Source organism: Fulvimarina fulva (genome assembly GCF_039652615.1).
GTDB lineage: Bacteria > Pseudomonadota > Alphaproteobacteria > Rhizobiales > Rhizobiaceae > Fulvimarina.
This window is the reverse complement of the sequence record NZ_JBDJAC010000005.1, coordinates 56,649-171,637: the sequence shown is the minus strand read 5'-3', so window position 1 is coordinate 171,637 and position 114,989 is coordinate 56,649. Positions and strand designations below refer to the sequence as shown.

Annotated in this window: 103 protein-coding genes and 1 tRNA gene (1 of these 104 only partly in view); 61 read left to right on the top strand and 43 right to left on the bottom strand. The window is 61.4% G+C overall.

The window, feature by feature from the left end; all coding sequences use genetic code 11:
- A protein-coding gene (locus ABDX79_RS09365) for a phosphopentomutase (RefSeq protein ID WP_346220020.1) crosses the window boundary here: on the bottom strand, positions 1–1,137 show its 5' portion. The gene continues 60 nt to the left of window position 1, outside the view; only the first 1,137 of its 1,197 coding nucleotides appear in the window; it begins with the start codon at positions 1,135–1,137; the stop codon falls past the left edge of the window.
- A gap of 78 nt (positions 1,138–1,215) precedes the next feature.
- Positions 1,216–1,686, bottom strand: coding sequence for a pilus assembly protein N-terminal domain-containing protein (locus ABDX79_RS09360; RefSeq protein ID WP_346220019.1), 471 nt, complete (start codon positions 1,684–1,686; stop codon positions 1,216–1,218).
- Between the two features lie 235 nt (positions 1,687–1,921).
- On the opposite strand from ABDX79_RS09360, the gene ABDX79_RS09355 reads away from it, so the two are divergent.
- The 9 genes from ABDX79_RS09355 (at position 1,922) to ABDX79_RS09315 (ending at position 11,030) form a co-directional block, all read left to right on the top strand.
- The gene (locus tag ABDX79_RS09355; protein ID WP_346220018.1) at positions 1,922–2,095 is read left to right on the top strand and encodes a Flp family type IVb pilin; all 174 of its coding nucleotides are present in this window, start codon (positions 1,922–1,924) and stop codon (positions 2,093–2,095) included.
- Positions 2,096–2,191: 96 nt separating this feature from the next.
- Entirely contained in the window at positions 2,192–2,695 is a 504-nt protein-coding gene (locus tag ABDX79_RS09350) for an A24 family peptidase (RefSeq protein WP_346220017.1), read from the top strand.
- 152 nt (positions 2,696–2,847) lie between these two features.
- Complete coding sequence (gene cpaB / locus ABDX79_RS09345; protein ID WP_346220016.1) at positions 2,848–3,669, top strand: Flp pilus assembly protein CpaB; 822 nt, start codon at positions 2,848–2,850, stop codon at positions 3,667–3,669.
- Positions 3,666–5,291 carry a type II and III secretion system protein family protein gene (locus tag ABDX79_RS09340; RefSeq protein ID WP_346220015.1) on the top strand — a complete coding sequence of 542 codons (1,626 nt, stop codon included), beginning with the start codon at positions 3,666–3,668 and terminating at the stop codon, positions 5,289–5,291. The genes cpaB and ABDX79_RS09340 overlap by 4 nt, the downstream gene beginning before the upstream one ends.
- An 18-nt stretch (positions 5,292–5,309) precedes the next feature.
- Positions 5,310–6,002 (top strand): CpaD family pilus assembly protein, encoded by a 693-nt coding sequence (locus ABDX79_RS09335; RefSeq protein WP_346220014.1) that lies wholly within the window; start codon positions 5,310–5,312, stop codon positions 6,000–6,002.
- Positions 5,996–7,273: an AAA family ATPase gene (locus ABDX79_RS09330; RefSeq protein WP_346220013.1), complete on the top strand. Its 1,278-nt coding sequence runs from the start codon at positions 5,996–5,998 to the stop codon at positions 7,271–7,273. The genes ABDX79_RS09335 and ABDX79_RS09330 overlap by 7 nt, the downstream gene beginning before the upstream one ends.
- Positions 7,274–7,464: 191 nt before the next feature.
- A complete protein-coding gene (locus ABDX79_RS09325) occupies positions 7,465–8,970 on the top strand; it encodes a CpaF family protein (protein ID WP_346220012.1) in 1,506 nt (501 codons plus the stop codon).
- Entirely contained in the window at positions 8,970–9,977 is a 1,008-nt protein-coding gene (locus ABDX79_RS09320) for a type II secretion system F family protein (RefSeq protein WP_346220011.1), read from the top strand. Before ABDX79_RS09325 ends, ABDX79_RS09320 begins: the two co-directional genes overlap by 1 nt.
- Before the next feature lie 63 nt (positions 9,978–10,040).
- A complete protein-coding gene (locus ABDX79_RS09315; protein WP_346220010.1) occupies positions 10,041–11,030 on the top strand; it encodes a type II secretion system F family protein in 990 nt (329 codons plus the stop codon).
- Between the two features lie 120 nt (positions 11,031–11,150).
- Here the strand turns inward: ABDX79_RS09315 and ABDX79_RS09310 are convergent, their stop codons facing one another.
- Complete coding sequence (locus ABDX79_RS09310) at positions 11,151–12,296, bottom strand: alpha/beta hydrolase (protein WP_346220009.1); 1,146 nt, start codon at positions 12,294–12,296, stop codon at positions 11,151–11,153.
- 717 nt (positions 12,297–13,013) lie between these two features.
- On the opposite strand from ABDX79_RS09310, the gene ABDX79_RS09305 reads away from it, so the two are divergent.
- Positions 13,014–13,481, top strand: coding sequence for an Hsp20 family protein (locus ABDX79_RS09305; protein WP_346220008.1), 468 nt, complete (start codon positions 13,014–13,016; stop codon positions 13,479–13,481).
- A gap of 136 nt (positions 13,482–13,617) precedes the next feature.
- Here ABDX79_RS09305 and ABDX79_RS09300 read toward each other — a convergent pair whose 3' ends face one another.
- Together ABDX79_RS09300 and ABDX79_RS09295 are read right to left on the bottom strand one after the other, a co-directional pair.
- On the bottom strand, positions 13,618–13,845 hold the full coding sequence (locus ABDX79_RS09300) for an Rmf/CrpP family protein (RefSeq protein WP_346220007.1): 228 nt from the start codon (positions 13,843–13,845) through the stop codon (positions 13,618–13,620).
- Between the two features lie 183 nt (positions 13,846–14,028).
- On the bottom strand, positions 14,029–15,084 hold the full coding sequence (locus ABDX79_RS09295) for a threonine aldolase family protein (protein ID WP_346220006.1): 1,056 nt from the start codon (positions 15,082–15,084) through the stop codon (positions 14,029–14,031).
- Between the two features lie 345 nt (positions 15,085–15,429).
- On the opposite strand from ABDX79_RS09295, the gene gltB reads away from it, so the two are divergent.
- The 3 genes from gltB to ABDX79_RS09280 all read left to right on the top strand — a co-directional run bounded on the left by gltB (position 15,430) and on the right by ABDX79_RS09280 (position 22,876).
- Complete coding sequence (gene gltB, locus ABDX79_RS09290; RefSeq protein ID WP_346220005.1) at positions 15,430–20,169, top strand: glutamate synthase large subunit; 4,740 nt, start codon at positions 15,430–15,432, stop codon at positions 20,167–20,169.
- Positions 20,170–20,362: 193 nt separating this feature from the next.
- Complete coding sequence (locus tag ABDX79_RS09285) at positions 20,363–20,998, top strand: glutathione S-transferase family protein (RefSeq protein WP_346220004.1); 636 nt, start codon at positions 20,363–20,365, stop codon at positions 20,996–20,998.
- A 423-nt stretch (positions 20,999–21,421) separates the two neighbouring features.
- Positions 21,422–22,876: a glutamate synthase subunit beta gene (locus tag ABDX79_RS09280; RefSeq protein WP_346220003.1), complete on the top strand. Its 1,455-nt coding sequence runs from the start codon at positions 21,422–21,424 to the stop codon at positions 22,874–22,876.
- Positions 22,877–22,999: 123 nt separating this feature from the next.
- Here ABDX79_RS09280 and ABDX79_RS09275 read toward each other — a convergent pair whose 3' ends face one another.
- Complete coding sequence (locus ABDX79_RS09275) at positions 23,000–24,445, bottom strand: SGNH/GDSL hydrolase family protein (protein ID WP_346220002.1); 1,446 nt, start codon at positions 24,443–24,445, stop codon at positions 23,000–23,002.
- 82 nt (positions 24,446–24,527) lie between these two features.
- On the bottom strand, positions 24,528–25,766 hold the full coding sequence (locus tag ABDX79_RS09270) for a lytic murein transglycosylase (RefSeq protein ID WP_346220001.1): 1,239 nt from the start codon (positions 25,764–25,766) through the stop codon (positions 24,528–24,530).
- Between the two features lie 216 nt (positions 25,767–25,982).
- Between ABDX79_RS09270 and galU the strand changes: the two genes are divergently transcribed.
- The gene (galU, locus tag ABDX79_RS09265) at positions 25,983–26,870 is read left to right on the top strand and encodes a UTP--glucose-1-phosphate uridylyltransferase GalU (RefSeq protein WP_346220000.1); all 888 of its coding nucleotides are present in this window, start codon (positions 25,983–25,985) and stop codon (positions 26,868–26,870) included.
- A 12-nt stretch (positions 26,871–26,882) separates the two neighbouring features.
- On the opposite strand, the gene ABDX79_RS09260 is transcribed toward galU, so the two are convergent.
- Positions 26,883–28,703 carry an outer membrane beta-barrel protein gene (locus tag ABDX79_RS09260; protein ID WP_346219999.1) on the bottom strand — a complete coding sequence of 607 codons (1,821 nt, stop codon included), beginning with the start codon at positions 28,701–28,703 and terminating at the stop codon, positions 26,883–26,885.
- Between the two features lie 150 nt (positions 28,704–28,853).
- On the opposite strand from ABDX79_RS09260, the gene ABDX79_RS09255 reads away from it, so the two are divergent.
- Positions 28,854–29,873 (top strand): KpsF/GutQ family sugar-phosphate isomerase, encoded by a 1,020-nt coding sequence (locus tag ABDX79_RS09255; protein WP_346219998.1) that lies wholly within the window; start codon positions 28,854–28,856, stop codon positions 29,871–29,873.
- A 72-nt stretch (positions 29,874–29,945) separates the two neighbouring features.
- Here ABDX79_RS09255 and ABDX79_RS09250 read toward each other — a convergent pair whose 3' ends face one another.
- The 3 genes from ABDX79_RS09250 to ABDX79_RS09240 all read right to left on the bottom strand — a co-directional run bounded on the left by ABDX79_RS09250 (position 29,946) and on the right by ABDX79_RS09240 (position 33,678).
- Positions 29,946–30,998, bottom strand: coding sequence for a magnesium transporter CorA family protein (locus ABDX79_RS09250; RefSeq protein WP_346219997.1), 1,053 nt, complete (start codon positions 30,996–30,998; stop codon positions 29,946–29,948).
- A gap of 256 nt (positions 30,999–31,254) precedes the next feature.
- Positions 31,255–33,000, bottom strand: a complete 1,746-nt coding sequence (locus tag ABDX79_RS09245; protein WP_346219996.1) for an HWE histidine kinase domain-containing protein — start codon at positions 32,998–33,000, stop codon at positions 31,255–31,257.
- A 282-nt stretch (positions 33,001–33,282) separates the two neighbouring features.
- Entirely contained in the window at positions 33,283–33,678 is a 396-nt protein-coding gene (locus ABDX79_RS09240; protein ID WP_346219995.1) for a hypothetical protein, read from the bottom strand.
- A gap of 220 nt (positions 33,679–33,898) precedes the next feature.
- Between ABDX79_RS09240 and ABDX79_RS09235 the strand changes: the two genes are divergently transcribed.
- The 3 genes from ABDX79_RS09235 to ABDX79_RS09225 all read left to right on the top strand — a co-directional run bounded on the left by ABDX79_RS09235 (position 33,899) and on the right by ABDX79_RS09225 (position 36,213).
- Entirely contained in the window at positions 33,899–35,578 is a 1,680-nt protein-coding gene (locus ABDX79_RS09235) for a helicase HerA-like domain-containing protein (protein ID WP_346219994.1), read from the top strand.
- Between the two features lie 138 nt (positions 35,579–35,716).
- Complete coding sequence (locus ABDX79_RS09230) at positions 35,717–35,956, top strand: NINE protein (RefSeq protein ID WP_346219993.1); 240 nt, start codon at positions 35,717–35,719, stop codon at positions 35,954–35,956.
- Entirely contained in the window at positions 35,953–36,213 is a 261-nt protein-coding gene (locus ABDX79_RS09225) for a TM2 domain-containing protein (protein WP_346219992.1), read from the top strand. The genes ABDX79_RS09230 and ABDX79_RS09225 overlap by 4 nt, the downstream gene beginning before the upstream one ends.
- 75 nt (positions 36,214–36,288) lie before the next feature.
- Here ABDX79_RS09225 and ABDX79_RS09220 read toward each other — a convergent pair whose 3' ends face one another.
- On the bottom strand, positions 36,289–37,860 hold the full coding sequence (locus ABDX79_RS09220; RefSeq protein ID WP_346219991.1) for an FAD-dependent oxidoreductase: 1,572 nt from the start codon (positions 37,858–37,860) through the stop codon (positions 36,289–36,291).
- Between the two features lie 187 nt (positions 37,861–38,047).
- Positions 38,048–38,794 (bottom strand): L,D-transpeptidase, encoded by a 747-nt coding sequence (locus ABDX79_RS09215; protein ID WP_346219990.1) that lies wholly within the window; start codon positions 38,792–38,794, stop codon positions 38,048–38,050.
- Between the two features lie 212 nt (positions 38,795–39,006).
- Here ABDX79_RS09215 and ABDX79_RS09210 point away from each other — a divergent pair, with 212 nt between their 5' ends.
- The 4 genes from ABDX79_RS09210 (at position 39,007) to ABDX79_RS09195 (ending at position 42,366) form a co-directional block, all read left to right on the top strand.
- Complete coding sequence (locus ABDX79_RS09210; protein WP_346219989.1) at positions 39,007–39,891, top strand: branched-chain amino acid aminotransferase; 885 nt, start codon at positions 39,007–39,009, stop codon at positions 39,889–39,891.
- A 156-nt stretch (positions 39,892–40,047) separates the two neighbouring features.
- Entirely contained in the window at positions 40,048–40,650 is a 603-nt protein-coding gene (locus tag ABDX79_RS09205) for a superoxide dismutase (protein ID WP_346219988.1), read from the top strand.
- 184 nt (positions 40,651–40,834) lie between these two features.
- Complete coding sequence (locus tag ABDX79_RS09200; protein ID WP_346219987.1) at positions 40,835–41,296, top strand: c-type cytochrome; 462 nt, start codon at positions 40,835–40,837, stop codon at positions 41,294–41,296.
- 140 nt (positions 41,297–41,436) lie between these two features.
- Entirely contained in the window at positions 41,437–42,366 is a 930-nt protein-coding gene (locus tag ABDX79_RS09195; RefSeq protein ID WP_346219986.1) for a cytochrome c, read from the top strand.
- An 80-nt stretch (positions 42,367–42,446) separates the two neighbouring features.
- Here ABDX79_RS09195 and ABDX79_RS09190 read toward each other — a convergent pair whose 3' ends face one another.
- Both ABDX79_RS09190 and ABDX79_RS09185 read right to left on the bottom strand, forming a co-directional pair.
- Entirely contained in the window at positions 42,447–43,877 is a 1,431-nt protein-coding gene (locus tag ABDX79_RS09190) for an MFS transporter (RefSeq protein WP_346219985.1), read from the bottom strand.
- Positions 43,878–44,109: 232 nt separating this feature from the next.
- Positions 44,110–46,224, bottom strand: coding sequence for a S9 family peptidase (locus ABDX79_RS09185; protein ID WP_346219984.1), 2,115 nt, complete (start codon positions 46,222–46,224; stop codon positions 44,110–44,112).
- A gap of 274 nt (positions 46,225–46,498) precedes the next feature.
- Here ABDX79_RS09185 and ABDX79_RS09180 point away from each other — a divergent pair, with 274 nt between their 5' ends.
- The 9 genes from ABDX79_RS09180 to ABDX79_RS09140 are packed head-to-tail and all read left to right on the top strand — an operon-like array spanning position 46,499 to position 53,809.
- Positions 46,499–48,868: a putative monovalent cation/H+ antiporter subunit A gene (locus ABDX79_RS09180; protein WP_346219983.1), complete on the top strand. Its 2,370-nt coding sequence runs from the start codon at positions 46,499–46,501 to the stop codon at positions 48,866–48,868.
- Positions 48,865–49,284, top strand: a complete 420-nt coding sequence (locus ABDX79_RS09175; protein ID WP_346219982.1) for a Na+/H+ antiporter subunit B — start codon at positions 48,865–48,867, stop codon at positions 49,282–49,284. The genes ABDX79_RS09180 and ABDX79_RS09175 overlap by 4 nt, the downstream gene beginning before the upstream one ends.
- Positions 49,284–49,661, top strand: coding sequence for a Na+/H+ antiporter subunit C (locus tag ABDX79_RS09170; protein WP_346219981.1), 378 nt, complete (start codon positions 49,284–49,286; stop codon positions 49,659–49,661). The genes ABDX79_RS09175 and ABDX79_RS09170 overlap by 1 nt, the downstream gene beginning before the upstream one ends.
- 4 nt (positions 49,662–49,665) lie before the next feature.
- Entirely contained in the window at positions 49,666–51,294 is a 1,629-nt protein-coding gene (locus ABDX79_RS09165) for a Na+/H+ antiporter subunit D (RefSeq protein WP_346219980.1), read from the top strand.
- Positions 51,291–51,764 (top strand): Na+/H+ antiporter subunit E, encoded by a 474-nt coding sequence (locus ABDX79_RS09160; RefSeq protein ID WP_346219979.1) that lies wholly within the window; start codon positions 51,291–51,293, stop codon positions 51,762–51,764. The genes ABDX79_RS09165 and ABDX79_RS09160 overlap by 4 nt, the downstream gene beginning before the upstream one ends.
- Positions 51,761–52,135: a cation:proton antiporter gene (locus ABDX79_RS09155; RefSeq protein ID WP_346219978.1), complete on the top strand. Its 375-nt coding sequence runs from the start codon at positions 51,761–51,763 to the stop codon at positions 52,133–52,135. The genes ABDX79_RS09160 and ABDX79_RS09155 overlap by 4 nt, the downstream gene beginning before the upstream one ends.
- Complete coding sequence (gene mnhG / locus ABDX79_RS09150) at positions 52,132–52,596, top strand: monovalent cation/H(+) antiporter subunit G (RefSeq protein WP_346219977.1); 465 nt, start codon at positions 52,132–52,134, stop codon at positions 52,594–52,596. Before ABDX79_RS09155 ends, mnhG begins: the two co-directional genes overlap by 4 nt.
- A gap of 8 nt (positions 52,597–52,604) precedes the next feature.
- Positions 52,605–52,985, top strand: a complete 381-nt coding sequence (locus tag ABDX79_RS09145) for a DUF423 domain-containing protein (RefSeq protein ID WP_346219976.1) — start codon at positions 52,605–52,607, stop codon at positions 52,983–52,985.
- Positions 52,986–53,020: 35 nt separating this feature from the next.
- On the top strand, positions 53,021–53,809 hold the full coding sequence (locus ABDX79_RS09140; RefSeq protein WP_346219975.1) for an SDR family NAD(P)-dependent oxidoreductase: 789 nt from the start codon (positions 53,021–53,023) through the stop codon (positions 53,807–53,809).
- Positions 53,810–53,914: 105 nt separating this feature from the next.
- Here ABDX79_RS09140 and ABDX79_RS09135 read toward each other — a convergent pair whose 3' ends face one another.
- Positions 53,915–54,697, bottom strand: a complete 783-nt coding sequence (locus tag ABDX79_RS09135; protein WP_346219974.1) for a Crp/Fnr family transcriptional regulator — start codon at positions 54,695–54,697, stop codon at positions 53,915–53,917.
- A 140-nt stretch (positions 54,698–54,837) separates the two neighbouring features.
- Here ABDX79_RS09135 and ABDX79_RS09130 point away from each other — a divergent pair, with 140 nt between their 5' ends.
- The gene (locus tag ABDX79_RS09130; protein ID WP_346219973.1) at positions 54,838–55,140 is read left to right on the top strand and encodes a hypothetical protein; all 303 of its coding nucleotides are present in this window, start codon (positions 54,838–54,840) and stop codon (positions 55,138–55,140) included.
- Here ABDX79_RS09130 and ABDX79_RS09125 read toward each other — a convergent pair.
- A complete protein-coding gene (locus tag ABDX79_RS09125; RefSeq protein WP_346219972.1) occupies positions 55,128–56,306 on the bottom strand; it encodes a M20 aminoacylase family protein in 1,179 nt (392 codons plus the stop codon). The genes ABDX79_RS09130 and ABDX79_RS09125 overlap by 13 nt on opposite strands.
- 206 nt (positions 56,307–56,512) lie before the next feature.
- Here ABDX79_RS09125 and ABDX79_RS09120 point away from each other — a divergent pair, with 206 nt between their 5' ends.
- The gene (locus tag ABDX79_RS09120; RefSeq protein ID WP_346219971.1) at positions 56,513–57,907 is read left to right on the top strand and encodes a D-alanyl-D-alanine carboxypeptidase family protein; all 1,395 of its coding nucleotides are present in this window, start codon (positions 56,513–56,515) and stop codon (positions 57,905–57,907) included.
- Positions 57,908–58,011: 104 nt separating this feature from the next.
- Complete coding sequence (locus ABDX79_RS09115) at positions 58,012–59,124, top strand: CobW family GTP-binding protein (protein WP_346219970.1); 1,113 nt, start codon at positions 58,012–58,014, stop codon at positions 59,122–59,124.
- Here the strand turns inward: ABDX79_RS09115 and ABDX79_RS09110 are convergent.
- Positions 59,117–59,365 (bottom strand): sulfurtransferase TusA family protein, encoded by a 249-nt coding sequence (locus ABDX79_RS09110; protein WP_346219969.1) that lies wholly within the window; start codon positions 59,363–59,365, stop codon positions 59,117–59,119. The two genes, ABDX79_RS09115 and ABDX79_RS09110, sit on opposite strands and share 8 nt — an antisense overlap.
- A 96-nt stretch (positions 59,366–59,461) precedes the next feature.
- Here ABDX79_RS09110 and ABDX79_RS09105 point away from each other — a divergent pair, with 96 nt between their 5' ends.
- The 8 genes from ABDX79_RS09105 to ABDX79_RS09070 all read left to right on the top strand — a co-directional run bounded on the left by ABDX79_RS09105 (position 59,462) and on the right by ABDX79_RS09070 (position 67,064).
- On the top strand, positions 59,462–60,013 hold the full coding sequence (locus ABDX79_RS09105) for a DUF924 family protein (RefSeq protein WP_346219968.1): 552 nt from the start codon (positions 59,462–59,464) through the stop codon (positions 60,011–60,013).
- Between the two features lie 121 nt (positions 60,014–60,134).
- Positions 60,135–61,400 carry a GNAT family N-acetyltransferase gene (locus ABDX79_RS09100; protein ID WP_346219966.1) on the top strand — a complete coding sequence of 422 codons (1,266 nt, stop codon included), beginning with the start codon at positions 60,135–60,137 and terminating at the stop codon, positions 61,398–61,400.
- Positions 61,401–61,491: 91 nt separating this feature from the next.
- Positions 61,492–61,986, top strand: a complete 495-nt coding sequence (locus ABDX79_RS09095) for a PRC-barrel domain-containing protein (RefSeq protein WP_346219965.1) — start codon at positions 61,492–61,494, stop codon at positions 61,984–61,986.
- A 320-nt stretch (positions 61,987–62,306) separates the two neighbouring features.
- A complete protein-coding gene (locus tag ABDX79_RS09090) occupies positions 62,307–63,392 on the top strand; it encodes an acyltransferase family protein (protein WP_346219964.1) in 1,086 nt (361 codons plus the stop codon).
- A 373-nt stretch (positions 63,393–63,765) separates the two neighbouring features.
- Complete coding sequence (gene dnaJ / locus ABDX79_RS09085; protein WP_346219963.1) at positions 63,766–64,911, top strand: molecular chaperone DnaJ; 1,146 nt, start codon at positions 63,766–63,768, stop codon at positions 64,909–64,911.
- Between the two features lie 217 nt (positions 64,912–65,128).
- Positions 65,129–65,722: a class I SAM-dependent methyltransferase gene (locus ABDX79_RS09080; RefSeq protein ID WP_346219962.1), complete on the top strand. Its 594-nt coding sequence runs from the start codon at positions 65,129–65,131 to the stop codon at positions 65,720–65,722.
- Positions 65,723–65,985: 263 nt separating this feature from the next.
- Complete coding sequence (locus ABDX79_RS09075; protein WP_346219961.1) at positions 65,986–66,474, top strand: class I SAM-dependent methyltransferase; 489 nt, start codon at positions 65,986–65,988, stop codon at positions 66,472–66,474.
- On the top strand, positions 66,471–67,064 hold the full coding sequence (locus ABDX79_RS09070; protein ID WP_346219960.1) for an NADPH-dependent FMN reductase: 594 nt from the start codon (positions 66,471–66,473) through the stop codon (positions 67,062–67,064). Before ABDX79_RS09075 ends, ABDX79_RS09070 begins: the two co-directional genes overlap by 4 nt.
- 27 nt (positions 67,065–67,091) lie before the next feature.
- On the opposite strand, the gene ABDX79_RS09065 is transcribed toward ABDX79_RS09070, so the two are convergent.
- Together ABDX79_RS09065 and ABDX79_RS09060 are read right to left on the bottom strand one after the other, a co-directional pair.
- Positions 67,092–68,129, bottom strand: coding sequence for a LacI family DNA-binding transcriptional regulator (locus tag ABDX79_RS09065; protein WP_346219959.1), 1,038 nt, complete (start codon positions 68,127–68,129; stop codon positions 67,092–67,094).
- Positions 68,130–68,318: 189 nt separating this feature from the next.
- The gene (locus ABDX79_RS09060) at positions 68,319–68,753 is read right to left on the bottom strand and encodes a MarR family winged helix-turn-helix transcriptional regulator (RefSeq protein ID WP_346219958.1); all 435 of its coding nucleotides are present in this window, start codon (positions 68,751–68,753) and stop codon (positions 68,319–68,321) included.
- 91 nt (positions 68,754–68,844) lie between these two features.
- Between ABDX79_RS09060 and ABDX79_RS09055 the strand changes: the two genes are divergently transcribed.
- From ABDX79_RS09055 to ABDX79_RS09035, 5 genes are all read left to right on the top strand, one after another.
- Positions 68,845–69,642 carry a creatininase family protein gene (locus ABDX79_RS09055; protein ID WP_346219957.1) on the top strand — a complete coding sequence of 266 codons (798 nt, stop codon included), beginning with the start codon at positions 68,845–68,847 and terminating at the stop codon, positions 69,640–69,642.
- 134 nt (positions 69,643–69,776) lie between these two features.
- Positions 69,777–70,907 (top strand): CobW family GTP-binding protein, encoded by a 1,131-nt coding sequence (locus ABDX79_RS09050; protein ID WP_346219956.1) that lies wholly within the window; start codon positions 69,777–69,779, stop codon positions 70,905–70,907.
- 8 nt (positions 70,908–70,915) lie between these two features.
- A complete protein-coding gene (locus ABDX79_RS09045; protein ID WP_346219955.1) occupies positions 70,916–71,893 on the top strand; it encodes a WD40 repeat domain-containing protein in 978 nt (325 codons plus the stop codon).
- 275 nt (positions 71,894–72,168) lie between these two features.
- On the top strand, positions 72,169–73,920 hold the full coding sequence (locus ABDX79_RS09040; protein ID WP_346219954.1) for a putative bifunctional diguanylate cyclase/phosphodiesterase: 1,752 nt from the start codon (positions 72,169–72,171) through the stop codon (positions 73,918–73,920).
- Positions 73,921–74,074: 154 nt separating this feature from the next.
- Positions 74,075–75,838 (top strand): DEAD/DEAH box helicase, encoded by a 1,764-nt coding sequence (locus ABDX79_RS09035; protein WP_346219953.1) that lies wholly within the window; start codon positions 74,075–74,077, stop codon positions 75,836–75,838.
- Between the two features lie 84 nt (positions 75,839–75,922).
- On the opposite strand, the gene ABDX79_RS09030 is transcribed toward ABDX79_RS09035, so the two are convergent.
- The 7 genes from ABDX79_RS09030 to ABDX79_RS09000 all read right to left on the bottom strand — a co-directional run bounded on the left by ABDX79_RS09030 (position 75,923) and on the right by ABDX79_RS09000 (position 83,658).
- Entirely contained in the window at positions 75,923–76,525 is a 603-nt protein-coding gene (locus ABDX79_RS09030; protein WP_346219952.1) for a hypothetical protein, read from the bottom strand.
- 221 nt (positions 76,526–76,746) lie between these two features.
- A complete protein-coding gene (locus ABDX79_RS09025; RefSeq protein ID WP_346219951.1) occupies positions 76,747–77,154 on the bottom strand; it encodes a hypothetical protein in 408 nt (135 codons plus the stop codon).
- Complete coding sequence (locus tag ABDX79_RS09020) at positions 77,154–77,837, bottom strand: hypothetical protein (protein ID WP_346219950.1); 684 nt, start codon at positions 77,835–77,837, stop codon at positions 77,154–77,156. The genes ABDX79_RS09025 and ABDX79_RS09020 overlap by 1 nt, the downstream gene beginning before the upstream one ends.
- Before the next feature lie 159 nt (positions 77,838–77,996).
- Complete coding sequence (locus ABDX79_RS09015) at positions 77,997–79,019, bottom strand: SHOCT domain-containing protein (protein WP_346219949.1); 1,023 nt, start codon at positions 79,017–79,019, stop codon at positions 77,997–77,999.
- Positions 79,020–79,149: 130 nt separating this feature from the next.
- Positions 79,150–81,549, bottom strand: a complete 2,400-nt coding sequence (locus ABDX79_RS09010; RefSeq protein ID WP_346219948.1) for a PAS domain-containing sensor histidine kinase — start codon at positions 81,547–81,549, stop codon at positions 79,150–79,152.
- Between the two features lie 141 nt (positions 81,550–81,690).
- Positions 81,691–82,371: a GNAT family N-acetyltransferase gene (locus ABDX79_RS09005; protein ID WP_346219947.1), complete on the bottom strand. Its 681-nt coding sequence runs from the start codon at positions 82,369–82,371 to the stop codon at positions 81,691–81,693.
- Positions 82,372–82,524: 153 nt separating this feature from the next.
- On the bottom strand, positions 82,525–83,658 hold the full coding sequence (locus ABDX79_RS09000; RefSeq protein WP_346219946.1) for a type III PLP-dependent enzyme: 1,134 nt from the start codon (positions 83,656–83,658) through the stop codon (positions 82,525–82,527).
- A gap of 551 nt (positions 83,659–84,209) precedes the next feature.
- Here ABDX79_RS09000 and ABDX79_RS08995 point away from each other — a divergent pair.
- Complete coding sequence (locus ABDX79_RS08995; RefSeq protein ID WP_346219945.1) at positions 84,210–85,127, top strand: LysR family transcriptional regulator; 918 nt, start codon at positions 84,210–84,212, stop codon at positions 85,125–85,127.
- Between the two features lie 149 nt (positions 85,128–85,276).
- Here the strand turns inward: ABDX79_RS08995 and ABDX79_RS08990 are convergent, their stop codons facing one another.
- Positions 85,277–87,382: a Na+/H+ antiporter NhaC family protein gene (locus ABDX79_RS08990; protein ID WP_346219944.1), complete on the bottom strand. Its 2,106-nt coding sequence runs from the start codon at positions 87,380–87,382 to the stop codon at positions 85,277–85,279.
- 326 nt (positions 87,383–87,708) lie between these two features.
- Between ABDX79_RS08990 and ABDX79_RS08985 the strand changes: the two genes are divergently transcribed.
- A complete protein-coding gene (locus ABDX79_RS08985) occupies positions 87,709–89,106 on the top strand; it encodes a dipeptidase (RefSeq protein ID WP_346219943.1) in 1,398 nt (465 codons plus the stop codon).
- On the opposite strand, the gene ABDX79_RS08980 is transcribed toward ABDX79_RS08985, so the two are convergent.
- From ABDX79_RS08980 to ABDX79_RS08970, 3 genes are read right to left on the bottom strand one after another with little or no spacing between them, the layout of a single operon-like run.
- On the bottom strand, positions 89,103–89,918 hold the full coding sequence (locus ABDX79_RS08980; RefSeq protein ID WP_346219942.1) for a metallophosphoesterase family protein: 816 nt from the start codon (positions 89,916–89,918) through the stop codon (positions 89,103–89,105). The genes ABDX79_RS08985 and ABDX79_RS08980 overlap by 4 nt on opposite strands.
- A complete protein-coding gene (locus ABDX79_RS08975) occupies positions 89,915–90,706 on the bottom strand; it encodes a 4'-phosphopantetheinyl transferase family protein (protein ID WP_346219941.1) in 792 nt (263 codons plus the stop codon). The genes ABDX79_RS08980 and ABDX79_RS08975 overlap by 4 nt, the downstream gene beginning before the upstream one ends.
- Positions 90,699–91,157, bottom strand: a complete 459-nt coding sequence (locus ABDX79_RS08970) for a hypothetical protein (protein WP_346219940.1) — start codon at positions 91,155–91,157, stop codon at positions 90,699–90,701. Before ABDX79_RS08970 ends, ABDX79_RS08975 begins: the two co-directional genes overlap by 8 nt.
- 504 nt (positions 91,158–91,661) lie before the next feature.
- On the opposite strand from ABDX79_RS08970, the gene ABDX79_RS08965 reads away from it, so the two are divergent.
- Both ABDX79_RS08965 and ABDX79_RS08960 read left to right on the top strand, forming a co-directional pair.
- Positions 91,662–93,536 (top strand): GAF domain-containing protein, encoded by a 1,875-nt coding sequence (locus ABDX79_RS08965; protein WP_346219939.1) that lies wholly within the window; start codon positions 91,662–91,664, stop codon positions 93,534–93,536.
- Positions 93,537–93,550: 14 nt separating this feature from the next.
- A complete protein-coding gene (locus ABDX79_RS08960; RefSeq protein WP_346219938.1) occupies positions 93,551–93,937 on the top strand; it encodes a response regulator in 387 nt (128 codons plus the stop codon).
- Between the two features lie 122 nt (positions 93,938–94,059).
- On the opposite strand, the gene rlmN is transcribed toward ABDX79_RS08960, so the two are convergent.
- From rlmN to thpR, 4 genes are all read right to left on the bottom strand, one after another.
- Positions 94,060–95,289: a dual-specificity RNA methyltransferase RlmN gene (gene rlmN / locus ABDX79_RS08955; RefSeq protein ID WP_346219937.1), complete on the bottom strand. Its 1,230-nt coding sequence runs from the start codon at positions 95,287–95,289 to the stop codon at positions 94,060–94,062.
- A 261-nt stretch (positions 95,290–95,550) separates the two neighbouring features.
- Complete coding sequence (locus ABDX79_RS08950; RefSeq protein WP_346219936.1) at positions 95,551–96,057, bottom strand: invasion associated locus B family protein; 507 nt, start codon at positions 96,055–96,057, stop codon at positions 95,551–95,553.
- A gap of 396 nt (positions 96,058–96,453) precedes the next feature.
- Positions 96,454–96,828, bottom strand: coding sequence for a YkvA family protein (locus tag ABDX79_RS08945; RefSeq protein WP_346219935.1), 375 nt, complete (start codon positions 96,826–96,828; stop codon positions 96,454–96,456).
- A 95-nt stretch (positions 96,829–96,923) separates the two neighbouring features.
- Positions 96,924–97,520 carry an RNA 2',3'-cyclic phosphodiesterase gene (gene thpR / locus ABDX79_RS08940; protein WP_346219934.1) on the bottom strand — a complete coding sequence of 199 codons (597 nt, stop codon included), beginning with the start codon at positions 97,518–97,520 and terminating at the stop codon, positions 96,924–96,926.
- A gap of 233 nt (positions 97,521–97,753) precedes the next feature.
- On the opposite strand from thpR, the gene ABDX79_RS08935 reads away from it, so the two are divergent.
- Positions 97,754–98,449, top strand: coding sequence for a GNAT family N-acetyltransferase (locus ABDX79_RS08935; protein WP_346219933.1), 696 nt, complete (start codon positions 97,754–97,756; stop codon positions 98,447–98,449).
- A 15-nt stretch (positions 98,450–98,464) separates the two neighbouring features.
- Here the strand turns inward: ABDX79_RS08935 and ABDX79_RS08930 are convergent, their stop codons facing one another.
- The gene (locus ABDX79_RS08930; protein WP_346220114.1) at positions 98,465–99,124 is read right to left on the bottom strand and encodes an arylesterase; all 660 of its coding nucleotides are present in this window, start codon (positions 99,122–99,124) and stop codon (positions 98,465–98,467) included.
- A 70-nt stretch (positions 99,125–99,194) separates the two neighbouring features.
- Between ABDX79_RS08930 and ABDX79_RS08925 the strand changes: the two genes are divergently transcribed.
- The 8 genes from ABDX79_RS08925 to ABDX79_RS08890 all read left to right on the top strand — a co-directional run bounded on the left by ABDX79_RS08925 (position 99,195) and on the right by ABDX79_RS08890 (position 108,428).
- Entirely contained in the window at positions 99,195–99,899 is a 705-nt protein-coding gene (locus tag ABDX79_RS08925; RefSeq protein ID WP_346219932.1) for an ABC transporter ATP-binding protein, read from the top strand.
- A complete protein-coding gene (locus ABDX79_RS08920; RefSeq protein WP_346219931.1) occupies positions 99,896–102,514 on the top strand; it encodes an ABC transporter permease in 2,619 nt (872 codons plus the stop codon). The genes ABDX79_RS08925 and ABDX79_RS08920 overlap by 4 nt, the downstream gene beginning before the upstream one ends.
- 144 nt (positions 102,515–102,658) lie before the next feature.
- Positions 102,659–104,410, top strand: a complete 1,752-nt coding sequence (locus ABDX79_RS08915) for a hypothetical protein (protein ID WP_346219930.1) — start codon at positions 102,659–102,661, stop codon at positions 104,408–104,410.
- Positions 104,411–104,662: 252 nt separating this feature from the next.
- Positions 104,663–105,421: a Bax inhibitor-1/YccA family protein gene (locus ABDX79_RS08910; RefSeq protein WP_346219929.1), complete on the top strand. Its 759-nt coding sequence runs from the start codon at positions 104,663–104,665 to the stop codon at positions 105,419–105,421.
- Positions 105,422–105,568: 147 nt separating this feature from the next.
- On the top strand, positions 105,569–106,135 hold the full coding sequence (locus ABDX79_RS08905; protein WP_346219928.1) for a GNAT family N-acetyltransferase: 567 nt from the start codon (positions 105,569–105,571) through the stop codon (positions 106,133–106,135).
- 213 nt (positions 106,136–106,348) lie between these two features.
- Positions 106,349–107,224 (top strand): SDR family oxidoreductase, encoded by an 876-nt coding sequence (locus tag ABDX79_RS08900; RefSeq protein ID WP_346219927.1) that lies wholly within the window; start codon positions 106,349–106,351, stop codon positions 107,222–107,224.
- Between the two features lie 210 nt (positions 107,225–107,434).
- Entirely contained in the window at positions 107,435–107,821 is a 387-nt protein-coding gene (locus ABDX79_RS08895) for a hypothetical protein (protein WP_346219926.1), read from the top strand.
- The gene (locus ABDX79_RS08890) at positions 107,811–108,428 is read left to right on the top strand and encodes a GNAT family N-acetyltransferase (protein ID WP_346219925.1); all 618 of its coding nucleotides are present in this window, start codon (positions 107,811–107,813) and stop codon (positions 108,426–108,428) included. The genes ABDX79_RS08895 and ABDX79_RS08890 overlap by 11 nt, the downstream gene beginning before the upstream one ends.
- 319 nt (positions 108,429–108,747) lie before the next feature.
- Here the strand turns inward: ABDX79_RS08890 and ABDX79_RS08885 are convergent.
- Positions 108,748–108,822: transfer RNA gene (locus ABDX79_RS08885), tRNA-Val, on the bottom strand.
- Positions 108,823–108,932: 110 nt separating this feature from the next.
- A complete protein-coding gene (cpdR, locus tag ABDX79_RS08880; RefSeq protein ID WP_346219924.1) occupies positions 108,933–109,298 on the bottom strand; it encodes a cell cycle two-component system response regulator CpdR in 366 nt (121 codons plus the stop codon).
- A 291-nt stretch (positions 109,299–109,589) separates the two neighbouring features.
- Between cpdR and ABDX79_RS08875 the strand changes: the two genes are divergently transcribed.
- Positions 109,590–110,417, top strand: a complete 828-nt coding sequence (locus ABDX79_RS08875; protein WP_346220113.1) for an N-formylglutamate amidohydrolase — start codon at positions 109,590–109,592, stop codon at positions 110,415–110,417.
- A gap of 118 nt (positions 110,418–110,535) precedes the next feature.
- Here the strand turns inward: ABDX79_RS08875 and hemH are convergent, their stop codons facing one another.
- The 5 genes from hemH to ABDX79_RS08850 form a co-directional block, all read right to left on the bottom strand.
- A complete protein-coding gene (gene hemH / locus ABDX79_RS08870; protein ID WP_346219923.1) occupies positions 110,536–111,597 on the bottom strand; it encodes a ferrochelatase in 1,062 nt (353 codons plus the stop codon).
- Between the two features lie 280 nt (positions 111,598–111,877).
- Positions 111,878–112,243, bottom strand: coding sequence for a hypothetical protein (locus tag ABDX79_RS08865; RefSeq protein WP_346219922.1), 366 nt, complete (start codon positions 112,241–112,243; stop codon positions 111,878–111,880).
- Positions 112,244–112,434: 191 nt separating this feature from the next.
- Positions 112,435–112,869: a nuclear transport factor 2 family protein gene (locus ABDX79_RS08860; protein ID WP_346219921.1), complete on the bottom strand. Its 435-nt coding sequence runs from the start codon at positions 112,867–112,869 to the stop codon at positions 112,435–112,437.
- 102 nt (positions 112,870–112,971) lie between these two features.
- Entirely contained in the window at positions 112,972–114,417 is a 1,446-nt protein-coding gene (locus ABDX79_RS08855) for a homospermidine synthase (protein ID WP_346220112.1), read from the bottom strand.
- A gap of 148 nt (positions 114,418–114,565) precedes the next feature.
- Positions 114,566–114,907 carry a zinc ribbon domain-containing protein YjdM gene (locus tag ABDX79_RS08850; protein WP_346219920.1) on the bottom strand — a complete coding sequence of 114 codons (342 nt, stop codon included), beginning with the start codon at positions 114,905–114,907 and terminating at the stop codon, positions 114,566–114,568.
- Positions 114,908–114,989 lie beyond the last annotated feature (82 nt).

The window sequence follows — 114,989 nt, the reverse complement described above, 5'->3', positions numbered from 1 at the left end:
GCCGATGTCCGCGAAGGTCTCCCGTTCGCCGATGTCCCGTGGCTCGATGCCGGGACCGAAACCGAGGATCGGCACGCGCTCGCGCGTATGATCGGTGCCCCGGAAGGTTGGATCGCACCCATGGTCGGCGGTGATGATGCAGAGATCGCCCGGCCGCAGGGCAGTCTCGATTTCCGGGAGACGCGCATCGAAGGCTTCGAGGGCGGCGGCATAGCCGGCGACATCGCGCCGGTGCCCGTAAACCATGTCGAAGTCGACGAGGTTCGAAACGATAAGATCGCCATCCTTTGCCCGCCCGATCGCTTCGAGCGTCGCGTCCACCAGCGCCATGTTGCCGTCGCCCTTGATGGAGACGTCGACGCCGCGATGGGCGAAGATGTCGGCGATCTTTCCGATGCCGTAGACCGTTCGGCCTGCAGTGTGAGCCGTGTTAAGGATCGTCTCGCCGGGGGGAGGGACGGAAAAGTCGCGGCGATTGGCTGTGCGTTTGAAGGTGTCTGCGCTTTCTCCGGTAAACGGTCGCGCGATGACCCGTGCGATGTTGAGTGGATCGCAATGTCCGCGCGCCGCTTCGCAGAGTGTCATGAGCCGGTCGAGCCCGAAATGCTCCTCATGGGCCGCGATCTGAAGTACGCTGTCGCTCGACGTGTAAAATATCGGCTTCCCGGTGCGCACGCTCTCCTCGCCGAGCTCTTTCAGGATTTCGGTTCCAGAGGCTCGCTTGTCACCGAGAATGCCGGGGATTGGCGCATCGTTCATGATCTGGCGCACCAGGGATCGGGGCAGGGAGGGTTCGGCATCCGGAAAGACGCCCCATTCAAACGAGACCGGCACGCCTGCGATCTCCCAGTGGCCGGACGGTGTATCCTTTCCACGCGAAATCTCGCGGGCGGAGCCATGCAGGGCTTCCGGTTTGGTGTCCCCGCCATCAAGGCCTGCGAGACGAAAGAGGCCGAGCCGTGCCATATGGGGCAGGTGCAGCGGACCTTCGCGCAGTCCGGCCCGATCCGCTTTCCCGTCCAAAGACGCGCGAAGGATCGAGCCCAGCGTATCGGCGCCGGAATCGCCGAATTCGGCCGCATCCGGCGCGCCACCGATGCCGACGGAGTCGAGAACGATAATGACAGCTCTGGGCATGGCGGACGCATCCTTCACAAAGACATGTCCGCGTAAACATATGGCGCCGTGTCAGGCGACAAGAAGTTTCCGTGTCGCCTACGGTTTTGCCGCTTCTTCCGCGATGCTGCGACGCGTCTGGTATTGGTCACTCGAAAGCTGAAAGACCTGCTGGTTATCGCCGATCGTGACGGTCGGCTCGCATTTGGGTGAGCAGGCATAGGTCTGGCGCTGGGACTGTCGGTAGATGCGAACCGTGTTTTCCTCGAAGGTCTGGACCGCTACTTGCTCGTCCATCAGGACGTCGTTGTTACGGTCGAGGATCACGACATTGGTGATGCCGTAGCTCTTTCCCGTCAGAACCAGGCGTTGCTCACTGAGAACCTCGATATCGACGATGGCCGGATTACCGATGATGACGGTCCCTGCGCCACGGTCGATCTGCAGGATGCGCGCATGGTCGACGGCGACCGAGATCATATCGTTTCCGGCTTCCGCATGGGCAAGGCATGAGCCTATCAGAACGGCGAGGGCTCCAAGAAGACCGGTTCTGAGCATGGGGCGGCGCATCGGCGTTCCAACTGGTTTGCGGTGATCGGCAATGGCTCTGAGCTTCACACAGCATGATGAACGTCAAGTAAATATCGGCTTATTGGTTCATTAACCACAAATCGGCTTGGTCTTCGTCATAAAAAAGTAAGGACGAACTTTAAGTCGATCGAAATACGCCGTGTCTAGGGTCTAGTCATCCGATCGATGTCGAACAATCGACGGACGTGCTGTCGAATGAACAAAGGAAAATTCCATGTCCAAGACCTTCGCTCGCTTTTTGAAGAACGAGTCCGGCGCTACCGCGATTGAATATGCTCTCATCGCTGGCATCGTTGCCGTCGGCCTGATCGCGACCCTGACCACCCTCAAGAACGATATGATCACCGGATTCGGCAAGATTTCGAGTAAAGTTCAGGGCGTCGAGTAATTTTCTGCCGGTTGCGCCAATAAGACCTTGCGAGGAAGCGCATAGCGCTCCCTCGCAACGTCGTTTCTGAAATGCCGCGTAAGAAGAGGGTTCAAGATGTCATTTCTGTTTCTGACGATCGTTTTTCCTCTCTGTATGATTTACGCGGCCATTTCCGACATCATGACCATGACGATCTCCAATCGTCTTTGTCTTTTGCTGGCGGCGGCGTTCCCGTTTGCTGCCTATTTCACCGGCATGCCATCCCAGGAGATTCTTGCACACTCGCTTTTTGGGCTGACTGCTTTCGCGTTTGGTTTTGCGATGTTCGCCGCCGGCCTTTTCGGTGGGGGGGACGCAAAGCTATTGGCCGCGACCGCTTTCTGGATCGGGCCTGCCGATGCGATCGAATATTTCGGTTTTGCCAGTGCGTTGGGAGGCGTCATGGCGATCGCAATACTCTACGCCCGTGGTTACATCGCTCCGGTGACGGGTTATGCGTTCGCCGATCGATTGCTGACAAAAGATACGGGCGTTCCCTATGGCGTCGCCCTCGGTATTTCCGGTCTTTATGTTTACGCCGAAGGACCATTTCTAGAAGCGGCCCTGCGCCTTTCCTGATTGCCGATCCTGTCTCGGCAGCGGACTGCAATGGCACGGCCGCCGGAGATTTTTCGGCATTTTTCATGCTTCATTAACCATACATTGAGGATTGGCGCGCGATAACCGACGTGAAGCCCTGCGGGAAGCTGCAGGAAACGCGGGAGTTGTCGATGAACCGGAGCCAGATCATCGTTGTGGGGATCGCTGCCTTGGCCGCGATCGGTGCCGGGTTCGTCGCGCTGAATTTTTCGGCCAGCCCTCCCCAGGAACCGATCATCATCACCGCCGCGCCTGCCCAGCCTCCCGTCAAGCTTGAAGATGTCCTGATCTCCTCGCGGGACATGCCGATGGGCACGCGCTTCAACGGCGGCTTCGCCTGGCAGAAATGGCCGGTCGATGGCATTGGCGAAGGCTTCATCCTCAAGAAAGAGCAGCCTGACGCCATCGAGGAACTCGAGGGCACGATCGCCCGGCAGGCCTTCTTCGCTGGCGAGCCTGTGCGCTCCAGCAAGCTGATCAAGTCCGACTCCGGTTTTCTGTCTGCACTCCTGCCGGCCGGCAAACGCGCGGTCGCCGTGCAGATCGCGGCGGCCACCGCCGCCGGCGGCTTCATCCTGCCCAACGACCATGTGGACGTCATCATGACCCGGCGGGAGGTGAGCGCCGATGGTTCAACCCCGAAAATCCTCACGGAAACCGTTCTCCGCAATCTGCGTGTCCTTGCGATCGACCAGACGATCGAGGATTCGGAAGGCCAGCGTAACGTCGTCGGTTCGGTCGCAACCCTCGAAGTGGACGGCGCTCAGGCTGAAGCGCTGACTGCCGCCCAGCAGATCGCCGATCGCTTCGTGCTCTCGCTGAGATCTCTCGCTGACTCAGTTCCAGGCTCGCCCGGATACGCGGCCTTTCTCCTTGCCGAGGAGAAGGCCAAGCGAGGACCCGTTCGGATCGTCCGCTATGGCACCGTCGAAGACGTGAAGGTTCCGGAATGAGCGTCTCACACCCTGAAATCACCAAGATCGAGGAGCGTGCGATGTCGATCAAACCCCTTCTTCATGCGCTTGTCCTGACAGCTGCAACTGCGATTGCGCCGCTGGCTTCGATCACACCCGCAAACGCCCAGCAGGACGTCATCCAGGTGAACGCTGGCCACACGCGTATCGATCTTGGACTCGACAAGTCGAAGGTTCTGGTGCTGTCGGCGGACGCCCACGATATCCTCGTCGCAAACCCCTCGATCGCCGACGCACTCACCCGCGACAAGCGTCACATCTATCTCTTCGGCAAACAGATCGGCCAGACCAACCTGATCGTTTTCGATCAGGCCAACCGCCAGATCGCCTCCATCGATATTCGCATCGAGCGGGACATCGCAGGCCTTTCGGCAGCGATCAGCAAGTATGTCCCGGATTCGGACGTCAAGGTCGAGATCATGAACGACAACGTCGTTCTGACGGGCCGTGTCCGCACGCCGCTTGATGCAAAGCGCGTCGGCCAGATCGCGAGCGCCTTCCTGACCGGAGGCGAGGCGACGACGGGGCAGTACATCCGCCAAGCTTCAGCAGGCGGTGAATCCGAAGGCTCGAACGGCGACGTTGCATTTGCAAGTGAAAGTCGACGCCAAAGCCAGATCATCAATCTCCTCCAGATCGAGGGTGAGGATCAGGTCACGCTGAAGGTGACCGTGGCCGAGGTTCAGCGTTCGGTCGTCAAGCAACTGGGTCTTGACGGAGCCGTTTCCTCCGCGATCGACGGCGTGACCTTTGGTGCGGTCTCCGACAACGTCTTCGGCCTCGGCAATGCGCTCAGCGGACAGCTGGCCGCACTGGGATACAGCAATGGTTCGACAAACGTTGCCACGCAGTTACGCGCCATGGAGCAGGCTGGCGTCATGCGGACGCTCGCCGAACCCAGCCTGACGGCAATCTCGGGCGAGAGCGCGAGCTTCAAGGTCGGCGGCGAGTTCTCCGTGCCGAGCGGCCGGAATTTGACACCCGAAAAGCGGACAAATATCCGCGACTCGAATGGTCGTATCGTGGATGTCGAAGTCGAGGACGGTCAATACACGCTCGAATCCCGCAATGTCGAATACGGCATTGGGCTCGATTTCACGCCGGTCGTTCTGTCGCCCGGTCGGATCAGCCTCAAACTCCGCACGAGCGTTTCCGAGCCCACATTCGAAAGTCCGTTCAACCTCGGCAGCGACCAGCAGTCCGGGATACCTGCGACGGCTGTCATCGGTATTCGCAAGCGTCTCGCTGATACGACTGTGGAACTGCCCTCCGGCGGCTCGCTCGTTATTGCCGGTCTCGTGCGCGATGAAGTTCGTCAGGTCGTATCCGGTTTCCCGGGGCTTTCCAAACTGCCAATCCTGGGCTCGCTTTTTCGAAGCCGCGATTTCCAGCGCTATGAAACCGAACTCGTCGTGATCGTCACGCCCTATCTCGTGCGGCCCGTGGCGCGCGAGGCCCTGGCGCGGCCTGACGATGGGCTCGCCTTCGCCAGCGATGGTGCCAGCAACTTCCTCGGCAAGATCAATCGCGTCTACGGACACTCCGAGACCAAGCTGCCCCCTGGCCGGTACCACGGCGTCGTCGGTTACATCTACAAATAGGCCGGAGATCTGAACATCATGATGCATTCCATCATCCGGCCTTTGGCCAAAGTCTCCGTCATCGGTATCGCCCTGGCCCTCAGCGCCTGCGGCAATGTCCATCATATCGAAGTGGGTTCGATCCCGGACGACTATCGAACGCGTCATCCGATCGTGGTGTCGGAGGCCGACGAGGCGCTCGACATTCCCGTCGTCTCCTCGGACCGCGAATTGGCGATTTCCGATAGCGGGCGCGTTCAGGACTTCGCCAGTCGCTTCCGTCGCTCCGGCGCCGACACGATGACCGTTCTGGTTCCCTATGGCTCCCGCAATGCGGCGGCCGCGACAAGCATTGCTCACGCGGTGACCCGCACCTTGGTGAAGGCCGGCGTCTCGCGCGGGCGGATCGTTCTTCAGAGCTATTCTGCCCACGATGCCCTGCGGCCGACGCCCGTACGCCTCGTCTATTCCACGCTGGTTGCCCAGACGGGGCCCTGCGGCCGTTGGCCGGAGGATCTCGGCGACACCCATGAGAACAAGAACTACGCGAATTTTGGCTGCGCCACCCAGCAAAACCTTGCCGCCCAGATCGCCGATCCCCGCGACCTTCTTTCGCCTCGTGGAATGGGGCCTGTCGATGGCGAGCGCCGCGATCGGGTGATCGAGAATTATCGCAAGGGCGAACGCTTCACGTCCGCGCAGCCCGAGATGGAGAGCGACTACCAATGGTAAACCGTTCCGACAGCAGTGGCGCCGAACTTTCCGAGGGGTACGAGGGCGGCGAGGTCGTGGAGAATGTCCGGCCGATTCCACGGGTGTCGATCCAGGCGTTCTGCGAGAGCGATGGCGTTTTCAGCACCCTTCAAAGCGCGGCAGCGGATCGGCGCGTCGCCAAGGCCAACTTCAAGGTCAATATGGGTGGCCATCGCGCGGCGATCGACCACTTTTCATCCTCGCCGACCCCCAATCTCGTCATCCTTGAAACGCGGATGGGTCCCGTCGAGCTGATGAAGGCGCTTGATACGCTAGCCGACGTCTGCGATCCGGGCTCGAAGGTCGTCGTCATCGGGCATTACAACGACGTCTACCTCTACCGCGAGCTGATGCGCTGCGGGATTTCCGAATATCTCGTTGCGCCGATCTCGATGGCCGACATCCTCGGTGCGATCGCGGATATCTTCACCGCGGCGAACGCCGAACCGCTCGGCCGTTCTATCGCCTTTCTCGGCGCGCGTGGCGGTGTCGGTTCTTCGACGGTTGCGCACAATGTCGTCTGGTCGATTTCCCAGCTCTTCGAAACCGAATCGATCCTCGCCGATTGCGATCTTGCCTTCGGCACCGCGAATATCGATTTCGACCGCGACCCTCCCCAGGGCATTTTCGAGGCGCTGGCGTCCTATCAGGAGATGGACGAGACACTGCTCGATCGCCTCCTGTCCAAATGTGGCGAGCACCTCTCGCTGCTGGCCGCGCCATCCCTTGTCGACCGGACCTATGAATTCGATCTCGAGGCCTACCGCATCCTCATCGAGACAGCCCAGCGGACAGCCCCGATCGTCGCTCTAGACATGCCCCATGTGTGGACGGACTGGACGCGGCTGGTCCTGTCCGAGGTGGATCAGGTCGTCGTGACCGCATCGCCAGACCTTGCCAATCTGCGCAACGCGAAGAACCTTGTCGAAACACTGATAAAGCTGAGACCCAATGATGGACCGCCGATCCTTGTCATGAACCAGGTCGGCGTCCCCAAGAAGCCCGAGATCTCGATCGAGGAATTCTGCGAGCCGCTGAACCTTCAGCCCTCGATCATTCTCAGCTTCGATCCGGAGCTCTTCGGCGAGGCGGCAAATGCCGGCCTGATGATCCGCCAGAACACGCCCAAGCACGAGGCTGCAAAACTGTTCGATGACCTGGCCCATCAACTCACAGGCCGGGGCATCGCCAAAACTGTAAAGAAGCCGACCCTGCTCGATCGTCTCGGTCTGCGCAAATCGGCTGCTTGATCACCGCTCTCGCCGTCCGCGACCGCGTGATCATGCTGATAGGAAATCCGTGTGATCGCTTCGCGGTCGCGGACTTGAAAGACGCGTCTGCGCCGCCTGGGGCCTTGATACGCAGAGACTGGCTGGACCCGCCGGCCATCGTATCGAAACCCTCGAGACGGGGCGCGATAGACAACATCTGGAGAGGTTGAATGTTCGGTAAGCGCACCCATCAGAGCTCTTCGCCCGGCGGTGCGGCCGTGAAGGAACGCGCGATCAGCGAAGCGCCGAAGCCGAGCGCGCCACCGGTCTCCGAGCCTGCGCGCCGCGCGGCGAGCGAAAGCCGTCCACGTGAGACAGCGGCTGCACCGGAGCCAGCGTCCGCAAAGACAGCCGGAGGCTCTCGCGCTGCCGGCAAGCGGGACGACACGTTCTATGAGCGCAAAAGCCAAGTTTTTGCCGCGCTGATCGATACGATCGAACTCGCCCAACTTGCCGGCATGGATAACGAGACGGCGCGCGAAGAGATCCGCGATATCGTCAACGACATCATCGCCATCAAAAACTATGCGATGACCATTGCCGAGCAGGAGGATCTGCTCGCCGACATCTGCAACGACGTGCTGGGTTACGGTCCGCTCGAACCGCTGCTGATGCGCGACGACATCGCCGATATCATGGTCAATGGCGCAAAGCAGACCTTCATTGAAGTCGATGGCAAGACAATCGAAACGAATGTCAGGTTTCGCGACAACCAGCAGCTGTTGAATATTTGCCAGCGTATTGTCAGTCAGGTCGGGCGCCGCGTCGACGAAACCTCTCCCATCTGCGACGCGCGCCTGCCGGATGGATCGCGCGTCAACGTCATCGCGCCTCCGCTGGCACTCGATGGTGCCGCTCTGACCATTCGTAAGTTCAAGAAAGACAAGCTGACCCTCGATCAGCTCGTCAAATTCGGCTCGATTACACCGGAAGGCGCGCAGATCCTCCAGATCATCGGGCGCGTCCGCTGCAACGTGATCATCTCGGGCGGTACCGGTTCCGGCAAGACCACGCTTCTCAACTGTCTGACCCATTATATCGATACGCATGAGCGCATCGTCACCTGTGAGGATTCGGCGGAGCTCCAGCTCCAGCAGCCCCATGTGGTCCGGCTGGAAACCCGTCCGCCGAATATCGAGGGCGAGGGCGCCATCACCATGCGCGACCTCGTGAAGAACTGCCTGCGTATGCGCCCTGAACGTATCGTGGTCGGCGAGGTGCGCGGACCGGAGGTTTTCGATCTTCTCCAGGCGATGAACACCGGTCACGACGGCTCGATGGGAACGATCCACGCAAACTCTCCGAGAGAGTGCCTCAACCGTATTGAGTCGATGATCGCCATGGGCGGCTATTCGCTGCCGTCCAAGACGGTGAAGGAGATCGTCTGCGGCTCCGTGGATATCATCGTCCAGGCGGCCCGCCTGCGCGATGGGTCTCGCCGCATCACCCACATCACCGAGGTGGTGGGTATGGAAGGCGACGTCATCACGACTCAGGATCTGTTCGTCTACGATATCGAGGGCGAGGACGCGTCCGGACGGCTCATCGGAAAGCATCGCTCGACCGGCATCGGGCGACCGAAATTCTGGGACAAGGCGCGCTATTACGGCGAGGAAAAGCGGCTGGCCGCCGCCATTGACGCAAGCAGCCCGGAAAACGATGAGGCTCGCTTCTGATGACGCCGCTCGCCATGATCCTGTTCGTGGTCCTGTCGACCGTTGCGGCCGCCGGCGTCGCTTTCGCGCTCATGCAGCCAAAGCTCGCGGCATCGAAGCGCGTGGCCGCGCGAAAGACCACATTCTCGCGCGACGAAGCAGACCGGACACGCGCGAGCGAGGCGAAGGACCGGGTTCAGGAGCAAGCCAAGCGTCGGCGCGCACTGCAAAGCAATCTGAAGGAACTCGAAGTTCGCGCCAAGGAACGGGGCGGTGTCTCCTCGAAACCGACAATCCAGCAGCGGATCAATCAGGCCGGGCTGAAAATCACGCTCAAGCAGTTCTACATTGCCTCGGCGGGCCTCGCATTCGTCGCTTTTCTCGTGTCGCTCATCCTTGCGCTGCCCCTTCTCGCCGCAGCCGGTATCGCCGTGGTCTTCGGGCTCGGATTGCCCCGTTTTTTTCTGGCGAACCGCAGAAAGAAGCGGATCAACAGCTTTTCGAACAGCTTTCCGACCGCGATCGATCTCATCGTGCGCGGCGTCAAGGCGGGTCTGCCGCTCAACGATACGCTCCGCACCGTCGTCAGCGATGTCCCGGAGCCGGTCGCCGGGGAATTCCGTAAGATCGTCGAGGCTCAGCAGATGGGCGTCACGCTCTCCGACGCTTGCGATCGTCTCTACAAACAGGTGCCGCTGCCTGAGACGAATTTCTTCGCCATCGTCATCGCGATTCAGTCCCAGGCCGGTGGCAATCTGTCGGAAGCGCTCGGAAACCTCTCGAAGGTTTTGCGCGAGCGCAAGAAGATGCGGCAAAAGATTCAGGCCGTCTCGATGGAGGCCAAGGCATCGGCGGGCATCATCGGTTCCATTCCGATCTTCGTCGGCGGCATGATCTATGTCACCGCTCCCGATTACATGAGCGTCCTTTTTAACGATCCGCGTGGAAACATGGTGCTCATCGGAGCTGTGGTCTGGATGCTGATCGGCATCATCATCATGAAGAAGATGATCAACTTCGATATCTGAGCCGGCAGCCGCTTCGTTGGGGATGATTGTCCGCCATTACGTGACCTGAAAGAGCTGATCTCGATGCAAAATGTGTTCGCATTACTGGGTATCAGGCCGGAAGTCTTCTTCAGCGTGGTTCTGGCGTGCGCCGTCTTTGTCAGCGTTCTCGCTGTCGTTCTTCCGCAGATGTCGCGTCAAAGATTGCAGGGTCGCATGAAATCGGTCGCGATCGAGCGCGACGAGATGCGAGCACGCGAGCGCGCGAAGCTCGGGCGCCAGAAGTCAGGAAAGCAGAGCCTGCGCCAGGTCGAGCAGAAGGGCTTTGCGGCCAAAGTCGTCGAGTCGCTCAACCTGAGGAAAGCGCTCGTGGACGAAGCGACGATGGCCACGCTTCGGGTCGCGGGCTTTCGCAGCCAGCGCCATCTGACCATGTTCCTGTTTCTGCGGATCGCGTTGGCCTTGGTTCTGTTGATCCTGGCAACGCTTTACGTTGGCGGTCTCGGCTTTCTGTCGGGGCAGCCGGTCATGGTGAAGACCGTTGCCTGTCTGGGTGCGGCTTATGTCGGTTTCGTGCTGCCGGTCGTCTATATTCGCAACATGGCAGCCAAGCGCCAGCTTTCGATACAGCGGGCATGGCCCGATGCGCTCGATCTCCTTCTCATTTGCGTGGAGTCCGGCAAATCCATCGAAGCGTCCTTCAAGAAGGTCGCGGAAGAGATCGGGATCCAATCCGTGCCTCTCGCAGAAGAACTCGTGCTGACCTGCGCCGAGCTATCCTATCTGCCCGAGCGCCGCACCGCATACGACAATCTCATGATCCGCACCGATCTCGAGGGTGTGCGTGCCACGATGACCGCGCTGACGCAGGCCGAGCGCTACGGCACCCCGGTCGGCGCCGCGCTTCGCGTGATGGCTCAGGAAAACCGCGATCTTCGAATGAACGCTGCGGAAAAGAAGGCGGCCGCATTGCCGCCGAAGCTCACCGTGCCGATGATCGTCTTCTTCCTGCCCGTGCTCATTGCGATCATCCTTGCGCCTGCGGGAATCAGCATCATGGATCAGATGCAGTAAAGATCGCCGGACAAGCGAATTGATCCACGGGTCAATTCATTCGTCCGGCAATATAAGCAGCCTCGTGAAAGCGTTGGTTTCAAAGGTTCGCTGGTCCAATTCTGCCTGAACGACGCGCGATCATCCTGCGGTTTCCGGCTGTGCCTCGACCTTGTCGCCGGCCCGGTCCGGCAGATCGACAAGCGTCGGGCCGGTTGCCGGCTTCGTTTGCGGATCCTCAGCGCGCGCCCCGTCCGCTTTCCCTTCAGCGTGGCTCTTGCCGGCGATTTCGGGCATCGCCTCGCTGAGAAAGGTCTCGATGGCTGCCAGAAGAGGTTCGCGATAGCGATCTTTCTCCTGCAGAAGTTCGTGCCGGGCTTGCGGGACCGTGAGACTGGAGGCTGTCCGCATCCGCCAGGCCAGTCTTTCGGCGGCACGGGTCGAGACCACGCGATCAGCGCCGGCACAAATGAAGAGGGTCGGGATGGATTGACGGGCGATCACCGTCGACCGGTCGAGCCGTCTCATCGCACCGGTCACACTGGCCACCCAGCCGAAGGTCGGCGCACTGAGGAAGAGGCCGGGATAGGTCGTCGCCAGTCGCTTGTTGCGCTCGAAGCGTCGCGGGTCGCTCGTCAGGGGGTTCTCCGCAGGCGTGCCGACCGCCCCCGGAAGCGCGCCGATCTTCACCGGGACACGGCCGAATCCGATCAGGCGCGCGATCCAGGCAACGCCTGAAACAAGAGCGGCTGGGATTCGGCTTTCGGGCAGGGCAACGAGTGGCGCCGTCAGGACCATGCGCTCGATGCGGTTTGCCAATTCGTCTGCAGCGACGAGGGCGACGAGGCCACCCATGGAATGGGCGATGACGGAATAGGGCGGCCGGCAGTCCGGCAGGAGGAGGTTCTTCACCACGCATTCCAGGTCCATGCGATAGCCCTTCATCCGGCGAACATGGCCGAGCCGTCGCCCCGACTTTCGCGGTTCGGATGCCTTCTGGCCTGGCTTTAAGGGGCGAGACGCCGAGGCGCCCTGGCCGCGCCAGTCGAAGGTTGCGACCGTGAAACCGCGCGCGTTGAGGTCGGCCATGGTCTCGAAATACTTCTCGACCGTCTCGTTGCGGCCCTGCAGCAGGAGAATCGTGCCGCGATTGCCGGCGTCCGGCTTGGAGATGGCGCATCTCAGCTCGGTGCCGTCCGCCGTGGTCACGAGCTTGGCGACGAGATTGGGCGGGGCCGGATTGCCCTCGATCTCGACAAAACCGTCGGGCGTCTTGTGTACCGTCATCGAAGAAGTTCCGGGCAAAGGGCGGCTCAGCTGACTTTGAGTATCGGCGCGGGGCGGCCGGCGCTTATCCTTATCGCCGGTCCTGCCGAACCGTCAAAGTCTCCAAGAGAAATGGCTTGGTGCGGAGCCTCGATCGAAGCGAACCGGGAGCCCCGCGAGGGTCTCCCGGCTCTGGCGGCCACAGCGGAAGGGACGGGACGCTGCGACCGATAACGTGCCGCTTCGAGCAGCTTCGCTCGCGGGCCTCAAGAGAAGATCGCGCTCGATTATAAGGTTTATATATCAAATCGATGGGCGCGTCGAAGCGCTCGCACCGAACACGCAAGACATAGTGATTGCGATATGAACGAAACCGTTCATCATCGTTCAGGTTCGGTTCATGAGGAGTACTTGCTCGGCAACCCTTCAACGCAGCTGGAGGCCGCGGCAAAGCGCGCCCGATGCTTGAGCCTCGTCGAAACCCGGAATCGCGAAACGATGACATGGACCTCGGACCCCACTTGCGAGAGGTTCGACGCGGCGAGAACGCATTTCACGGCATCAACGCAAAAATTTTTTAGCTCCCCAACGGAATTTTCTCTTGAATGGAAAATTCGGAAAAACCACCTTTTGATTGTACCCGCCAAAAGGGGGTACGGGCCGGGAAACGTCGCCATTCGGGGCGTTTGAAACCGGTTCGACATTCACGCACACCGTTGCTTCTTAAGGAGAACATCCATGCGTCACGTTGATTTTGGTCCGCTCTACCGCTCGACCGTCGGCTTCGATCGTCTGTTTTCGATGCTTGACAATGTCTCGCAGCCGGAAAGCGGCCAGACCTATCCGCCTTACAATATCGAACGGACCGGCGAGAACGACTATCGCATCACCATGGCGGTGGCCGGCTTTGCCGAGGACGAACTCTTCATCGAGTCCCGTGAGAACACTCTACTGGTCAAGGGCGAGAAGGCCGAGAGCGAAGGCGACAACCAAGTCGAATACCTTCATCGCGGCATCGCAGGCCGCGCCTTCGAGCGGCGCTTCCAGCTTGCCGATCACGTCGAAGTCCGCGGTGCGAGCCTCAAGAATGGCCTGCTTCACGTCGAACTCGAGCGCGTCATTCCCGAGCAGATGAAGCCGCGCAAGATCGAGATTTCGACTGTCGGCAACCAGAACGACAGAAAGATCGAGACCGAAGCCGCCTGATCGTCCGCTTCGCTCCACACATTCATCGCGGCGTCCCGAGAGGGGCGCCGTTTTCGTATACGCGCAAGGTTCGTTAGCCGCAAAAAAAGCGGCGGCCCGAAAGCCGCCGCCGGTCATGATGATCAGGCTTTTGCCGTCAGCTCTGGCGAGGCACCGAGGGCGCGCGCGTCTGGCTGCGGGCAAAATCGGCCATCATTCGCGATGTCGGCTCCGGATGTCGACCGCGCTCGTCATTGCGTCGCAGCGCCGTCCAACCTGCGAGCCACTGGGCCCTGAAATAGGAGCCGCGCGGATAGTCGCAGGCCGACATGGGAAGATTGGCTTTATAGGCAAGCTTGCCCTGTTCGAATGCACTGATGGACATCAGATTTCTCCTCCTGTCTCAATCCCTGCGAACCTTTGAAACCACCGGTTTCATGGGTCCGCCGGTAGCCCAAGCGGCGTTTGAGTCATTCGTCGGACGAGAATTGCCCTTGGGCTCGATTCGTTTGTCCGGCGATATTGGAGCGCCGTTCGAGGCCGATCGTCTCTAAATGTATGCCTGTTCTCAAGCGCGATCAAGGAGTTGAAGAAAGTGGTCGATGTCGGAAGGCTCCGTCGACCATGACGTGACCAGCCTTGCGAGTGTCTGGTCCGGGCCCATCAGGTCGTGCATGTCGTGCGGCGGATTCCAGTCGTAGAACACCGCGCCTTCGGCTCTCAAAGCCTCCGCTTTCGCCGTTTCCATAACCGCGAAGACCTCGTTCGACTTCGTCGGCCAGGCTTGCTTCGCGTTGGGCGAGGCGTCGAGGCCATCGCGCAGCCGGTCGGCCATGGCATTGGAATGGGCGGCAAGGCGAAGCCAGAGGCCATCCTGCAGGTAGGCGGTGAACTGCGCCGCGACGAAACGCGTCTTGGAGAAAAGCTGGGCGCCACGCTTGCGGATATAGGGAAACTGGGTCGCCTTCTTCGGATCGAAGACGACGATCGCTTCGGCGCACCAGCAGCCGTTCTTCGTTGCACCGAAGGACAGGATGTCGACGCCGAGCTTCCAGGTCATTTCGGCCGGCGACATGTTCGTCGCAGTGAGGGCGTTGGCGAAGCGCGCGCCGTCCATGTGCAGCGTGAGGCCCCGTTCATGGGTGATCGCGGCGATCGCCTCGACCTCGCTCCGGCTATAGAGCGTGCCGGCCTCGCCGGGCTGGCTGATGGTGACGGCCATCGGCTGGCCTGCGTGGACAAAATCCGGCTTGAAGCGCGCAAGCTCCCGTTCGAGATTGGCCGGATCGATCTTGCCGTCGCGACCATCGACCGGAGCCATGCGTGCTCCGTGGGTAAAGAATTCCGGTGCGCCGCACTCATCCTCGATGACATGCGCCTCGCGGTGACACATCACGACGCCGCCCGGCCTGTTGACAGAGGCAAGGGCAAGCGAGTTGGCCGCTGTTCCCGTTCCCACGAAGAAAACGGCGACCTCGCGCTCGAAGAGCTCGTCGAAGCGCCGCTCCACGGCCTTGTCGAGATCGCTCGCGCCGTAGGCCGCGGCCAAGCCGGCGCTTTCGCGCGCGATGGATTCGTTGATGGCGGGATGAGCGCCGGACCAGTTGTCGGATGCAAAGTTCATGGAACGCGGGTATAACGGAGCGCGGCAAGGTGCAAGCCGTTCCGCCGTCGCAGTCCGGGTGGGGCCAAGTCCCGCGCGGCTTTCCGCCCGCTTGCTCCGTTCTTGCGCATCTGGCATATTCCGGCTAATAGGACAGCACTGCTGCCATATTTTCGGGCCGGGAGCCGCGGGTCCCGAGCGGCCTGACAGAAGAAGGGCGCCGCCGTGTTCGCCATGGACGGGATGCCCTTAGGCGGATGGATACACTTGCGGACCGCGCGAATGCCCCGTAACCGCGTAACCCATCAAAGACGATTGTAAAAAACCGCGTCGGCCCCGGCGACGCGTGGATAGGACGACGACGCGATGACGAAGATGACGCCATCCCTCGAACTCAGCGCTTCGAGCGCGCCAACTGCGCTGAGCGCGAACAGCGCTGCTCAAGCTGTGAAAGGCGAGTTCGACCGGGCCCGGCCGACGCGCGCCGGTCTTTACGATCCGCGCAACGAGCACGATGCCTGCGGCGTCGGCTTCATCGCCCATATGAAGAACGAAAAGTCCCATTCGATCGTCGAGAAGGGCCTCGAAATTCTGGAAAACCTCACCCATCGCGGTGCGGTGGGGGCGGACCCGCTGATGGGGGACGGCGCGGGCATGCTCGTCCAGATCCCGCACGAGTTCTTCAAATCCGTCATGGCCGAACAGGGCGTCGATCTGCCCGAGCCCGGCCATTACGGCGTCGGCAACATCTTCATGCCGCAGGACGATGCGATGCGGTTCCGCATCAAGGACATCGTGGAGGAAGTCGTGCGCTCCGAGGGGCAGACGCTTCTGGGCTGGCGCGAAGTGCCCGTTTCCAACGAAAGCCTGTCCAAGGCGCCGGAAATCGTCGCCACCGAGCCGATGCACCGTCAGCTCTTTATCGGCCGCTCGCCGAGCATCGAGAGCGACGACGAGTTCGAGCGTCGGCTCTATATTCTGCGCAAGGTCATCTCCAACCGCGTTCAGGCGGAGGAGGACGGCCGCGATCACGGGTTCTATCCCGTGTCGCTGTCCTGCCGTACGATCATCTACAAGGGCATGTTCCTCGCCTATCAGCTCGGCCAGTATTACGCCGATCTGAAAGACGAGCGCTTCAAGTCCGCTCTGGCGCTGGTTCATCAGCGGTTCTCGACCAACACCTTCCCGTCCTGGAAGCTGTCCCATCCCTATCGGATGATCGCCCATAACGGCGAGATCAACACCCTGCGCGGCAACGTCAACTGGATGGCTGCACGACAGGCATCGGTCGATTCGGAACTGTTCGGCAACGACATCTCCAAGCTCTGGCCGATCTCCTACGAGGGCCAGTCGGACACCGCCTGCTTCGACAATGCGCTCGAATTCCTGGTGGAGGGCGGTTATCCGCTCTCCCATGCGATGATGATGCTGATCCCGGAAGCCTGGGCCGGCAACAAGCAGATGGCGCCGGAAACCAAGGCGTTCTACGAATATCACGCGGCTCTCATGGAACCATGGGACGGTCCGGCGGCCGTCGCCTTCACCGATGGCCGCCAGATCGGCGCGACCCTCGACCGGAACGGCCTGCGCCCCGCGCGCTATGTCGTCACGGACGATGATCTCGTGATCATGGCTTCTGAGGCCGGGACGCTCGCCATCGACGAATCCAAGGTCGTCAAGAAGTGGCGTCTCCAGCCCGGCCGTATGCTCCTCATCGATCTCGAAAAGGGACGCATCGTCTCCGACGAGGAGATCAAGAAGGAGATGGCAGGAGCGCATCCTTACGCGGACTGGGTCAAGAACACCCAGATCATCCTCGAGGACCTGAAGCCTGTCGCCCCGCGGGCATCGCGCTCGGACGTCTCCCTGCTCGATCGCCAGCAGGCCTTCGGCTATACGCTGGAAGATACCCGCGCGCTGATGGCGCCCATGGCGACCACCGGCCAGGAGGGCATCGGCTCCATGGGCACCGACACGCCGATCTCGGCGATGTCGGGTGAGGCAAAGCTCCTCTACACCTATTTCAAGCAGAACTTCGCGCAGGTCACGAACCCGCCGATCGATCCGATTCGCGAAGAGCTGGTGATGAGCCTCGTCTCCTTCATCGGTCCGCGTCCGAACATCTTCGATCTGGAAGGCCTTTCCCGCAAGAAGCGGCTCGAGGTGCGCCAGCCGATCCTGACGAACGGCGATCTGGAGAAGATCCGCAATATCGGCCACACCGAGGATCGCTTCGATACGAAGACGATCGACATGACCTATCCGGCGACGCAAGGGGCCGGTGGCATGGAAGGCGCGCTCGACCGGCTCTGCGAGCGGGCCGAGGCGGCGGTCGTCGGCGGCTACAACATCATCATCCTGTCCGATCGTCAGGTCGGTTCCGATCGGCTGCCGATCCCGGCGCTGCTCGCCTGTGCGGCCGTGCATCATCATCTCATCCGCAAGGGTCTCAGAACGGCGGCGGGTCTCGTTGTCGAGTCCGGCGAGCCGCGCGAGGTTCACCATTTCGCATGCCTTGCGGGCTACGGCGCGGAGGCGATCAACCCCTATCTCGCCTTCGATTCCCTGCTTGCCATGCATCAGCGCGGCGAGTTTCCGCCGGAGGTCGACGCCAATGAGGTGGTGACCCGCTACATCAAGGCGATTGGCAAGGGCATTCTGAAGGTCATGTCCAAGATGGGCATCTCGACCTATCAGTCCTATTGCGGCGCGCAGATCTTCGATGTGGTCGGCCTCAACTCCGAATTCGTCGAGAAGTACTTCACGCGCACCGCGACGACGATCGAGGGAATCGGTCTGGCCGAGGTCGCGAAGGAGAGCGAGCAGCGGCATGCCGCTGCTTTCTCGGACGATCCGGTTCTGGCCCGTTCGCTCGCGGTTGGCGGCGAATATGCCTACCGCATGCGCGGCGAGAAGCATTTCTGGACGCCGGACAACGTGGCGACGCTTCAGCACGCCGTGCGCACCGACAGCTGGGAGCGCTATCAGGAATACGCCGCCCAGGTGAACGAGGCGACCACGGAACAGCAGACCATTCGTGGCCTGTTCCGGATCAAGGGCGCAGAGGAACAGGGGCGCAAGCCGATCCCGATCGAGGAAGTCGAGCCTGCCAAGGATATTGTCCGGCGCTTCGTCACCGGCGCCATGTCCTTCGGCTCGATCTCGCGCGAGGCTCATACGACGCTCGCCCGCGCCATGAACCAGATCGGCGGCAAGTCGAATACCGGCGAGGGCGGCGAAGAGTCGGATCGCTTCCAGCCCTTGCGCGATGGAGCCGCAAATCCCGAGCGCTCGGCCATCAAGCAGATCGCGTCGGGTCGGTTCGGCGTAACGACCGAATATCTCGTCAACGGCGACATGCTGCAGATCAAGATCGCCCAGGGCGCAAAGCCGGGCGAGGGCGGGCAGCTGCCCGGCCACAAGGTGGATGCGACCATCGCCAAGGTGCGCTTCTCGACGCCGGGCGTCGGCCTCATTTCGCCTCCGCCGCATCACGATATCTATTCGATCGAGGATCTGGCGCAGCTAATCTACGATCTGAAGAACGTGAATCCTGCGGCTGATATCTCGGTCAAGCTGGTCTCGGAAGTCGGCTGCGGTACGGTTGCTGCGGGCGTTGCCAAGGCGCGTGCCGACCATGTCACGATCTCCGGCTATGACGGTGGTACCGGTGCCTCGCCGCTGACCTCCATCAAGCATGCGGGCTCTCCCTGGGAGATGGGGCTTGCCGAGACCCAGCAGACGCTGGTGCTCAACGGCCTGCGCTCACGCATCTGCCTTCAGGTCGACGGCGGACTGCGCACCGGACGCGACGTGCTGATCGGCGCGCTGCTCGGGGCGGACGAGTTCGGCTTCTCCACCGCGCCGCTGATCGCGGCCGGCTGCATCATGATGCGCAAGTGCCATCTCAACACCTGCCCGGTGGGTGTCGCGACCCAGGACCCGGTCCTGCGCCAGCGCTTCAAGGGCGCGCCGGAGCATGTGGTCAATTACTTCTTCTATGTCGCGGAAGAGGTGCGCATGCTGATGGCGGAGATGGGCGTAAAATCCCTCGCCGAGCTGATCGGCCAGTCCGAATGGCTCGACAAGCGTGAGGTCATCGAGCACTGGAAGGCGAAGGGGCTCGACTTCACCAATGTCTTCTTCAAGCCCAAGGCCGAGAACGAGGAGATGCGCTGGACGAAGCTCCAGAAGCATCCGATCGACGATGTTCTGGACCGCAAGCTCATCAGGCAAGCCGAGGCTGCACTCACCTCTCGCCAGAAGGTCGAAATCGAGACGGAGATCACGAATGTGGATCGTTCGGCTGGCGCCATGCTTTCGGGCGAGGTGTGCAAGCGCTTTGGCCTGAAGGGCCTGCGGAACGATACGATCCATGTGAAGCTGAGCGGCACGGCCGGCCAGAGCTTCGGCGCGTTCCTCGCCCATGGCGTGACGTTCGAGCTCTCCGGTGAAGCCAACGACTATGTCGGCAAGGGCATTTCCGGTGGACGCATCATCGTCAAGCCGAAAGAGGACTCCAGGATCGTGCCCGAGGAGTCGATCATTGTCGGCAACACGGTGCTTTACGGCGCGATTTCCGGTGAGTGCTATTTCCGGGGCGTCGCCGGCGAACGTTTTGCCGTGCGCAACTCGGGCGCAGTCGCCGTCGTTGAGGGCGCTGGCGACCATGGCTGCGAGTACATGACCGGCGGCGTCGTCGTCATTCTCGGCAAGACCGGCCGCAACTTCGCGGCGGGCATGTCCGGCGGCGTGGCTTATGTCTTCGACGAACTCGGCGATTTCTCCGAGCGCTGCAACATGGCGATGGTCGATCTCGAACCGGTTCCGGAAGAGGACGACCTCCTCGAGAAGCTTCACCACCACGGCGGTGATCTCCAGCACAAGGGGCGCGTCGACGTCTCCTCGGACATGACGCGCCACGACGACGAGCGGCTGTTCCAGTTGATCTCGAACCATCTCCATTATACCGGCTCGACCCGGGCAAAGGAGATGCTCGACAACTGGGAGCATTACCGTCCGAAGTTCGTGAAGGTCATGCCGGTCGAATACCGCCGCGCGCTGCAGGAAATGGAGCGCATGAAGATGGGCGTCGCCGCGGAATAACGCCGTCCGTCGCAGCCAGATCGAGGGCCCTGGATGCTCCCCCGCATCCGGGGCCTTCTTCGTGTCAGGCTACGCGGCGAAACTTGCGGTCCCGGCTGCCATCGCTTCTCACTCTCTGGTCCCTAAGTAGGGCAACGAGGCGCGCGTCGTTTTTCGCGCGTCAATGCCACGATAGAAAAAGGATAAAAATCATATGGCCGATTACAAACTCTGGGGCTTTGATGGCTCCACCTATGTGCGCACCGTCAAGATGGTCTTCGCCGAGAAGCATGGCGGCAATTACGAGCAGGTGCAGGTGAACGTTCTCGAAGGCGAGCCCAAGAGCGAAGAGCATCTTGAGCGTCATCCCTTCGGCAAGGTGCCGGTGCTCGATCACAAGGATTTCCGGATCTACGAGACGCCCGCGATCTGCCAGTATCTCGACGTCGTCCTGCCGGGGATCGCGCTGATCCCGTCCGACCCGAAGAGCCGGGCGCGCATGGACATGGTCACCAACATCATCGACTCCTATACCTACGGCCCGGTTGTCGGTGGCGTGGTCGCGTATCATCTTTTCCCGGATTTCGTTGGCGGCAAGGACGAGGACGCGCACAAGCAGGGTCTCAAGGATGCCAAGCATGCGCTGACCCAGCTGATGAAGATCAAGGGCTCGGATCAGTATCTCGCCGGCGAGCAGATCTCGATCGCCGATCTCTATCTCGCACCGCTGGTCGCCTACATCACGATGACGCCGCATAAGGACGAGTTCCTCAGCGAAATCGACGGCCTTTCGGACTGGTGGGAGCTGATCTCCAATCGCGAGAGCTTCAAGGCGACCGATCCCTCCTGATCGGTTCGGGCTCGTTCCGCAGCCGCGACAAGCGGCAATGTCTGGCATGTGCCCTTGGGCATGTGCCAGTTTTTGTGTGCGGGTGCCGGCATCGGCTTCGAGCTGTTGTCGCAAGATCCGCCGCGAGACTGAAAGCGAAGCCGGCGGCCCTGCCGATCGCCCGGCTCATTCGGAATCTGCTAGTGGGATGCCATCAAGCCCGTATCGGGTAAGCCGTACGCCCGGTGGTATTACTGCGGCGCACGCGCTTGCGCTCGATGTTGTTTTGATGACAGACAAACAGAAAGAAATCCCGTATATCCCCGGCCCGCGCATGGAAAACTGGCAACGGGGCTGACGCGGGTGACAAAATCTCTTTAGAAGAGATTGAAAGGCGCGTCTTGCAGCGCACCAAAAGTGGAACACGGTTGGATAGAGACGGATATGGGTAAGGTTACCGGCTTTCTTGAAATCGATCGGCAGACGCCGAAATACCAGCCGGCCTCTGACCGCATCCGACATTTCAAGGAATTCACGCTTCCGATGTCGGAACCGGAGGTCACCAAGCAGGCGGCGCGCTGCATGGATTGCGGCATTCCGTACTGCCACGGGCCGACGGGCTGTCCCATCCACAACCAGATCCCGGACTGGAACGATCTCGTCTATCAGGGCGACTGGGAAGCGGCGATCCGCAATCTCCATTCCACCAACAACTTTCCGGAATTCACCGGGCGCATCTGCCCCGCGCCTTGTGAAGAGGCCTGCACGCTGAATCTCGAGGATACGCCGGTCGCGATCAAGACGGTCGAGCAGGCGCTGGCCGACAAGGCCTACGAGCTCGGTATGATCCAGCCGCAGCCTCCGAAGGCAAAGACCGGCAAGAGTGTCGCCATCATCGGCTCGGGGCCGGCTGGCCTCTCAGCGGCACAGCAGCTCGGCCGGGCAGGACACGATGTCCATGTCTACGAGCGCGAGTCGCGCCCGGGCGGGCTGATGCGCTACGGCATTCCCGACTTCAAGATGGAGAAGCACTACATCGATCGCCGCTGCGAGCAGATGGAAGGCGAGGGCGTCAGCTTCTTCTGCGGCGTCAATATCGGCGTCGACAAGACGGTCGAGGCGCTTCTCGCCGAATATGATGCGGTGCTTTATTGTGGCGGTTCGGAAAAGCCGCGCGCCTCAGGCATCCCGGACAATGGCCTCGTCGGCGTCTACGACGCGATGCCCTATCTCGTGCAGCAGAACCGGCGCGTCGGCGGCGAGAATTCCGAGAGCGTCGGTTGGCCGAACGAGGAAATCTGGGCCGGCGGCAAGCATGTCGTGGTCGTCGGGGGCGGCGACACGGCGTCCGACTGCGTCGGAACAGCCTTCCGCCAGGGCGCGGTGAAGGTCACCCAGCTCGATATTCGTCCGCAGCCGCCGCAGACGGAGAACAAGCTCACCGTCTGGCCCTACTGGGCAACGAAAATGCGGACGTCCTCGTCCCAGGCCGAAGGCGCGGTGCGCGAATTCCAGATCGCGACGCTTGAATTCGTTGGCGAAGACGGCGTTCTCACCGGCGTGAAATGCGCGGAGGTCGACGAGAAGCGTCAGCCGATCGAAGGTACGGAATTCGTCATTAAGGCCGATCTCGCCTTCATCGCCATCGGCTTTGCCGGCCCGATGGAGACCTCGGTCATGGCCGAGCTCAAGGAAGCGCTGAAGACGGATGCGGATCGCCGGGGCAATGTCTCGGTTTCGGCCGATGATCGCGAGTACAAGACCTCCGTCGAGAAGCTCTACGCCGCTGGCGATGTTCGCCGTGGTCAGTCGCTCGTGGTGTGGGCGATCCGCGAGGGCCGTCAGGCGGCTCGGTCGATCGATCTGGCTCTCATGGGCGAGACGACCCTGCCGCGCTGATCGTCGATATGATCATCCAGCACCTGGAATGAAGAAAGGGCGGCCAATCGGTCGCCCTTTTCATGTTCAGGATGCTGTTTTCAGATCGAAGAACGGATACGAAGAAGCTTGGCTTCCTGCCCTTCAGTCGGGCGATGCAAGACCTGTCTCGGCGTCGCTGTCGCCATCGCTACTCCCGCCGTTCTGCCAGTCCTCGATGATCGCATCGAGGATTGTCGGCATTTCCTTGGGCGGCTCGATGCCGGACGATTCGTTGAGCGTCTTCAGATCGATCGATCCACGATAGACGACTGGCGGATCGCTGCGGATCGCGCCCGATTTGGTGTTCCAGGCGAAATTGTCGGCGCGGCCTTCCTGGCTTCTCAGCTGATCGCCGTTGAGAACGAGCCGGTCTCGCGGTGACATCTCAAGAGAAAATGCGGTCTGGCCCGAGCCCGTACCGAGCAGAGACTCGCTGCCGTCGAGGCCCGGATCGCTGAGCCCGACCGGCGCCGCCACCTGAGCGCTCGCGGCATTGGACAGCGGCTGAAGCTGGATCGTCGGCAGAGATTCCTCACCAAGGGCGATATGCGCAGCCGCATTGCCAAGAATCGGCAGAAGAGCCTTTTCGGTGAAGAAGGCGAGCTTCTCGTCGCCTGCATCCGTCATGCTTAAGCCGTCGCTGCCTCTCAGCCGCGCCGTCTGACCGTTCACATCCGGTCCCGAATAGATGAAATCGCCATTCTTATCGACGAAGCCGTCCCAGATGCTGACGAATTCCCCGGAGACCCGTTCCGCGGCGCGGCGATAAATATCGTTGAAATAGACCATGTCCTCGCTCATGGAATCGTATTTGAACGAGGGCATGCCGACCCAGATCAGGGGCACGTTCTTTTCTTCTGCGATCTTGGCGAGATCGGTCGCACGTTTCTCGTACTCGGCCGTCCAGCCATCGGAGCGAACGGCGAGCGTTGCCCCTGAAACACGAATGGGCTGACGATCGTTCGCACCGATCATCACTGCAAGCACATCGGGCTTCGTCTCATCGATGAGGGGACCGAGATTCTTGCCCCAATCGTAAAAATCGTCGCGCACGAGGCCGGACGATCCGTTCGTTTTAGATGTAACGACCACCATCTCGTCGTCGGCGAAGGCCTCTTCCAATCCATCGGCAAGGGAAGCGCCCATGAAGTCCCCGACCACGAGGATCTTCTTGGCATTGTCCCTCTTGTCAGTCGTGTCGCTCGTCACTGCTGCCGGTGCCGCGCTGGCTGGCGCTGAGCGGGCAGTATTCCGGGAACTCGATCGCTTTTGCTGATCCGCACTGCGCTTCTTGCGCGTGACCGATCGCTTTTGCGGTGTCGCCGCCTTTCGCTTGCGGATCACGCGCTTCTTGATGGTCCGGCGCGGCTGTTCGGCACCAGACCCGCCACCGAAGATCATGTCGACGATCGTGCGCGGGCGCTGCTGCGCCTCGGCCTGCGACGCAGGCAGCATCCCCGTCATCGCGACCGCGAGGACGAGAATGACCGCTATCGCCCGGATCCATGGCGTCGTGACCTGTTTGCGGTTGGTCGCGAATGCGGTCATTCGGCTGGCTCCATCATGAATGTTGGCATGGCTCGTGTCTTGGGTCTTAAAGCCATGCCGACATGTCCTGTTCCTGCGGCTCTCAGTTCTGGCGCAGATAGTTCAGAACCGCCTTGGAAGGATTTCCATCCGCCGGCATTCCGGCCCGGTTCTGGATGGCTGTGATCGCGCCCTTGGAGCCTGAGCCGATCTTACCATCGATCTTGCCGTCATAAAGCCCCATGGCGGCAAGCCGTTTTTGAAGCTCGAAGCGTTCGTCCATGGAAAGCGGCGTATAGCCACGCGGCCAATCCTGCACGAGGCCGCTATAGCCGCCGATCTGATCGCCGAGCATGCCCACCGCGAGCGCATATTTGTCGGCGTTGTTATAGCTCTTCAGGACGAAGAAGTTCTTCATCATCAGGAAGGCCGGACCGTTGTCCCCGGCGAGGCGAATGAGGTTCGCACGATCGCCGATATTGGGAAGTGGCCGGCCATCGGCGCGGGTGAAGCCCAGCGAGGCCCACTGACGGATCGTCCGGTTGTCGCGCTCCAGCTTGCCGCCGCGATACTGCGCGGGAACACGAACCTCGTAGCCCCAGGTCTTGCCGCTTTGCCAACCATTTTTCCGAAGCAGGTTCGCCGCGGTCGCCAGGGCATCGGGCACCGAGCCCCAGATATTGGGATGTCCGTCACCGTCGATGTCGGAGGCATAGGCGCGATAGCTGGTCGGAATGAACTGCGTATGGCCCATGGCGCCGGCCCAGGAGCTCTTCAGGTTCGTCGGAGAGACATGGCCGTCCTGAACGATCTTGAGCGCCGCGATCAACTGTTCGCGGGCGAACTTGGCGCGCCGCTTGTCCAGATAGGCGAGGGTCGCCAGCGAGCGCGGCAGGCTCTTCATGACGTCGTCGCGCTTGAGGATCTCGCCGTAATTGGTCTCCATCGACCAGATGGCGAGCAAAATATCGCGGTCGACGCCATAGCGGCCCTCGATGCGGTCGAGCCAGCTGGAGAGCTGGCGGCGATAGGCCTGGCCTGTCCGGACCTGCATCTCGTTGACGCGGTTGTCGATGTAATCCCAGACCGTCGCGCGGAATTCCGGCTGGTAACGGGCCTTTTCCAGAACGTCCGGGTCGGGCTCGGTCACGCCGGCGAACGCCGAGCGGTAGACGTCCCGGCGAACGCCGTTCTGCGCTGCGGTGTTCTCGAACGACTGGATCCAGTTGCGAAATCCCTGGTCCGCATTCGCACTGGCAGGCATGAGGCTGGTGGCGACTGCGAGCGCACAAGCCGCGCCGATCGTTCTCAGCCGCGTATGTAGATTTTCGAAATACTTCATGACTTCAAGCGTTTCCCTCGATAGCTCGCTATCATTCGCTATGATCGGCTAAGAGCATTAACGGTTCGTTTACCCTGAGGACCTGCAAACAAAATCCCCTCGATACCTCAGTGGCTCTTCGCAGCTTTTTTCGGCAAAAGAGAGACAGCGTTGCCTTTTGCAGAGTAAGCCTATCCTTCAACCGGCAACGCCACCAAGATATCTGGAGATCTATCGATGAAACGTGTCCGCAAAGCTGTTTTTCCGGTCGCGGGCCTCGGCACGCGTTTTCTCCCGGCCACCAAATCGATTCCGAAAGAGATGCTGACGGTCGTCGATCGTCCCATCATCCAGTATGTGGTCGATGAGGCAAAGGAGGCCGGGATCGAGCATCTGATCTTCGTGACCGGCCGTTCCAAGGAGGTGATCGAGGATTATTTCGACATCCAGATGGAACTTTCGACGAGCCTGGCCGAAAAAGGCAAGACCGATCGCCTCAAGATCCTGAACGATCTTCAGCCTGCACCCGGAACCACCAGCTTCACCCGCCAACAGGCGCCGTTGGGTCTCGGTCACGCCGTGTGGTGCGCCCGCGAACTCGTCGGCAACGAGCCGTTCGCGCTCCTCCTGCCGGATATGATCATGCAGGCGGAAAAGGGCTGCCTCGCCTCGATGATGGAGCTTTACGAGAAGAACGGCGGGAACGTTCTGTCGGTCGAGGAATGCGATCCGGACGAAACGGACAAGTACGGCATCGTCGGCAAGGGCGAAACGATCGGCGACGGTTTCAAGATCACCGGCATGGTCGAAAAGCCCGATCCGAAGGATGCGCCGTCCAATTTCTATCTGTCTGGCCGTTACATTCTTCAGCCGGAGATCTTCGAGATCCTCGAAAACACCGGTCGAGGCGCGGGCGACGAAATCCAGCTGACGGACGGCATGGAGACCCTCTTCAAGCAGCAGCAGTTCGCCGCCTATCCCTTTAAGGGGCGGACCTTCGACTGCGGCTCGCCGGAAGGCTTCATCGAAGCCAATATCGCCTTCGCGCTGTGGCGGCCCGATATTCGCAACAAGGTGATCGACGATATCGAACGGTTGATGAAGACGGTCGAGCCTCGCGGCTGACCGTTCTTCGCCTTAGCGCTGGATGCGAAGGCCGACGGTGACGGTGTTGGCGGACCAGTCCTGGCTGGGGACGGCCTCGAAGCTCTTTTCGTAATCGTAGCTTCCCGAGAGGGCGAGGGTGCGGTTGAGCCAGTAGGTGAAGCCGACCTCCGCCGCGAGGCTCAGCGGGTCCCTGGCCGCCGTGTCGTTTCGTTCGAGAGCTGCCGTCAGCGTCCCTTCCAGATCGAGGCGGGCGTTGAGCGAATGGATGAGCGCGATCGAAGCCTCGTAATTGGCCGTGGATCCGCCAACGTCCTCGGGCTCGAAAACCGTGCGGGCGGCAAAGACCAGATCGGTGCCGCGCCGCGGTGACCAGGTGAGATTGGCATCGATCGTCGGCGCGCTGGAGGTGGCGCCTTGTTCGGGAATGCTCCAGGCATAACCGGCGGCCACTTCGCCGCGAATCTTTTCTGCAAGATCGAGTTGAAGGCCGGCGCGCAGCGAGGGGATCGTCGCGTCGGCGTCGATCTCGCCCTGTTCATCGAGGATCCGCCTGCCAAGACTCGTCTCGATGAACGGCTTGATCGCGGGCGAAACCCCGAAGGCGGCGCGGGCGGTCGCGGTCGCCGTCGTGTAACTTTGATCGCGTGTGCCCGCAATGGTGGAAAGGTAATGCTCGCGGGCGAGCGTCACGCCACCCGTCAGCGTCGTGCGCGCGATCTCATGGCTCAGTTCTGCTCCGATCGAGCCTGACAGGATTTCCGGCCTGACGGATCCGAGAGCCGAGCCAAGGTCGATGTCGTCGTCTCGGCGATATGCAATCGCGCCGCGCATCGTGGCGCTCGTCAGGGCGCCCAGATCGAGCCGCAAACGACCGTCGAGTGCCGCCTCCGGATTGTTGGGGTCACCGAAGCCGCCGAAGTCACGCCGGTAGGCAAGACGACCGTTGAGTTCGCCTTCGTGCCGCGACCAGTTGGTGAGGGCGCGAACTTTGAGGTCCGTCTGGGAAAATGCTCCGCTTTCACCGCCGGCCCTGCGGTCGATATTCGTCGTAACGCCTGCGCCCTGATAGAGCTCGGGATAAATCGTCAGCGTCCCGGCCCTGAGGCCGACCGGCGCGAAGGGTTTGTCCTGAAGTGCCGGGCGAATGATACTTTCGACGGTCCTTGCGCGACTGTTGGAATTGAGCAGCGAATTGGTTGAGAGCGTCTCGCCCGCAACGCCCGCAGCCAGGGGCGGATTGCCGAACTCGTCGTTGGCGCGGTCCTCGTCGACGCGGTCCTCGTCGACGCGCCCGACCGGCTCCGCAGCTGATCGAAGCGAGGGATACGCGGCTTCCGTTTCGTAGTCTTCGACCGCCAGGGGGGTGTCGTCGTCCTCGTCGAGACCTCCCGGGGCAATCGCCTCGACCGGTGCAACGGGGGATTGGGTCTGGTATGGATCGAGCGTGTCGGCGGCGTCCCCTGGACCTGCAAAGATGTCGAAGGTCTTTGTCTTGGTCTCTGGCTCTTCCGGCTCCGGGCGGCCATATTCCTCGCTGTCCAGACGGTCGACGGTTTCGCCCTCCTGGTAGAGTTCGCGCAGGAGCTCCCGCTCGGAAGGCGTCAGCGCTTCGCTGTCCCTCGTAAACGGAGAGCGGCTCTGGCCGAGCGGCGCGCGGTCCCGCTCTCGCGTCATGGCCGCGTCTTCGCGTCCACGGCGTTCGCTGGCGTTTGATGAGGCCTGCCGCAGCTCAAGCAGAGAACTGTCCTGGGCGTGAATAGAGGAGGGATGCACGAGAAGGCCGGTCATGGCGACGCCTGCAGCGAAGAAGCTGGTCCAGGCACGTCCGTTCTGGTGTCTCTTCCCAGCCATCTTCGATCACGAATTCTCGTTTTTGCGGCCCAAAGGTCGGATGCATTGCCGGCAGCCTTTGGAGAAGATGAAGATTTATGGTTAACAAATCGTTCAATTCTGCCGAGACCGACATCGACGGTCCCGCATGACAAGGCTGAAGAGTTTCCATTGCCCCAGACAACCAAAAGCGCGCTACTCACGTCCGCCGGCGACGAGAGCCAGACGACTGCCATCCTGTCCGCCCTTAGAACGATCGCGATAGAAGCCGAAGGGCTGAAAGCACTCAGCGACAATCTGGTAGGCGAGCGCGCTGCCGCGTTCGAGCGCTCGATCGGGCGCATTCTGGAGATGCGCGGCCGCATCGTCGTGACCGGTGTCGGCAAGAGCGGCCATATCGGGACGAAGATGGCGGCGACCTTCGCCTCGACCGGAACCCCCGCCTTCTTCGTCCACGCGGCGGAAGCCAATCACGGCGATCTGGGCATGATCGGGCGCGAGGACATCATTCTCGCCCTGTCGTGGTCCGGCGAGACGAACGAACTGAAGGGTATTCTCGATTATTCTCGGCGCTTCGGAATCACCCTGATCGCCATGACGTCGAAGCCGGATTCCGCACTCGGGCGGAGCGCCGACGAAATCCTGCTTCTGCCGCCGGCGACCGAAGCCTGTCCCCACGGTCTCGCGCCGACGACCTCGACCACGCTGCAGATGGCGCTCGGCGATGCGCTCGCGGTCGCACTTCTGGAGCAGCGCCGTTTCACGCCGCAGGATTTTCGCATCTATCATCCGGGCGGCAAACTCGGCGCCAGCCTCGTTCGGGTCGGGGATGTCATGCATCCGGGCGATGAGATGCCGCTCGTTGCTTCCGGTGCGCTGATGTCGGAAGCGATCCTTGTCATGTCGCGCAAGAGTTTCGGTTGCGTTGCGGTGACTGGTGATGGGGGCCGTCTCAGCGGGATCATCACCGATGGCGATCTGCGGCGGCACATTTCGTCGGATCTTCTCGCCAAGACCGTCGATCACGTCATGACGCGCGATCCGAAGACCGTCGGGCCGGACACGCTCGCGATGAGCGCGTTGGAGATCATCAACGCCTCGAACATCACCTCGCTGATGGTGGTCGGCGAGGAAAAGAAGCCGGTCGGCATCGTGCATCTGCACGATCTGTTGAGAATCGGGGTGGCCTGAGCGCCCAGCGCTCTTGCCTCGCCATCATTCCTGCCCGCTCGGCGGCGAGACGGCCTGGGATCGGACGAAGGGCTAGAACCAGCCCTTCGAGCGAAAATAAAGGGTCGGCAAAAGCGCCGACATGATCATCATCACGATCGCCATCGGATAGCCGAACGACCAGTCCAGCTCGGGCATGATCCGAAAGTTCATGCCGTAGATCGAGGCGATCAGAGTCGGCGGCAGGAAAGCCACCGAGGCGACGGAAAACACCTTGATGATGCCGTTCTGCTCGATCGAGATCATGCCGACCGTCGTATCGAGCAGAAAGGTCGTCTTGTTCGACAGGAAGGAGCAGAAGTCGCTGAGCGAACGAACGTCCCGCGACATGATCTTGAGCCGCCGCCTGAGGTTCTGCGAACCCTTCGCGCGGCCATCGAGGACAAGCTGAAGAAAGGGCGTGAGACGGTCGAAGACCGCAAGAGACTCGCGCACACGGGAGGCGAGATCGCCGGCCTCTCCGATCCGTTGAAGCAGTTTCTTGAATTCGGCCGTTCCGATCGGCTTCTTGCGGCTCGACGATGAAAAGATGTCCGACGCGATCTGATCGAGATCGGCGGAGATCGTTTCAAGGAGGTCAGCTACGCGATCGATGACGGTTTCCAGAATACCGACAAGCAGGCTCTCCGCCTGGTGATTTTCCCCGGCTGCCGACATGGCGGAAGAGGTGCCTGGCAGCGGCTTGTCATCCTTCTTCAGGCCCATGATCGAGGGATCGTGACACAGCCGGGCGGCGAAGATCTTGAAGCTTGTCGGATCGCTGTAGCGGATCGTCACCAGTCGTTTGGATGCGAGCAGGAAGGTGATGGGGGCAAACGAGGCCTGACCGTTGTGAAGACCGTGGATCACCGGAATGTTCATCACTTCGGCTGCGTCCTCGGTGTAGAGCCGGCTGGAAATCTCGATCTCCATCATCTCGGCCCGGGACGGGATCGTTGCCTTGACGAAGGTTTGAACCGCCTCGATCTCTGCATCGTCCGGCTCATGCATATCGATCCAGACGGACTCCTCCGGAATGGACTCGGCTTCGATGTCGATGGATCGACGGGTCATCCGGAGCTCGTCGGAGATGTAAGCGGTGATCATTGCGGAACGACCATCCTCTCGCTGTTCGGCTGTAGCCCTTAAAGACACAGCGGCTAACCGGCGTCCATGCAGGTGCGGGGGCCTCTCTTACGAAATCCGTTTGATGGCTTCGCGACAATCGATGTGAAAGAGGGGCATGCAATTCGGCCGGGCTTCAAGCGAAGCCCGGTCGAATTGTCCAGTCGATCATTCGAGAACACGGCTTTCGAAGGCCCGTCGGCAAACCAGGCTGGCTTGCGCCGGTCGTCCGGCTGGATCACACGGAATTTCCAGCTTTGCCCGAAACGGTTTCCGCGATCGGCTCGGCGCTTTCGGGCGGCGCTTCCAGCTGCCAGATGACACCTGTTTCCTCGAAGCTCATTGTTGCGGACCCGCCGAGACCGCGTGCCGTCATTTTCTGGGTGATGAGTGTGCCAAAGCCTGAGCGGCTGGGCTTCCTGACAGGCGGCCCCCCGCTTTCGCGCCATTCTATGGCAAATTTCTCGCCATGGGACCATGTGATCTGCACAAGCCCGTTGTCGACGGAGAGGGCGCCGTACTTTGCCGCGTTGGTCGCCAGCTCGTGAAGCGCGAGGCCGATCGTCTGGGCAACAGAAGCATTCACCTTAAGCCTTGGACCCTCGTAGCGGATTCGCTTGCTCTGCACCCCGAATGCGGAAAGCTGGTTCTCGATCAGAGCGGAGAGTTCCACGCTCTCCCACCCCTTGTTGGACAGAAGTTCGGCCGAGCGCGCGAGTGAGGCGAGCGCATCGGAGAGCGTGTTCAGGAATTCGCCGGTATCGGCGCTTTCCCGCGCCGCGCGCCGAGCGATGGCGGCGACCAGCGCATACTGGTTTTTCGCCCGATGGGTCATTTCGCGCATCAGGAGCCGGGTCTGTTCCTCGGCCTCGATCCGGTCGCGCGAGGCCCGGTTCAAGACCTTCGAGACCTCGCCGATTTCGGCGATATCCGTCGTCACGGTGAGGGCCGGCTCGCCGCGGCCGATGGCCTGGGCCTGTTTGGACAGCGCCAGGATGGGACGCGACACCCGTCGGCCCATCATGATGCCGAGGAACACGCTGAAGGCCGTCAGAACGAGGCCGAACGCAATCAACGTATACCAGGATCGCATGATCGGACGTTCGATCGCGGCGGTGGAAACGGTGACGATCGTGCGCCAGTGGGTAAGCGCGGAGACCTTCGAGGCATCGATGAGGTCGTCATTGTCGGTAAAGCCGGGCGAGGTCTTTCCGATGCCCTGCTCGATGATGCTCGGTCCGAACATCTGGCCGTTGGCGGCGCCTCCCGAGAATACCTGTTCGCCGTCCGCATCCTCGACGACGACGGACCAGGCACCCGGCAGGTTCTTCTCCTCGATAACCTCGTTGAGGCTATCCAGCGGCTTCGTCAACGCCACCACGTAGCGCGTGTCCTCGAGTTCCGTGGTCGGCACGGCGACCATAAAAACGAGCTTTCCTAGACGCGGATCGAAGGCGACGCCCGAGACGTCGGCGCGGCCCTTCGTCAGAGCATCATCGATGATCCGCTGTTCGTGCTGCTGCACGACGGGCTTGGCGGGCGCGTTACTCGTCGAGGCGACAAGTTCGCCCTGTTCGTCGATGAGATCGGCGACGATGCCGCTACTCCTGAGGGCGCGAATGGAACGATCTCTGAAGACCTGAAAATCCAGATTCTCGATCGTGCCCGAGGTCGCAAGGACACGGGCGGTCGCGAGCAGTCCGACCACTTCCCGGTCGAAGGCGTTCGAAACGATCTCGGCCATGTCGCCGACCTGAGCGCGGGCAAGTTCCTGCTGCTGGTCGGAGAAACGGAAGATAAGAAAGGCGCTGAACAGAAGGGCAGGCGCCAGAACCGTCAGCGTCAGCGTGGTCAGGTGGACGAGCAGCGAGGGACGCAGCAAGACATGGGCAAGACGACCAGGACGCAGGCCTCCCCATGGCGGCGACAAACGCCCCCACCGCAGTAGCCATCTCGACTGGCCCGCCCTTTTGCCGAGGCTCATGAAATTAGCTGCCCTGCTGCTGGCCGAAACGAAGCGATCATCCGTCCGGCTTTGCCATCGATAGGCCGTGGCCAAAGCTCAAGGCTCAGCAAATGCCATAAGCCTTGCGCACGGCGCTATAACTTTAACAGGAGTAGACCTGACATGAGTCGGCGTGACAAGCGCTGGAAACCCAAAGGAGAATCGGTTTCGTGATGTAAGGCGCTGATCACCGGGGGCTTTGCCGACCGGAACCGCCATGCGCCTTTACTGAAATGCCGGCGGAATGTTGCTTCTCGGCAACTACATATAGTCGCTCAGTCCCGGAACGGATTTCAGCGCGCGCTCGACCGTTTCGTCGCCGGCATGCTGTTTGGCGAATGTGACGAGTTCCTTGGCGACGGTTCTGATCTGCGGGACATCGAGACCAAGTCCGGTCAGCTTCGAGCCAAGCGCCATGATCGCGCTGGAGCCGGCGAGGGCACCCATCAGGCCGCCGAGCAATCCACCGCTTCCCGTCCGCGTTTGTCCCGCTTCGATGATCGCATCTTTTGCTCCGGGGATCGCGTCCAGCATCTCTTTCACCGCAGGCCCCTCTCCCTCGGCCTTGATGAATGCGAGGATATGTCCGACGGCAGCCCTGGTCGTCTGTGCGTCGAGCCCGGCCTCGCCGGCGATGCGAGTGAGAAGCTGTTCCATGCGTTCGTCTTTCCTTGGCTGGGGCGAAGGGCCAGCATGTGCGCGGCGGCACCGGAGAATAGGTCAGGCGTCTGAAACGCCAATGATTCCGCGTCCAGCCGTGTCCGTGGGATTGCGTATCATGGCCCGCGCGGGGCTCACGGTGATCAGGGCCAGCTTGTCCAGGCATGCCGGCAGGGGCTAAACCGGAGCGGTCGGCAAGGGGAGAGGGACCGCAGCTATGCTGGAAGACGGCAAGATCTATCTCGGCACGAGCCGCGATCCGGCGAATGCCAACAAGAAGGGCGAATATCTCGATCTGAAGCTCGCCAATCGCCATGGCCTCGTGACCGGCGCGACCGGCACCGGCAAGACGGTGACCCTGCAGATCCTCGCCGAGGGTTTTTCCGAAGCGGGCGTCCCTGTCGTATGTGCCGATATCAAGGGCGATCTTTCAGGCATTTCGGTGCGCGGCGAGGAGAAGGATTTCCTTGTACGAAGGGCGGCCGAGATCGGCCTCGATCCTTATTATCGCGACTATTTCCCCGTCGCCTTCTGGGACATCTTCGGTGAAAAGGGTCATCCCATTCGCGCGACCGTCAGCGAGATGGGCCCGCTCCTTCTTTCGCGACTCATGGATCTGACAGATGCGCAGGAGGGCGTCCTCAACATCGCCTTCAAGATCGCCGACGACGAGGGGCTTCTGCTCCTCGACCTGAAGGACCTTCAGGCGATGCTTGCCCATCTTGCCGAGAACGCGTCCGTCATCTCAAAGATCTACGGCAATGTCGCGAAGGCCTCGGTCGGCGCGATCCAGCGCTCTCTTCTGGTTCTGGAGCAGCAGGGCGCGGAGCAGTTCTTCGGCGAGCCGGCCTTGAGGATCCAGGATCTGATGGAGACCGATCGCGACGGTCGCGGCGTCGTCAATGTGATCGCGGCCGACAAGCTGATGATGAACCCGCGCCTTTACGGCACCTTCCTGCTCTGGCTCCTGTCCGAGCTTTTCGAGGAACTGCCAGAGGTGGGCGATCCTGAAAAGCCAAAACTCGTCTTCTTTTTCGACGAGGCGCACCTTCTTTTCGACGACGCGCCAAAGATCCTGCTCGAACGGGTCGAGCAGCTGGTGAAGCTGATCCGCTCCAAGGGCGTCGGCATCTATTTCGTCACCCAGAACCCGCTCGACGTGCCGGACGGCGTGCTCGCCCAGCTCGGCAATCGGATTCAGCACGCCCTGCGCGCCTATACCCCGCGCGAGCAGAAGGCGGTCAAGACTGCCGCCGAGACCTTCCGTCCGAACCCGGAATTCGACGCCTTCGAGACGATCACCACCCTCGGCGTCGGTGAGGCGCTGGTCTCGACGCTGGGCGCAAAGGGCGTTCCCTCGATGGTGGAGCGCACGCTCATCCGCCCGCCAGCGGCCAGTCTAGGACCGATCACCGATGAGCAGCGCGCGGACTTGATCCGCAAGAGCCATGTCGCCGGCAAATACGATTTTCCGATCGATCGGGAATCGGCTTACGAGATCCTGATCGGCCGCGCCGAGGAGGAGCTGAAGCGTGAGGAAGAGGCCCGTCAGCGGGAAGATGAAGAAGCGGAAGCCCGCCCCAACGAGGAAGGTGAGCGACGGGCGGAGGCCGCGCGCCGCCGGGAACAGGCGAGCGCGGACGAGCCTCGCCGCACCCGCACCGGTTTCCAGCTGCCGGATTTCGGCTTTGGTGGTCGTGACGACGCTCAGGATTACGACGACGAGGAGAGATCTTCGTCCCGCCGCGCACCGCGCCGCAAGCCGCGCTCCAGCCCGCGCTATCAGCGCCAGTCGGTGTCGGAAACGATCATGAAACAGGTCGGGCGAACGCTCGCTTCCACCGTGACACGGGCGGTCGTGCGCGGCATTCTGGGAAGCTTCAAGAAAGGGCGTTAGCCAGCTGACCTATTCAGGTAGCCTTGACTGAAAGGCGATTGGGGCCCGAACCTTTACGTCCGCCCATGGAAACACCACATCACAGGGCAGGATGCCGCTTGGAAATCGCGGCGAAGCTTGTGTGATGGAGCAGTGCAGATGGATGGCGAAAAGTCTCAGGCAACCTCATATATCCTGTGGTTTTGCTGCCTGTTCATCGTCTGTGGCCTGCACCGGTTCTATCTCGGCCGGCCCTGGACAGGCCTTCTCTGGCTTCTGACCGGCGGTCTTTTGGGCATCGGCCAGATCATCGATCTCTTCCTCATCCCGGGCATGGTCCGTGAGCAGAACATGCAGAGCCGTCTGGCCGGGTATGAAAACGACAGGCTTCGCCGATGACACTCGACCAGTCCTTGCCCGAGGAAAAGTCGAAGGCCGTTTCTTACCTTCTGTGGTGCTCCTGCTTCTTCGGGGTGTGCGGCATTCACCGCTTCTACAACGGCCGCCCGGTCTCCGGGACCATCTGGCTTCTCACCTTCGGGTTCCTTTTTATCGGCCAGATCATCGATCTGCTTCTGATCCCCGGCATGGTGCGGGAAGAGAATCTGGAGCGTCGTTTCGCCCTGCGCGAACGGGATGATCGCGGCCTGTTCTGATTCCGTCGCCGCGGATTTCATCATGGCGTGAAAAGGGGCGCCCCGTGAGCGCCCCTTTTGTTATTTTCGTCCCGCTTAATCGAGTAGTGAAAGCGGCTTCCAGCCAGCTTCTTTCAGCTTTTCGGCGCTGGGCACCGGATTGAACAGCATTGCGGCGTGAAGCTCGGCCGTTACATCCGCCTTGCCCCGTCCGATGCCCGCAACCACCTTGCCGTTCTTGATGTAGAAGGCGGTGTAGCTGCCTTCCTCGATATCGCCCTCGATGTGGACGTCGTCATAGCTTTCCGCATGACCCACGTAATGGATCGGCCCGTACTGCGCCGACCAGAAGAAGGGGACGCCGGAATAATCGCTCTCGTCGCCCAGCATGGCTCGTGCCGCGTGGCGGCCATGCTGTTCGGCAACGCGCCAGTGCTCTATCCGCGTCGAATATCCCCGCTTGGGCAGCGGAAAATCCGCCACATCGCCGCCGACCCAGAGCCGGTTTGCCGCCCTTAGCTTTGCGTCGACCGAAATCTTGCCGTCCTCTGCGAGATCGCCGAACGCGTCGAGATTGGGTTTTGCGCCAACGGCCAGAATGATCAGTCCGGCGCGGATCGTTTCGCCACCTTCGGTCGTCACGCCGGTCGCCATGCCGTCGGAGGCTTCGATCGCCGACACCTTGGAGCCAAGCTTCAGGGTCACGCCCTTCGACTTGTGCTGCTCGGCGATCTGCCTGGCGACGGCATCGCCCCATTTCGAGGCGAAGGGGAGCTCTTCCGGGGTGACGACCGTGATGGTCTTTTCGTCGCCCGCAAGGGCTGCCGCCGCTTCCATGCCGATGAAGCCCGAACCGACGATCACGATCTCTGTCTCGATCTCCGCCGCGTCGTGGAGGGCCTTGCCGTCTTTCATGGAGCGGAGCGTGAAGACGTTCGGCATATCGGCGTTTTCGAGCGGCAACTGCGATGCGCTGCTGCCGGGGGCGGCAAAACAGGCGTCATAGGTGAGTTCCGACGGCGCGCCTTTGCCTTCGAGCGTCAACTGCCGGGCTTCGGCGTCGATCTTCGTCACCTTCGCCTGGATGCGTTCGATGCCGAGGTTCTGTAATTCATCGGCACTGGCCAGCGTCATTTTTTCAGGGGTCGTGCCGCCCTTGAGATAGGCCTTCGAAAGGTCCGTGCGGTCGTAGGGCGGTGCGTCTTCCTGCCCGATCATGACGATCCGGCCATCAAAACCCTGCTTCACGAGCTCCTGAGCGCAGGCAAGCCCGGCAGCGCCCGTTCCGACGATCGCGAAGACGGCCTCGCCACCGGTCTTGCGTTGGCTCTTGTCGACCTCCGGCCGATGGGTCTCGGCGCCATCCGGCACCTCGACCATGATTCGGCCGTTTTGTACCGAGACCACGAAGCGCGCGAGGCAGCCCTGACCCGGCGGCTCGATATGGTCGCCGGTGTCGAGATCGAAAATGGCGTGATGCCAGGGGCAGATCACCGTATTGCCGACCCGCGTTCCGTTCTTCAGGGGCGCGCCCTTGTGGGTGCATTTCGCGCCGGTCGCGAAGACGCGGTCGCCATCTCGGGCGAGAAGCAGCTTGGTTTCGCCGACTTCGACCTCTTTCAGCTCGTCGGGCCCCAGTTCGTCGAGGCCGAGGACATCGTGCTGCATGTATCGTCCATCCTGTTGATGCGGGGGCTGAACCGCCGCGTTCGCGTTTGTGTCGATCAAGGAACCAACTCGGAAGACGGAGGGGACGTTCCGAATCGAAACCGTTTTGACCGTGTGCAGGTGCCCGAAACAAAAACGGGCCGCCCATGGCGACCCGTCGAGCAGATTGAGAAAAGTTGGTTTGCGCTCAGGCGATGCCGCCCTGGGTGACCAGAACCTGTGCCCCCGAGGGCACGCGGTCGTAGAGATCGATGATATCCTGGTTCATGAATCGGATGCAGCCTGAGGAGTTGTTCGTGCCGATCGTCCAGTATTCCGGTGAGCCGTGAAGGCGGTAGAGCGTGTCTTTTCCGTTCTGGAAGAGGTAGAGCGCGCGAGCGCCCAGCGGATTGCCGATACCCGGTTCCATGCCGCCATTCTCCGCCGAATATTCGGCAAGCTCCGGCTTTCGCTGGATCATCTCGGCCGGCGGTGTCCAGGTCGGCCACTTCTTCTTCCACTGTACCTTGGCGCGGCCAGCCCATTCCATACCGGCCCGGCCGACGCCAACGCCGTAGCGCATGGCCCGGCCCCCCGGCTGGACGAGATAGGCGAACTTGTTTGCCGTATCGACGACGATCGTGCCGGGAGCCTCGCCGGTCGGATCGTCGACCTCGCGGCGGTAATAGATCGGATTGACGCGGGAGAGATTGACAGCCGGAATTCGGAACCCACCGTCATACATAGCGTCATACATTTCGCGATAACGGGCATTCGGCGCCTCATAGGATGCCCCGGAGCGGCTGTCGTAGCCTGACGCGCCACCATCGGCGTTGAACGCCGACATGCCTATGATGCGGGCGCGAGGACCTGAAGGCGAGCAGCCGGTAAGGGCGGCGCCTGCGGTCAAACCAAGACCCACGAGAAATGTGCGTCGCGAAGGAAGCGCGGTCATGTTCGATTTTCTCCAGCCTACCGATGAGGCGCTCTTTTCGGCGCTCACACTTTTCTTTCGAAGTCTAAGCCTTGCATGATACATCCGGTTCCGTATGTTTCGCCAGTTTTCACGCCCAAGTGATCACACGCATGAATGGTTCGTGCCGGAGCGACGCTGCGCAAGCCGGCTCGCAGGCGTTGAGTGAATGTGAAAGTAGCAGGATCAATCGAATGGCGCAGGACGCTCACGGCAAGGCGGAACGACACTCACGCACCTGGTTCGATGGCGAATGGCACGAGGGCGCGCTGAACTGCGTGAGCCCGGCGACCCATGGTCTCTGGCTCGGCAGCTCGGTCTTCGACGGGGGCCGTTGGTTTGAGGGGCTGGCGCCAGATCTCGATCTGCACTGCCAGCGCGTCAATCGTTCAGCGCGGGCGATGGGGCTCGAGCCGACCATGTCCCCGGAACAGATCGAAACGCTGGCGCTCGAGGGCGTTGCCGGTTTCGACGGGAAGACCGCGATTTACGTCAAGCCGATGTATTGGGCGACGTCGGGCGGGTTCATGGGCGTGCCGCCCGAGCCGTCTTCGACCGTTTTCTGCCTCTACCTCTTCGAATCCCCGCTGATGGAACCGACGGGCTTCACCCTCGGCCTTTCGCCGTTCCGGCGACCGACCTTCGAGGTCGCGATGACCGATGCGAAGGCAGGCTGCCTCTATCCCAATTCGGGCCGGGCAATCACCGAAGTTCGCGCGCGCGGCTTCGACAACGCGCTGATGTGCGACATGCTCGGCAATGTCGCCGAGACCGCGACATCGAACGTCTTTCTCGCCAAGGACGGCGTCGTCATGACGCCGATCGCGAATGGCTGTTTCCTCTCGGGGATCACCCGCGCCCGCGTCATCGAATGCCTCAGGGCCGATGGCGTGGAGGTGGTCGAGAAGACGTTGACGCCTCGGGATTTTCTGGAGGCCGACGAACTCTTCTCGACCGGCAACCATTCCAAGGTCGTCCCGATCACGCGGTTCGAGGACGTGTCCTTCCAGCCGGGCCGCTTCTACAGGCGCTCGCGCGACCTCTATTGGGACTTCGCGAAGTCCCGCGCCGCCGCCTGAGGTCGTCAGGTCGGGAAAAATACTGATACGGAATTCATCTCCAAGCGGTGGCATTGCGCCGCATCGCCTCTAACTTGTGGTGCAGAGACGGGAACTGGCCTGATGGCTCTGCCGCCCGTCACAAAAGCCCTTGCGACTAAAAAAGGAGATGAAACAATGGCTTTCGAGCTTCCAGATCTTCCCTATGCCTACGATGCGCTCGGTCCTTACATGTCCAAGGAGACGCTCGAATATCATCACGACAAGCACCACAACGCTTACGTGACGAAGGGCAACGACCTCGCCAAGGAAGCCGGCATGGACGGCAAGTCGGTCGAAGAGATCGTCAAGGCCTCCCACGGCACCAACCAGGCGCTCTTCAACAACGCCGCCCAGCACTACAACCATGTTCACTTCTGGAACTGGATGAAGCCGAATGGCGGCGGCAAGAGCCTTCCCGCTTCGCTTGAAAAAGCGTTCGAAAGCGATCTCGGCGGCTATGACAAGTTCAAGGCCGATTTCGAGGCAGCCGGCGCCGGCCAGTTCGGCTCGGGCTGGGCCTGGGTCGCGGTCAAGGACGGCAAGCTGGAAATCATGAAGACGCCGAACGGCGAGAACCCGCTGGTTCATGGCGCGACGCCGATTCTCGGCGTCGATGTGTGGGAGCATTCCTACTACATCGATTACCGCAATGCCCGTCCGAAATACCTCTCGGCCTTCGTCGACAACCTCATCAACTGGGACTATGTCGAAGAAATGTATCGTAAGGCAACGAGCTGATCCGACTCCGCTCGCCCATTGAAAAAGGCCCTGCCGGTTCTGCCGGTGGGGCCTTTTCTATTGCGGCGTCAGCTGGATCCGATCACGCCCGTGTCACGGACTGTTGTAACGGAAAAATTGCCACTCGGCGAAGCGCCCTTATTCTTGTCTGGAATCGTTCCAGAACCAAAGGCTCGACCGAACCATGCGCAAGTCATCCTATCGCATCTCGGCATCCGTCATCGTGGCGGCCGGCATGCTCACCGCCGCTAGCGCCGTCGCCCAGAACGCGGCACCCATCGAGGAGCGGCAGAAACTCATGAAGGAAAATGGCGATTCAGCGAAAGCCGCCGGCGCCATGCTCAAGGGCGAGGCACCGTTCGAGGTGGCGAAGGCCCAGCAGATATTCACCGAGATGCACGAGGTCGCGATGAAGTTCGGCGACTACTTCCCGGAGGATTCCCAGACCGGGAATGATACGGAGGCAGCGCCCGCAATCTGGGAGAAGCCGGAGGAATTCCAGGCTGCGCTGACCAAGTTCGAGGACGACACCTCGGCGGCGATGAACGCGAATGTCGACAGTCTCGATGGGTTCAAGCAGCAGTTCGGCATGGTCGCCCAAAACTGCAAGAGCTGCCATGAAGAGTTCCGCATCGACAAGGATTGAGTGCTGCCTCATCCGTTTCGGCCGGTGATCGTTGAGAGACAGTCGCCGGCCATTCGACGGGGCTCAGCCATCGCCTCGCACCGGTTCCTCTCGGATTGGCAACCGAATTTCCGCGGTATCCAAAACGTCTTGGCGGTCCCATGAAACGCGCGCTCATCGTCATTTTTGCCGCCCTCGTCGTTGTCATCGGCGTGGGTTGGCTGTTGACTTCCCCAACGCGGCTGGATGCGGCGGCGCTTCCTAATCCCGAGACCGGCGTTGCGAAACGCGGCGAACAGATCTTCTGGGCCGGCGGCTGCGCATCCTGCCATGCAGGCGGGGACGCCGAGGGAGAGGATAAGCTCCGCCTTGGCGGCGGCGATCCGATCAAATCCGATTTCGGGACCTTTCACGCGCCGAATATCTCGCCCGATCCCGAAGCGGGGATCGGCAGCTGGAATTTCGTCGATTTCGCCAATGCGGTGAAAAAGGGCGTTTCGCCGGACGGCACCAATTACTACCCGGCTTTTCCCTATTCGTCCTATGAGCGCATATCGGATCAGGACCTCACGGATCTCTGGGCGTTCATGCAAACGCTTCCCGCCGTGGCAGGCAGGGCGCCCGAAAACGACATCCCGTTCCCCTTCAACATTCGGCGCGGGATCAGTGTGTGGAAGCTTGCCTTCCTCAATGACCCATCCAGACCCATCATCGTCTTGCCGGACGATGCAGGAGATGCTGTGCTGCGCGGACGCTATCTCGTCGAGGCGCTCGGCCATTGCGGCCAATGCCATACGCCACGCTCGTTCTGGGGCGCGGGCGGCCTCATCGAAAGCGAATGGCTTGCCGGCGGTCCAAACCCGGACGGCAGGGGCCGCATCCCCAACATCACGCCTTCGGACGCAGGAATCGGATCGTGGTCCGCATCCGACATCGCCTATTATTTCGAAAGCGGTTTTACGCCGGACTTCGACTCCGTGGGCGGGTCGATGGTGGAGGTGCAGGAAAACCTTGCCAAGCTGACCGACGAGGATCGGGCGGCGATCGCCGCCTATCTCAAGGCCGTGCCTGCGATCGGCAGCGACCAATAGCCGGCCTCGTCCAGACGCATGACCTGGATTTCGGCAGGCAACCGAAGGAGACCGAAGAGAGCCGGTCTCTAATCATGGAGCTATTGCTCGACACCTGAGGGCAGGCGGCTTGCCAGCAAGGCCAGCGTCAGGAAAAGCGCGATCTGAAGACCGAGCGCGGCTTCGAAGCTTGCCTTATAGGCGTCCGGGGATGACCCGCCGGCAAGAACGCCGAAAAAGATCTGGCCGAGCACGGCCACGCCGAGAGCGCCGCCAATCTGCTGAAACGTCTGCAAGGCGCCAGATCCGGAACCGGCGTCGCGGTTGTCTACGACCGTCAGGATGGTCGCAAAGAGCGGGGCGACGGTGATGCCCATGCCGAGACCGGCGATCACGAGGGGCGCGAGAAAGGCCCAGTGATCGAGGTCCTCGGTCACGCCGAACACGATGTAGAGAAGCGTTGCCATGCCGCTTGCGAGGATCAGCGGTCCCGTCACGAGCCGCGCTTTGGCATAGGCCGAGCCGAACTGGCCGGAGATCAGCGAAGCGATGAAGACGCCCACGGAAAAGGGTGTCGTGGTCAGCCCGGATTCCAGCGGCGTGAAGCCGTAGCCCACTTGAAGGAAGATCGCGATCACGAAGAAGAAGCCCGGGATGCCGGCGAAGAGCGTCGCCGTCATCGTAAGCCCAAGCAGAAAATGGCGGTTCGTGAGAAGGCTGACCGGCAGAAGCTGCGTCTCCTGCCGGCGCGCACGCCGGGCTTCCCATCGAACGAAAGCGGCCGCGCATGGGATGGCGAGCGCCATCATGGCGAAGCACCACCACGGCCAGCCGAATTCGCGGCCTTCCACCAGTGGAAAGATCACCGTGAAGACGCTCAAGGCGGCGAGCGCCACGCCGCCGATGTCCACGGGTTCATAGTCGCCGCGTTTCGTCCAGGGGATCAGCCGCCAGCCCATGACGAGGGCAAACAGGCCGATGGGAATGTTGACGAGGAAGATCGGCCGCCAGTCCAGACCGTAGAAATCGCCGGCGATCAGCGCGCCGCCCGCAAGTGGGCCGGTGACCGCGGCCATGCCGGCCGTGACACCGAAGAGCGAGAACGCAAATCCACGCTCCTCACGCGAGAACGTGACCTGAACGAGGGCGAGAACCTGCGGCATCATCATCGCGCTCGACATGCCCTGAACGAAGCGGGACGCGATCAGGAGATCCACGGTCGGCGCAAGGCCGCACAGGGCCGAGCCGATGGTGAAGCCGAATATGCCGATGAGAAACATCCGCTTGCGCCCGACGATGTCGCCGAGACGCCCGAACGGCAGAAGCCCGAGGGCAAAGAACAGGATATAGGCGGCGACGACCCATTCGATCTGCGAACTCGAAGCGCCGAGATCGGCGGTGAGGCTTGGAATCGCGACGTTGACGATGGTTACGTCGATCAGATTCATGAACCCCGCAAGCAGCAGGACCGCGAGAATGATCCAGCGACGCGGATCGGCTTCCAAGCTCTCCTCACCTTTGGTCTCGGGCATCGTCACGGACATCGGCGTCTTTCATTGGCGTGCGGGAGGCAGGCGAGGGGAGCTGCCCGGCTTACAAGGCAAAATCAGGACAGCCATACGCCGGCTCTCTGCCCCGATTCGGCCAGGTGAAGCTTATGGAGCGCTGTCATGCCTTCCATCGCATGCCGTCGTCCTCCGTGCGAGGCCGTCCGGCAGGGAGAACGCAGTCAGTCGATGATAGCGGCGGAGGCGGCCGCCGGGATCAAAGTGTTCCCGTCATCTTCAGCGCGAAGGCGTAGATATAGGCGACCTCTTCGAGCTTGGTAAAGCGCCCGGAGGCGCCCCCATGCCCCGAATCCATATTGGTGCGAAGGATGATGGGATTGTCGTCCGTCTTCATCTTGCGCAGTCGTGCAACCCACTTTGCAGGCTCCCAATAGGTGACGCGCGGATCGGTGAGGCCGGCGAGTGCCAGGATCGGCGGATAGTCCTGTTCCTTGACGTTGTCATAGGGACTGTAGGACGCGATCACCTGATAGTCTTCCCCGGAGAGGATCGGATTGCCCCATTCAGGCCATTCCGGCGGGGTCAGCGGAAGCGTGTCGTCCAGCATGGTGTTGAGCACGTCGACGAAGGGGACCACCGCGACGATCGCGCCGAAGGTGGCTGGTGCCATGTTCGCCACCGCACCCATTAGCATGCCGCCCGCCGAGCCTCCATGGGCGACGATGCGGCCTTGGCTGGTGAATTTCTCCGCTGCGAGATGATCGGCCGCGGCGATGAAGTCCGTGAAGGTGTTCGCCTTGTTCTGCCGCCGGCCCGCCTCGTACCAGGCAAACCCCTTGTCCTTGCCGCCACGGATATGGGCGATGGCGTAGACGAACCCCCGGTCGACCATCGACAGGATATTCGTGCTGAACGAAGCGGGGATCGACATGCCGTAGGAGCCGTAGCCGTAAAGCAGGCACGGGGCCGAACCGTCAGTCGGCGTGTCCTTGTGGTGAACCACCGAGACCGGCACCATCTCGCCGTCCTTCGCGGGCGCGAAGATGCGCCGCGCCACATAGTCCTCCGGGTTATGGCCCGAGGGAATTTCCTGGGTTTTCAGGAGCGTGCGCTCGCGGGTCTCGACATTGTATTCAAATGTCTGGGCCGGTGTCGTCATCGAGGAATAGGAAAACCGAATGATCTCGGTGTCATATTCGTAGGTGCCGATCAGCCCCAGCGAATAGGCTTCCTCTTCGAAGGCGATCGAATGTTCGGGGCCGTCCGTCGGATCGTCGCTGTTGTTGAACGCCTTGATCACGATCCGTGGGAGACCGTCCCGCCGCTCCAGCCAGACCAGATGCCGCTTCAGCGCGAAGTGGTTGATGATCAGGCGGCCGTCCTCATGGGGAACCACGTCTCGCCAGGATGAACGCTCGGGCGCGTCCAGCGGGGTCGTGACGATCTTGAAATCCCGTGCGCCATCGGCGTTCGTGCGGATGTAGAGGCAGTTCTCGCCCTCGTCGACATCGTATTCGACACCGGTCTCGCGCTCGGCGATCAGTCGTGGTTCGGCGGCCGGATTGGAGGCCGGTATCATCCAGCATTCGGACGTTTCGTGGTCATGGATGTCGATCAGAACGATCCGGCCGGACTGGCTCTTGCCGACGCCCATGAAGAAGCCGCTATCGGTCTCCTCATAGATCAGCTGATCTTCGTCCGGCTCGGTACCGAGGGCGTGGTAGAAGACCTTGCTGGGCCGGTGGTTCTTGTCGAGGCGGGTATAATAGAAGCCGCGCGAATGGGAGGCCCACGCCGCGTCTCCGCTCGTATCGTGGATCACCGTGCCGGTGTTTTCGCCCGTCTCGGCATCGCGGATGGCAAGGAGATAATATTCCGAGCCCTTGTCGTCATAGGACCAGGCGAGCGTGGCGTGGTCGGGCGAATGGCTGACGCCGCCGAGGGAGAAATAGGCCTTGTCGGCGGCCTCCTTGGGACCATCGACGAGGATGAGCGGGTCGCTCGACGTCTCTTCTCCGCGCCGGTAGCGCACGAATCTCGGATATTCCGCGCCGGTTTCGTAGGAAACACCGTAGGAAAAATCGCCGTCCGGCGCGGGAACCGACGAATCGTCTTCCTTGATGCGTCCGCGCATCTCCGCCATCAGCGTTTCGCGCAGGTCTTTCGTGTCGCCCATCACCGCTTCGGCATAGGCGTTTTCCGCCTCCAGGTGCTTGCGGATGGCTGGATCGAGAACGGTCGTATCCTTGAAGACATCCTGCCAGTTCGGCGCCCTCAGCCAGGCATATTCATCCGATCTTTCAATACCATGGCGCGTATCGCGCTCGATCAGGCGTTCGGCCTCGGGTGGGCTGGGAAGGTCAACGGGCATTCAACTCGCTCGGGATTGGGAGGCGTCTTGAAGTCGACAGCGCGACCGCGCCGCCGAGGGTATGAAGGCTTCCACGATAGCCGATTGGGCGGCGCGTGCAAAACGACGGCCAGTTCGCCACCTACCATTTCGTGACCAGATGTTACCGCAACGGGCGTGGAGAACGCGGTTTCGCGGCCGCAACGGCTTGCCCCGAGCGAACACGGTTTCTATGAAGTAGGGACCGATGTGTTCGGAGAGCCGAACGTGAGACGCGAGAGGGGATAAGGCGCTGATGGACGAATTGAACGGCTTCGTCTCCGAGTTCGGCTATGTCGCGCTTATACTGCCATTCCTCGCGGCGGCCCTCGCGCCTCTTCTCACCTCCGTTCTGAAATCACATTCAACCTGGCTTCTCGCCCTCGCGCCGGCTGCGGCCTTCATGATTTTCCTGCGCGGCGTCTTCGAGGTTGCCCAGGGCACGGTGTATCGCTGGGGCTTTGAGTGGATTCCCTCCTTCGACGTCGCGTTCTCCTTCCGGCTCGACGGGCTTTCGATGGTCTTCGCCCTGTTGATCACCGGAATCGGCACGCTGATCATCCTTTATGCCGGCGGTTACATGAAGGGGCACAAGGATCAGGGCCGCTTCTACTCGTTCATGCTCATGTTCATGGGCTCGATGCTGGGGCTCGTCGTCGCCGATGATCTCATCACGCTCTTCGTTTTCTGGGAGCTGACCTCGATCACGTCCTTCCTTCTGATCGGCTTCGATCACACCCGCGAGCGGGCGCGGCGCGGTGCGATCCAGGCGCTGGTCATTACCGGCGGCGGCGGATTGGTCCTCCTCGCGGGCGTCATCGTCATTCGCGAACTCTTTGGTCTGACATCGCTCACCGCGATCCTCGAAGCCGGCGACGTCCTGCGCGACAGTCCCTATTACTGGGTCGTTCTGGTCCTGGTGCTCGGCGGCGCCTTCACGAAATCGGCGCAGATGCCGTTCCATGTCTGGCTGCCGAACGCGATGGAAGCGCCGACGCCCGTCTCGGCCTATCTGCATTCGGCGACCATGGTGAAAGCCGGCGTCTACCTGCTCCTGAGGCTACATCCCGCGCTGGGCGAGACCACGCTCTGGATGACGATCCTGCCGGCATTCGGTGCCGTGACCCTTGTGGTCGGGGCTCTGCTCGCCCTGCGAGCAACGGACATCAAGATCACGCTCGCCTATACGACGCTCGCCTCCCTCGGTCTTCTCGTCATGATGATCGGGGTGTCGTCGGAGACGGCGATCGGGGCGGCGGTCCTCTATCTGATTGCCCATTCCTTCTTCAAGGGCGGGCTCTTCATGGTGGCGGGGTCGGTCGACCACAGCGCCCACACCCGCGAGATCCACCGGCTCGGCGGCCTTGCCAGACCCATGCCGCTGACCTTCATCGCCGCTCTCCTCTGCGCGCTGTCCATGGGTGGTCTGACGCCTTTCATCGGCTTCCTCGCCAAGGAGGAGATCTATTACGCGCTCGGATACGCGGACGCCTATCACATCGCCATTCTCGTTGCGGCGATTGCCGGAAATGCGCTGATGTTCGCGGCCGCGTTCATCGTCGGGCTGCAGCCCTTCATCGGCGCCAAGCCTGCCCATATCGATCATCCGCATGAGAGCGGCTTCAGGGTCTGGTTCGGACCTCTGGTTCTCGGCGTCATGTCCTGTGTGGGCGCGATCTATTACGGCGTCTATCACGAGTTGTTCTCGATCCCGATGGCGAGCGCGTCCTACGGCGCGCCGGTCGATATCGATATCAGCTGGATACCCCATCTCAACCTTGCCTTCGCACTGTCCTGCATCACCATCGCTCTCGGCGTCGTCATCTATCTTGTGTCCTCACGGTTCCGGGCGATCCTCGCCAGCCTCCTTGCGGCTATCGGATGGGGGCCCGACTACGGCTTCGACCAGCTGATGCGCGGCCTGGTTCGGTTCTCGTGCTTCGTGACGCGGATCGTTCAGCCGGGACGGCTCGACTATTACATGACGTCCACCGTGTTCGTGGTGACCGTCGCCCTGTTCGCGTCCATGTGGTGGGCCGGTGGCTTCCCGGAGATGCCGGACTATCCAGAGGGCATTCTTCTCCTCGAATACATCGCCCTGGCGCTGGTTCTGATCGGCATCGTCGCGGTGGTCCTCGCGAAGAACCGCCTGACCGCGATCGTCTCGCTCGGCATCCAGGGCTTTGCGGTGGCGCTGATCTTCATGCTTCAGGGCGCTCCGGATCTCGCCTACACCCAGTTCATGGTGGAGACCCTTTCGGTGGTCATCCTCGCGCTCGTGATGACACGCCTGAAGCTCTCGCCGACCGATCACCGGCCGCTCTCCCAGAAGCTGCCCGATGCCTCGCTTGCCGTTCTCGTCGGCGCGGCCTTCGGCCTGTTCCTTCTCAAGGTGATTCAGACGCCCTTCGACGACTCTCTGTCGAAATTTTTCGAGACGTACAGCTATTCGATCGCCCACGGCAAAAACATCGTGAACGTCATTCTCGTCGACTTCCGCGGCATCGATACGATGGGTGAGATCGGCGTCGTCATGGTCACCGGTCTTGCTGTCCTCGCTCTCATCCGCATCCGGGTCGGCCGGATCGGCAAACGCCAACCCGATCCGTTGGAGCAGACGCCATGAGAACGATCATTCTGCGCTTCACGGCGCCGTATCTGACGGCGCTGATGGCTCTCTTTTCGATTTTTGTTCTCCTGCGCGGGCATAACGAACCGGGCGGCGGGTTCATCGGGGGGCTCATCGCGGCATCGGCCTTTGCGATCTACGGTATTGCAAGCGGGGTCGCGCCGGTTCGTCGCGCGATGGTTTTCCATCCCGTCGCGATCGCGGGGGCGGGCCTTATGCTGGCCGTGCTGTCCGGTCTGCCGTCGGTTTTCACCGGCCATGAATTCCTCACGGGCGTATGGGCCTTCCCGACCTTCCTCGGAACTGAGATCGCACTGTCTTCGGTTCTGTTCTTCGATATCGGGGTTTATCTCGTCGTGGTCGGCACGATTTCGTCGATCGCGCTCGCACTTGAAGAAAGGGAGTCCGACTGATGGAGGTCGCGCTTACCCTCGTCGTCGCCGCACTTTACGGCGTCTCGTTCTATCTCCTGATGTCGAAACACATCATCCGGATGCTGCTGGGTGTCGTTCTTCTCTCGAATGCGGTCAATCTGTCGATCTTCGTCAACGGACGACTGACGACGATGGCGCCGCCGCTGATCCCCAACGGCGTCGACGTTCCAGTCGATCCAATCTCCAACCCGCTGCCACAGGCTCTCGTTCTGACGGCCATCGTGATCGCGTTCTCGTTCTTCGCGTTCCTGCTCGTCCTGTCCTACCGCGCCTATCAGCAGCTCGACACCGACGACACCGACGAGATGCGCGTCGCCGAACCTGAGGGGGAGGGGCTTCCGCCCCTTGGATACTGAGCCTATGGCCACGCAAGACCTTGCAGCGCTCAAAGCGGAGGCGATGACACAGGTGCCGGTCGAGGCGGTGGATTATCTCACCGTTTCGCCGCTGGTCATCTGCTTCCTCTTCGGAGCCGCGATGCTGATGATGCGCAAGCGCGTCGATCTGCACCCCTTTGTCGCCATTCCGGGGCTCGTCCTGCTTCTCGCCGCCGATATCGGCCTGTTGTGGCGGGTCTATTCAGAGGGCACCGTGACGATGATGATGGGCGGATGGCTGCCGCCCTTCGGCATCGCCTTCACCGTCGATCTCATGGGGGCTCTGTTCCTTGCCGCCTCCGGCGTGGTGGCTTTCGCCTGCGGCATCTACGCTTCGGCGAGCGTCGATCGGATCGAACGGCGCTATGGCTTCTTCCCGTTCCTGTTCATGATGATGGGTGGTGTTTCGGGCGCCTTTTTGACCGGTGACATCTTCAATCTCTACGTCTGGTTCGAAGTGCTGCTAATTGGCTCGTTCGGTCTGATGGTTCTCGGATCGCGGGACGAACAGCTGGACGGCGCGACGAAGTACTGCTTCCTCAATCTCGTCGGCACCACCTTCTTCCTCATCGCGACGGGCTACCTCTACGGCCTGTTCGGCACGCTCAACATGGCCGATATCGCCCGCAAGGCGGCCGTGATGGAAAACACCGCGCCGCTCTTCACTCTGGTCGCCCTTTATTTCGTGTCCTTCGCGATGAAGGCGGCGGCCTTTCCGCTCAACAGCTGGTTGCCGGCCTCCTACCATACGCCCCGTTTCGTCACTTCCGCGCTGTTCGCCGGCCTCCTCACAAAGGTCGGCATCTACGCGGCGATCCGGGTCATGCTGATGCTGTTCCCGCCTGAGCGGGCCGAACTTTCCTCGGTCATTGCATGGGTCGCAGCGCTGACGATGTTGGTCGGCGGCTTCGGTGCCCTTGCCCAAAGCGATCTTCGCCGGCTTCTCAACTACATGGTCATCGCAGGCATCGGAACAATTCTCGTCGGCCTCTCGCTGCCCGATCTCGCAGCCGATGCGACAAGCGGCCCCCTGACGGTGGGCATGTCAGGCGCGATCTACTATGCGCTGCATTCGATCGTGGTGATGACGGCACTCTATCTTGCCGCCGGCGTCGCGGCCCATCTCACGAATACGTCGTCGCTGCATCATATGGGCGGCCTTTGGCGTCACAATCCGCTGTTCGCAGCAATTGTCCTGATGCTGCTCTTCGCCGTGTCCGGCCTCCCGCCGTTCTCGGGCTTCTGGCCGAAGGTCTTCCTGGTCCGCGCGTCGATCGGCGCCGACATGCCATGGCTCGCGGCCACGGTCCTCTTCTCGGGCTTTCTCCTGACGATCGCCAGCGCACGGGTGTTCGCGCTCGGCTTCTGGCGCTCGCTGCCCGCGGCCGTGGAGGCTGACAGCGAGGCCGAACGAACACGCATCGTCAAGGAGCATTTCACGGCGGCAGGCCCCGACAAGGCCTTCTCGCTCGTGCCGCTCCTGATGCTGACGGCCTTCGTCGTCGCTGCGGGGGTCTGGCCCGAATGGCTGCTCTCGATGACGGACACGGCCGCGACCGGCGTGATCGATCCGAGCCAGTATATCGATTCCGTCTTCGGGGGACGTCCATGATCCTCTATCTGATCAATCTCATCCTTTCGCTGATTTGGGTCGTCATCACCGGCTCTTTCACGATTCTGAACCTGATCTTCGGGTTCGTGCTCGGCGCGCTCGCGCTTTTCCTGATCCGCAATCAGGTCGGCGGGTCGGGCTACATGCAGCGGGGCTGGCTCATCTTGAAGCTCGTCCTGTTTTTCCTGCTCGAGCTGCTGAAGTCGGCCTGGCGGGTCGGCACGCTGGTTCTTTATCCGAAGATGGATCTGAAGCCCGGCATTTTCGCCTATCACCTGAGAGCCACCACCGATTTCGAGATTACGCTTCTGGCCAATATGATCACGCTCACGCCCGGAACCCTGTCGGTCGACGTCTCGGAAGACCGCTCGACGCTTTATGTCCACGCGCTCGATTGCTCCGATCCGCAGGCCGCGCGTGCAGACATCGCGAACGGTTTCGAGCGCATGATACTGGAGGCGTTTCGATGAGCTTTGCCGACTATGCCGAACGTTTCTACGAGCTCGTCATCCTCGTCAGCCAGATCCTGCTGGGCCTTGCCTTTCTGCTCGTCGTCTTCAGGATCGTGCGCGGCCCCACGCTTCCCGACCGGGTTCTGGGTCTCGACATGCTGACCTCGGTCTCTATCGCGTTCATCGCGCTGGTGGGCATTGAAACCGGCTACACCCTGTATGTAGATGTCGCGATCGCGCTCGGTCTCGTCGGGTTCCTTGCGACAGTGGCGTTTGCGCGGTTCATTCTGGCCCGTGGACAGACAGAGGAGGAAGTCCTCGAGCAATTGCCATTCAAGGACCCACAGTCTGACCGGATCGCGGCGGCGCGAAAGGACACCGGATCATGATGAGCCCTTTTCTGCAAATCTTCGATGCGTTGCTGATCCTTGCGGGGGCGATGTTCGTCTTTCTGGCTTCGCTCGGCCTCGTCAGGCTGCCAGACCTTTACACGCGCATGCACTCGGCCTCAAAAGCCGGGGCGGTCGGCGCCGGTTTTTTGCTTCTGTCTCTAGCGTTTCATGCGGAATCGACAGCGGAAGCGCTTCGTGCAGTTGCGGCCATCTTCTTCTTCCTTTTGACGGCGCCGATCGCCGCGCATCTTCTTGCCAAGGCGTCCTATACGGTCGGCTATCATCTCTGGCCCGGCTCGGTGCTCGACGAGATGTCGAAAGTCGCCCCGAAGTCGGGCGAGAGCATCGCCGACGGCCGGCCCCGGGAGGAGTTCTTCACCGGCAAGGCGCTGGAGCCGGCCTGGCGTCGTGACAAGCGGTCGGCGCCGCCGAAATGGAGCGATCTCAGAAAGAAGTGAGACGCGCTGTGCCAGCTTTCATACAATTTCTGGCCGCGCTGGTGGGCGCGAGCGGGGTGGGTTTTGCCGCCTACGCCTCCCACGGGACGGTGGATCAGGGCCTGGCTATCCCGGCCGCGGGCATTCTTCTTGCCCATGCGCCGGTGCTTCTGGCGCTCTCGATCATGGCGGATCGCTCTTTGCGGCTGATCGGTCCGATCGCGCTGCTGATGACCATCGGCCTCGCCTGCTTTTCCGGTGATCTCGCATCCCGCATCTGGCTTGGCGATCGTCTCTTTCAGGGTGCCGCACCGCTGGGTGGTGGTCTGATTATCGTCGCCTGGCTGCTTCTGGCCCTCGAAGCCGTGCTGTCCGGATTGTTCGGAAGCGGCAAGCGCCAGCACCACTGACGGCAAACGCAATCACCGCAGCGAGGACCCGCAACATGTCTTTCGGATTCAGCGACAGCCTCTTTCAGGGAAAGACTATCGTCGTGACCGGTGCGGGGCGAGGGATCGGTGCGGCGGTCGCGGCATCGTTTCTGGCCTGCGGCGCAAGGGTGATCGTTCATGCGGGACGCAGCCTCGACCATGCCGAAACGGATCTTCTCAGGCGCGTATCGGCGACTGAACGAGACCGGCTTTTTCTTCTGACGGCGGACCTCTCCGAACCGGGATCGGGGACGGAGCTTGCGGCGAAAATCGCCGCCGAGGCGAACGGAGCCGTGCACGCACTCGTCAACAATGCCGGTACCATGGAAGGGCGCTTCAAGGCGGAGACCGTGACCCGAGACGAATTCGACCGGGTCGTCGATCTCAATGTGCGCTCGGTGGTTGAACTCACCACGGCACTTCTCGATCCGCTCAAACAGGCTCGAGGCGCTGCAATCGTCAACACGTCGTCGATCTCGGCGACGGTGGGCGGCTCGCCCGGCTCCTCGCTCTATTCGGCGTCCAAGGCCTTCATCTCTACCTGGACGCGGGCGCTCGCGCGGGAGCTTGCGCCCGATCAAATCAGGGTCAACGCCGTTTCACCCGGTACGATCATGACGGATTTTCACCGGCGCTACTCGTCGGAAGAAAAACTGCAAAAGACCGCAGCAGCCATCCCCCTCGCGCGGCTCGGCGAGGCTGACGATTGCGCGCCGGCCTATCTCTTCCTGAGCGCTCCGGAACTCTCGGGTTATGTGACTGGCCAGATCATTGAGGTGAACGGCGGACAATTCATGGGCTGAATGCGGCAGGAGCACCCGGCCGGCAAGCTGGGCGACTTTTTGCACAGCACCATGCGGACAGACGAAGAAGAGCGGACTGTCGACTCCGATCCAAGGTATTGCGTTCTATTGAGCCGCTTCCGTCAGTGGGGCTTCATCCATTCTTCCGTCGGTCACAATCATGGGCGGCTCGGCGCGAAAATGCAGATAGCCCGGATCGAATTCCGCAATTTCCGCAAGACCTTCCCAGTCCTTGATCGTCAGCCAGAAGCGATCGCGCGTGATGAGCCCTTTTTGCTTCAGGGTCTGAAGGGTGCGGTTCACGGTCACGACTGTCAGGCCGAGCGCATCGGCCAGTTCGTTCTGCGTCAGGGGAAGATGGTATTTCTTGCCGTCCACCAGCCCCATGGCGTGCATCCGCATCATCAGTTCGCACAGGAGATGCGCGGTTCGCTGGATGCCCGACATCCGTCCGAGCGCCACAATCCACTGCCGGAAGATGGAGCCGTCGATCAGCGTCTCGCGCCAGAGTGCGGATGCGATATTCGGACGGTCCATGCAAAGGTTCCAGATCGCATCGTGGGGAATGAGCCCGATATCGCTGCGCACGGTCGCTGCGAGACTGTGGTCGAGTGAATTGAATTTCAGGCTGTGCAGATCCGGAATGTCACCTGAGACGTGGAAGGCGATGATCTGCCGTTTTCCGCAGCGCAGGGTACGATAACGATGGGTGAGACCATCGACCAGGAGGCAACAATGCCTGATCTCCTGCCCGTGTGATGCAATGTCAGCTCCCGCCTGGACTGTCTTCGCAATGAGAGGCAGCGCGCGAAGTGCTGCACGGTCGTCGTCGTCCAAGATCGCGACGAGATCGAGCCGTTTGATCAATGCTCGGTCGAGTGCAGTCATTCCGCTTTCCAAACTTCTTCAGACAACCTGGCTGATAGCGGCCGAAGGGGATGCCAAGATCGATCCACTCCATCGACCTCGCTCACTTTGCCGTGGGTAGTTTCACGCGCCATTCTTGAATGAGAAAACCCCAAAAGACAATGTTCGCATTCGCACGCTTGCCAATGGGGAAGCATACGATATTGAAACCTTTGAAGAAACGGTGCCACTTCGAATTTAAGCTGGCGGCCTTACATTTGATCACCGCTGTTATGATCCGCTCTCATGGCAGCGATATTCAGATACTTGAAAAGAACTTGACGGGTCGCTTGCCCATCATCGATGCGGTTCAGGCGTATACTCAAGAACCGACCGGACCGCGCGCCCTCGCGGCACTTTCGGTTGATACGGTCGCGTGGTTTCAATGTCTTTCCTGCGATGTGCATCAAGCTCAAGCCCCGTGAAATTGGGAGAGCTTTGCTTCTGCTAGAGCGACCCAGTAGCTTGCTCCATAAACAAGAGCATCGTCTGAGAAGTCATACTTGGCGCTATGAAGACCGGCGCTGTCACCATTGCCGACGAAGATATAGGCGCCCGGTTTCTCTTCAAGCATGTAAGCGAAATCTTCGCCTGCCATCAGCGGCTTGGTGTTCGCCTCAACCTGTGACGCGCCGACGATGTCGGAGGCGATTTCAGCGCAGAACGCCGCTTCTTCGGCGTCGTTGACGGTTGGCGGATAGCTGCTGCGCCATTCGACCTCAGCGCTCGCATCGAAGCCTGTGGCGATGCTTTCCGACAGCGCGCGGATGCGCTCCTCGGCATAGCCCCTCAGTTCCGGCAGGAGGCAACGGACAGTGCCGGAAAAGACGGCCTCGTCCGGGATCACGTTGTGAGCGTAGCCTGCATGAAATTCCGTCACCGACACCACCATGCTGCGCAAGGGATCGAGATTGCGCGACACGATCGACTGAAGGCCCTGGACGATGGCGCTCGCGGCGACGATCGGGTCGACCGTTCCGTGGGGGAGGGCCGCATGACCGCCGCGTCCGTGAACCTTGACCTTGAAGATGTCGACCGCGGCCATGATGGGCCCCGGACACATGGCAAACTGGCCGATGGGCAGACCGGGCAGATTGTGCATTCCGTAGATGCGCGACATCGGAAACCGGCTGAAGAGGCCGTCCTTGATCATGGCCTCGCCGCCGGCGCCGCCTTCTTCCGCAGGCTGGAAAACGACGGCGACCGTCCCGTCGAAGTGTCGTGTCTCGCAAAGGCTTCGCGCCGCTGCGAGAAGCATCGTCATGTGCCCGTCGTGGCCGCAGGCATGCATCAGGCCCGGCCGCTCTGAGGCATATCCGACGCCGGATTCCTCCATGACGGGAAGCGCATCCATATCTGCCCTGAGGCCGATCATGGGGCCACCTGAGCCGTTCCGGCCGTGAATCAGGCCGACAATCCCGGTTTGCCCGATCCCGGTTTCCACGACATCGCAGCCGAAAGAGGTCAGCTTTTCGCCGATGAAGGCCGCCGTATCGTGGACATCGTAAAGGAGTTCGGGGTTTCGATGCAGGTGTCTGCGCCATTCGAAAAACTCGGGAGCGCTATCGGCGATGCGGTTATTGACGGGCATGGAGCCTCGAATTCGCTGAGCTGTCTTAAAGGTGTGGGAAGGGTGATATGTGAACCTTTCCGCAATGTCTTCCGATCTGTGCCATTCTTGCGTCACATGGGTAGATTACTACCCAGTGATCACAGATAATGGATATGTGTGGCTCTCGCGCAAGTGTCGCTTGGAGCTGGCCCGGACGACGGGCTGATACGCAATGAGGTTTTCGGTTGAACGCATCGCTCTTTTCAGCATCGAGGACGCTTCTCGCAGCTCTTCTGGCCGCGAGCCTGATCACCTTTGGCGGAACGGCGCGGACCTTTGCCCAGGCGGACGACGAGGAGATCTCGGCCGAGGCTGGGGAAACGGCGGACAAGGCCGAAGATGCAAAGCCTGAGGACGCAAAGACGTCGATCGCGTCCATCGTCGTCGATCTGAAGACAGGAAAGGTCCTGTCCCAGACGAACGCGACCGAGCGGCGTTATCCGGCGTCCACCACAAAGCTGATGACGGCCTATCTCGCCCTGAAGGCGGTCAAGGTCGGCTCGATTGGTTGGGACACGCCGGTCGTCATGACCCGTCAGGCCGCCAACGAGGCGCCGTCGAAGCTCGGCATTCCGCCGGGCTCTGTCATGCGTCTCGACGAAGCGGTCCGTGCGATGCTTGTCAAATCGGCGAACGATGTCGCGACGGCCGTCGGCCAGACCCTTGGCCACGGATCGAATGAAACCTTCGTCGCGATGATGAACCGCACGGCCGGTCTCATCGGGATGCGCGATACGCAGTTCGTCAATGCCCATGGCCTGCCGGGCGAAGGGCAGCATTCGAGCGCGAAGGATCTGGCAATCCTCGCGATGACGATTCGCCAGGAATTCCCAGAATACAAGGACTGGTTCGGCACGGAGGCCATCGTCTTCAACGGCAAGCTGATGAAGAACGGAAACAAGCTGCTCGGCCGCTTCGACGGCGCAGAGGGCATGAAAACCGGTTATATCTGTGCCGGTGGCTTCAATCTCGTTTCTGCCGTGACCCGCGACGATCGCACATTGATCGCAGTCGTTCTCGGCGCGAATGGCACGATCGAGCGCGAGACCCTGTCCGCCGAGCTCTACGATGCCGCCTTCAAGGCCGATCCGGACGGGGACTACAAAACGGTGAAGGACCTGCCCATCGTTGGCGATGAAACGGAAACGCTGGATGTCTCCGGCTATATCTGTTCGCGCGAGGGACGCACGGCGCGCGCCAACGACCGGGTTGCCGATCGCAAGGACAAGGCCACGGTCTACGGCTCCAAGCTGTTGCATGACATGGGCCGCTCGCCGAAGGCGATCCGTGTCTCGCTGGGGGGCGCCGCCGCCGGAGAGCACTTCGCGGCGAACATTTCCCTCATCGAGAATTATGGCATTCCGCTTCCGAAATTCCGTCCGGCACAGCCTCAGGATGCCCAGAACCTTCTTGCTGCCGCGGTGCTGCGAGAGAGCGTGGACGAGCCGGGTAACGAGGTGGAGGCCGGCGATCGCACCGATCCGGCAGACACGGCCGATAATGACAACGTTGCGGCTGCGGCCCCGATCGATGGCGAACCGGCACCGGACATGCCAGTTCCGCAATTTGCTTCGCGCTGAGCCGGGACTTCCCTTCAGCCGGGATAGGGCCGGGGCATCGGTCCCGGTACCGGAATCAGGCCTGAGCGCTTGCCCGGATCAGCCGGCACGCCCATCTCTCGCCCATGACCAAACCAAGACGCCCTTCGCGTGAAAGCCGCGCGCCTATTCGCCTGACGCTTCTCACCGGCTTTCTCGGCGCAGGAAAGACGACGGTTCTCAACCGTCTGCTCTCCGAGCCGTCGGTGACCGACACGGCGGTCGTCGTCAACGAATTCGGCGAGGTCGGTATCGATCAGATGCTTGTCGAAGCGGAAGTCAGCGATGGGCTGATCGAGCTGTCGGACGGGTGTCTGTGCTGTTCGGTTCGCGGCGAACTGGTCGAGACGCTGGAGCGGCTTGCCCTGCGCACGAAAGACGGGCGCCCTCTCTCCCGCGTCATCGTCGAGACGACCGGACTGGCCGATCCGACGCCGATCCTTGCCGCGATCATGACCCATCCGGTTCTCGCCAGCGCCTATGCACTCGATGCCGTCATATGCGTTGTCGACGCGGTGAACGGGGAGGCGAACCTGTTCGAACAGGTGGAGGCGGCGCGGCAGATCGCGGTTGCCGATCGCATCCTTCTCTCGAAGTCGGACCTCGTCCCCGGTGGTGGCGCGGAGCTTGGCGGTGCGATCCGTGCCGTCAACGCCCATGCCGATATCCTCGCCCTCAATGAGGCTGATACGCTCGCCGATCGCATTCTCGATTGCGGCCTGTCGAAAATGGACGGAACCCTTGGTGACCCGGCTGAATGGCTCGGCCGCGATCATGCGGGTGAGGCGGATCACGAGCACCACCACAACCATCATCGGCATGGGAGCGTCCGCTCGATGGCGCTCGTCCATGATGCACCGATCCCGCAACAGGCGGTCTTCGCGTTTCTCGAAATGCTCGGCAGTTTCGAGGGCGGCAAGATCCTGCGGATGAAGGGCGTCGTTCTGACCACCGAGCATCTGGACCAGCCGCTGGTCCTTCATGGCGTTCGCGGCTATCTCCATCCGCCGGCGCGGCTTCCTTCCTGGCGTGAGGGCGCGCGGCGCCAGTCGCGCCTCGTCATCATCGGCGATCATCTGAACGAGGACCGTGTCCGCGATCTTTTCGCAGCCTTCACGGGCGGTGTCAGGGCCGACGCGCCGGATCGCACCGCGATCGAGGATAATCCGCTGGCAGTGCCTGGAATGAGCTTCAGCTGAGGTCGTCGGTGAATGCTGTCTCAGGTCCGGCTTCGACGATGAACCAGAGCGTTTCGCCCTCGCGGCCGCTGTCGATCAGGCGGTGCCGGGAGCCGGCGACGAAATGCGGCAGATCGATTGCCGCCATCGGATCGTCCGCCGTGATTTTCAGCTTTTCGCGGGCAGCCGCGTCGTTCAACGCCTTGCGTGCCTTCAGGGTCGGCAGCGGGCATTTGAGCCCTTTTAGATCGAGGTGTCGCATGGCCCGGGTTTATGCCATTTCGTCTTTTTCGCAACGTCACAGCATCTATATCGGGGCTGAGACCCGAACCTGAGACTTGAAGGGAAACATCGTTCGATGAGCACATACGCGGTGGCGCCGGATACGATCGTCGAATTCTGGTGGAATGCAGGGCCGGAAAAATGGTTCTCGAAGGACGAGACCTTCGACGAGACCATCAGCAATCGGTTTCTGGACATCTACGAGCAGGCAGCTTCGGGACGCCTCGATGCCTGGACGGAAGAGCCCGTCGGCGCGCTTGCTCTCGTCATCCTGCTGGACCAGTTTCCGCGCAACATGTTTCGCGGTACGCCGCGCGCCTATGAAACCGACGAGCGGGCCAAGGAGATCGGCCTGATGGCGCTCGAGCGGGGCGATCACGAGACCGTTTCGGAAGAGATCAATCAGTTTTTCGCGATTCCGCTGATGCATTCGGAAAAGCTCGAGGATCAGGATGCGTGCATCGCGTGGATGAAACGCGTCGGCACAGATGAGAACGTCGAGTATGCCCAGCACCACCGCGATATCATCGCGCGTTTCGGACGCTTTCCCCATCGCAACGCGATCCTCGGCCGCGAAAGCACCGAGGAGGAAATGCAATATCTGGAAGAGGGCGGGTTTACGGGTTAACCCCCGCCGCTGCGGAATGCCGAAACTGTCGCATGACGGGGTGTCGGCGAAATTTTAAGGCTTCGGTGCGCATTTTCGACAGATCCGAATTTGTGTTTGCCCAGACCGAGGCCCGAGCCGTATGTCCGCCACCCACCTTGCGACCGGGAAAAGACTTGCAGAACAGCCTGCCGATCTTCAAAGCGGGATCCGGCCGAAGCCCAAGGTGGAGGTGCAGGCCGGGGCAGCTTGGCCGGGCCGAAGCATCTCTATCTATGAGCCGAGGCATGCGTTCAGTCTCATCGATGAGCTGATCCATCTGTCCGAGCGCTCGATCGAACGCAATATCTTCTTCGATCCGCGCTTTCTTGTGCCGGCCATGCCGCGCCTCGAGGATCGTCGTGTCCGCCTTCTCGTCATCCGGGACGAGACCGGGAACCGCAGCCGGCTTCGCCTGCTTCTGCCGTTCTCGATCGAACGGATCGGTCGCTTCGCGCACAGGCAGGCCATGCGTGTCTGGAGCCACCCCTTCGGTCCGCTTGGTACTCTGCCGCTCGATGGCGACGATCCGGTTGGAACGCTGAAGAGCCTCGTCACCATGCTGCAGGGGAGCGATCTCGACTATCCGGATGTTCTGATCCTGCCCGACCTGCGCATAGAGGGCGGCATGGCGGCGGCTGTTCAGCAGTGCGCGGAAGAGATGAAGCTGCCGATCAAGGTGATCAACCGGTTCTCCCGCGCGGCGATGACGCGCGCGGGCGCCAGCCGGCACATGATCCCGACACACCTTTCCGGCAAGCGAATGCGAGAATTGAAGCGCGGCCGGCGCTGGTTGGAACGTCTTGGCCGGGTGAATGTCGAGATTGCACGTGATCCGACGGCGTTTCGCATCGCGCTCGAAGACTTTCTCATTCTCGAAGCCTCAGGCTGGAAGGGCAGGGCGCGAAGCGCGTTGACCAGCGATCGCTATCGGGCCGCCTTTGCCCGTGAGGCTCTCAACGCACTCGCCGAAAAGGATCGGGCGCGGATCTTCACCCTGCGGCTCGACGGGGAGGCGATTGCAAGCATCGTGATGCTGGTCGATGGCGGGAACGCCTATTCTTGGAAGAGCGCCTATGACGAGCGCTATGCCAAGGCTTCGCCCGGCCAGCAGATCATGGCCGAGGCAACGCGAAGCCTGCTTGCCGATCCTACGATCAAGCGTGCCGATTCCTGCGCCCAGCCCGACCATTTCGTGATGAACAGATTCTGGCGCGACCGTATCGAGATCGGCACGATCGTCCTCGGTCTGAAGCCGGGGATTGACCACGAGGTCGAATCCGTCGCGCGTTCGATCGCAAAATCGAAGCGGACGGCGAACAGGGTCCGGCTCATGCGTGAGGCAATCATGTCAGCGCTTGGCCGATAGGGATCGTCGCAGCTTTTATTTTCTGCTGAATGGGAGCGAAGTCCGGCCTTTGTCGTTCATGAGAAGTCCCCATCAGATAGATCTTGGCCTCATGAAACTTATCGCGACGACCTCCGCCCTCATCCTTCTTGCCGGCAGCGCCTATGCGCAGGATGCCGCAACGAGCGGTCAGGAAACCAACCCGGCGCAGACCACGACGGGACAAGCTTCCACAGAACAGTCCACCGGACAGGCGGATGCGCAAAAATCTCAGCCGGCGGGCGATGGTCAGTCGTCGGCAAACTCCCAGATCCTCGTACCGATTGAGAACGATGAAACGCCGGTGCCGACCCTCAATCTCATGGCTGGTCAGGTCGACGACATGAAAGTCATCGGAGCGGACGGCAAGGAAATCGGAGAAGTCTCCGACGTGCTCGGCGATCAGAATGGGGTCCCGAAGGCCGTCGCCGTCGAGGTCGGCGGATTTCTCGGGATGGGCGAAAAGCGGATCGTTCTGATGCTCGATCGTCTCTCCCTCGATGTCGGTCGCCTGCGCACCAGCCTCACCTCCAGCGACATCAACGATCTCCCGGAGTTTTCGGGCTGACAGGAGCGACCGGCTCCTTCCGCGGGACTTTTTACGAAGGCCTTGATGGCGCGCGAGCAGTTTCGATACGTGTTTTGTGAAGCGATCAGGCGGGGCTTGCCTGATCGCTTCGCTGTTTCATCGAAAGGTCCACTGGTCATGGCTCTTTTGCTTTGGTGAGCTGGATGTATGTGTAATAATTCAATAAAATTCGCGCTTTAACGTCGTTTCAACTATCTTGTTGCAAGTTGTCGATCGAGTTGCGAGACCCTAAGCTGAGGCCGGACGTTCCGAATTCGTGAGCGTCTCGTCGCCGTCTTGCAGATTGGGGGTTCGTCCCGATGTATTTCAGGGTATTCGATTGCTGGCGCTTCATTGCTGCCATGCTGGTCATGACCTACCACTTCCTGTTCTGGGGACCGGCCGGGTCTGAAATCGCGATCGGGTATCTCTATCGGCTACTCCCGCTGCTCGACATGTTCTTCATGATCTCGGGCTTCTTCATCACCAGCCGGTATGCGAGCCGTCTCAATTCCCTGGCCGATTACGGATCGTTTCTCAGACGCCGCTTTGCTCGGCTCTACCCGCTGCATCTCCTGACGATGCTGTTTTTTCTTTTTGCAGCGATTTACGCGTGGTCCGTCGGCGCTGAAAACTATCCTTGGGAGGTCGATCTTGACACGATCCCCTATCACCTCCTCGGCCTTCATGCCTTGGGATTCACGTCCGAGCTCTCACTCAATTACGTTTCCTGGTCGGTCAGCGCGGAACTGTTCTCCTACGCGATGTTCCCGGTCATCGTGATCGCTTTGCGGTGCCGCGGCATTCTCGGTCTGTCGATCGCGATCGTCGCTTATCTCGTAGCGCTCGAAATCGCGTCTGCCATGGACGTTTTCCCGAGCGGTCACTGGACAACGGCCGATACGTTCGGGGCCTATCGTGCCTTTTGCGACTTCATGATCGGGGGTCTTCTGGCGCGGATCGTCGGGACGGGAACAATTCAGCTCCGCTCCCCGCTCCCCGGTCTCCTGCTCATGGGGCTTGCCGTGATGGCCATGCTGATGCAGCAGCCATGGTTCGTCGTCTTCGCCTTTCTCATCCTGTCGCTTCTGGCAAGCGCTTTGGCCGAAACCCAGAATCCCCGGTCCACGGAAGTCGTCAATTTCGCGATGCCGCTCACTGCGGCTGCCTTCGGCATCTATATCTGGCACCCGGTTCTCGAATTTATCTTTCTTCGCGCCCTCTGGGATCGCTGGCTGGAGCCCATGGGCTGGATCAACTTCTACGCTTTCATGATTATCCCGATGAGCGCGACCGTCATCGTCGCCGTGACATCCTTCCGCCTCCTGGAACCCGCCATGGCGAAGGTGATCGTCGGTCCGAGACCCGCCGGTAACCCGCGCACCGGGGCGATGCAGGCCTCCTGAGCGAGCGGGGCTGTCAGTCTCCGGCTTGCTCCGTCAAAGTCTTCACGCAACGAAACCGTGGGGAAATTCCGTGCGATCGTGAGATTCGCTCTCCATCCCCGGTATGAAATCCCAAGACCCTGTGGTAACGGCGCCGCAACGTTCCTACATCGGGCTCCAATCCGGTCGATTGAAGTCGAAATCCGAGGCGAGGCGGAGAAAACGCGACTGTCAGCTGCCCGGCGCGGTGTAAAAGCAATCGTGTGAAGGCCCGATGTTTGAAACGTCGGGCTGAATGTCCTTGAAGGACGGATGATTACGGTGAGGCGACATCCGGTCGACGGACCGGACAGGATGCTCCCGGGCAGTCCGTCGAAGCAGTTTGGAAGTGTGAATGAAGGCCGATTACTACGAAACGCTCGGCGTGTCCCGCGATGTCGACGAAAAGGGGCTGAAGAGCGCATTTCGAAAGCTCGCCATGCAATATCACCCCGACCGCAATCCTGGCGATGCCGAGGCCGAGGCGCGGTTCAAGGAGCTGGGCGAAGCATACGAAGTGCTGAAGGATCCGCAGAAGCGATCGGCTTACGACCGCTTCGGCCATGCCGCGTTCCAGAACGGCGGCGGGGGCGGTGCCGGCGGCTTCAGGGGCGACTTCTCTTCCTCCATGGCCGACATCTTCGACGATATCTTCGGCGAGATGATGGGCGGTCGGGGCAGGGCGCGCCAGTCCGGCGGCGGATCGGGACGCGAGCGCGGCTCCGACCTCCGCTACAATATGGAAATCAGTCTCGCCGAGGCGTTCAGCGGCAAGACGGCCGAGATTTCCGTTCCGACGACGATCCAGTGCGATGTCTGCACCGGAAGCGGCGCGCGGCCGGGCACGACGCCATCGTCATGCCCGACCTGCGGCGGCATCGGCCGCGTCCGGGCGGCGCAGGGATTCTTCTCGATCGAGCGGACCTGTCCGACCTGTCAGGGTAAGGGCTCCGTCATCACCGACCCTTGCGACAAGTGCGGCGGCGATGGCCGTCTGCCAGAGGAGCGCACGCTTCAGGTCAATATTCCCGAAGGCATCGAGGACGGCACGCGTATTCGCCTCGCAGGTGAAGGCGAGGCCGGTCTTCGCGGGGGACCGGCGGGCGATCTCTACATCTTCCTGTCGATCGCGCCGCACGAATTCTTCCAGCGCGAAGGCGCCGATCTTTACTGCAGCGTTCCCGTTTCGATGACGAAGGCGGCGCTTGGCGGTTCCTTCGAGGTCCAGACGATCGACAACGGGACCGCACGGGTGAAGCTTCCCGAAGGCACCCAGACCGGCAAGCAGTTCCGCCTGAAGGGCAAGGGCATGCCGGTGCTGCGTTCGCCGCAGACCGGCGATCTCTTCATTCAGGTCATGGTGGAAACACCCCAGAATCTTTCGAAGCGTCAGCGTGAGCTTCTGGAAGAGTTCGACGAGATCGGTTCGAAGGAAAACTCGCCGGAAACGAACGGTTTCTTCTCTCGCATGAAAGATTTCTTCGAAAATCTAAGCGATTGACCGCGCATCACACCTGGATGCGCGGCGTGGACATCTCCCGCGTAACGCAAGCGTGTGAGCGCCTCGAACTATCATATCCGGCCGGTGTTCCTATATACGACGCGTAAGTGCCCGGTACTGGGCGCCCATCGCAGACAGAGCAGGGACCCTCGACCATATGTCGCTTTTGGAGCCACTTTCGCCGTCGGCAACCGGACCTTCACTTCACAAGGCCAAGGTGGCACGCCGGCCGCTGAACATCGGCGACGAAGCACGCTTCTTCACGACATGGCTGCGCCGGCCTCTCACAATGGGCGCCGTGTCGCCATCTTCCCGCCAGCTCGGCGAGACCATGGCCTCTTATCTCCCCGATCCTGCCGGCTTCGATGAACGGTCGGCGGTTCTGGAGCTCGGCCCCGGCACCGGGGTCGTGACCGAATGTCTGGTCGATCGCGGCGTTCCGGAAAGCGCCCTGATCCTCGTCGAATATTCGGAGGAATTCTGCGAGCTCTTGAAGGCCCGATTCCCGCTGGCAACGGTCATTCAGGGCGATGCGTACGCCCATGCTGCCGATCTGAAATCCATCGCGGGTGGTCGTCGTCTGGAGGCTGTCGTGTCCGGGCTTCCGCTGCTCACAAAGCCCGATGCCATCCGCGAGGACGTCATCAGGCATCCGCTCGGCGTCATGGCCGAGGGTGCGCCCTTCATTCAGTTCTCCTATTCCCTCACCCTGCCGGTAAAACCGGCGATTGTGAACGCCCGGGTCGAAACCAGTCCCTGGGTGAAGCGCAATCTCCCGCCAGCCCGTGTCATCGTCTATCGCGCGGCGTGATCGTTTCATTCTCCTGTCACGAACTGTCTGACTATGGACCTCGCCCTTGTCCTGTGCCGCGCTGCACTAGAACAAGGAAGACGGGCACGCGCGCCCCTGCGTTTCGTCCGTAGGATCAGCGAACGGAATTCGAAATGGATAATTCGAAGATATTGGAACGCGACGCTGGGAACGACGATCTGGGCCCGTTCCTTGCCAACTGGATACGCCATCCGATCTCGATGGGCGCCGTCGCCCCTTCGAGTCGGGAGTATTGCCGGACCATGGTTCAGCATTCTAGCGTTGAGATCGACGGCCCGATTCTGGAGCTTGGACCGGGTCTTGGTGCCGTCACCCGCGCCTTGCTGGAAAAAGGGGTCGATCCCGCGCGGATCACGTCCATTGAATACGAGGAAAAATTCGCGGACGCGCTGAAGCAGCGCTTTCCGGAAGTCAATGTTGTGCAGGGCGACGGATTCAATCTGGACAAGACTCTCGGCGATCGCAAGGACGAGAAATTCGCCGCCATTCTTTTTGCCATTCCGATCACCTCGCAAAAGGCGAGCTGGCGGCAGGATCTGTTCCGCGATTACTTCCAGCGCCTGCGTTCGGGCGGTAACATCACCCAGCTCTCCTATATGTGGAAACCGCCTGTCCCCGCCGTTCCAGGCGTGTTTTCCGTCCGCTCGACGGATATCGTCTGGAACAATATCCCGCCGGCCCGGGTCTGGATCTACGAACAGGATCTGGCCTTCTCGGAGATCGACGCTTGAATCCCAAGATCGCAATCGTTGCAGGATCCGTTCGCTCGGGATCGTTCAACAAGCAGCTTGCGATGGAGGCTGCGCGCCATCTGGCCAGGACCGACGTCAAGCTGACCGTTCTCGATCTCGTCGATTATCCGCTTCCGATCTATGACGGCGACAGCGAACGCGAGACCGGCATTCCGGAAAATGCCCTCGATCTTGCAGGCCAGATCGCGCGGCAGGATGGCCTTCTGCTGGTCTCACCGGAATACAACTCGTCTGTTCCGCCGATTTTGAAGAACGCGATCGATTGGGTGAGCCGCGTGCGCCGGATCGACGGCCGGCCGGTCCTGCCCTTCAAGGGATTGGTCGTCGGGCTCGCTTCGGTCACACCGGGCTCCGGCGGCGGCCGTCGTGGTCTTGAAGCCTGGCGTATCGTCATGCGCAGTGTCGGGGCCGAGGTCATCACCGCGCAGTGTTCCGTGCCGAACGCACAGGATGCCTTCGATGAGAATGGTGGCATCGCGTCGGATGAGGTGCGGATGCAGTTCGATGCCTGGCTGGAATCCCATGTCGACGTGACGCGCAGTCTTGCAAGGACGTTCGATCGCGATTGATCGCGATTGATCGCACTGCGCTCTCGTTCAGGCGTCGATCCGGTCCTGCAGGCTCCCGACGAACTGACTGGAATCGCGGATCTTGAGGAGCGGCTTGATCAGAACCGTCTCGTCGCTGGCCGGATTGCCGGCAAGGCGGTCGAGCAGCGCACCGGCCGCCCGGTGTCCGACTTCAGCCTGACCGTTCGAGACCGTCGTCAGCGATGGCATCGCGATCTCGGCCTCCGCGATATCGTCGTAGCCGACAACGGCGACATCGACACCGGGCGTCAAGCCGGACCGCGCGAGGCCATACATGAAGCCGAGTGCCACCATGTCGGAAAAGCACACGACAGCGGATGGCCGATGTGTCATCTGCGCAAAGCTCTGCGCGGCCTCGAAGCCCGCGTTGCGGCTGCGTGGTCCCTCGATACGCCATTCGGGCCTTGGCTCGATCCCGGCCTTCTGAAGCGCTGACCGCCAGCCTGCCGCCCGGTCGCGCCCCGTCGATGTCTGCGGGGTGCCTCCCACCATCGCGATCTCACGATGGCCTTCCGCAATCAGGTGATCGACCGCGAGAGCCATGCCGAAGGCGTCGTCACCGCGAAAGCCGCAGACGCCCGACCCCTCGATCGTGCGCGCAATCAGGACAGTCGGCAGGTCATTGCCTTCGGCAAGCCTGATGTCCTCGGCCGGGGTGCCGACGGCGGGGGAGAGAATCAGCCCGTCGGCACCAAGCTGCAGCAGGGTATCGACGAAAGCGCGTTGCTTCGAAAGATCGTCATAATGGTTGGAAAGAATGAAGGTCTGACGCCTGCGGTCGAGTTCGTGCTCGACATATTTCAAGATCTCTCCGTAGAACGGATTCATCACGTCGTGAACGCAAACGCCGACAATGCCCGAGCGTGAGGTGCGCAGCGAGGCCGCGCGGCGATTGTAGATATAGCCAAGCTCGCGCGCCGTCGCCTTGATCTTGTCGCGCGTCACGTCGGCGACAAGCGGACTGTCGCGCAAGGCGAGCGATACCGTCGCGGTTGAAACGCCAAGTGCATCGGCGATCGTAGATAGTTTGACTTTTTGCGCCACCGGCCCTCGTCACGCTTCGGTCATGGTCCGTTATCGATCTATGGCAAAAGCTTCGGAAAAGCGCAAAGTGCAGCCGCTTTTTCGCACGAAAAGCGCTCTGCTGTCGAAGATCGTTCCGGTCGCGTCGCGATAGAGCGGCAAAATCAGGCGTGCCCGCCGCTCGGGGTTCCCTTTGCAGCCGGGCTTGAATCACCCGGATGCTGCGTCGATGTTGGTCTCGACCTGCTTTAGATATTTCATCAGGATCTTCTGGTCTTTCTCCGACAGACCTTTGAGAGCCGTCTTCCGAAAACCTTTCCTGAAGGCCCTGATGTCCTTGGCTGCCATCCTGCCCTCGACGGTGAGAAAGGCCTGGCTCTGACGCGAATCGGCTGATGCGAGACGTTTTTCCACAAAGCCTTGGGCGGAAAGACGGGCGATCGTCTTCGTGATCGTCGGCGGGCGAACCGAAAGCATGACCGCGAGATCCTTCAGCGTTATGCCTTCGTTCTCGCTGATGACGGTCAGAACCGTATCCTGTCCCGGATGCAGGCCGATCGTCGCCAATTCCTGCCCGCTCGCACCGCGCACGGCTCGCGATGTCCTCGCCAGCTGCCCCAGAAGGTCCTTCTTGCCTCGTGCCATTCCGTCCTCTTGTCTGCCTGTCTCTTGACCATGTGGAAGCGATCGCATCTTGTCCACCGAGGCCGTGCAGGTGACTTGAGGACAAACGGCGATGCAGCGCTTTTTCGAAGACTGGACGACCGAGGAAATCGCCGAGGCGAAGGCCGATCTGCCGAATCTCGTGCCGATTCTCCCAATCGCGGCGATCGAGAGCCACGGTCCGCACCTGCCGCTCGGCACCGACATGATTCTCGCGCGGGAGATGGTCTACCTCGTCGACGAGCGGGCCGATGACGACTGGCCGGGCATCTTCCTTCCCGTCCAGAGCTTCGGTGTTTCGACCGAACACACACATTTTTCGGGAACGATCGATCTCGGCTGGCGCACATTTGGGGAAACGATCCTTGCGATCGGGCGAAGCCTTCACCGGGCCGGCTTCACCAAAATGGCCCTGGTGAACGCCCATGGCGGCAATGCCGTGATGATGGCGCAGAATGCCGTCGATCTGCGCGCCGAGACGGGCATGCTCGCCGCGACCTGTTCATGGCTGCGATTCGGCTATCCGGACGGCCTCCTGCCAGCGGACGAGATTTCGCTCGGCATTCACGGCGGGGCCGTCGAGACGAGCCTGCTCATGCACTTTCGCCCCGATCTCGTACGCATGGAGAAGCTTGGCCGCTTTTCCTCTCTCCAGACGGAGATGCGGGAGGAAAACCGCTATCTCACGGCCCATGGGCGTCTCGGTTTTGGCTGGATGTCCGACGATCTCAACCCGGCGGGCGTCGTCGGCGACAGTTCGCTCGCAGGACCCGAAATCGGCCGCGCGATCGCAGACCATCAGGCGGACGCCTTCATCACCTTCATCGACGAAGTGGCGGCGTTCGGCGCGTCCGTGCCGCGAGAGCTGTGATATCCGGGCGGACCGGAACAGCCGGACAGGATATCGACGCCAAGCCGGTCCGCTTTCGACCGAATGACTGATGCCCGTGCATTTCGGTTTCGATGATCATATATGCGCGCCGAAGCTGGAAGAAGGAGCCGTCCATGTCCGATGCTGTCAGTCAGAATGTCGCCACCCCGGCGGCCGAGAACAATCCGATCCCGGTGACGGTCCTCACGGGCTATCTCGGCTCGGGCAAGACGACGCTGCTCAACCGTATCCTGTCGGAAGATCACGGCCGGAAATACGCGGTCATCGTCAACGAATTCGGCGAGATCGGTATCGATAACGACCTCATCGTCGAATCCGACGAAGATATCTACGAGATGAACAATGGCTGCGTCTGTTGCACGGTGCGCGGCGATCTCGTGCGCGTCGTCGAGGGACTGACCCGTCGCAAGGGCCGTTTCGACGCGATCCTCGTCGAGACGACCGGCCTCGCCGATCCGGTGCCGGTCGCCCAGACCTTCTTCATGGATGAGGATGTGCGGGCCAAGACCGAACTCGATGCGGTCGTCGCGCTCGTCGATACCAAGCATCTGCCCCTGCGCCTCAAGGATTCCCGCGAAGCCGAGGACCAGATCGCCTTTGCTGACGTCATCCTCCTGAACAAGACCGATCTCGTCTCGCCGGAAGACCTTGCCAGGGTCGAGGCGACCGTCAGGGCGATCAATCCCTATGCGATCATCCACCGGACCGAGCGGGCCGGGATCGATCTGACCAAGGTCCTCGGCCAGAAGGCCTTCGACCTGAAGAAGGTTCTGGACAACGCCCCGGACTTTCTTGAGGAAGCGGCCCACGCCCATGACGATCACGTCTGTGGGCCGGACTGTGACCACGATCATGGCCATCATGATCATGGCCACGAGCATCACCACCATGATCACGATCATGCTGGCCCCGCGGCCATCCACGATGTGACGGTGACCTCGATCTCCCTGAAGGCTGGCGAACTCGACCAAAAGAAGTTCTTTCCGTGGATTCAGGCGCTTACCCAGGAAGAAGGGCCGAATATCCTTCGCCTCAAGGGAATCATCGCTTTCGATAACGACCCGGATCGCTACGTCGTTCAAGGCGTCCATATGATCATCGAAGGCGATCACCAGCGTGCCTGGCGGGAGGGCGAAAAGCGCGAGAGCCGGCTGGTCTTCATCGGCCGAGATCTCGACCGCGAAGAACTCGAGGCGGGGTTTGCCGCCTGTGCGGCCCGCGTTCGCGCTCACGTCGAGGCCTGATCTCATTCATGCCTTCGATTGCTCCTTACGATCTCGGCGAATTCGTCGAGCGTGCCGTCTTCCTCGGCGATGCGCCGGCCTTTGCGCTCGCCGATGGCACTATCCACATGCCTGCGGGTGGCGAGTCGGTGCTCACCGCCCATGACGGCGGCCTTCTCACCGCCTCCTTCGACACCTATTCGAACCGCCTTATCACCGGCGGCGAAGACGGTCGTGTCATGGCCATCGATGCCAGGGGCGCGATGAGCGAGATCACGTCTCTCGGCAAGAAGTGGATCTCCTCCGTCGCCGGAGGGCCTGGTGGGGCGGTCGGGTTCGCGTCGGGCCGAAATGCCTACACATGCACCAGGGACGGTGCCGTGCTGGAGCGCGCTTTCCAGCGGACGGTCGAAGGGATCGCATTCGCGCCCAAGGGGCTGCGCTGTGCCGTCGCGCGTTACGATGGAGCCTCGCTCTATTTTCCCGCGACCGACGCAGAGCCCGTTTTTCTCGAATGGAAAGGGGCCCATCTCGGCGTCAGCTTCTCGCCGGACGGGAAGTTCGTCGTCACCACGATGCAGGAAAACGCGCTGCATGGCTGGCGGGTTTCTGACGGCAAGCACATGCGGATGACCGGCTACCCGGCCAAGGTCAAGGACTGGTCCTGGTCGGCGAAGGGCAAGTATCTTGCTACCAGTGGGGCACCGGCAGCCATTCTCTGGCCCTTCTCCGGCAAGGATGGCCCGATGGGCAAGGCGCCGCTTGAACTCGGCACACGGGGCGACGTGATGGTGAGCGCCGTCGCCTGCCATCCGGGCGAAGACATGCTGGCGATCGGCTATTCCGACGGGATGATCCTTGCCGTGCGCTTTGCCGACCAGAAGGAGGCTTTGCTCCGTCGGGGCGGCGCGTCACCGGTCCGCACCATGGCCTGGAACAAGGGCGGGCGCCTGTTGGTGTTCGGCTCAGAAAGCGGGGAAGCGGGCGTGGTCGACATCGCCGGCTAGACGCTCGAGCACCATCCGCAAGCTGATAGTTCTGCCGTGTCGGGCGGTGATGCCCTCTGCACCCAAAGGGGCCGCGAGTTTTTGCAGCTTATGTTTGGCGGTCGGTCGGCTCACGGGCTTGCAGGTCGCCAACTTCTACGATGTGGTTAGCGGGCTACGATCGACACGGAGGGCTTAAAAGTCCCAAATTTTTTAAGTCTTTATGCAGAGCTTATCGTCATCGTCGTCCCAAACCAGGCATCGAGAGACGCTGCCAGATATGGGATGGAAGGATCGTGTTCAGAACAGAAGATCGGCGTGAAACGCCCCTGATCGCGGCCGCTGGCGGTCTCGCGTTCGGCGCGATGGCCATTCTCGCAGCAATGATCGATAGCGGACGGTTCGAGCTTCCCGCTTCCGTCCCGGTTCAGGTCTACGAGGCTTCTAGCCAGATTCGTGCCGACGAGACAGTGCCAAGGGAGTTCCCTTCGATCGTCAGGCATTCCCCAGGCGAGGAACGCCGGCAGGACCGGCCCGCTTCAACGGTGGTATCGACGCCTCGCGCCGATACCACGCCGTTACCGGCAATTACTCACGAACGTCTCTCGACAAACCTGCATATCCTGTTCTGGTTGCTGGCGGCCCTGTTGACCTGTGGTCTCGCGCTTTTGGCCCTTCTCGCTGAAACCCGCAGGAAGGCCCGCAAGAGCGCCATGACCGACGAACTGACCGGTCTGTCGAACAGGCGCGCCTTCAGTTGCCATATCAACGAATATTTTCAGGCGCGTGGAAACCGGAGAGATGCCACGGCTGCCATGCTGCTCTTCGATATCGACAATTTCAAGCTCGTAAACGATGAGCATGGCCATGACGGCGGCGACTGGCTCCTCAGGATGTTTTCGGACCGCGTCTCCAAAAGCATCGGCCCGGACTGCCTGTTTGCCCGGCTCGGCGGCGACGAATTCGCTATCGCCCTCTTCGGCGAGAATGCCGAAAAGCGGGCACATGAGACCGCGAACCGGCTGATCGCAATCGGATGCGAGCCCTACGAGATTGCCGGCCGAAGCCTGAAGGCGACGAGCAGTGTCGGCGGAGTCGTATTCGGGGGAGATCTGACGAATATCGCGTCCATCATGCGCCTGGCAGATATCGCGCTTTATAACGCAAAGGAAAACGAGCGCAGCACGGTCTGCTTCTACGACGAGTCAATGGAACTGAAGGTCACGAAACGCGCAGCTCTTGTGCGCGACCTGCGCCACGCGGTGGAGAACGGCGAGCTTTCGCTGCATTTTCAGCCGATCGTCGAGCTTGCCGACTCCAAGCTTGTCTCGTTCGAGGCGCTGCTGCGCTGGCGGCATCCGACGCGCGGGTTCGTCTCGCCCGGAGAGTTCATTCCGATCGCGGAGGAGAGCGGCCTCATCGTGCCGATCGGTCTTTGGGTCATCGAGGAAGCTTGCCTTGTCGCGGCAAGCTGGCCGGGCCAGATCGGGTTCACGGTCAACCTTTCACCACGCCAGTTCGGCGATGACCGGCTCGTCCCGACCATCATCGACGCCCTCGACAGGAACGGCGTCGATCCGGCGAGGATGACGGTCGAATTGACCGAAACCGCGATTATCGAACATGACGGTGTGGTGCTTTCCGCTCTGAAAAAGCTGCGCGGGAAGGGCGTGAAAATCGCCCTCGATGATTTCGGGACAGGTTTTGCCTCACTCAGCTATCTCACCCGCTTCCCGTTCGACGTGGTGAAGATCGACCAGAGCTTCGTGCGCGAGGCTAGCCGCAACAACAACGCCGACGTGGTCATCTCCTCGATCTGCGATCTCGCATCGCGTCTCGGCCTCGAAACGGTCGCTGAGGGCATTGAAAGCCTCGATCACATGGAGTTGGTTCGCAAGGCCGGCTGCAATCGCGGCCAGGGCTATCTGTTCGGCAGGCCCGAACCCACGATCGATTGCACCACCCGGATTGCGATCGAGACGCTTCGCGGCGTGACCATGGGAACGATCAGGCAATTCGAGGCGCATGTCGTGTCAAAGACGGGCTGAATCGACCTTTCGAAGCCTTTCCGTGCGAGAAACATGACGCACGGCATTGAGGCGATGGGCCAGATGTGGCATATCGCACTGCAGAAAGCCTTGGAATACGCGGTTGGATGAGTTCCGCAACACGAGGCGCACTTCTCGCCCCCAAGGACTTTTCATGTCACTCCCCACCACGAGCAAGCCGCTCGCGGACGCTCTGTCGAACCGCGGCTACACCACACTGACCGATGTCCAGAACGCCGTTCTGGACGAAACGCTCGCAGAGCGTGACCTTCTCGTTTCCGCCCAGACCGGCTCCGGCAAGACCATTGCCTATGGCCTGGCCATGGCTGGAACGCTGCTTGGCGAGGCTGAGCGTTTCGGCGAGGCCGCCGAGCCTCTCGCCCTCATCGTCGCCCCGACCCGCGAACTCGCAATGCAGGTGACGAACGAGCTCACCTGGCTTTACGCCGGCACGGGCGCCAAGCTCGCGACCCTCGTCGGTGGCATGGACCCGCGCGCCGAGCGCCGCCGGCTGAACGACGGCGTTCATATCGTCGTCGGCACGCCGGGCCGGTTGCGCGACCACCTGACGCGCGGTGCCCTGCAGATCGGCACGCTGAAGGCGCTCGTCCTCGACGAGGCCGACGAGATGCTCAATCTCGGTTTCCGTGAGGATCTGGAATTCCTGCTGCAGGCAACGCCTGCCGAACGCCGCACGCTGCTCTTCTCGGCGACCCTGCCGAAGACGATCATCCAGATGACCCGGAACTATCAGCGCAACGCGCACCGGATCGAGATCGCGAAAGGTCAGAGCGGCCACGCCGACATCGAGTACCGTGCGGTCCGCATCGCGCCGAACGAGGTCGAGCACGCGGTGACGAACGTATTGCGCCATGCCGAGCAGCCGAGCGCGATCGTCTTCTGCAACACGCGCGAAACCGTGCGGCATCTCTCGTCCGGCCTCATCGAGCGCGGCTTTGCCGCCGTGACGCTGTCCGGCGAACTCGGACAATCCGAACGCAATCAGGCGATCCAGGCGCTTCGCGACGGCCGGGCGCGGGTCTGCGTTGCGACCGATGTCGCCGCGCGCGGTCTCGACCTGCCGAGCCTCGGCCTCGTCATCCACGCCGATCTTCCGAGCGATGCTGAAACGCTCCAGCACCGCTCGGGTCGTACGGGCCGGGCAGGGCGCAAGGGCGTCTCGGTTCTCCTCGTGCCGATCTCGCGTCGCCGCAAGGCCGAGCGCCTTCTGGCCGAAGCGCGGATCAAGGCGACCTGGGGCGCGGCGCCATCCGCCGACGAAATCCGTCAGGCCGACGAAGCAAGGCTCGTCTCCGATCCGGTCTTCTCCGAAGCACCGAACGAGGAAGACGCCGCCACCGCTGCCCGCCTGCTGGAGAGCCATTCGGCGGAAGTGCTCGCGGCTGCCTTCGTGCGCCAGTGGCGCGAGCGCATGCCGTCTCCTGAGGATGTGTTCGATCCCAATTTCGGTCCCGATCCCAAGGGCGGCCGCCCGGCCGAGCGCGGCGAGGGCAAGCCGAAGAAGCATGAGCGCGGGGGCCCGAGCGTCTGGTTCCACATGGATGTCGGCCGCAAGAACAACGCAGACCCGAAATGGCTGCTGCCGCTGCTCTGCCGGCGCGGCAAGATCACCCGCGACGACATCGGCGCGATCCGCATCTTTGATCGCGAGACGAAGTTCGAGATCTCCGAGAGCGTCGCCAAACGCTTCGCCAAGGATGCCGAGGTCAGCGACGGCGACGATATCACGATTACCCTCGCAGACGGTGCGCCGAGCCCCGACCGCAAGGGTGGCAGAGGTCCGAAGCCCGGCGGCAAGCCGAAATTCCGGAAGGATTCGGGAAGCGCTGCGCCTTCACACGGCAAACCGCGCCAGTCCAAGCCGAAAGCGGCGAAAGCGCGGGCCGGCAGGGGCTGAAGTCTCGCCGGTCGCCGTCGGGCCGAGCGTCCGGCCTCAGCTTGAGTGAAGGCCGCGATACCTGACCCAAAATGACGCGAAGGATCAATCCGTTTCGCTGGCCGGCAATTCGCTGGCCGGCAGTTCGACGGCCGCGCACTGAAGAAATTGCGATACGTTTTCTTGAAGTTCTGCCCAGCGGTGAATGAATATTCGAGGATAGCCCATTTGAACATCAAGATCGCCTCCTCGGAAGTAATGATTGCACATTGGATTTTTCGACAGCGGCGCTTTCGGTGACGAACATTGAATAGTCGTCCGCACCTCCCCGGCAGCATCAAAGGCGACGAACAAATCGCTGCCGTAGTATTTCGTCGCCGACGAGAATTCGGTATCCAGCCACGTCAATCCGGCAGGGCCCGGCCGGCCGGGTGGGAGCTCGGTCAGGCGCGTCGTTCGATCGCGGGGCGTTGCGAAGTGGAGCGCCCAACTCTCAGGCCCATCGTCGTCCCGGGTAGAGAAATTCATGTAGTTGTCTCGACCGTCGCGAAGCCTTTCGCTCGTCTGCTTGCGCGTGACCGGGGCGAAGTCGTCCATGTCGACGCGGAAGAGCTGGGAGTAATCCTCGAAGCCGCCGCGCTTGTCCCAGTAGTCTTCCCAGTACTGCACAGGCACGCGAAGCCCGACCCGCCTGTTTTCCTTCGTCATCACGATGATGTTCGTGGCGTAGTCCGCATCCGGCGTGAACGCGAAACAGGGATCCATCTCATTCGGAAGTGCGGGCAACGAAACGCAGAGAATGGCGGCTACGACAACGACGGTCCTGTAGATCTTGCTCATTGCGCAAACCTGTCCTGCTCGCTATTCGGCGGACCTGCCAGGCCGCCGCCCAGCGAATGCCCGGTGAGCACTATGCTCTCGGCGATGGACTAATCGATCACGCCGTTGGCGTCCCGGCTGATCTCCTCCAGAAAGCGGGTCGAAAAGGCGAACTGTTCGGCTTCGTAGCTTCCGGCACCGATCGCCCAACCCTCAACACCATCGTCTAATAGGTCGAAACCGTCGAAATCAGTGCCGCGGTAAGAAATGACGGTCTCACCCGGCGAGAGATCGTCGACACCAGCGCCTATGGTATAGGCCGTTGCGGAGAAGCCGGCGGCCTGAGCAAGAGTTTCTGTACTGTCTTCCGAAGCGTAATCGTCCAACAAGTCGTCAGAATTGGCGAGGATCTGAGCAGTACCCAAAGTGGTACCATCTAGATTGATTGCCGCGCCTACACCACGGTTATATGCGTCCAAAGATAAGATAGATAAAAACAAATCTTTTGAGATTGGCATTAGTCGAAGCTCCGGAACGCTGAATTGGGGACATTCCGCAGAGGATGATCGTAAGGACGTTTAAGATTGACTGGTACGCATCTATTTCCGGGACTATTGCACCGGATCAATTCGGGAAACGATCCATCAGTCACCGCCTCATCCGTCCTCTCAAGCGTCAAGCTCTTCAGTCGGACGCCCTCGCCGAAGCTTGCGGCGAGATCGTCGGGATCGACCTGCCGGATGGTTTCGGGCTTTGAGATGTCATCGAAGGTGACGATGAGCGGATAGGCCACGCGGGGAACGTCCACCGGCACGCCCAGAGGCTCGGCGAGAACGGCTGCGATGCCCTCCTCGCTGCCGGCATAGGCCGGGGTTTCGGAGAAGGTAAAGGTCGCGTTGGGTCCGGCATCGCCGGCAAAACCCTCTGCGCTTTTAAGCAACGCGATGAGAGTCCCGCGCTCGCCGAGATCGACGACGACGGCCTCCCCGCGCGGTTTCCAGCCAGCCTTCGCGCCAGGCAGCGCCTTTACAGACTCGGATCGATTGGCGCTGAACCTGATTTCGACGACGCTTTCGCCCGTTTTCAAGCCTTCAGGCGTCTCGACGGCCACCACCATCTTCTGCCGCCACTCGGCCGCATCGCAGCCCGGAACGAGATTGAGGAGAAAGACGGAGAACGAAAGGAGAGCCGCGCGGATCATGGCTGGAACATCCGATTGGAGATCAGGGTAAGCTGATCCAGCCACACAACCATTACGACTATAACGAAAGCCTAAATACGAATGGCGGTTTGTCCTTCTTTTTGGACAAGGGGCGGTGGAGCCGATTCAGCCAAAGAGGGATCGGCCGACGCAGCCACTTTACAGACGGGACAACAGCTCCGCCTTCTTCGCGGCGAATTCTTCCTCGGTGAGGATGCCCTCGTTTTTGAGTTCGGCGAGGCCGCGCAGGAGGGCGAGAGGGTCGCCAGCCGGCTTCGCGGGTGACATGGACGGTTTGTCGGCGGACGCGTGACCGGGCATCTCGCTGGTCGATCGGGAGCGAGCCGTGTCCTCTCCGTGGGCCGTATGCATGTAAGCGGCTTCGGGCTCTGCCTGCTCTTGACGAGCCGGGATTTCGCCTGAAGACGAAGTCGATGGCGAAGCCGATCTTGTCGGTTCGACCGTTGCTTCCGAAAGCGATGGCGATGGATAAGCCGGCCCCTGCGTCTGAGACTGGAAGCTTCCCGCGTTCGACGACGGGACTTTCGATTGCGACTGCGATGCAGGCTCCGTCGAGATGCGATCGTCGGCAGAGCCCACCCTCTCGCTCGCCATGCTGTTTGCCTCCTCGACCGTGCCGCCGTCGACGACCCTCAAATCCGCCGGTTCGATCGATCCGAGCTGGCTCGAGAAACGCAGGCTCGATGTGCCGCCCTGTTGCTGGGAGACCCCACCGATCTGGTGTTGCCCGGTATCGTAGACGGTCACCCGGCCACCGGTCTCAATCGCAAGCCGGGCACTGCCGGGAAAGACGGCGTAGCGAATGCCGTTCTGCGCGCCGCTCGAAGAGGGCTGGCCGAGCTCTTCGGGCCACCAGCCACTCTGCGATCCGAAGCCGAAGCCATCCGAGCGCGCGGTGCGCATCGGCAGGTCGCCTCTCGCAAGCGAGCCCGAGACCATGTCGGCGAGCGCCGCAACCCGGCCTTTCAGCTGATTGTTGAACATATCGCCGATCATCAACATGCCGCCCGCCGACCACTGGCCGAACCCGCCGAGTTCGAAATGATTGAACTGGGCCATCGTCCCGCCGCCAGCGCGCAGCGCTTCGATCATGGCACGAACGGCATCTTCCGAAAAGCCGGTCGAAGAGGCGATGCGGGCGATCTCTTGGGCGTCGTCCATGACAGGTTCCTGTTTGCGATGTTTCGTCCTGCCATCCTGGCAGATGGCGAGGTTGTCCGCGATGGTCTTTGGGAAGATGGGTGGCGATGATCGCCATTACACCCGGCCTTGGTTCGCCGGATACAGGCATTTATTCGCTGAGGATTGCCTCCAGCGAGCAGACGAGGCCATCGGGGTTGTAGGCGAGATCGAGCACGCCGCCGAATTCTGCGCCGAGCGACTGCTTGATGAGGCGGGAGCCGAACCCTCTCTTCTCCGGCTGAACAACGGGCGGGCCGCCGCTTTCGCGCCATTCGAACGTCATCGGCTGGCCTTCGCTACTTCGTTGGCCGAGGGTCCACCGGATCGCGACTTTTCCGTCTTCGGTGGCGAGGGCGCCATATTTGGCGGCATTGGTCGCAAGTTCGTGCAGCGCCAGCGACAAAGCGAGGGCCTGCCGGGCGGTCAGCATGACCTGCGGCCCGTTCCAGGTGAGGCGTTCTGCCCGTCCCGGATGATGGATGAGCAGCGTCTGCGCAACCACTTCGGCCATCGGTGCGGAGGTCCAACTCGTTTCGACGAGAATGTCGTGCGCCTTGGCAAGTGCGGAGATGCGTCCCGAAAACGCTTCAAGTCCCTTTTCGGGATCGCTGGCACGTCGGATGGTCTGGTTAGCGATCGCGGAGACCATGGCGAGCGTGTTCTTCACCCGGTGCTGGAGTTCGCGGGTCAAAAGGGACTGGTGCTCTTCGGCGAGCTTTTCTTCGGTGATGTCGCGCACGGCGCCAACGAAGCGCAGGGTCTTGCCGTTCTCGACAAGAGTATGACCTTTGGCCTGAACATGACGAATGACGCCGTCCTCTGCCCCAACGGTCCGGTAGACGATGTCGTAATCGGCGGCGACGGTTGGATCGAGGGTCGCATCGACAGCCGCGACGACGCGGTCCCGGTCTTCCGGGTGAACGCCGTTGATGAAGGTGTCGTCGTAAGTGACGTCCTCGCCGCCGAAGATGCCGAACATGGCCCGGCAACGCTTGTCCCAGATGAGCTTACCGGCGCCGATATCGTAGTCGAACGTGCCGATGTCGGCCGCTTCGTGCGCCAGCCTCAGCCTCGTCTCCGTCTCGACCAATGCGAGTTCAGCTCGCCTGCGGCGCGTATAGGTCCAGGAGCGGGACAAGATTTCACGGATGAAGGCAATGTCCTCAGAGGGCCAGGGGCGCGGCCGGTTGTCGTGGACATAGAAGATCATGCGCAACGCGCCCTGTTCGATCACCGTGATGTTCACGAGCGAGCGGATCGAGATCGCCGCGAAGCGATCGACGAATGCGGATGTTTTCGGATCTATGGCGATATCGGCGATCGTGACGAGGCCGCCGCCGAGGGCGCTGTTGAAATTCTCGCCATATGCCCGGAGATCGAAGTCGCCCTTCAGCGGCGCAACGTCCTCGGCCGTCCACTCGTTGACGACCGTTGCGGTGTGTCCATGATTGCCGACGACCGCATAACCGACGCGGGAAACGTCCAGGGTTTCACCCAGGATCGTCAGCGCATTCATCGCGTATTCGTTCGGCTCCATCTCCTTGAGGAGATCGTCCCCGAGACGCAAGATGGCGGCCTGCCTCAGCGAGCGTTCCTTTTCGGAGGTCATGTCCACGATGGCGCCGGGAAATCGCGAGGGCCGGCCCTTGTCGTCCATGAAGCAGCGACCGCGACTGTAGATCCAGCGTATGCGCCCTTCGGCGTCGATCGTCCGGTATTCTTCGGCGAACGGTTCGCCGCTTTCCGATGCGCTGCGTATTTTTTCGCTCACCCGCTCGCGATCGTCCGGATGGATGCCGTTCACGAACGCTTCGAGCTCCGCGCCGCGTTCGGCGGTTTCCGGTGGAAGGCCGAAAACCGATGCGAACCGGGCATCGGCCCAGATTTTGTCGTTCTTGATGTCCCAGTCGAACGTGCCGACGATCGCGGAGGCGTCGAGGGCTAGTTGCAGGCGCTCCTCGCTGGTCTTAAGCTCGGTTTCAGCAAGGATCTCACGCGTCCGATCCCTAAGGATCTTGATATAGCCGACCGCTTCCTCGTCGTCGTTGTAAAGCGGCATCATCTCGCCGGAGGCAAAGAAGCGCGATCCGTCCGCCTTCATATGCCAGCGTTCGTCGCGGGCTTTGCCTTCCGTCAGAGAGAGGCGCATTTCCTTAAGATGAACGCCTTGCTCGACATCGTTCGGCGTGAAGATCGTTGCGATGGGACGGCCGACGACCTGTCGCTCCGACCAACCGAGGACAACTTCGGCCGCTTCGTTCCAGGTTGTGATCATGCCGTCGAGATCGGCGGCGATGATGGCATAGTCGACGGCGCTTTCGACGATCATCCGGTAGACGTCGCCCTTCGCGTGGATAGGACGGCGCGGGTTTGCCACCGCCTTCTCCGAAGTGCCGGATTTCTCCCGTAGCGCAGCCAGTTCGGCTTCCGCGCGCGATAGGCGGAGGCGCAGGTCCTCGTTCTCATCTTGCAACGAGGACAGGCGATAGTCCTGCGTCTGAATCGTCATCTCCCCGATCCGTGCCTTGACCCCTGCGGTTGTGAACCGATTGGTCGCACGCCGTTCAAGTTCACTTCCATTTGATCAAGTATGTCACGATAAGCAAGGGATGAGCGGCCGAAAGAATGTTTCTTTTTGCATTCCAGCTACTTAAGCGGCTTCTGCGACGGGGACTCTCGCGACGAGCGTAGCGGTATCCCCGATCGCAGGATCGCAATCGATCATTGTGCCGCTCGGCGTGATCAATCCGCTCGCGCCCTCAAGGGCGTTCCGAACGAGTTCGAGGGCGAGAAGCCGCCGCTGTTCAAAGGGACCGGGCATCGCAAGTGCGCCGGTCGCAAGCGTCGAAAAGCCGAAGCGCACGTAATATTCAGGATCGCCGACGAGGACGATCGCGCCGTGGCCTAGCTCTTTGGCGGCGGCTATAGCATGGCGCATCAGTGCGCCTCCGAGGCCGAGGCCTTGTGCGCTCGGTTCGATCGCGAGCGGGCCAAGAAGAAGGGCGGGCGCAGACTGACCGTCCCGCTTGCCGGCCGAAATGTGCCAGAGCCGCAGCGTGCCGAGAAGCGTGCCATCGGGCGCGATTGCCACGAATGCAAGACCTTCGGCCGGACGCCGGCCCCGACGGATCGTTTCGGAAGATTTCCGCGTCCGGCCCGGGCCCATCGCGTTGTCGAGCAGGGCCTCGCGCTGAGGCACATGGGCCTCCGTCTCCGCAACGATCGCAAAAGCGGCCGGCGCAGGCGCGGGCAGGAGGGTGATCGCGGGAAGGCCGAAGGCGACCGGCTGAACCGGGGATGCGCAGGTATCGGCGAACGGGATGTGAAGCATGACAGACCACCCATGACAAGAAGGCGGTTGACGAATGCCGTTCAAATGAAGAACGGCGCGCGGGGATCTGGCCCGGCACGCCATTCGTGCCGGATCAGAAGGTTCGGCTTCGTCGTCGAAGCTGAGAAGCGTTGATCGGTCTCATGAAGCCTCTCAGATCACGTAGCTCGCCAGCGGCTCGAAGCCGTTGAAGGCGACCGACGCATAGGTCGTCGTGTAGGCACCGGTTCCCTCGATCAGAACCTCGTCGCCGATCGTCAGCGCGAGCGGCAGCGGATAGGGCTTCTTCTCGTAAAGGACGTCGGCCGAATCGCAGGTCGGGCCGGCGAGGACGCAGGGTTCGGTCGCACCGCCATCATGGCGGGTGCGGATCGGGTAGCGGATCGCCTCGTCCATCGTCTCGGCGAGACCGCCGAACTTGCCGATGTCCAGATAGACCCAGCGGTTCTCGTCGGTGTCCGACTTCTTCGAGACGAGCACGACTTCCGCCTTGATGACACCGGCATCGCCGACCATGCCGCGGCCCGGCTCGATGATCGTCTCGGGCAGGCGGTTGCCGAAGTGCTTCTTCAGGCTCTCGAAGATCGCGTGGCCATAGGCCTGCGCGGTCGGGACGTCCTTTAGATAGCGGGTCGGAAAGCCGCCGCCCATGTTGACGAGCGTCAGGTTGATGCCGCGGCGCTCAAGCGCTTCAAAGACGTGCTTCGCATCGCCGATCGCCGAGTCCCAGGCGTTCGTGTCGGTCTGCTGGGAGCCGACATGGAAGGAGATGCCGGTCGCCTTGAGGCCGAGATCGCGGGCATGGGTGAGAACGTCGATCGCCATGGCCGGCACGCAGCCGAACTTGCGGCTGAGCGGCCATTCGGCGCCTTCGCCGTCGGTCAGGACGCGGCAGAACACACGGGCACCCGGTGCGGCGCGGGCGATCTTCTCGACCTCTTCGACGCAATCGACCGCAAAGAGCGACACGCCAAGAGCATGAGCCGAAGCGACATCGCGCTCCTTCTTGATCGTGTTGCCGAAGGAGATGCGGTCCGGACCGGCACCGGCGGCGAGCGCCATCTTGATTTCGGCGACTGAGGCGCAGTCGAAGTTCGAGCCGAGCGAGGCGAGCAGCTTCAGGATTTCCGGCGCGGGATTGGCCTTCACGGCGTAGAAGATCGCGGAGTCCGGCAGGGCCTTGCGGAAGGCGCTGAAGTTTTCCTTCACCACTTCGAGATCGACGACGAGGCAGGGGCCTTCGACAGGATTGGCGGCGAGGAAGTCGGTGATGCGCTGTGAGGCCATGGTGGCTCTCCCATAAACCAGGCGGCCCGATGTCAGACGGGCGGGTCGACGAGGAGCGAAGACGCGAAGAAGCCAAGCCGGTAGAGGTAGAATCACCCTGGCCGGTTCGAATTCTCTCGCGCGACGCGATGGTTCCGGAAACGGCACAGCATATGCACCGGCTTCGGGTATCGGTCTGCCATGGATTGGAGGGCTTGAACCCGCCGCACTTCAGGCAAGGAAGGTGTGCCTCTTCAGTATTCCCGGGTTTGGACACCGGGAGAGACCAGAAAGGCCCGGACCGTCGTTGCTTCAAGCGTCCTCGGTTATCGCGCGGCTCGCGAAACCGACTGGGTGTGTTACGTCCAGGTACCGTCCCGGTTCATCCTCGCTATCGTGAGGACCGGGGGACGCCCATGGGCACGTGCGACATTGGGCAAGACATGAAATAAACATCGTATCTGTCATGCGCAAGACAAAAATCGCCCCATCCCAAAATTTTGGGAGTGAGTTGATTTCAGTGGCAAAAGCGCCATAGCCACACGAGACGAACACAGGAGAGAGACGACGCGATGGATACCCTGACCCGCATGCGCGCTTTCATGGCTGTCGTCGAGAACGAGGGGTTCTCTGCGGCTGCGCGCAAGACAGGGCGCTCGAAGGCGCTGCTTTCCAAATATGTGCGGGAACTGGAAGACGAGATCGGCGTCCTTCTTATCAACCGGACGACGCGTCAGGTCGCTTTGACGGCGGCCGGCGAGGTCTACATGACGCGGGCCGGCCAGCTGCTCACCGACATCGAAAGCCTCAACGACGCAGCGCGCGAGGCCACCGGCGAAGCCAAGGGTCTCATCCGCGTCAGCGCTGCGAGGACATTCGGCGATGCGCATCTTGGCCATAGCCTGGTCGATTTCGCGGTCGAGCATCCCGATATCAGCCTCGACGTCCATCTCGACGATGGGTTCGTCGACCTCGTGAACGAAGGCTTCGACGTCGCCATCCGCATGACGCGTCTTGCCGATTCAGCGCTGATCGCCCGGCGTCTCGCCTCCCTCGATTTCTGTGTCGTGGCGAGCCCCGAACTCCTGAAGCGTCTCGGAAAGCCGAACCATCCCTCCCAGGTCACGAATTATCCGGTGGTGATCGACTCGAATGCCCGGATTTTCTCGTCCTGGCAGTTTCGTGATCCGGAGACCGGACAATCGCTTCCCGTGCAGGTGTCGGGTCAGTTCACGGCCAACAGCCCTGTAACGGTGCGTGCGGCGGCACTCGCCGGTCTCGGGCTTGCCCTGTCGCCATCCTTCGTCGTCAAGAACGATGTCAGGGAAGGGCGTCTCGTGAAGTTGTTCGAGGAATACATGGAGAGCGAGGCCGGGATTTATGCCGTCTTCCCGCACCGCCGCCATCTACCGGCGCGCGTGCGCCTGTTCGTCGATTACCTCGCCAACTGGTTCAAGAAGCATGAACTCGATCTGAAGCGGGACGACTGAAACAGTAGCCGGGCCCCTGAGCTGGGTCCGTCTCATTCCGCTGGACACATGAATTGACCCATGGCCAGTTCTTGTTCGCAGCACGGCTCAGGCGCCGCTCGGGCTGCCGACGAACCTTTTAAAGCGGTGCTTTCAAAGGTCCCTTCGTATCATTCCGCAGGCTGCGCGCTGGCCCCGGCCCCAGAGCTTCCGCTCTCCTTGTTTTCGTCGACGACAACTGTGCCGACGAAGCGGACGACCGCGAAGGCCGCAGCCATGCCGAGAGGCAGCGTGATCCACCAGGGAACGCCGTAACCGGTCGGGATCAGGCCGACGAGAATCGATATTCCGCCGACGGTGAGCGCATACGGGATCTGCGTCCGCACATGGTCGATATGGTTCGATCCCGCCGCGACCGACGAGATGACCGTCGTATCCGAAATGGGCGAGCAATGGTCGCCCCAGACACTGCCGGCCAGTATGGTGCCGATTGTGGCGTAGAGGATATACATGTTCTCGCCGTCGCCCATGCCCGCATTCTGCATCAGCGACCAGACGAGCGGCACGGCGAGCGGCATTAAGATTCCCATCGTGCCCCAGCTTGTGCCCACCGCGAAGGAGACGGCCGCCGAAAGAACGAACAGGATCGCCGGCAGGAATTGCGGCGGGATCGCATCGCCCAGAACCGAGACAAGGAACGCTGCCGTGTTGAGGTCCTCCGCGATCGCGGCGAGCGACCATGCGAGCGTCAGGATGATCATGACGAAGAGAACGGACTTCATCCCGTCGAACCAGGCGAGAACCGTCTCCTTCATCGACATCAGCCGCTGGGACAAGGTGAGGACGAAGGCTGTCAGGACGCCGAGAAGGCCCGACCAGACGAGCGCCTTGTTGCCCTCCGCCGAGCCGATGATTTCACGCAGGCTATCGCCTTCGCCCGTGACGTAGAGGCCGATCGCGACGGTGAGGATCAGGACGATAATCGGCAGCAGGGCATTGATCGAGCGCTGGGTCACGCCCTCCTTGAGGCGCAGTTCGCCGCCTTCCTCGGTCTCGTCGTCACCCTCGCCGCTCGCAGCCTCGGCGCCTTCGCGGGTCAGATGGCCGTCGATTGCGGCCCGGCGTTCGGCTTTCAGCATCGGCCCGTAGTCCCGACCGAGCGAGGCAATGGCGATCACGAAGGCGAGGGCGATGATCGGGTAGAAATTATAGGGAAGAGCGTTGAGGAAGATCGAATAGGCGCCCTCCTGATAGCCGATCGAGCCGACCGCATCCTCGATGAGCCCGATCTGATATCCGATCCAGGTCGAGATGATCGCGATGGATGCGAGCGGCGCCGCCGTCGAATCGACGATATAGGCGAGCTTCTCGCGGCTGATCTTCATTTTGTCGGTCACCGGCCGCATCGTGTTGCCGACGATCAGGCTGTTGGCATAGGTTGAAAAGAAGATCGCGAAGCCGAGCCCGTTGGTCGCAAGCTGCGTGCGCTGCCGGGTTTTGGCAAGGGTCGATATACGGTCCGCGATCGCGTGTGCGCCCCCGTTTCGATAGATGATGCCGATCATGCCGCCCATCATCAGGGTGAAGACCACGATCTGCATGTGGCTCTTGGAGCCATCGGGCGGGACGAGGGCTTCGAGAATGTAGACCTGGATCGTATCGAGAAGGCCGTACCAGATCCCGCTGATCGAGAGCCCGTAGGTCATCCATGCGCCGAGCGCGATGCCGAGGAAGAGGGACGGTACGACCTGCCGCGTTGCGAGCGCGATTGCGATGGCGAGAAGCGCCGGCAGGATCGAGAACCAGCCCGAGATGATGGGGATCGTCGCTTCCTCGAAGGTCTTGCCACCCGACACGAGCATCAGCGTGCCGTCGTCGCCGCTCGCTGTTATCTCGTCGATCGTGGCGGTGAAGCCGATTTGGTCCTTACGCTCCTCGAAGGCATCTGGAGCGGCCTCGAACCGCTCGCCGCCAACCTCGATCGCGACGGGCTGGGGCGGGACGATGTTCGCAGTCACGTCGATCTCGAAAGGAACCCCGTTCAAGAGGACTTTCGGCGGCGAGAAGGTGAGTTCGAGCGGCTCGTCAGCCGTACTCGCCGGGCTCGTGTCGGGTGCGCCGGAAGTCTCCTGCGCCAAGGCGGGAGAGGCCGCTAACGACAGGAGGACGGCGAGCATCAGGACAAGCGGTCTCAGAAACGGCTTCCTAAGAGCGGCCAAAGCCGCTCCGATTGCGATCGGCATTTTCTGGAGGGGCGAAAGGCGTTGATCCGGCATGGCACGACCTTCTCTCTTGGTAAGGCGCACCGAGGCGATCCGATCATTCCCGACCGGTCGACATCAACGGCGCCTGATAACCTTCAAAGTCAGCTAGTGGCCTTGCGTCATCGGTCGATAGGGGGAAGTGAAATACTTGAATTTCAATGTTTTAATCCGTGTTCATGAAAGATGAAAAAACAAAGGGACTGCGATCTGTCTCACCTGTTGCAAACCCCTGCGAAATGGGCGTTTTCGCCACGTTCTCGACATAATTCGGCTTTGTCCCGGGCCGCCTCCGCGCTAGGTTTCGCACCAGCGGAATTTTTTCATGCAGGACAGACTCCATGGCATCTCTCGACAGCGTTTTGAGCTGTATCGACCTCAATTTCGATCGCTCGCTCGATCGGCTCTTCGAGCTTTTGCGCATTCCGTCGATCTCGACCGATCCCGAATACAAGAGCGAATGCCGCAGGGCTGCCGACTATCTGGCCGGTGATCTTTCTGCGATCGGCTTCGAGGCATCCGTTCGCGACACAACCGGCCATCCGATGGTTCTTGCCCGGCACGAGGGACCTGAAGGGGCACCGCACGTCCTGTTCTACGGCCATTACGACGTTCAGCCGGTCGATCCGATCGAACTGTGGACGTCCGATCCCTTCGAGCCGGTGGTGGCCGATGGGCCGGGCGGCACCAAGCGGATCGTCGCGCGTGGTGCGGCGGACGACAAGGGGCAGTTGATGACCTTCGTTGAGGCCTGCCGGGCCTACAAGGCGGAAACCGGCGGGTTGCCCTGCGGCGTCACCATTCTGTTCGAGGGTGAGGAAGAGTCGGGTTCGCCTTCGCTTTTGCCGTTCCTCGAGGCGCACAAGGACGAGCTGAAGGCCGATGCGGCGCTCGTCTGCGATACGAATATGTGGGACCGGCAGACCCCGGCCATCTCCACCGGCCTGCGCGGTCTCGTCGGCGAGGAAGTCGTTATCAAGGCGGCGAACCGCGATCTCCATTCCGGTTACTACGGCGGCGCGGCGGCGAACCCGATCCGCATCCTGTCTCATATTCTCGGCCAGATGCACGACGAGATGGGCCGGGTTACGATTCCCGATTTCTACGAGGGCGTCGACGAGGTGCCGCTCGACGTAAAGACACAGTGGGACGCGCTCGATTTTTCCGAAGAGGCGTTCCTTGGTGACGTCGGCCTTTCGGTTCCCGCCGGCGAAAAGGGGCGCTCCGTGCTGGAGCAGACCTGGTCACGCCCGACGGCGGAGGTGAACGGCATCATCGGCGGCTATACGGGCGCGGGCTTCAAGACCGTGATCCCGGCCGAGGCGCGCGCGAAAGTCTCCTTCCGGCTCGTCTTCCGGCAGGACCCGGAAAAGCTGCGCGAGAACTTCCGCCGCTTCGTGCGCGATCGCTTGCCGAGCGACTGCACGGCGGAATTCCATCCGCATGGCGGATCGCCTGCGATCCAGCTTCCTTTCGACAGCCCCTGGATCGCGGCGGCGAGCGAAGCGCTTTCCGAGGAATGGCCCAACCGGGCGGCGATGATCGGAATGGGGGGATCGATCCCGATTGCCGGGGAGTTCATGAACCAGCTTGGCATGGAGACCCTGCTCATCGGCTTTGGGAATGGCGATGACGCCATTCATTCGCCGAACGAGAAGTACGAGATGACATCCTTCCACAAGGGGCAGCGCTCCTGGGCACGAATCCTCCACCGTCTCGGCAAGGGGGTAACGGCCTAAACCGCCAGAATTTCCCGTACCGCAAGATCCGCGTGGGGCCGGCGGCCCTGCCACTGTTTCGGATAGCCGAAGGACACCTCCTCGAACGCGGTCCCGTCGATCGCGCGAGAGGAGGGGATATGGATATGGCCGGAAACGACGGCTTTGGCGTGGTAGCGGCGATGCCAGTTTTCGGTCAGCTTCGTGCCGCACCAGATTGAAAAGCGCGGAATGCGTGGCGTGCGGGCGACATCCTCGCGCAGCGGCCAATGGCTGACGAGAACCGTCGATTCATTCGGGCTGATGGCATCGAGCCGGGGCTTCGTCGCCTCGATGCGCGCATGGCACCACTCCGTTCGCGAGGCATGGGGGTGTGGCGACAGAAAGAATTCGTCCGAACACAGCACACCGCTTTCCCGCGCCCATGGGACCGCATTTTCGAAGGCGATCTCCTGCGGACGGAAGGAATAATCGTATAGGAGAAAGAGCGGGCAAAGCCTGACAGGTCCGCTCTCAAGGTAGAGAAGCGGGTAGGCGTCCTCTGGCGTCAGAACCCCGTAGTCGCGGCAGAGCGCGACCAGCTCCTCGTAGCGAGCGACGCCGCGCACGGTGTCCGCACCGGGGCGGGTCCACAGCTCGTGATTGCCGGGCACCCAGACGAGCTTTGCGAACTTCTGAGCGAAGTGCTCGAACGCAAAGCGGATATGCTCGTTTTTTTCCGCCACATCGCCTGCGAGGATCAGCCAGTCCTCCGGCCGGGCCTCGATCTCGGCAATCGCCTCCCGGTTCGCCCGGTGGCCGAGATGAAGGTCGGAGACGGCAAAGAGCCTCACGAAAAGGCATCCGCGATGGCGGGCGTGATCGCACGCGGCGAAGAGCCCAGCGGCTCCGCCACATGAAAACGGCAGGACGGCGAGCCAGACGGGCGAGCAAGCGCCAGCCGATGGGCGGGGCCGATCCGCCGCCGCTCGAAGCGCCAGCGGTGAGGGCTATCGTCGATCTTGTCGTTGAACGAGACGGGTGGAGGGTTTTGCGAGCAGTCGAAGAAAAAGCCGTCGAGGGGCAGGGAGAGACCCATGCCCCGTGCCTTGATATAGGCTTCCTTCAGGGTCCAGAGGGCGAAGAACCGTTCGGTCCGCTCGCTTTCGTCGGACCCGGCAGCGATCCAGTCGGCCTCCTCTGACGTGAAGAAGCGCCGGGCCACGTCATGATCGGGCGCGCCGCGCGCGATTGCCTCGACATCGACGCCGATCTGTTCCGTGGTGCCAGTGGCCAGGGCAACGAGCCCGCGCGTATGGGAAAGATTGAAGAACAGCTTTGACGGAGAAGCAGCCGTCGCAGGCCAGTCGATTGCAGGCCGGCCGTAAATGTTCGGTGCGAAGCGCCACGCAGATGGCGCGATATCGGGCCGGAGGCGGCTCAAACTGGTGCGCAGGAGCGCCCGCCCGACGAGAAACTCCTCTCGCGCACCTTTCACCCGGAAGCGATCGTGACGCTCCCGCTCGCCTTGATCGAGCAGGCCGACATAGGCTTCGAGCCGTTCGGGCGGCAGGTCACCGATCAGGACGAGATAGACGTCGACAGGATCGAGATCTCGCTTTTCCTCGCCGGTCTCAGTCATGCAACTCGGGCATCCTGCTTGTTTTCACCCGCCGGCGCGGCCGCCACGTACCCGCCCTTCGGCCGGCGACCAGCCAGTAGGTGAGGGCGAAGACGATCCCCGCCATGACAATCGCGGCCTGGATCGAGCCGCTCGGAGCCTGCTCGCCATAGGCCAGAATGATGATGGCGACGGCGCCCACGATCCCGGCTGCGATGTGGAACAACATGGAGGAAAGCCCCAGGATCTCGCTCGCCGCCATGAAGATCGCCCACGGGATGAGCAGCGTCGAGCCGATCTGTGCGCCTTGTGCCCAGAAGGCGACCGCCGAATGGACATAGACGACGGGGCTATAGAAGTTCCCGTTCTCCATCAGCCCGAGATAGGGCCAGAGGATCGTGAATGCACTCGTCAGGCAGGCGGTAACAAAGCCGAGTGGAATGACGAAGAGAAAGCGGAAGACAGTTGCCATGGACCGGAGCCGTACTTAGCGGTTCGACACGATTGGGAGACCGGCGGTTGGCGCGGGGCCGGCACGACGAGAGGCAGTGATCGAATGAGGAGAGAAGGCGAGGGACTGTTTCATCGAGCTCAAAGTAAGCGCTGTCGCCGCGATTTCGATGCTTGCCGCTTTGGGGCGGGCGAAGGGACGCAGATCGGCCCGTTCTCTTCAAGACGCGAACCATCCGAGCACGCATATCTGGCTGACCCGAAACCGCAAAATGTTTCAGGTCGCGGCGCTGTTCGATAAGTTGCGAGGCGGTCGTGCCAAAGCCTCCTGGCGATCGGAACGCGACAAGGGCCGACGGGCTACATAACATAACCGTGACGACCGCCCGTTCTTGCGATAAAGACGTGGGAATTGGTTTCCAACCAACTGAGCGACCACGAAAAACCGCTTCTGAACGAGATGTATCAAAACAATTTTTCCGAGAATCGTTCGGCCCGGATCTTGGCGCTCCAGCGAAGCGGTCTCTTGAACCGTACGGGGCACGAGCAGTTCGGGCATCTGACGGATCATGTCCGCGACATTCTGGAAGTCCCCGCTGCAATCGTGACGCTCGTCGACGAAGAGCGACAGGTTTTTGCGGGCCATAGCGGCTTGCCGAGCCCTTGGGACGAGCGCGGCGAAACGCCGATGACCCATTCGTTCTGCCAGTATGTCGTCAATCGGAACGAACCGCTCGAGATCAGCGATGCGCGCCTTGACCCGATGTTGAAGGATAATCCTGCGATCGGCGATATCGGAGTGGTAGCTTATCTCGGTGTTCCGCTCGCTCTACCCGATGGTGAAGTGGTGGGGGCACTGGCGGCGATCCACAACGAGGCGCGTGACTGGTCCGCGACCGATATGAGGCGGCTCCAGTCCATCGCCCGAATGGTCGAGAAGGAGATGGCGGTTCGCATATCCGAGAGCCGCTGGCATTCTCTTTTCGAGAGCCTGCAGGAAGGCTTCGTTCTGGGTTGCGTTGTGCGCGACGAGGCGGGCAACATCATCGACTGGCGCTACGAGGAGGTCAATTCCGTCTGGTACGATCTCGTCGGCCTGGAACGTGGATCGGTCATCGGCCGGACGGTTCGCGAACTCATCCCTGATATCGAGGATGCCTGGGTCGAGGAGTTCGCGAATGTCGTGGATACAGGCACACCCCTGCGCTTCACCCGGCAGGTCGGACCGACGGATCGCTGGTATGACGGAATAGCGCAATCGGTCGGCGGGGATCGCTTTACGGTGATCTTCATCGAGGTAACCGATCGCATCGCTCAACAACGGCGACAGGACGCGTTGATCCGTTTCGGCGACGAGTTGCGCGACCTGAAGTCCGTATCGGATGTCACGCTCGCGGCGGCACGTTGCGTCTCGGACGGCATGCCCGCTGACCGCATCGGTTTCGGATCCGTCGACTGGCGCTCGGAAACTGTTCATATTGCCGTCGATTGGTGCGCCTCGAACATTACCAGCCTCGCAGGCATGCACGAGTTTCGCTCGTTTGGTTCGTATATTGAGGATCTCAAGCGGGGCGATACAGTCGCGATCGACGATGTCGAGACGGACGAACGGACCGCCGCGAGCGCTGAGGCATTCGCCGCCATTCAGATCCGCGCCCTCTTGAACCTTCCCATCATCGAGAACGACCGGCTTGTTCTGGTCGTCTTCGCCCATAGCCGCAACGTCCGTGAATGGTCCGCCGAGGAACTCCAGTTCGTGCGTCAGGTCGGCGATCGAACGCAGGCAGCAATCGGGCGGATCAGGGCCGAAGAGACCCAGGCGGTCCTCAACGGCGAACTCTCCCATCGGCTCAAAAATTCCTTCGCCATGGTCCAGGCCATCGCCACTCAGACGCTCAAGGGCGTAGAGAATCGAGAAGCGGTGAACGCGCTTTCAAAGCGTCTCAGGGCCCTTTCCCAGGCGCACGACGTTCTGCTGCAGGAAAGTTGGTCTTCCGCCCGGTTGCGAGATGTGGTCGCAGCTGTCCTTTCGGTGTTCGAAGTCGGTGATCGTTTCGTGATCAAGGGCCGCAGCATCGAAATCGGCTCCCGTGCCACCTTGTCGCTCTCGCTTCTTCTGCATGAACTTGGAACCAATGCCGTGAAGTACGGCGCCTTGTCCGCGCCGGATGGCCGCGTGGAAATTGACTGTTGGGTCAAGCGAGAAGACGACGAGGAACGGCTGTATTTCAGCTGGAAAGAGCGCGGCGGCCCGCCGGCAAAGGAACCCGAAGGACTTGGGTTTGGTTCACGTATTATCAGGACCGGGCTCATCGGCTCGGGCGGCGTTGTCCTGAATTACGGTGAACAAGGTTTCGAAGCCTTAATGTCTGCCTCTCTGTCGCAGATGCAGCAAACATGACATCGAGATCACGAATGCTCAGCGCCACTGACGATATCGAAAGGGACATCGTGCTCGTGATCGAGGACGAGCCAGTTCTGCGCCTCGAGGTCGTCGATCTCTGCGAAGAGATCGGCTTCGACGTCATCGAAGCCATGGATGTTGAGGACGCCATTGCGATCCTCGAGACCCGTCCCGATATCCGCATCGTCTATATCGATCTCGATATGCCGAAGGGGATCGACGGTGTGAAGATCGCCGCCGCCATCAGGGACCGGTGGCCGCCGATCGATATCATACTGACAGCGTCGACCCTTGATGCGGCTCGCGTGCGTCTGCCGGTCCGGGCGGAATTTTTCGCAAAGCCGATCGACCATTCCCTCGTCGCCAGGATGATGCGGTCGATGGGCTCGGCCCCTTAAGGTCAGCCGCCGGACGAACCTCGCCATCGTCGAAGTGGTGGGAAAGACTATTCGTCGAGCGGCATCGACTCCTGTTACGGGCGAGAATTCGCTCGGGGGGCAACAGGCTTCGTCCGTCGAGATCAGGCCGTCGGCTGAACCGCCTCGCGGTCTTTCTTGCGCATCCGCTCCGATTCCGACTTCAGCTGGCCGCAGGCGGCGAAGATATCGCGGCCGCGCGGGGTGCGGATGGGGGAGGCGTAGCCGGCCTGGTTCACGTAATCGGCGAAGCGCTCGATCTGGTCCCAGTCCGAACACTCGTATTTCGATCCAGGCCAGGGATTGAACGGGATCAGATTGATCTTCGCCGGGATGCCCTTCAGCATCTGAACGAGATTCCGCGCGTCCTCCATCGAATCGTTCACGTCCTTCAGCATCACATATTCGAAGGTGATGCGCCGGGCGTTCGAAAGGCCGGGATAGTTGCGGCAGGCCTCGAGCAGCTTTTCGAGCGGATACTTCTTGTTGATCGGAACGAGCTCGTCGCGCAGCTCGTCGTTCACCGCATGGAGCGAGATCGCCAGCATGACGCCGGTTTCCTCGCCGGCGCGCACGATCTCAGGTACGACGCCCGAGGTCGAGAGCGTGATCCGGCGCTTGGAGACAGACAGGCCTTCGCCATCCGAGATGACGCCGAGCGCCGTTGCGACATTGTCGAAGTTATAAAGCGGCTCGCCCATTCCCATCATGACGACGTTGGAGATGAGGCGCCCCTCCGAAGGGACGATCGCGCCGGCCGGCGTGTTCACCTCGGGAAAATCGCCGAGCCGTTCGCGCGCGAGGAGAACCTGGGAGACGATCTCGCCCGCCGTCAGGTTGCGCACGAGCCGCTGGGTGCCCGTATGGCAGAATGTGCAGGTGAGGGTGCAGCCCACCTGAGAGGAAACGCAAAGCGTGCCGCGCCCTTCTTCCGGAATATAGACCGTCTCGATCTCGACCGGGCGGCCGGCACCGCGCGGCGGAAAGCGCAGCACCCATTTGCGTGTGCCGTCCACCGAGACCTGTTCGGTGACGATCTCCGGCCGCGCGATGGTATAGGCATCGGCGAGCTTTAAGCGCAGTTCCTTCGAGACGTTCGCCATATGGGCGAAGTCCGAGACCCCGCGCACATAGAGCCAGTGCCAGAGCTGGGCCGTGCGCATGCGCACCTGCTTCGCCGGCACGCCGATCTCCGCCAGCGCGTTGCCGAGTTGGTCGCGGTCCATGCCGACGAGTGACGGCTTCTCTCCATTGTCGGCGGCGGCCGGCGAGAGCGCTGCGGCGTCGACGACGGGCCGGGTCTTCGGATCGGCGAGGTCGAGAGAGACGGACATGGATCAAAACCTTCGTGCGGGCGAACGGACTATGCGCGACATTCTGGGCCGAAGCCTGGCTTCGTTCCGATGAGCGCTCAAGATCAATTGGGTTATACGCGGCTAAATGCCGTGTCTCAGGTCATTCTTCAAGCCGCGAGGACTTTGAAAAGGGCTATGAACGCCAAAAGAGCGCCTCGGCAAGGCCGGACGCTCCTTGATAAATGGCTGGCTAAGACCTCAGCGAACCATAAGACGGCTGAAGTGCGGTCGATCCGGTGCTTACTTGCAGTCCTTGATCGAATTCAAAGCTGCGGTCACGCCGGACAGGGAATAGGTGTAGCTCGTATTGGTGCCGCGCTTGGAGGTCGCGGAAATGGTCATCGAGCGGCCGGCGCGAAGATCGGAAACGAGCTGCGGTTCCTGGGCGGCATTTTCCATCCAGGCGGAGTCGTTCTTGGAGAACATCGCGTATTTCTTGCCGTCGACATCCACTTCGACCTTTTCGCCTTCCTTCAACTCGTAGCCCATGACGACCTGCGGCTCGTAGGCGATACCCTGGCCGGGCTTTTGCGAGATGAGGAAGAAAATGTCGCCATGATCGACATTCGACGGCTTCATCTGCTTCGGCGTCGAAAGGATGTAGCAGACCTTCCCGCTCGAATCCGAATAGGCGTATGTGCCCCAATCATTGTACTGGTTCATGCGGGTCGGCGTCTGAGCTGCACTTGCGGCGCTCGACACAATGAGTATCGCCGCCGTCGCCGTCAGGAGTTTCTGGATGGTCATGGTTCCCCACTTCGATTGCGTCTTCATATGGCCTTGAAGGGCTTCCGCGTGTCTCCGGACCGTGGCCGATCTGCCGAAGACCTCGCCTGACCGGGACAATTGCACGGTCCGCCTTTACCGGCGGTTAACGGTGACATGTCACGGGCTCGTGAGCCTCAAGACGATACGGTATTCCCTCATGGGTCCGCACCTTTGGACAAAGGCGTCCACATACCCCACAGTGGAGCGGACCGATCACAATTTTGAGGAACCGAAAGAATCTGGCGACAGTGCGGCGTTGGCGCATCAATCGGTGGGAATTTCAGGTCAATCGGCCGAATTCTCTCCGGCCGGTTCTTCTGGGAAACAGATCAGGACAAGAGGCTCGAAGCAGCGAGGATGGCTCGACGGTAATCCTCAAAGACTGTCCAGGGTCTCTCTTGCCCGGTCATAATGCTCCGGGCGGATATTCGAGCGCACGGCGTTGAACGCTGCGAGGAGAACGGCGATGTCGTCCGTAAAGCCAAGGCCGATGAACATGTCCGGAATCACGTCGAACGGCAGCACGAAATAGAACAGCGCCGAGAACAGGATCGCCCGGCTCATCGCCGGCGTCTTGCTGTCGAGTGCGCAATAATAGGACGCGACCACGTCTTCCACGAACGGAATGCGCCCGATGTTCTTGCGCACCTTGTCGAAGAAGGAGGCGCGGACCTTTTCCTCCTTTTCGCTCTGCTCCTCCGCGGTGCCGGGTCGCAAGATTTCCTGAATGCGGATCCTGTCCAGCGCCATTTTCGACATCCTCCGATGGTGTTCACCCGATGAAATGGGCCCGGTGGGCAGAAGCCTCAAGGGGCGCTGGCCGACGGATCGCGCCGCAAGCCCGTCTATCCGCGAGAATATTCGTAGGCGGTACTCTCGTAGGCATTGGAGGCCTGAGACCGCGCGGGCTCGCGAAGCTCGAAGGGCTCTTCCAGAATATAGGGCCCGCCGCCGATCGACGCCTTGGAGGAATAGAGCCCGAATCGCTTCACCTCGAAGGCGGGCGAGCGATAGCCGCCTTTTTCTGCGAGGTACTTCGCAACGTCCCGATCGCGCGGCTGGCGCAGGCGGGCGATCGTCACATGGGGCATGAATTTGCGCCCATCGCTCGGCAGTCCGAGGCGCTTGGCGATCCGGTCGATCTCTGCCTGAAGTTCGGCAAGCGCCGGCGATCCGACGACGCCGGCATAGAGGGAATGCGGCTTTTTCGGTGTGAATGCACCAAGGCCTTGAAGCGTGATCGAGAAGCGTGGCCGGTCGATCCGGTCCAGTGCCTCCACCAGATCATCGGCGGCGCGCGGCTCGATATCCCCGAAAAAGCGCAAGGTGAGGTGATAGTTTTCCCTGTCGATCCAGCGCGCGGAGGGGAGCCCGCCGGTGAGGAATGTCAGCGTCGTTGCGACATCCTGAGGAATCTCGAGGGCGGTGAACAGACGGGGCATGGATCGTCTCCGTGCAGATGGAGCGGAAGGCGCCTCGGGCCTACCGCTCAAGCTTTCATCCTTCGAGCTATGCCGCAAGAGGGTACCGGCTTTGCGCACAACCCTATCCCGCTCGCGGCTCGTTGATGCCAGATTAGGGCGTGAAACCGGCGTTTTGGGAGAAACACGCCGTCGGTTTTCGGAGGGTAGATCAGGTCTCGATGGATGAGACCACGCAATGAAGGGCATCTCCCATGGCACTCAATGCCAACATGTCTCCAGCTCTCGCCGATATCGAAAGTCCGCAAGCGCTAACTGTCGCGAATCGCGAATGGATTACGATCAGACGCCTCCATCCCGGCGAAAACGACCTCTTTCTCGCGCATCTCGAACGTCTCGATCCGCAGGCAAGACGGTCTCGCTTCGGTCATCTCGTTGGTGAGAAATTTCTTAAATCCTACGCAGGTCGCTCGCTCGCCGACGACACGGTGGTCGAGGGGTTGTTCGTTCAGGGCGTGTTGAGAGGCGTCGCCGAACTCAGACTGTCAAGCGACGACAAACAGGAGGCCGAGGCGGCTTTCTCGATCGAGACCGCGTTTCAGGGCAAGGGCCATGGCGGCCGGTTGTTCAAGCTTGTCGTCGATGCTGCGCGCAATCGCGGCGTGACGCAGCTTCGCATCCAGTGCCTGCGCGAGAATAGCCGCATCCGGGCACTGGCGCTCAGGCACGGTGCAACGCTGATCGCGCATGGCGAGGAACTCGTTGCGGAATTGCCGGCCCATCCGGCCGATCTCGCGAGTGTCCGGACTGAATTGCGCCAGGAGGCCGAAGCCTTGGCCCATGTCTTCTTCGAGTGGCGTCTCGCGAGGTGGAAGCGTTGGGCCACCCCGTTTCTTGCCGCCAGCGGCATGGCGCGTTCGCTCGGCCAGATGTTCGGCACGAGGATCTGATACCCGCCGAAGTGTTCAGTTCTCGGCGGACTGCTGATCGAGCGCCTTGGTCACCGTCGGCATGATATTGTCGACGATGACCCCGACGCCCTCGGCGTTCGGATGCATCTTGTCGGCTTGATTGAGATTGGCTTCCGCCGCGACGCCCTCCAGGAAAAAGGGGTAGAACGTCACGTCGTACTTTTTCGCCAGTTCAGGGAAGATCGGGTTGAAGCGCTGGGCGTAGTCCTCGCCCATGTTGGGTGGGGCCAGCATGCCTGCCAGAATGACGGTCTGTCCGCGCTCTTTCAGCTGAGCGAGGATTTTCGACAGGTTTTCTCGCGTGATCTTCGGGTCGACGCCGCGAAGGGCGTCGTTGGCTCCAAGTTCGACGATGACGAGATCGGCGCTTTCAGGCACCGACCAGTCGAGCCGCGCCAATCCGCCGCTGGTCGTGTCGCCGGATACGCCGGCATTCGCCACGGTGATGTCGTAGCCTTTCTCGCGCAGTGCGGCCTGGAGCTGTTCGGGAAAGCTTTCCCCGGGGCCAACGCCATAGCCGGCGGAGAGGCTGTCTCCGAAAGCGACGATCTGTCGCTGCGATGGTGCGCCAGCGTCCTGAGCCGGCGCGGGCATCGACATAACGAACGGTAACAGAAGCGTCAGGAAGGCGAGAGCCGGTTGGAAGCGCTGCACAACGAACCCCATATGGAAGGTGAAGCGCGGATCCGCGCCCTGATATTTATCCATATAGGTTGAGTGCGATTTGGCGGAACCTGCGATCCGATTACGAAACGTTCATCTCACGCTTGGCAGTGGGGCGAGTTCAGTTCACGTTCTCAAGGGCATCGATCTCGATGTCGAACGCGGTCACTCCGTCGGCATCGTCGGGCCGTCCGGCTCCGGCAAGTCGACACTTCTCATGGTGCTCGCCGGGTTGGAACGCGCGGACGAAGGCGAGGTCGCGATTGCCGGCAAATCCCTCGTGGGCCTGTCGGAAGACGAGCTTGCTGCGTTTCGCGGCAGGAATGTCGGTATCGTGTTTCAGTCCTTCCATCTCATTCCGAACATGACGGCGCTTGAAAACGTCGCTGTGCCGCTCGAACTTGCCGGTGCACCGGACCCGTTCGGACGGGCTCTCAAGGAGCTTGAAAATGTCGGGCTCAAGGATCGTGCAACGCACTATCCGGGCGAACTTTCCGGCGGCGAGCAGCAGCGCGTCGCCATGGCGCGGGCACTTGCGCCCGAGCCCGCGATCCTCATTGCCGACGAGCCGACGGGCAATCTCGATCAGACGACCGGCCGGCAGATCGCCGATCTTCTCTTTGCCGAGCGCGAGCGTCGCAACATGACCCTCGTTCTCGTCACCCACGATCCGAACCTTGCCCATCGCTGCCAGAGGGAGGTCGGCGTGCGCTCCGGCCGGATCGAAGGCGATCGCACCGAAACCACGCGTGACGCCGCCGAATGACAGCCATCGACGCCGATACCTCCCAGGCCCGCAAGGCTGGAACCGCCGATGCGGGCCTCTTGCCGACCATGCGTCTTGCATGGCGCTTTGCAGCACGCGAGATGCGCGGCGGCCTGAACGGCTTCATCATTTTCCTGCTGTGCATCACGCTGGGCGTCGGTGCCATCGCGGCGGTCAATTCCGTCGCCTCGATGATGAGCGACGGCATCGCCCGCGAAGGCCGTGCGATCCTTGGGGGCGACCTGCGCTTCCAGCTCGTCCAGCGCGATCTCACGCCGGAAGAGGCGAGCTATATCGACGGGCTTGGAGAGGTTTCGAGGACCGCCGGATTGCGGTCGATGGTCCGCCTTGAGGATGGTTCAGACCAGTCTCTGGCGGAGGTCAAGGCGGTCGATAGCGCCTACCCGCTCTATGGTTCGGTCGATACGACGCCACCGATCGCACTCAAGACCCTGTTCGAGGAGCGCAACGGTCGATACGGCGCGATCGCCGCCCAGGAGCTTTACGACCGGCTGGGCGTCGAGCCCGGCGCGATCGTGCGGCTTGGTGACGCGGAAATCGAGCTGACCGGCGTCCTCAATCGCGAGCCGGACATCCTCTCCGACGGCTTTGCCTTCGCGCCGCGCCTGATGATGTCGCGTGCGGGCCTTGATGCAACCGGGCTCATTCAGCCCGGCAGCCTCGTCGAATACGATTGGCGCGTGCGCCTGCCGGCCGGCAGCAATGCCGAAGAGTTGGCGGATCAAGCGCGCGAAGAATTTCCGACCGCTGGCTTCCGCATCCGAACCGCCGAAGACGCCGCGCCTTCTCTTCAACGCAATATCGAACGCTTTTCGCAATTCCTCACGCTTGTCGGTCTGACCGCGCTCATCGTCGGCGGTGTCGGCGTCGCGAACGCCGTCCGGGCCTATCTCGACAGCAAGCGGCCGGTGATCGCGAGCTTCAAGAGCCTCGGCGCGGCCGGACGTCTCGTCGTCTTCGTCTATCTGTTCCAGATCATGACGCTGGCTGCCGTTGGTGTGGTCATGGGGCTCATTCTTGGGGCAATCGCTCCGTTCCTGACGGCAAGCTTCCTTGAAAGCGTCATCCCGGTCGGGGCGTCCGCCTCCTTCTATCCCGGCGCTCTGGCGATTGCCGCGCTGTTCGGTTTTCTCACCGCGCTGACCTTCGCACTGCTGCCCCTTGGGCAGACGCGGGACGTTGCCGCGACAGCGCTTTTCCGCGATGCCGGAGCGAGCGCGACCGGGAAACTGCGCTGGACCTATGTGATCGCCACAGGCATTCTTGCCCTCTGCATAGCCGGGCTCGCCCTCTTCATGGCGCGCGACAAGCAGATCGCCCTGACCTTTCTTGGTGGGACGGCGGCCTCTTTCGTCATCCTGCGCGCTGTCGCGATCGGCGTCATGGCGCTGGCGCACCGGGCGCCGAAGGTGAAATCGACGCCGCTGCGGCTTGCTCTTGGCAACATCCATCGGCCGGGTGCCCTCACGCCGTCCGTCGTGCTGTCGCTGGGGCTTGGGCTGACGCTGCTCGTGACGCTTGCGATCATCGACTACGATCTGAGGCAGGAGGTCGGGACGGGTCTTGCGTCCCGTGCTCCGAACTTCTTCTTCGTCGATATCCAGAACAACGAGATCGACCAGTTTCGCCAGACGGTGGAAGAGGTCGCACCCGGATCGACGCTCGACGCCGTGCCGATGCTGCGCGGCCGGATCACCCGTCTCGGCGATCAGGATGTCGCGACGATGGAGATTCCGGAGGAGGGCGGCTGGGTTCTTCGCGGTGATCGCGGCATCACTTATGCTGCCGAACTGCCGGAAAATTCCGCGCTCTCGGAAGGGGAATGGTGGCCGAAAGACTATGACGGCCCGCCGCTCGTCTCCTTCGCGGACGAAGAGGGGCGCGAACTCGGCCTGAAGGTTGGCGAGACGATTACCGTCAATGTCCTCGGCCGGTCGATCACGGCGGAGATCGCCAACTTCCGGGTGATCGAGTGGCAGGACTTGTCCATCAACTTCGTGATGGTATTCTCGCCGAACACGTTCGAAGGCGCACCCCATGCCTGGCTTGCGACCCTGACACTCGATGACGGCGGCGCGGATCGCTCCAATGCCGATGTCGCGGCGCGCGAAAAGCAGATCGTGAACACGATCACCAACGCTTATCCGGCCGTGACCACGGTTCGGGTCAAGGATGCGCTCGATGCCGTCAATTCACTCATCGCCCAGCTTGCGCTGGCGATCCGTGTTGCGGCAGGTGTCGCGCTGGTCGCCTCGGTGCTCGTGCTGGCAGGGGCTCTTGCGGCCGGCAATCGCGCGCGTGTCCACGATGCCGTGGTTCTAAAGACGCTCGGCGCGACGCGGGGCACGCTTATCAGGGCCTTTGCGACCGAATATGCGCTGCTTGGCCTTGCGACCGGCATCTTCGCCATCGGAGCGGGTGCGATCGCATCCTGGTTCGTCGTCGACAAGATCATGACGCTGCCGTACATCTTCGACTGGACGGTCGCGTTGACGACGCTCGTGGTGTCGCTCGTTCTCACTGTCGGCTTCGGACTTGCCGGAACGTGGCGCATCCTGGGCCAGAAGGCAGCGCCCATCCTGCGCAATCTGTGATCGGGTCAATACTTGATAAACGATAGTCTCTGTCACGCGGCGGCAATAATTGCCGTCGCGTACGGCAATTAACGTAAAGTTCGATCTTCTTTCCGATTGTTCATCGAATATCTCGATGCAATCGAAAGACGAAGAGCTTTTTCCATGGTCCTTCGGCAGTTCATGCCGGTCGCGCTTTTTATCTCGGCCGTTGCCGCCATCCTAGCCGCGCTGACCCTTCCCCTCATGGGGCCGATCGGCCCGTTCTACTGGGATACGGTGATCTACTACGATGCCGCCGCCCGCATCGCGAACGGACAGGTCCCCAGCGTCGATTTCCAGACCCCCGTCGGCCCGCTTGGATACTGGCTGTTCTACATTGTCATGCAGTTCGCACCGGATGCTCAAGGGCTCTATGCCGCTTCCTGGTCGACGCTTCTCGTCACTGGGCCCATCATGGCGCTGGTCGTCGCTGAAGTGGGGCGGAAGGCTCCGGGTAAAGCGGCGATCATCGCCGTTCCGTTTCTCTTTTTCTCCGTCCTGCCGTTCAATATCGAGCAATTCTATCCCTATCCGGGCGCTGACGGCTTCGGGATCTACAACCGTCAGACGAGCCAGCTTCTCTACGTGCTTCTGGCATCGCTTCTCTTCCTCAGCCGCCCAATTTTCTTGGTGCTGTCGATCGCCCTGGTACTGCTTGCCCTCTTCCTGATGAAGATTACCGGCTTCGTCGTGGCTCTGCCCCTTGTGGCGCTTGCGGCCGTGACCGGGCGTCTGTCCCTGAAGGGGGCGGGCGGCGTCGCCGCGATCTTTTCGGGGTTCCTGCTTGCGCTTGAGGTCACCACTGGCCTCGTCTCGGCCTATGTCGAAGACATCATCGAACTACTCGTGATGAACGAGCACTCCCTCATCCTTGGCGTCGCCAAAGCGATGGTTACCCATGCCAGTATCGTTCTGACCACAATCGGCCTCGCGATCTGCCTCTTCTGGATCGATCGCGCGGTCTGGCTGCAGAGGCTCGATGCGGTGGTGACGCATCGCTCCTGGAGTGCGGTGAGGGCCAGCCTCGACAGCCCGGTCGCCTGGCTGGGCGCGGCGCTCGTCGCCGGTATCCTCTTTGAATCCCAGAACTGGGGCGGCCAGGCATTCATCTTCCTGTGGCCGGCCGTCGTCTTCTGTCTCTCACGCATCAAGAGCTGGAAGCGCGGAGGGCATTTTGCCGTGGCAGCCTTCGCAGCTGCGACACTTCTGCCGCCGGTGACCGAAATCGGTGGCCGCGCCGTGCGCAGCTACGTGGCACAGTTGCACTATGTGACACTCGACGCCCCTGAACTCGGGCCCCTCGCTCGCGTCACCCAGCATAAGGACGTCTTCGCGCGCGCCGGTTTGATGCGCGATCTCTCCGTCGATCATCCAGATTTCTATGCGAGCGTCGCGGACGCGAACGCGCTGCCGAACTTTCTGCTCTATGCGGAGCCGGAGTTTCAGGCGAACTGGCTCGAAACCATCGCGGCGGGCGTAAACGCGATCGAGCGTTACGAGGCCCGCACAAACGAGCGGTTCGAGACGATCCTCTCGCTCAATTTCGTCAACCCGTTTCCCTATCTCATGGAACGGCAGGCGCCGCGTCACGTCTCGATCGGCGCCGATCCGTTCCGCACCATTCCGCAACCGGACGCCGAGACTATAGCAGCACTTCAAAACACCGATTTGGTCCTCTGGCCGCGGTGTATCGTAACGAACGCAAATCGCCGTATCCGCGACATCTATCAGCCGGGCCTCGAGAACCGGCGTCGCATCCGCCTTTCGCGCTGTTGGGATGGTCTCGTTCCTGCTGGATCGACCGTGCTCGAAGCCGATCTGCGCACAGAAGGAAGAGCCGCGTCTAAGGCGCATCGTCTTCATCGCAAACAGTAACGTTTGTGATGACATGAGCGCGGTGGCGCAATGTTTACAATAGTGACGAAAACTTCACGTCGATGTCACCCAAATTGCTCTGAAAACGCCCTCAAGGCCCGCCGAAACTCTTGTTTCGAGGCTTTTCGCATCGCATATTGAGGCCATCGCTGGGCGTCCCGCCAGCGGCCCTTGATCAACCCGCTCTCTCTCTTTAGTCGAGAGCCAACATCGAGCACCCGACGGGACACTCGTACAAGGATTTGAACGAATATGGCTGACTATCGGAATACCAGCGCGCGGCATGTGCCTGCTGCCGGTACACGAGCGGATATCGACCAGGGCCTGCGCAGCTACATGCTGAAGGTCTACAACCTGATGGCAGGCGGCGTGGCTCTGACGGGCGTCGCCGCTTACGTCATGTATATGCTGGCCTTCGTGACCAACGAGGCCGGCCAGGTCGTCGGTTACACGGAACTCGGCGCGACCCTGTTCGGCTCGCCGCTGAAATGGGTGATCATGCTCGCCCCGCTCGGCATGGTCTTCTTCCTATCGTTCCGGGTCCACAAGATGAGCGTCTCGGCAGCGCAGACTACCTTCTGGGTCTATGCCGCGATGGTTGGTGTGTCCCTGGCCTCGATCTTCGCCGTCTTCACCGGCGAATCGATCACCCAGGTCTTCTTCATCACGGCGGCTTCCTTCGGTGCGCTGTCGCTCTGGGGCTACACCACCAAGCGTGACATTTCGGGCTGGGGTTCGTTCCTGCTCATGGGCGTGATCGGCATCGTCATCGCGATGATCGTGAACATCTTCCTCGCCTCGCCGGCGCTGCAGTTCGCGATCTCCGCAATCGGCGTGCTCGTCTTCGCGGGGCTCACCGCCTACGACACGCAGCAGATCAAGGAAATGTATTACGAGGGTGACGGTCGGGAAGTTGCCGGTCGCAAGGCCGTCATGGGCGCGCTGCGTCTGTACCTCGACTTCCTGAACATGTTCCTCTTCCTGCTGCAGCTGTTCGGCAACCGCAACTAAGCGGTTTTGAAGAGCTGGTCCCCAACCGGCGGATCGGGAAATTCTTAAAGGGCGGCCTTCGGGTCGCCCTTTCTTCGTTTCAGGATAGAGAGATTGCCGCTATCAGTCCCGTCTGGCTTTTCTGATCAACGAACAAGGATGCTGGCCGTGCAGTCCACCGATGTCGCAATCCGTTCCGCATCCAACGCGGATATCGCCGCCATTACCGCGATCTACGAGGATGAGGTCCTTAACGGGACGGCGACCTACGAGCTGGTGCCACCAGACCAGTCGGAAATGCTGCGGCGGTTCGAAGGGCTCGTCGGCAACGACTATCCGTACATCGTGGCGGAAGCAGCCAACGGCATAGTATTGGGCTATGCCTATGCCGGGCCGTACCGGCCGCGCCCGGCCTATAACTGGATGGTCGAGGACACGATCTATCTTGCCCGGGAGGCGAGGGGGCAGGGGATCGGCACGCGCCTGTTGACGGAGCTCATCGGGCGTTCGCAGACACTTGGATTCAGACAGATGATCGCCGTCATCGGCGGCTCCGACAATCACGGCTCCATGCGCGTCCATGCCGGGCAGGGCTTCGAAATGATCGGGACCATGAGGGCGACGGGGCTCAAATTCGGCCGCTGGATCGATACCGTCCTCATGCAGCGATCGCTCGGCGAGGGCATGGAAACCATCCCGGACAAGAACGCCTATCCTGGCACGATCGGACGGTAGATCCGTTCACCGCAGCTTACGCCGGCGCATTTCGCGCCTATGGCGGATTTCGCGGGAAACATCGGGTCGCGCGGCAGCTGGATCGATGCGTCTGGTATGCGAAGGTCCTCAGGCCATCATGCCACGTGCCGGATCGATCACCGTTCAGGCTCTGGCCTTGCCGGACGTTCGCAAACGATCCAGTTTGTTCGGACTAACGAAAAAGGGGGAAACATGGCCGCTGAAACTCTCAAAGGCAAAACGATTTTCATGTCCGGTGGATCGCGGGGTATCGGTTACGCGATTGCCCTTCGGGCCGCACGAGATGGCGCGAACGTGGTCATCGCCGCAAAGACCGACAAACCGCATCCGAAGCTGCCGGGTACGATCCACACGGCCGTCGAGGATATCGAAAAGGCAGGTGGACAGGGTCTTGCGACTGTCTGCGACATCCGTGAAGAGGATCAGGTCAAGGCAGCCGTCGCGAAAGCGGTCGAGCGTTTCGGCGGTCTCGATATCTGTATCAACAACGCCTCCGCGATTCAGCTCACCGGAACGCTCGAAACCGAGATGCGGCGCTATGACCTGATGAACGAGGTCAATGCGCGCGGAACCTTTCTCGTCTCGAAGACGTGCCTGCCGCATCTTCTGAAGGCGGCCAATCCCCATATTCTCAATCTTGCGCCGCCGCTCGACATGACGGCGAAATGGTTCGCGCGCCACACGGCCTACACCATGGCGAAGTTCGGCATGTCCATGTGCACGCTGGGAATGGCGGCCGAGTTCAGGGAACAGGGCGTTGCCGTCAACTCGCTCTGGCCGTTGACGGCGATCGATACGGCTGCCGTGCGCAACGTGCTCGGCGGCGACCAGATGGCGCAGATGAGCCGCAGTCCCGAGATCGTCGCGGACGCCGCCCATGTCATTCTGACCCGGCCGTCGCGGGAGACCACCGGAAATTTCTTCATCGACGAGGTGCTGCTTCGCGAAGAGGGCGTGACCGACTTCTCGCAATACGGACCCGAAGGTGGCGGCGATCCGGTTGCCGATTTCTTCGTGCCGGATGAGATCTTCGAGAGCCTCCCCACCAAGGTTCGCCAGATGTTGTGAGGGCATGTCCGGCCCATGGCGCGAGACCTGATGTCGGGCTCGGTTTCTCACGCCACGGTCGTGTGAAGCCGCTCTGGAGTTTTCGAAAAACGGTGCCCGATTTCCGGTCCGATACTTTCGATGCCGGACCCGCAAGGTCCTGCCCTTGACGCAACGTATCTTCGCCTTCAATCAGCATGACATGCATTTTCGCAGCGCGGAGAACTGACCTTGGCTCGCACCTTCTCTCTCATCGTCATCGCTTTAGCGGGGCTCTCCAGCCTTTCCGCCTGCGTCAGCGCGGGCAGTGGCGATGTGAGCCCGCAGACCCTCGCCGAGCGCTGGACCGGCAAGCCGGTCGATGATTTCTTCGCCCAGTATGGCAGTCCCTTCGCCGAATACGGTCAGCGCGGTGGCGGAGTTCGCTACACCTGGCGCAAGCGCTATACCGCACCTTCGGCAGCGGGGGCTGACGCACCTGAGGTTCGTGTCTGCGAGATCGATCTTTTGACGGATGCCAGCGATCGGATACGCTCGATCGGTGCGACCCGAAATTCGAAGATCCGCGCGGACGAAACGCCCTCGTGCGACGGTGCATTCCGTTCTGATGCCGCTTGAGAGTGAAAAGCCGACCGTCCGGCGCCTCAGCGGTGAGGAGGTGCTGGACGTTCTCGGTGATGTCGCGCGCCTGAGAACCCGTGTCTTCCGGGCCTATCCGTATCTTTATGACGGTGATCTGGACTACGAGGCCGAATATCTGAGGACCTATGCCGAGTCCGATGGCGCTGTCGTGACTCTCGCGACATCGCCGGACGGCGCGGTGGTCGGGGCATCGACCGCGTCGCCTCTTGCCGATCATCAGCCACAGCTTGCCGAGGCATTCGCGTCCAACGGGATCGATCCGGGCGACGTCTTTTACTGCGCCGAGTCGGTGCTGCTTCCCGAATGGCGCGGATTTGGAATCGGGCATGCCTTCTTCGACGAACGGGAGGCGGCGGCGCGCGAACAGGGCTATTCCATCGTTTCGTTCTGCGGCGTCGTGCGCCCCGACGATCATCCGATGAAACCGGACGATTACCAGCCTCTCGACGGATTCTGGATCAAGCGTGGCTATCGCCGTGTCGAAGGAATCGAAGCCCCGATGTCCTGGCGGGATATCGGCGAGGCGGACGAAAGCGAGAAGCCGATGCAATTCTGGATACGGCGTCTCGATTTGAGCGGATAGAGGCGCCGGAGCGGGCGATGTCCGCCCCTTAGGCGCCGGATGCGCTTGAAGCATCCGTGGAAGCAGGGGGCGAAGCCGAATAGAAATCGCACGCTGAAGAATGCTCCTGGGTGCGATGCGTGCTTCAGGTGACCGCTGAAGCGTTGAGCCTCGGTTCGCTGATCTGCGACCGGTTATGGAGCTCGCTGAATGTCGCCGCTCAAGGATCAACGCGTCCCGGCAAACCATACCGGCAATGAATACCCGGGCTTTCCCACGATCGATCGACCGGTCGCAATGCGCGACGCTCAAAAGCTGATTTCAAGAATTGTGAGCCGGATGGTGGGCGTGACAGGGATTGAACCTGTGACCCCTTCGATGTCAACGAAGTGCTCTCCCGCTGAGCTACACGCCCATCCGACGAGGGGGCATAGACCATAGGCCTTTGTCCCGGTCAATAGGGTTCGGCGGGAAAATTATGGGCCGCCGAACCGATCGCAAAATGGCCTCCTGATGGATGGCTAATCAGGCGGCGTCTTCCAGCATCCGGCCGACTTCGTCGACGAGTTCACGCAGATGGAAAGGCTTGGACAGGATCTTGGCATCCTTCGGGGCCTTGGAGTCCGGATTGAGCGCGACAGCCGCGAAGCCGGTGATGAACATCACCTTCAGGTCGGGATCGAGTTCTGTCGCGCGGCGCGCCAGTTCGATGCCGTCCATCTCCGGCATGACGATATCGGTGAGGAGCAGAGAGAACGGTTCCTCGCGAAGGCGTTCATATGCGCTGCCGCCATTGTCGAAGGAAACCACTTCGTAGCCGGCGCGCTCCAGGGCCTTTGCCAGGAAACGGCGCATGTCGTTGTCGTCTTCCGCCAGAAGGATTTTCGTCATCGTCTTGATCCAGGTTATTAAGCCGGCAACGCCTTTAATTGCGCGCCTTCTTCTCGTTCGCGTATATATCAGAACGATGTCATAAAACCTAAAGAGATTGGAACTCTACGGTTAAGAGGCTATTTTCAGACAAGGTCCACAAACGGTCGCAAAGCTGATGCGGTCGCTCCCCAATCCACGTCTGCCGAATAGATCAGACGAACGTCTGAAGAGGCTGAGTTGAACTCCATTCCGACCATTACGACCGCTGAGGGCGAAAAGCCCGCCTTCGTGATCCGCAGGCCGGACGAGATGACGACGCCCCTGATCTTCTGTTCGCCCCATAGCGGGCGGGATTATCCCGTTTCCTTCCTTGAGCGTTCGCGGTTGCCGTCCAATCTCATCCGACGCTCGGAAGACCTGTTCATCGATGATCTCTACCACTTCGTGACGGATCTGGGCGCGCCGATGATCGCCGCGCAATTTCCACGCGCTTTTCTCGACGTGAACCGGGAGCCTTATGAGCTCGATCCGGCAATGTTCGATGGCCCATTGCCCGACTACGTCAACACGCGCTCGATTCGCGTCGCAGGCGGTCTGGGCACCATCCCGAAAATCGTCGCGGAGAACACCGAGATCTATCGAGGGCCGATGAGCGTCGAGGAGGGTCTTGAGCGCATCGATACCTATCACGGCAGCTTCCACGCGGCCCTTGCGGACCTGATTGCGGAAACGAAACGCGTTCACGGCGTCGCGATCCTGATCGACTGCCATTCGATGCCGTCAAACGTGAAGCCGGCAGTCGGCACAAGGCGCTCGAACATCATTATCGGCGACCGATATGGGACGAGTGCCGCGGCGCGCCTCGTCTCTTTCGTGACCTCGAGCTTTTCCCGCGCCGGTTACGACGTCATGCGGAACAAGCCCTATGCCGGCGGCTACATAACCCAGCGCTATGGCAGACCCGCGATCGGCGAGCATGTGCTACAGGTCGAGATCTCGCGCGCGCTTTATTCCGAAGAAATGGAATTTAAAAAGAGCGGCGATTTCTCGAAGGTCGCCCGCGATCTCAAGATGATCTTTTCCTGGGTGTCCCAGAAAGTGCGTGAAACCTATCCGAGCTCCATCGCGGCGGAATGAACCATTTGTGGTCTTATGCCGGCGGCCTTATGAAACCGTTGGTTTCAACGGCCCCTCGGTATGGGCCAAAGCCCGATTGGAAGAGCGGGACAACCGTACCAGCTGCCTCTGGCGGCGATTACTCCACCCAGCCTTTGAGTTCCCGGCGGACGAGAGATTCGATCACATCCATGCCCGGCTCGGAATCGTTGAGGCAGGGGATATGCGTGAAGTTCTCGCCACCGGCCTCGTGGAAGATTTCTCCCGCCTCGCCGGCGATCTCTTCTAGTGTTTCCAGGCAATCCGATACGAAGCCGGGGTTGAAAACGGCGATATTCTTGATGCCTTCCTTGGGCAGGGCTTCCACCGTCTTGTCGGTGTAGGGCTGCAGCCACTCTTCCGGCCCGAAACGCGACTGGAAGCAGGTCATCAGCCGTCCGGGCTCCCAGCCAAGACGCGCTTCGAGAAGACGTGACGTCTTCTGGCAATGGCAATGATAGGGATCGCCCTTCCTGAAATAGCTTTGCGGAATGCCGTGATAGGAGGCGATCACGCGCTCGGGCGTGAAGTCGAGCGTGGCGAGATGGCTCTCGATCGATTTGGCGAGCGCGTCGATATAGACCGGCTCGTCGTGATAGGCCGGCACCGTACGAACCGCCGGCATCCAGCGCTGCGCCATCATGTGCTCGAAGAACTTGTCGTTCACCGTGGCCGTGGTCGAGGCCGAGTATTGGGGATAGAGCGGGAAGACCAGAATGCGCTCGCAGCCCTGTTCCATCAACGCGTCGGTCCGCTCGGCAATCGAGGGCTGACCGTAGCGCATCGCCCAGTCCACAACGACGTTCTGATGCATCGCCATGCGCTCCTTCAGCTTTTCGCCCTGGGAGCGCGTGAAGGTGCGAAGCGGCGACTCGTTCAGCTCGTTGTTCCAGATCTCGGCATAAGCCGCACCGGATTTCTTCGGCCGCGTGTTCAGAACGATCCCGTAGAGAATCGGATACCAGGCGATTTTCGGCCACTCGATGACGCGGCTGTCGCTCAGGAACTCCTTGAGATACCGGCGCATCGGCTTGAAATCCGTGCCGTCCGGCGTTCCGAGATTGACGAGCAGCACTCCCACCTTTGGCGAGCGGACCACGGGATGGTCTGCGGGGAGGGGGCCGATGGCCCGGTCGGCCATGGTTTTCGTCAACGCGTTCATCAGATCAGCCTTTGCATATGCCGGTCGAAAGAGGCTTGGCGATATCCTGCGCGGATTGCATCAGGATTCGTAAGCTCTGATTGGGAGCCAGAGCAGTAAGCCAGTCCGATATAATCAATTCGCAACGCGATGAAACGTGGCGAAGGCGCGCAAATGGGTGAAAAGTCCGTACAGGGCGTTTCCGGTCGGCCTCTATCAGCCTTCAAAGCCGTTCAAAAGAAGAAAGGCACGCCGGGACGAAACCCGAGCGTGCCTCCCAGCCTCTTCGGTGCTGGCTCGATCAGGCGCGCTGAAGCTCGAATCGGTTTCCGGTCGAGGTCGCGCAGGAGAGCGTGTTCGGGGCGGTCTGGTTGCAGTTTGCGGCAACCTGGACGTCGCGGGTCGTCGGCGAATAGACGATGCTGATCTGGCCGGGACCGAGATCGGAATAGGTGCCCTGTGCGAGAACGGCGCCGGTGCCCTGCTCGGTGGACGTAAAGCGGCCTGCGTTGAAGCTTGCCGTGTAGTTCACCGGACCGCCGACGGAGTTCCAGCGACCGTCTATGCCCTGCGGTGCCTGCGGCGGCAGGGTTTCGGTTCCGCCGAGCTGGCAGGCCGATACGAAAGCAGTCGAGAGAAGTGCGGCGGCAAGCGCGATACGACGCATGAAGTTTGAACTCCTGATGTCCATTGGGCGGTGCGCGCGAAACGCAGATCCGCAATTGGAGACAATCTTAAGCAATTCTTTTCAATCGCGTGAAGCGGAAATGCGGGCGCCGCGCAATCGTGGTTAATGATCGACGGATGAGGGCGGTCAATCAGCGTCGAACGCCGCACGAGTGTATCCGCGCAGCGTTCTTATCCCTTGCGTCTCGGCAGAACCGAATGGATCGAGCTCAAGGTCTCCAGCGACTTGATGCGATCGTCACCGGCAAAGCCGACCCAGTACATGGTTGTGCCGGTCACGATGGTCTGCGTGCTTTCGTCGCGGCGCGACCAGTCGCAACGGCTCGCGGCTTCGTCGCCTTCGCAGATCAGGCCCCGCATCTCGTAGGACATGTAGCTGGCGCGCTTCATCAGCTCTTGCAGAAACGCGCTCGTCTCCTCTTCGCCCGCGAGATGGAATTCACCTTCCATTCGCTCGAACCACGGGGCGTCGATGACACCCGCATTGCTGCGTTGGAGAAAGACGGCTCCCGGATAAAAGCGCTTTGCGATCGAGCCGATCTCACCGGTCATCACAGCGCGCATCACGTCTTCGACCGCTTTCCTGCGTTCGTTCAGATCAGCCATTCGCTCCCACTCCAGCAGACCCGCATGAGCCGGTCCGCTGTCGTAAATGTCGAACGCCGGCCAGGTTCATTACTTTGGAACGCTTGTTATAACATGTAATTCTTAGCGGACTAGAATATTGCGGAACTGCCATGGGTCGTTTTCGTCGATATCCTCAGGAAAAAGACCTGGACGGTCGGTCAGCGGCGTCCAATCCGTATAGTAGCCATTAACGGGACCAAGATAAGGCGTCTGCACATGGAGGCAGCGCTTGTAATCCATCTCGTCGGCTTCGACGATGCCCGATTCCGGATTCTCAAGAGCCCAGACCATGCCCGCCATCACGGCCGACGTGACCTGCAGTCCTGTAGCATTCTGATAGGGCGCGATTCGCCGGGTTTCTTCGATCGACAGCTGCGAGCCATACCAGTAGGCGTTGCGATCGTGGCCGTAGAGAAGCACGCCCAGTTCGTCGATGCCGTCCATGATCTCGTTCTCGTTGAGAACATGCAGCTGGCTTTGCGTCTTGCCAGCGGCACCGAACAGTTCGTGCAGTGAGAGCACGGCATCGTTCGCGGGATGGTAGGCGTAATGACAGGTTGGACGGAAGGTAACCTCGTCCTTCTTGTTTCGGTGGGTGAAGTAATCCGCGATGGAAATTGACTCGTTATGCGTCACGAGGAAGCCGTACTGGGGGCCGGGGGTCGGACACCAGGTTCTGACGCGGGTGTTCGCGCCGGGCTGTTCGAGATAGATCGCAGCCTGACAGCCCTTCTTGTGCCCCTTGGCGTTCTTCGGCTTCCACTTTTCGTGGGTGCCCCAACCAAGCTCGGACGGCTGCATGCCTTCCGACAGGAAGCCTTCGACGGACCAGGTGTTCCAGAACACGTTCATCGGCTTTGGGTTATAGGCGCGCTGGGTGTCGCGCTCGGCGATGTGAACGCCCTTCACGCCGGCCTTCTTCATCAGCTTGGCCCAGCCATTGCGATCGTCAGCGGCGGGTTCGTCGAATTCGAGACCGACCGCTTTCGCGACATCGACGAGGCCCTGCTTGACGAACCAGGACACCATGCCCGGATTGGCCCCACAGCAGGAAACGGCCGTCGTGCCGCCCGGCGACTTCATCTTTTCCTTCCGCACGGTCTCGCGCAGGGCGTAATTCGTGCGATCGGCATTGGACATCGTCTTGTCGAAGTAGAAGCCGAGCCAGGGCTCGACGACCGTGTCGATGTAGAGGACGCCAAGCTCACGGCAGAGCTTGATGAGGTCGAGCGAGCCGGTGTCCACCGAAAGGTTGACGCAGAAGCCCTGTCCCTCGCCCTCCGTCAAAAGCGGGGTGAGCAGTTCGCGATAGTTCTGTTTCGTCACCGCCTGATTGACGAAGCGGATGCCGCGTTGATCGAGCAGGTAGCGATCGGCATCGTTGGGGTCCACGACGATGAAACGCGAGGGATCGTAATTGAAATGGCGCTCGATGAGCGGAAGCGTTCCCTTGCCGATCGAACCGAAGCCGATCATCACGATGGGACCGGAAATCGTGGCGTGGGTCGGATAGTCGGGATGGGCCATCATAATCCTCTTGTCTCGGCGCCTTCGCGGCATGACGGGCGGCCGACACTCTTGGGTTCGGCCTGTTACGGGCTGCGCTAGACGGTTTCTTGGTCAATGTGAAGAGGCGGAAATCGATGGCTGCGCGCCGCTCTTCGACTGGCTCACGTCAGGCTTTGCGAACAAATTCCGACTTGAGCTTCATCGCTCCGATCCCGTCTATCTTGCAATCGATGTCGTGATCGCCGCCGACAAGACGGATATTCTTGACCTTGGTGCCGACCTTCACGACCTGGGATGTGCCTTTGATCTTCAGATCCTTGATGACGACGACCGTGTCGCCGTCGGCGAGCGGTGCGCCATTGGCATCCTTGATCTCGTCGTCCGCCTTGGCCGCGCCGCCCGGCGCATCCGCCGACCATTCATGCCCGCATTCGGGGCAGATCAGCGACTGGCCATCTTCATAGGTCAGGGCCGAGCCGCAGTTCGGGCAATTGGGCAATTCGCTCATGATCGTTTCACTTCGTCATCAAAGGCAAGGGCCGGATCGAGCGCCCATGACGGACGCCCGCTCCGGCCCATAGCAGCCTTCA

Coding starts and splice junctions, on each gene's coding strand:
- ABDX79_RS09000 (WP_346219946.1), bottom strand. CDS start 83,658: ATGGCCTCACAGCGCATCACCGACTTCCTCGCCGCCAATCCTGTCGAA.
- galU (WP_346220000.1), top strand. CDS start 25,983: ATGAAACGTGTCCGCAAAGCTGTTTTTCCGGTCGCGGGCCTCGGCACG.
- ABDX79_RS09240 (WP_346219995.1), bottom strand. CDS start 33,678: ATGGAACAGCTTCTCACTCGCATCGCCGGCGAGGCCGGGCTCGACGCA.
- ABDX79_RS09295 (WP_346220006.1), bottom strand. CDS start 15,084: ATGAACTTTGCATCCGACAACTGGTCCGGCGCTCATCCCGCCATCAAC.
- ABDX79_RS09030 (WP_346219952.1), bottom strand. CDS start 76,525: ATGACGAAGGAAAACAGGCGGGTCGGGCTTCGCGTGCCTGTGCAGTAC.
- ABDX79_RS08915 (WP_346219930.1), top strand. CDS start 102,659: ATGGTCCTTCGGCAGTTCATGCCGGTCGCGCTTTTTATCTCGGCCGTT.
- ABDX79_RS09225 (WP_346219992.1), top strand. CDS start 35,953: ATGACACTCGACCAGTCCTTGCCCGAGGAAAAGTCGAAGGCCGTTTCT.
- ABDX79_RS09250 (WP_346219997.1), bottom strand. CDS start 30,998: ATGATCACCGCTTACATCTCCGACGAGCTCCGGATGACCCGTCGATCC.
- ABDX79_RS09060 (WP_346219958.1), bottom strand. CDS start 68,753: ATGGCACGAGGCAAGAAGGACCTTCTGGGGCAGCTGGCGAGGACATCG.
- ABDX79_RS08995 (WP_346219945.1), top strand. CDS start 84,210: ATGGATACCCTGACCCGCATGCGCGCTTTCATGGCTGTCGTCGAGAAC.
- ABDX79_RS09275 (WP_346220002.1), bottom strand. CDS start 24,445: ATGACCGCATTCGCGACCAACCGCAAACAGGTCACGACGCCATGGATC.
- ABDX79_RS09035 (WP_346219953.1), top strand. CDS start 74,075: ATGTCACTCCCCACCACGAGCAAGCCGCTCGCGGACGCTCTGTCGAAC.
- ABDX79_RS09220 (WP_346219991.1), bottom strand. CDS start 37,860: ATGCAGCACGATGTCCTCGGCCTCGACGAACTGGGGCCCGACGAGCTG.
- ABDX79_RS09330 (WP_346220013.1), top strand. CDS start 5,996: ATGGTAAACCGTTCCGACAGCAGTGGCGCCGAACTTTCCGAGGGGTAC.
- ABDX79_RS08985 (WP_346219943.1), top strand. CDS start 87,709: ATGGCATCTCTCGACAGCGTTTTGAGCTGTATCGACCTCAATTTCGAT.
- ABDX79_RS09090 (WP_346219964.1), top strand. CDS start 62,307: ATGTATTTCAGGGTATTCGATTGCTGGCGCTTCATTGCTGCCATGCTG.
- ABDX79_RS09335 (WP_346220014.1), top strand. CDS start 5,310: ATGATGCATTCCATCATCCGGCCTTTGGCCAAAGTCTCCGTCATCGGT.
- ABDX79_RS09050 (WP_346219956.1), top strand. CDS start 69,777: ATGTCCGATGCTGTCAGTCAGAATGTCGCCACCCCGGCGGCCGAGAAC.
- ABDX79_RS09195 (WP_346219986.1), top strand. CDS start 41,437: ATGAAACGCGCGCTCATCGTCATTTTTGCCGCCCTCGTCGTTGTCATC.
- ABDX79_RS09260 (WP_346219999.1), bottom strand. CDS start 28,703: ATGGCTGGGAAGAGACACCAGAACGGACGTGCCTGGACCAGCTTCTTC.
- ABDX79_RS08920 (WP_346219931.1), top strand. CDS start 99,896: ATGACAGCCATCGACGCCGATACCTCCCAGGCCCGCAAGGCTGGAACC.
- ABDX79_RS09100 (WP_346219966.1), top strand. CDS start 60,135: ATGTCCGCCACCCACCTTGCGACCGGGAAAAGACTTGCAGAACAGCCT.
- ABDX79_RS08900 (WP_346219927.1), top strand. CDS start 106,349: ATGGCCGCTGAAACTCTCAAAGGCAAAACGATTTTCATGTCCGGTGGA.
- ABDX79_RS09355 (WP_346220018.1), top strand. CDS start 1,922: ATGTCCAAGACCTTCGCTCGCTTTTTGAAGAACGAGTCCGGCGCTACC.
- ABDX79_RS09270 (WP_346220001.1), bottom strand. CDS start 25,766: ATGAAGTATTTCGAAAATCTACATACGCGGCTGAGAACGATCGGCGCG.
- ABDX79_RS09020 (WP_346219950.1), bottom strand. CDS start 77,837: ATGATCCGCGCGGCTCTCCTTTCGTTCTCCGTCTTTCTCCTCAATCTC.
- ABDX79_RS09115 (WP_346219970.1), top strand. CDS start 58,012: ATGACCAAACCAAGACGCCCTTCGCGTGAAAGCCGCGCGCCTATTCGC.
- ABDX79_RS09105 (WP_346219968.1), top strand. CDS start 59,462: ATGAGCACATACGCGGTGGCGCCGGATACGATCGTCGAATTCTGGTGG.
- ABDX79_RS08990 (WP_346219944.1), bottom strand. CDS start 87,382: ATGCCGGATCAACGCCTTTCGCCCCTCCAGAAAATGCCGATCGCAATC.
- ABDX79_RS09180 (WP_346219983.1), top strand. CDS start 46,499: ATGGACGAATTGAACGGCTTCGTCTCCGAGTTCGGCTATGTCGCGCTT.
- ABDX79_RS09285 (WP_346220004.1), top strand. CDS start 20,363: ATGGCCGATTACAAACTCTGGGGCTTTGATGGCTCCACCTATGTGCGC.
- ABDX79_RS09125 (WP_346219972.1), bottom strand. CDS start 56,306: ATGCCCGTCAATAACCGCATCGCCGATAGCGCTCCCGAGTTTTTCGAA.
- cpdR (WP_346219924.1), bottom strand. CDS start 109,298: ATGACGAAAATCCTTCTGGCGGAAGACGACAACGACATGCGCCGTTTC.
- ABDX79_RS09095 (WP_346219965.1), top strand. CDS start 61,492: ATGAAACTTATCGCGACGACCTCCGCCCTCATCCTTCTTGCCGGCAGC.
- ABDX79_RS09025 (WP_346219951.1), bottom strand. CDS start 77,154: ATGCCAATCTCAAAAGATTTGTTTTTATCTATCTTATCTTTGGACGCA.
- ABDX79_RS09185 (WP_346219984.1), bottom strand. CDS start 46,224: ATGCCCGTTGACCTTCCCAGCCCACCCGAGGCCGAACGCCTGATCGAG.
- ABDX79_RS09165 (WP_346219980.1), top strand. CDS start 49,666: ATGGCCACGCAAGACCTTGCAGCGCTCAAAGCGGAGGCGATGACACAG.
- ABDX79_RS08860 (WP_346219921.1), bottom strand. CDS start 112,869: ATGGCTGATCTGAACGAACGCAGGAAAGCGGTCGAAGACGTGATGCGC.
- ABDX79_RS09205 (WP_346219988.1), top strand. CDS start 40,048: ATGGCTTTCGAGCTTCCAGATCTTCCCTATGCCTACGATGCGCTCGGT.
- ABDX79_RS09350 (WP_346220017.1), top strand. CDS start 2,192: ATGTCATTTCTGTTTCTGACGATCGTTTTTCCTCTCTGTATGATTTAC.
- ABDX79_RS09210 (WP_346219989.1), top strand. CDS start 39,007: ATGGCGCAGGACGCTCACGGCAAGGCGGAACGACACTCACGCACCTGG.
- ABDX79_RS09055 (WP_346219957.1), top strand. CDS start 68,845: ATGCAGCGCTTTTTCGAAGACTGGACGACCGAGGAAATCGCCGAGGCG.
- ABDX79_RS09175 (WP_346219982.1), top strand. CDS start 48,865: ATGAGAACGATCATTCTGCGCTTCACGGCGCCGTATCTGACGGCGCTG.
- ABDX79_RS09155 (WP_346219978.1), top strand. CDS start 51,761: ATGAGCTTTGCCGACTATGCCGAACGTTTCTACGAGCTCGTCATCCTC.
- ABDX79_RS09200 (WP_346219987.1), top strand. CDS start 40,835: ATGCGCAAGTCATCCTATCGCATCTCGGCATCCGTCATCGTGGCGGCC.
- ABDX79_RS09005 (WP_346219947.1), bottom strand. CDS start 82,371: ATGCTTCACATCCCGTTCGCCGATACCTGCGCATCCCCGGTTCAGCCG.
- ABDX79_RS09015 (WP_346219949.1), bottom strand. CDS start 79,019: ATGGACGACGCCCAAGAGATCGCCCGCATCGCCTCTTCGACCGGCTTT.
- ABDX79_RS09170 (WP_346219981.1), top strand. CDS start 49,284: ATGGAGGTCGCGCTTACCCTCGTCGTCGCCGCACTTTACGGCGTCTCG.
- ABDX79_RS08850 (WP_346219920.1), bottom strand. CDS start 114,907: ATGAGCGAATTGCCCAATTGCCCGAACTGCGGCTCGGCCCTGACCTAT.
- cpaB (WP_346220016.1), top strand. CDS start 2,848: ATGAACCGGAGCCAGATCATCGTTGTGGGGATCGCTGCCTTGGCCGCG.
- ABDX79_RS09300 (WP_346220007.1), bottom strand. CDS start 13,845: ATGTCCATCAGTGCATTCGAACAGGGCAAGCTTGCCTATAAAGCCAAT.
- ABDX79_RS09135 (WP_346219974.1), bottom strand. CDS start 54,697: ATGACTGCACTCGACCGAGCATTGATCAAACGGCTCGATCTCGTCGCG.
- ABDX79_RS09110 (WP_346219969.1), bottom strand. CDS start 59,365: ATGCGACACCTCGATCTAAAAGGGCTCAAATGCCCGCTGCCGACCCTG.
- ABDX79_RS09325 (WP_346220012.1), top strand. CDS start 7,465: ATGTTCGGTAAGCGCACCCATCAGAGCTCTTCGCCCGGCGGTGCGGCC.
- ABDX79_RS09320 (WP_346220011.1), top strand. CDS start 8,970: ATGACGCCGCTCGCCATGATCCTGTTCGTGGTCCTGTCGACCGTTGCG.
- ABDX79_RS08950 (WP_346219936.1), bottom strand. CDS start 96,057: ATGACCATCCAGAAACTCCTGACGGCGACGGCGGCGATACTCATTGTG.
- ABDX79_RS09160 (WP_346219979.1), top strand. CDS start 51,291: ATGATCCTCTATCTGATCAATCTCATCCTTTCGCTGATTTGGGTCGTC.
- ABDX79_RS09230 (WP_346219993.1), top strand. CDS start 35,717: ATGGATGGCGAAAAGTCTCAGGCAACCTCATATATCCTGTGGTTTTGC.
- dnaJ (WP_346219963.1), top strand. CDS start 63,766: ATGAAGGCCGATTACTACGAAACGCTCGGCGTGTCCCGCGATGTCGAC.
- ABDX79_RS08865 (WP_346219922.1), bottom strand. CDS start 112,243: ATGCGTCGTATCGCGCTTGCCGCCGCACTTCTCTCGACTGCTTTCGTA.
- ABDX79_RS09075 (WP_346219961.1), top strand. CDS start 65,986: ATGGTTCAGCATTCTAGCGTTGAGATCGACGGCCCGATTCTGGAGCTT.
- ABDX79_RS09140 (WP_346219975.1), top strand. CDS start 53,021: ATGTCTTTCGGATTCAGCGACAGCCTCTTTCAGGGAAAGACTATCGTC.
- ABDX79_RS09235 (WP_346219994.1), top strand. CDS start 33,899: ATGCTGGAAGACGGCAAGATCTATCTCGGCACGAGCCGCGATCCGGCG.
- ABDX79_RS09305 (WP_346220008.1), top strand. CDS start 13,014: ATGCGTCACGTTGATTTTGGTCCGCTCTACCGCTCGACCGTCGGCTTC.
- ABDX79_RS09190 (WP_346219985.1), bottom strand. CDS start 43,877: ATGCCCGAGACCAAAGGTGAGGAGAGCTTGGAAGCCGATCCGCGTCGC.
- ABDX79_RS09340 (WP_346220015.1), top strand. CDS start 3,666: ATGAGCGTCTCACACCCTGAAATCACCAAGATCGAGGAGCGTGCGATG.
- ABDX79_RS08855 (WP_346220112.1), bottom strand. CDS start 114,417: ATGGCCCATCCCGACTATCCGACCCACGCCACGATTTCCGGTCCCATC.
- thpR (WP_346219934.1), bottom strand. CDS start 97,520: ATGCCCCGTCTGTTCACCGCCCTCGAGATTCCTCAGGATGTCGCAACG.
- ABDX79_RS09045 (WP_346219955.1), top strand. CDS start 70,916: ATGCCTTCGATTGCTCCTTACGATCTCGGCGAATTCGTCGAGCGTGCC.
- ABDX79_RS08890 (WP_346219925.1), top strand. CDS start 107,811: ATGCCGCTTGAGAGTGAAAAGCCGACCGTCCGGCGCCTCAGCGGTGAG.
- gltB (WP_346220005.1), top strand. CDS start 15,430: ATGACGAAGATGACGCCATCCCTCGAACTCAGCGCTTCGAGCGCGCCA.
- mnhG (WP_346219977.1), top strand. CDS start 52,132: ATGATGAGCCCTTTTCTGCAAATCTTCGATGCGTTGCTGATCCTTGCG.
- ABDX79_RS09215 (WP_346219990.1), bottom strand. CDS start 38,794: ATGACCGCGCTTCCTTCGCGACGCACATTTCTCGTGGGTCTTGGTTTG.
- ABDX79_RS09130 (WP_346219973.1), top strand. CDS start 54,838: ATGTTCGCATTCGCACGCTTGCCAATGGGGAAGCATACGATATTGAAA.
- ABDX79_RS08935 (WP_346219933.1), top strand. CDS start 97,754: ATGGCACTCAATGCCAACATGTCTCCAGCTCTCGCCGATATCGAAAGT.
- rlmN (WP_346219937.1), bottom strand. CDS start 95,289: ATGTCCGTCTCTCTCGACCTCGCCGATCCGAAGACCCGGCCCGTCGTC.
- hemH (WP_346219923.1), bottom strand. CDS start 111,597: ATGAACGCGTTGACGAAAACCATGGCCGACCGGGCCATCGGCCCCCTC.
- ABDX79_RS09315 (WP_346220010.1), top strand. CDS start 10,041: ATGCAAAATGTGTTCGCATTACTGGGTATCAGGCCGGAAGTCTTCTTC.
- ABDX79_RS09360 (WP_346220019.1), bottom strand. CDS start 1,686: ATGCGCCGCCCCATGCTCAGAACCGGTCTTCTTGGAGCCCTCGCCGTT.
- ABDX79_RS09280 (WP_346220003.1), top strand. CDS start 21,422: ATGGGTAAGGTTACCGGCTTTCTTGAAATCGATCGGCAGACGCCGAAA.
- ABDX79_RS08975 (WP_346219941.1), bottom strand. CDS start 90,706: ATGACTGAGACCGGCGAGGAAAAGCGAGATCTCGATCCTGTCGACGTC.
- ABDX79_RS08970 (WP_346219940.1), bottom strand. CDS start 91,157: ATGGCAACTGTCTTCCGCTTTCTCTTCGTCATTCCACTCGGCTTTGTT.
- ABDX79_RS08945 (WP_346219935.1), bottom strand. CDS start 96,828: ATGGCGCTGGACAGGATCCGCATTCAGGAAATCTTGCGACCCGGCACC.
- ABDX79_RS09010 (WP_346219948.1), bottom strand. CDS start 81,549: ATGACGATTCAGACGCAGGACTATCGCCTGTCCTCGTTGCAAGATGAG.
- ABDX79_RS09310 (WP_346220009.1), bottom strand. CDS start 12,296: ATGACGGTACACAAGACGCCCGACGGTTTTGTCGAGATCGAGGGCAAT.
- ABDX79_RS08960 (WP_346219938.1), top strand. CDS start 93,551: ATGCTCAGCGCCACTGACGATATCGAAAGGGACATCGTGCTCGTGATC.
- ABDX79_RS08910 (WP_346219929.1), top strand. CDS start 104,663: ATGGCTGACTATCGGAATACCAGCGCGCGGCATGTGCCTGCTGCCGGT.
- ABDX79_RS09245 (WP_346219996.1), bottom strand. CDS start 33,000: ATGAGCCTCGGCAAAAGGGCGGGCCAGTCGAGATGGCTACTGCGGTGG.
- ABDX79_RS08875 (WP_346220113.1), top strand. CDS start 109,590: ATGACGACGCCCCTGATCTTCTGTTCGCCCCATAGCGGGCGGGATTAT.